A 115,343-nucleotide genomic window follows, 5' to 3' on the forward strand; every position below is an offset into this window, starting at 1 on the left:
GTAGCGCTGGTCGACATTGGCAGTGGCGACCCCAACGACAACTCGGCATTCGTCCATCTGACGACCAATGAACCGTGCATCGTCGCGGTGCGGCATCAGTTGCTGGACAAGCAGCGCTGACGCGACGGCTCACCGGTTCGATTCGTTTCGATTCGATCTGCCGGATGCGGATGATCTGCAGGTCAGGGATCTGTCGCAAGCCTGCCCAGTGATGCCGTCGCGCTGATGCGAGCGGAAAGGCTGAGGATGACGGCGGAGTCGGGCATCGCTGCCTGAGTGCTGTGACAACTGCGCGCGCTGTCCCGCGATCCGGGCAGCGCGCGTCTTGCTGTCACCACGCGGCAATCAACCGGCTGGCGCTGCTGGCATCCACGTCTGAACAGGCGCCGGTAGTGAGGCCGTCAGAGCGTGTGCGACGGTTGCAGGCGATGCCGATTATCGGCAGGCTTGCGCCGATGTCCGAGTCTCTCTTTTCAACCTCCGAATGTGCCTTCACCCACGCGCCGCTCGATCGTGGCGATCTGTTGCGTGACGATCCCGATGCATTGGCGCGTCTGTGGCCGCAGGGCCGCGTCTTGTTGCTCGATGCCAAGGGTGCCGCATTGGCCGATGCGCAGGGCCAACCCTTGCTGATGGAGGGCGCGGCGCTTGGCGACGGGCCGGAGGCGGCGATTTTTCTGGGCCTGCGCGATGACGTCGGCTGGTTTTGCTTGCCGGCCGATCAGAGCGGCGTGCAGGCGCCGCAAAGCATCGATCTGCGGCAGGCGGCGGCCGATTGGCCGGCCGATATTGCGACGGCATTTGCCTATGCGCGCGCGATGTTGCATTGGCAGTCGCGCACGCGGTTTTGCGGCGTGTGTGGCGGGGCGATCGCCTTCCGGCGTGCCGGCTTCATCGCGCATTGCACGCAGTGTCAGACCGAGCATTACCCGCGCGTGGATCCGGCCATCATCGTGGCGGTCAGCGATGGCGCGCGCGTGTTGTTGGGGCGGCAGGCAAGTTGGGCGCCGGGGCGGTATTCGGTGATTGCCGGCTTCGTCGAACCGGGTGAGTCGCTGGAGCAGACGGTGGCGCGTGAAGTCTTCGAAGAAACCCGCGTGGTGGTGCAGGACTGCCGCTATCTGGGCGCGCAACCGTGGCCCTTCCCGGGTGCGTTGATGCTGGGCTTTACCGCGCGTGCTGCAGCCACCGAGGTGCCGCAGGTGACCGGTGAGCTGGAAGACGCGCGTTGGGTCACGCATGCCGAGGTCACCGCTGCCTTGGCGGGCGAGGGCAGCATCGGCTTGCCGCCACGTATTTCCATCGCGCGCGCGCTGATCGAGCACTGGCACCGCACGCATGGTTGAGCCTGGCCGATCACTGCAACGCGGGCAGATCAGGTGCGCTGGCATCGGCTCGGCTAGACTCGGCTGAGGAGGCCCACCCATGTTCACCACCCTGGTTGCTGTCGTCGTCGCACTCGCACTGGGGCACCTGGTGCCTGCTCACGTGGTGCGGCTGCGGCGTTTTGAATGGTTCGCCCACTGGTTGCGCCGGCTGGACAGTCATGCGGCCGGGCGCGGTGCGTGGCAGGGGCGCTATGGCGTGCTGCTGGCGCTGTTGCCGGCCTTGCTGGTTGTCCTGCTGCTGCAATGGCTGCTGGACGATGTGTGGCGCGGGTTTTTGGCCTTGCTGTTCGGTGTGGCGGTGCTGGCCTGGACCTGGGGGCCGCGCGACCTGGATCGCGATGTGGAAGCGGTGATCGATGCCGACGAGCCCGGCGCGCGGCGCGATGCGATTGCGCAGTTGCAGGCAGCCGGCGGCAGCGTACACGAAGATGCGCCGTCGCTGGTGGAAGCGGTGGTGGTCAACGGCCTGCGGCGCTGGTTCGCAGTGTTGTGGTGGTTTTTGCTGCTGGGGCCGTTCGGGGCTGTGCTGTATCGGCTCACGGCATTGGCGGTGGAAAGCCCGCTGTCGGTACTGCTGCCGCCACGCAATCTGGCCGGCGCGCGTTGGCTGCTGGCCGCGCTGGAATGGCCGGTGGCGCAGTTGATCACCGTCTCGATGGCGCTGGTGGGCAATTTCGACACGGTGTACCGCGCCTGGCGGCAAGCGCACGGCAATCGCTGGTCGTTGGAGCCGCACTTCTTGGGCGCGGTGGCGCGTGCCAGCGTCAGTGCCGAACTACGCGAGGAAGCGCACGACTACACCGATTCGGGATTGGTACCGGTATGGCGCCGCCTGCCAGAAGTGCGCGATGCGATGAGCCTGGTCTGGCGCGTGCTGCTGCTGTGGATGGTAGTGCTGGCGTTGCTGGTGATTGCCGGGTGGGTGCGGTAACACCAAGTCCGCTTAGAGGCAGTTAATCACCCGTGCAATCGGTGATAGAAAGCTCAAGAGCATCGCCATTGACGTCCATGAAGAGCCGGCTTCCATCTTCGAACTGGATGGCGACTTCGCCAGGTCGGTGACGTCTAACAGACTTAACAATCTTTCCGACTAGTAGCTCAGTGGCGCGCTCGGATTCTTGCTCTAAGTTCACAGAGTTGATCCTTAACGGTCTAAGCCGGCGCCAGAAGCGTAAACGGGTACCAAGGCAAATTCCTGGCAACCCAATACGTCGGCAATGCCCATAACCAGAACTTCGGCTCGGACATCACTGCCACGATGGGTGCGAACCAGCGCGCGCGCCAGCCGGCTTTCCAGGCGATCAGGCCGGGCAGGGTGAACAGGCCGAGGACGGCTGCGGGGTTCATGGCGAAGGCGCCGGGCAGATCGAAGTGCACCAGCGCGTACAGCGCGCGGGTCATGCCGCAACCGGGGCAATAGCAGCCGGTCACGGCACGGAACACGCAGGGCGGGAACGGGCTGTTGCTCGCGTTCGGATCGAAGCGATACAACAAGCTCACGCCGAAGGCGGCCACGCTGGTGGCCGCCCCGAGTCCAAGCCAATGGCGTGGACGCAGTTCCATTACTGCATGTGCTGCAACTGCTGCATGTAGTCCATGTAGCCCTGCATGCCGCCGGTGGCGACCATGCCGATGTTGATCAGCAGGCCGATGACGGCCAGCACGCTGGTCACGATGCACCAGGTCTTGGCGGTGTTGGAGGCGCGACGTGCGCCGTCGATGTCGCCCTGGTTGAGCAGGCCGTTGACCTTGCTGGAGAACACGATCGCCACGATGCCGCTGATCAGGGCCGGGCAGCACAGGCAGAAGCCGAGCACGGTGGAGACGATCGCCCAGATCAGGTGGTTGGGGACCGGGCCGGGTGCGGCGCTGGACGAGGGATGGATCGGCGGTGGGATGGCACTCATGGTGAAGCTCCTTGGGTGGTAAACGACTGCGAACTGATGGGTGAGTGGGGAGGGTTATCGGGTGCGTGCCGCCGCAATGGCGACGGTCGTAGGCATGGGTACACAACGGCCGCACATGGTTACCGGCGCGATCGCCGGCCGCTGCAATGAGCAGCAGCAGCCGATCGCGGCAGATGCCTCAGGCGCGATGATGTTGAGCACGACGACTTCCCCCAAGACGACCCGTCGCGTTCGCCAGGCGAGCGCGGCGGCAAAACGTGTGATGGCGCACAGGCTACTCGCGGCGCGCGACGGACGCAAAGCCCGCGCTCGCCGCACTTATGGCTGATCCTGACGCAGCTCCCGCACCTGCTGTTCGAGCAGCGCGGCGGTCGCCTCGTTGCCGGGAACCGCTGCCGCGGCGGCCACTTCGATATGCGCGCGCATCCTGCGCGGCACGCGCATGCGGCCCAGACGGGTGTCGCGGTGGCTCCACATGCTGGACCACATGCCGCGCAGCGCCATCGGAATCACCGGCACCTGGCGGCGCTCAAGGATCTTTTCCACGCCCGATTTGAACGGCGCAATCTCGCCATCCTTGGTCAATGCGCCCTCGGGGAAGATGCACACCAGCTCGCCGTCGGCCAGCGCCGCATCGATGCGGTCGAAGGCCTGCTGCATCAGCGCGGGGTCTTCGCGCGCGCCGGCGATCGGAATCGCCTTGGCGGTGCGGAAGATCCAGCGCATCACCGGGATACGGAAGATCTTGTAGTACATGACAAAGCGTACCGGGCGCGGAATCACCGCCGACAGGATCAGCGCGTCCATGTAGCTGACGTGGTTGCAGACCAGCAGCGCGGCGCCTTCATCGGGCACGTGGCGGTCGATGTCGCGCGCGCGCAGCCGATACAGCACGCTCACCAGCACCCAGCTGAGAAAGCGCATCAGGAACTCGGGCACCAGGGTGAAGATCCACAGCGCCACCAGCGTATTGGCCAGCGCCAACGCCAGAAACACCTGCGGAATGCTCAGGCCCGGCAGCGGAATGCGCACCCCGAACAGCACCAGCTGCGGCAACTGCAGCGCGATGCCGATGATGGCCGCGGTGACGATGAACAACGAGTTCTGGATGTTGAGCCCGGCAATCACCCGCGAGAGTTCGGCCTTGGGCGTGCGGCTCTGGATCAGCGCGAACAACGGCACCACGAACAAACCGGTGAACAGGCCGATGCCGACCAGATCCACGATCAAACGCACGCTGCCGGGCTGCTGCACGAACTGGCTGATCGACAGATTGCTGGCGGGCGCAGCGCCCGGGCGCGCGAAATAAAGATCCAGCAAAAACGCGCTGATGCCGAACGCACCCAGCGGCACCAACCCGATTTCCACGGTGCGCCCGGACAGCCGTTCGCACAGCAACGACCCCACGCCGGTGCCGATCGAAAACAGCGCCAGCGCGAACACGTACAGATCCTGCTGGCCGCCAAGATTGACCTGCGCGTAAGTCGGCAACTGCGCGGTCAGCACGGTGCCGACGAACCAGAACCACGACACCCCGAGCACCGCGTTGCGCACCGCCGGCGTGCGCCGGGTCAGGCGCATGATGGCGCGCGATTCGGGAATGGGGTTCCAGTTGATGGTCAGCTCGGGCGCGCCGGCATCGACCTTGGGCACCAGCCGCGCGACCAGGTTGCCGGTGACGGCAATGGCAATGACTGCGGTGGCCGCGGCGACCGGTCCGTGGCTGCCGGCGATCTGGAAGATCAGCCCGCCGAAGATCATGCCGCACAGGATCGAGATCGAGGTGCCCATCTCGACCAGGCCATTGCCGCCAGTGAGTTCCTCGGGTTTGAGCACCGAGGGCAGGATGGAATATTTCACCGGCCCGAACAGCGTGGATTGCAGGCCGGTGCAGAACAGCGCGATCAGCAGGATCGGCATGTGCTCGGTGAGAAAGCCCACCGCCGCCAGCGACATGATCGCGATCTCCATCGTGGTGGTGATCACGATGAGCTTCTGCTTCTCCAGCTTCTCGGCGATCTGCCCGGCCAGCGCGGAGAACAGGAAGTACGGCAGGATGAACAATGCCGGCGCCAGATTGGTGTAGAGCGTGCGCTGCGCCGCATCGATGCCCAGGTAGAACAACAGGCCGATGATGGCCTGCCGATAGACATTGTCGTTGAACGCGCCCAACGCCTGCACGGCGAAGAACGGCAAGAAGCGGCGCTGCCTGAGCAGGGCGAACTGACTGTGACCGGACATGCAGTTTCCTTTGCGAACGCGCGCAGCCTAGCAGGCTTCCACGGCGGGCTGGTGCATGGCCGATGCGCTCAGCGCGGCGCGCGTGCCGATGGCGCACGTCGCGTGGCCTGGGCGCGCAGCAGCGCCATGAAGGCACGCGCGGCCGGGGTGGGATCGGGCCGCCACACCGCATAGGTCAAAAAGTCGAAGCGCTCCTTCAGCGCGACCGTCACCACCCCGCGCATGGCCGCAGCCATGGTCTGCGGCACGATGCCCACGCCCAGGTCGGCGGCGACCAGTTCGCGCACCAGATCGGCATGGGTGACCTCGTATTGCTGGCGCTGCCGCAAACCGGCCTGCGCGAAGGCCGCATCGACGATGCCGCGCACGCCGGCGCCGGCGATCAGCCCGGCCATCGGTTCGTCGTCCAGCTCGGCCAGCGCCACCTGCTTGCGTGTGGCGAAGCGATGGGTGGGCGCCACGATCAAGGACAGGGCTTCCTCATGCAGCAGCAGGCGCTGGTCCGGCACTGCGACCTGCGGGCCGACGCCGACCAGGGCCACATCCAGCCGGCCTTCACTCAGGTCGTGCAGCAGGGCCTCGCTCATGGCGGTGCGCAGGTGCACGTCCACCCGCGCATGCGCGCTGCGAAACGCGCGCAGCAACGTCGGCAGCTGCACGGTGGTGAGCGAGGAGATCTGCCCCAGCGTGAGCCGGCCGCGCACCGTGCCCAGGGCCTGGGCCATTTCCTCGTGCAGGCGCTCGGCCGCGCGCAAGGTTTCGCGGGCGTTATGCAGGAATACCTCGCCGGCCGCGGTAGGCCGCACCTGGCGCGTGCCGCGTTCGAACAGGCGCGCGCCGAGGGTTTCCTCGATCTTGGCGACCTGGTGGCTGAGCGCCGATTGCACGGTGTTGCAACGGCGTGCGGCAGCGGTAAAGCCGCCTTCCTCGGCTACGGCCACGGCAAATTCCAGTTGGCGCAGGGTGAGCATGCGATCTCAAAACGCGATGGACACGGTGAAAACAATACATTGGAAAGATGCGGCGTCGCTGCCCACACTGCGCCCATTCCTTCAGCAGGCACCTGCCATGACCGTCGAACCGATTGCCCACCCACCATTGCCGCGCCGGCTGGTGCTGCTGATGGCGGCCGCCACCGGGCTGGCGGTGGCGAGCAACTACTACGCGCAGCCATTGCTGGAGACGTTGGCGCAGGCATTCGGGATCCAGGTGCGTAGTGCCGGGGCGGTGGTGACTGCCGCGCAGCTGGCCTATGCGGCGGGGCTGCTGTTGCTGGTGCCGCTGGGCGACCGGCTGGAGCGGCGCGGGCTGATCGTCGGGCTGTTCGTGCTCAGCGCGCTCGGCCTGCTGGTGAGCGCGGCCTCGCACAGTTTCGGCATGTTGCTGGCGGGCACCATCGTGACCGGTGCCAGCTCGGTGGCGGCGCAGATTCTGGTGCCGTTTGCGGCCACGCTGGCCGCGCCCAAGGAGCGCGGGCGGGTGATCGGCACGGTGATGAGCGGGTTGTTGCTGGGCATCCTGCTGGCGCGTACGGCCGCGGGGGTGCTGGCCGGTGTTGGCGGCTGGCATACGGTGTACTGGATCGCATCAGGTTCATTGCTGGTCACGGCCTGGCTGCTGTGGCGCGGGTTGCCGCGGCATCCGGGCAATGCGCAGTTGTCGTATCCGCAGTTGGTGGGATCGGTACTGACGCTGCTGCGCGACGATGCGGTGCTGCGTTCGCGCGCGGTGCTGGGCGGGCTGATCTTTGCCGGCTTCAGCATGTTCTGGACCACGCTGGCGTTTTTGCTGTCCGGGCCACGTTATGGCTATGGCACGGCGGTGATCGGGCTGTTCGGTTTGATCGGTGCGGCTGGTGCGTTGGCCGCCAATCGCTCCGGGCATTGGTCCGATCACGGGCATGGCGATCGGGTCAGTTGGGGCGGTCTGGTGATGTTGCTGCTGTCGTGGGGATTGCTGGCGTTTGCGCCGCAATCGATCGGCTTGCTGATCGTCGGCGTGCTGCTGCTTGATATCGCGGTGCAAGGCGTGCATATCGCCAACCAGAGCGTGATCTATCAGCGCAATCCCAATGCGCGCAATCGCATCACCTCGGCCTACATCACCTGCTACTTCATCGGTGGTGCAGTGGGTTCGACATTGGGCACGGCGGCGTATGCGCAGGCCGGCTGGAACGGCGTGGTGATCGGTGGCGCAGTGCTGGCCGTGGCGGCGTTGGGGTGGGTGTGGCTGAGCGTGGCGCGCAAGCAGTGGAAGTAAATGCGGCTGACAGAGCGACGACGCGGCCATCGGATGAAGGTGGCCTGTGCTTGCATCGCATCGCCCGTTATCCGGCTGTCCACATGGATGCTGCATTGGTTGCGCGGCATCCGTGCCCACCGACAAGGACGCATTAGGCTTTGTTGATCGCCAACCGGGTGGTGCTGTCTGCCGGTGCAGTGGTAACCGCCATCGCCGCAGCACGCAGCTTGGGCAACAAGCGCAGGGTCAATGCCAACTGGTCGCGCACCAGGCGCTGCTTTGGCGGCAGCTGCACGGCATGTTGTTCCAGCGCTTCGGCGGTGGCCACTTCTTCGGTTTCGTCGTGCGCGGGTAGCGGTTGGCGTTCGCGCAAGGCGGTGGCGATTTCGCCCAGCGCGCGCTGCAGATACTCGCCGGCTTGCGCGATGCTGGGGTCGTGTTCGCCATCGAGTGCGGCGCGGTGCGCGCCCAGTGCAGACAGATAGCCGAGCAAGGTATTGGACAGCGCCAGGAAGCGGAAGCCCGCGTCCAGATTGCGCCGATAGCGGCCCGGTTCGCGCAGCATGTTGGACAAGGCCACCGACAATGCGGCATCGGCGTTGTGCATGTCGCGGCGCGCGATGCGGTAGGGCAGGTCGTCGCGCATGCCGCTGGCATATTGCTCCAGCACCTGGGTGAGATAGCGCGCGCAGCTGGCCAGCACCGTGGCCATCACCTGGTTGAGGCGGCGGCCCTGCCAGTCCGGCAGGATCAGGAACGAGGCGGCCGCGGCAATCGCGCAACCGATCAGCGTGTCGATCAGGCGCGGCCAGATCAGCACGAAACCATCGCCGAGCAGGTTGAAGCAGAACAGCGCCATCACCGTGATGCCGGCGGTGGCCAGCATGTAGCGATCGGTGCGGGTGATGAAGAAGATCAGTGCGGCGGCCAGCGCCAGCAGCAACTGCACTTCGGTGTTGGGAAACAGCTGCATCAGCGCCCAGGTGGCGACTAGGCCGATCAAGGTGCCGGCGATGCGCTGCACCAGCCGCAGGCGGGTAGCGCCGTAGTTGGGCCGGCACACGAAGGCGGTGGTGAGCAGGATCCAGTAGCCGTTGTCGGCATGGATGGATTGCATGATGGCGTAGCCGACCACCAGCGCGATGGCCATGCGCAGGCCGTGGCGAAACAGCACCGAGCCGGGCGTGAGTTGCTGGCCCAGGCGTGCGGCCATTTCGCGCAAGGTATGCGGCGATGAATCGCGCAGACGGGTGTCGAGGTTGTCGCTGGTGGAATCGGATTGCGCCGCCTCCGACAGCTTGCGTTCGATGCTCTGCAGGTTGGTGACCAGCAGTTCCAGCGCGCCGAGCAAACGTGCGAGTGCCGGGTCGGCACGCGCGTGCAGGTAGTCCAGCGATTGACGCAGGTCTTCGGTGGCTAGACGGCTGTTGTCGCCGTAATCGAACGGGTGGCGCAGGCGGATCGCCTCGCCCAACGCGGCGCAGGCCTTGCCCTGCAACGCGAGAAGGCGCTGGCAGCGATACAGCACATCGCTGTGGAAGAATGCGTCGGTCAGCGCTTCGTAGGGATAGTGCGAGGAACTGGCGCGCTCGTGGAATTCCTGCGCCATGTAATACAGCCGGAAATACAGGCCCGATTGCACGCCGGGCCGCCCCGAGCGGCCGAAGCGGCTCATGATCGCGGTCTTGGCGGCGTTGAGCGCGCCGACCACCTTGGCGTTCTGCTCGGCCAGCGCCAGCCGGCGCGCATGCAGGTCGCTTTGCCGCACCGGTTCGAACAAATCGGCCTTGAGCTTGAGATAGCGGCCCAGTTCGAAGAACAGCCGCGACAGCCGCTCGCGTACCGGGCGGTTGGCGAACAGCAGGGTCCACAGGATCGACAGCACGCCGTACCAGGTGGCGCCGATCAGCAGCAGCGCCGCACCGTGCCAGGCGATCAGCGGATCGTGGCTGCCGTGCTGGTCCATGCCGATCATGGCGTAGATCGACAAGGCCACGGTGGCCTGCGCGATCGAGGCATAGCGCTCGCCCAGTGCGCCGAGCAGGGTCAGCGAAAACGTCGCCACCGCCATGCCGATCACGAATGCCAGCGGATACGGAAACAGCAGCACCACCGACGCCGCAGCGGCGGCGAAACACAGCAGCGAGAGCAGCACCGATTTGATGCGGCCCAGCCAGTTGTCGTCGGTCTCGGCGATGGCGCTGGCAATGGCGCCAAGAAACAGCGCCGGCACCGCGGTGAGTTGCTGCCAGTGCCAGCACACGCCCATCGCCACTGCCAGCGCAATGAACACACGCAGGCCATAGCTGGCCTTTTCATGGGCCCACAAGCGGCTCAGGCGGGTTTCGAAGGAAGAAGTGGCCACAGTCTCTGCAAGGCAAGGTGCCTGGGCATTATTGCCGCAGGCACGCGCCATCGGTGTGGAGGGCGGCTAATTCTTTGTCAGTAGGGCGGCGTTTGTGCGGATTGGAGCCGATTGCGCGATGACGGTGCCTGCGCCACAGCCCAGCCGCACCTGCCTGCGCGCAGCTGTGTGAGCTGCGCGTCCGGCCAACTGCACGGGCATCTACCGCGCTTGACGACCTTGCAAGGTGTGGTTGCGAGTGCTCAGCCCTGTGCGTCGCGCTCGCGTGCGATCGCACGCCAGCCGATATCGCTGCGCTGGAAGGCGTTGGGCCAGTGGATCGGCTGCAGGCCGGCATACGCGGTGCGCTGTGCGTCCTGCACGCTGTCGCCCAATGCGGCCACGCACAGCACGCGGCCACCGGCGCTGATCACCTGCCCGTCGGCATTCAACGCGGTGCCGGCGTGGAAGACCTTGGCGCTGGTCGGCACCTGGTCCAGGCCGGTGATGACCTCGCCGGTGACCGGGGTTTCCGGATAGGGCTTGGCCGCGATCACCACGCCCAGCGAGGGGCGCGGGTCCCACTGCACGTGCGCGGTGTCGAGCTTGCCGTCGATGGCCGCTTCGAGCAGATCGACCAGGTCCGACTGCAGGCGCAGCATCACCGGCTGGGTCTCCGGGTCGCCGAAGCGCACGTTGAATTCGATCACCTTCGGTGCGCCATGCGCGTCGATCATCAACCCGGCGTAGAGAAATCCGGTGAACGGCACGCCGTCGGCGATCATGCCTTGCACGGTGGGCTCGACCACCTCGCGCATCACCCGCGCATGCACTTTGGGCGTGACCACCGGGGCCGGCGAATACGCGCCCATGCCGCCGGTATTGGGGCCGGTGTCGCCATCGCCGACGCGCTTGTGGTCCTGGCTGGTGGCCATCGGCAAGGCGTGGGTGCCGTCGACCATCGAGATGAAGCTGGCTTCTTCGCCGTCGAGAAATTCCTCGATCACTACGCGCGCGCCTGCATCGCCGAACGCGTTGCCCGAGAGCATGTCGCGCACCGCGTCTTCGGCCTCGTTCAGTGTCATCGCCACGATCACGCCCTTGCCGGCGGCCAGGCCATCGGCCTTGACCACGATCGGTGCGCCTTTCTCACGCACATAGGCAAGTGCTGCGTCCACTTCCGTGTGCACCGCGTAATACGCAGTCGGGATGCCATGACGGGCGAGAAAATCCTTGGCGAAGGCCTTGCTGCCTTCCAGCTGCGCGGCCTTGGCGGTCGGCCCGAAGATGCGCAGGCCGGCCGCATGGAAGCGATCGACCACGCCCAGCACCAGCGGCACTTCCGGGCCGACCACGGTCAGCGCGACGTCTTCGCGCTGCGCTAGTGCGAGCAAGCCATCCAGATCATCGACCTTGATCGCCACATTGCGGCACTTGCCCTCGGTGGCGGTGCCGGCATTGCCCGGCGCCACGAGAACCTCGCTCACGCGCGCGGACTGCGCGATCTTCCAGGCCAGGGCGTGTTCACGGCCGCCGGAGCCGATGACAAGGATTTTCATGTGAGTGCCGAGATTGGGGAGTCGTGATTGGGGATTTGTTGAAGCAAGGCGGAGACCGGAAACAGGAGAGACCAGAGCGACGTTGCCACTCCCGAATCCCGGCACGTCAGTGCCTGAAATGCCGCACGCCGGTAAACACCATCGCGATGCCATGCTCGTCGGCGGCGGCGATCACTTCGCCATCGCGCATCGAGCCGCCGGGCTGGATCACCGCTTTGATGCCGGCAGCGGCGGCGGCGTCGATGCCGTCGCGGAACGGGAAGAATGCATCGGAGGCCATCACCGAGCCGGCCACCGTGAGCTGGGCTTCTTCGGCCTTGAGCGCGGCGATCTTGGCGCTCACCACGCGGCTCATCTGCCCGGCGCCCACACCGATGGTGCGGCTGTCCTTGGCATAGACAATCGCGTTGGATTTGACGTACTTGGCCACGCGCCAGGCGAACAGCAGATCGCCCAGTTCGGCCTCGCTGGGCGCGCGCTGGGTGACCACGCTCAGTTCGCCCAGCGACATGCCGCGGTTGTCGGACGACTGCATCAGCAGGCCCGAGCCGATGCGCTTGGTGTCGTAGTTGTTGAGGCCGTTGCCGTGCGGAATCTTGAGCACGCGCACATTGGCTTTTTTGGTGGCGTATTCGAGCGCGCCGGGCTCGTAGTCCGGCGCGATCAGCACCTCGACGAACTGGCGGTCCAGGATGGCTTTCGCCGTCGCTGCATCGAGGGTCTTGTTGAAGGCCAGGATGCCACCGAACGCGCTGGTCGGGTCGGTCGCATAGGCCAGCTCGTAGGCGTCGCCGCAGGCCGCGCCCACCGCCACGCCGCAGGGGTTGGCGTGTTTGACGATCACGCAGGCCGGTGCATCGAACTGGCGCACGCATTCCCACGCCGCATCGGCGTCGGCCAGGTTGTTGTAGCTCAGCTCCTTGCCCTGCAACTGCTGGAAGGTGGCCAAGGTGCCCGGCACCGGATACAGGTCGCGGTAGAACGCGCCGGATTGGTGCGGGTTTTCGCCGTAGCGCAGGTCCATCACCTTGATGAAATTGGAATTGATCTGCGCCGGGAACGGGCTGCGAGTGGGCACACTTTCGGCGCTATCGGCCACTGCCGAGAGATAGTTGCTGATCGCCGCGTCGTACTGCGCCACGCGGTTGAACGCAGCCACCGACAACGCAAAGCGCTTGGCCGCCGACAATTGACCGTCGTTGGCATCGAGTTCGGCCAGCAACTCGGCGTACTGCGTCGGGTCGGTGGCCACCGCCACGCGGGCGAAGTTCTTCGCGGCCGAGCGCAGCATCGCCGGGCCGCCGATGTCGATGTTTTCCACCGCATCGGCCAGTGTGCAATCGGCCTTAGCGGTCACCGACTCGAACGGATACAGGTTCAGCACCAGCAGGTCGATCGGCACGATGCCGTGTTCGGCCATCACCGCTTCATCGATGCCGGCGCGGCCGAGCAGGCCGCCGTGCACCAGCGGGTGCAGGGTCTTGACGCGGCCGTCCATCATCTCCGGGAAACCGGTCAGCTCGGCGACGTCGGTGACCGGCAAACCGGCCTCGCGGATCGCCTTGGCGGTGCCGCCGGTGGACAGCAGCTCGACGTGACGCGCCACCAGCGCGCGGGCCAGGTCGATCAGGCCGGTCTTGTCGGAAACGGAGAGCAGGGCCCGGCGCACGGGCAGGAAATCAGAGGCCATCGGTGGGGGATGTCATTGCGGGGCAGCCGATATTGTAGGCCGCGACAGCGCGCGATGGGCTCAACACCTTCGCGATCGCCTTGATCTGCGTGCTGGCGGCGAGCTTCCAGGCGCTGCTACGGACGCAGGATTGGTGGGCGCTAGAGCGCAACGGCATCGGGCGACAGCAGGTGACGACCATGCGCCGCTCGGTCGGGTTGTTCGGTCGCCAGACATGATCACGCAGGCGTCGGCGAAGCGATCGCTCCACCCAAGGCTGTCTGGCACTCGGCGAGATACCGGCAATCGAACGGCCGCCTGCGGTGTTGTCGTGTGCTGACGTGCAGCTGATGTCGGTCATGGCAGCGCGCTGACGGATTGCCGAAAAATGCGGCAGCCGCCTCGCATGATCGACCCGACAGGGACGAAGAGCGCGCTGATGCAGGAGATAGAGATAAAGTCCGCGTCACAAACGTCAAATGACGGAGCGCACATCCGAAAAGCGACATTCGACCATCGGGTTTAAATTGATTTAGTGAGCCAATTCACCAATAAATCAGGCGTTAATCACGAAAATATTTTGCTGTAAAAAATCGGCGGGCTGCCGGGTTACTCGAAAGCGAGCGATTCGCCGAATGACATAATCAAGACCCGTTCGCATATTTAGAAAAAAAGTCGGAAATCTCGGTGCAATGTGCGTTTCGCGCTTCGGTATCGGAAACATGTTTTCTGCTGCGGCGACATCTGCCACGTGCTGCTGAATCACGATCTGGACTCGCTGATCTGTTGAGTTCCCTAACGTTCAAAGGCAATGACGCTGTCGGCGAGGCGTCCACCACTACTTGCTGCAAGGGCTGCCGCGCAGGAGCCAGCCTTGCCCTCACCCTAAGCTGCGTCTTGCCGTCACGGCGATCCATGACCCTGCGATTCAAGCAAGACACCCCAGCGCACCTAGCGCCTTAGGGCGTTCCCGAAGGACCACCATTGCCGTTCCGACGCAGTCCTTGCCAGCGGGAGGATGCGTTTCGCCCGCATGGGCGACGCTCCCATCTTTCTATCGGCGATGGCATGAACCTGACTTGCGCGGCTGGTTTAGAAAATTCAGATGAGATTATCTTATGAATCGTGAAAAAGTTTTGGCATTACGCACATGCACAAACAACATGTCCGATCATTGCGGATTGATCTGGCCGAAAAGCGGCCTGGTCGAATGCAGGCATTGGCAGCCTAGCGTCAAACAGGAAAATGGCTTGACCGGTTTGTTGTGGGGGCAGGGAACCAATGCGCATCTGAACATGCATGCCGATGCGCACTGGGTGGTGTGCATGGTGGAGACCGCCGATATCATCTGGTTGGGCGAAGAGGGAATGATCAAGTTTCCCAAGGCCGACGTGGTCTACGCCGGTAACCGTACGGGCGCGATGAGCTGCATCGCCGCCGGCATCGAGCAACACGCGCCACCCAAACCCGACTTGCCTGTCGACACCGTCATGGCTGCGGAATTCACGCCCAAGGCACCGCACGCGCAGTTCACCGCGCCGGCTGTTGAAAGCGGTCCGCATTCCACCGCGCCACTTCCATCACCGCCTAACGGCATCGACCCACAAGCCGCGCAGCCGTCAAATGCGATTCTTCGCACACGCGAAATCGCCACCTATGGCAGCACGCTCACCGGCGCCGATCAGAGTCAGCTGATCGCAGGCTATGGAAGTACCGAGACCGCGGGTAACGGCAGCGAGTTGATCGCCGGCTATGGCAGTACCGGCGTGGCCGGATCCGACAGCACCATCGTGGCCGGCTATGGCAGTTCCCAGACCGCAGGCGGGGGCAGCACGCTCACTGCCGGCTATGGCAGCACCCAGACCGCGCGCCAGGGCAGCGAGCTGACGGCAGGTTACGGCAGTACCGAAACCGCCGGTGCAGACAGCTCGCTGATCGCCGGCTATGGCAGCACGCAAACCTCCGGCGGCGACAGCTCGTTGACTGCCGGCTACGGCAGCACCCAGACCGCGCAGAACGGCAGCGACCTCACCGCAGGCTACGGCAGCACCAGCACGGCGGGCACCGATAGCTCGCTGATCGCCGGCTACGGCAGCACCCAGACCTCCGGCGGGGAAAGTTCGCTTACTGCAGGCTATGGCAGCACGCAGACGGCGCAGGACGGCAGTGACCTCACCGCCGGCTACGGCAGCACGGGCACCGCCGGTGCCGATAGCTCGCTGATTGCCGGTTATGGCAGTACGCAGACATCGGGCAACGACAGCTCGCTGACGGCAGGCTATGGCAGCACGCAAACCGCCCGTACCGGCAGCGACCTCACTGCGGGTTACGGCAGCACCTCCACCGCCGGTGCCGACAGCACGCTGATCGCCGGCTATGGCAGCACCCAGACCTCCGGCGGGGACAGTTCGCTCACTGCCGGCTACGGCAGTACGCAAACCGCGCGCAAAGGCAGCGACCTCACCACCGGCTATGGCAGCACGTCGACCGCCGGTGCCGACAGCACCTTGATTGCCGGTTATGGCAGCACCCAGACCTCCGGTGGCGAAAGTTCGCTCACCGCCGGCTACGGCAGCACGCAGACCGCCCGCAAAGGCAGCGATCTGACCGCCGGCTACGGCAGCACCTCGACGGCCGGTGGTGACAGCACCTTGATCGCCGGTTACGGCAGCACGCAAACCTCTGGTGGCGACAGTTCGCTGACCGCCGGCTACGGCAGCACGCAGACCGCACGCAGCGGCAGCGACCTGACCACCGGCTACGGCAGCACCTCGACGGCCGGTGGTGACAGCACCTTGATCGCCGGTTACGGCAGCACGCAAACCTCTGGTGGCGACAGTTCGCTGACCGCCGGCTACGGCAGCACGCAGACCGCACGCAGCGGCAGCGACCTGACCACCGGCTATGGCAGCACCTCCACGGCCGGCGCCGACAGCACCTTGGTTGCAGGCTACGGCAGCACGCAAACCGCTGGTGGCGAAAGTTCGCTCACCGCCGGATATGGCAGCACGCAAACCGCACGCAAGGGCAGCGACCTCACCACTGGCTACGGCAGCACCTCCACAGCGGGTGCCGACAGCACCCTGATCGCCGGTTATGGCAGCACGCAGACCTCCGGCGGCGAAAGCTCGCTGACTGCCGGTTATGGAAGCACCCAGACGGCGCGCAGCGGTAGCGACCTGACCACCGGCTACGGCAGTACCTCCACGGCCGGCGCCGACAGTACCTTGATTGCCGGTTACGGCAGCACCCAGACATCGGGCGGCGACAGTTCGCTGACCGCTGGCTACGGCAGCACGCAAACCGCGCGCAAAGGCAGCGATCTCACCACCGGCTACGGCAGTACCTCCACGGCCGGTGCCGACAGCACCTTGATTGCCGGTTACGGAAGTACCCAGACCTCCGGCGGGGAAAGTTCGCTCACTGCAGGCTATGGCAGCACGCAAACGGCGCGCAAAGGCAGCGACCTCACCACCGGCTATGGCAGCACGTCGACCGCCGGTGCCGACAGCACGCTGATCGCCGGTTATGGCAGCACCCAGACCTCCGGGGGCGACAGCTCGCTCACTGCAGGCTACGGCAGCACGCAAACCGCACGTAAGGGCAGTGACCTCACCACCGGCTATGGCAGCACGTCGACTGCCGGTGCCGACAGCACGCTGATCGCCGGCTACGGCAGCACCCAGACCTCCGGGGGCGACAGCTCGCTCACTGCCGGCTATGGCAGTACGCAAACTGCACGTAAGGGCAGTGACCTCACCGCCGGTTACGGCAGCACCTCAACCGCGGGTTCTGACAGTTCGCTGATCGCCGGCTATGGCAGCACGCAGACGGCCGGCTTCAAAAGCATCCTGACCACCGGCTACGGCAGCACCCAGACCGCGCAAGAAGGCAGCATGCTCACTGCCGGCTATGGCAGTTCGTCCACTGCCGGCTCCGACAGCTCGCTGATCGCCGGCTACGGCAGCACCCAGACGGCGGGCTTCAAAAGCATCCTCACCGCCGGCTACGGCAGCACCCAGACCGCGCAGGAGCGCAGCACGCTCACCACCGGTTACGGCAGTACATCGACCGCCGGCCACGACAGTACGCTGATTGCCGGCTATGGCAGTACCCAGACCGCCGGTTACAAGAGCATTCTCACCACCGGCTATGGCAGCACGCAGACCGCGCAGGAAAGCAGTTCGCTAATCGCCGGCTACGGCAGTTCCTCCATGGCCGGCCCGGACAGCTCGCTGATCGCGGGTTATGGCAGCACCCAGACCGCCGGCTACGACAGCTTCCTGACGGCCGGTTACGGCAGTACCCAGACCGCGCAGAGCAGCAGCTGGCTGATCACCGGCTACGGCAGTACGTCCACCGCCAGCTTCCAGAGTTCGTTGATTGCCGGCTATGGCAGCACGCAGACGGCCGGCTACGAAAGTACCTTGACCGCTGGCTACGGCAGCACCCAGACGGCGCAGGAAATCAGTTGGCTCACCACCGGCTACGGCAGCACGCAAACGGCCGGCCATGGCAGCATCCTGACCGCCGGTTACGGCAGCAATTCCACCGCAGGTTACGAAAGCACCCTGATCGCGGGGTATGGCAGCACCCAGACCGCCGGTTACGAAAGCACCCTGACCGCCGGTTATGGCAGCACCCTGACCGCGCTGGAAAACAGCTCGCTGACCGCCGGCTACGGCAGTACCGAAATCGCCGGGTTCTCCAGCACGCTGATCGCCGGCTACGGCAGCAGCCAGACCGCCGGTGGCGACAGCACGCTGACCGCCGGCTACGGCAGCACCCTGATGGCGCTGGACAACAGCACGCTGACGGCAGGCTACGGCAGCACCGAGACCGCAGGACAGGACAGCTCGCTGATCGCCGGTTATGGCAGCACCTTGACCAGTGGCGTGCGCAGCTATCTGACCGCTGGCTATGGCAGCAACCAGATCGCAAGCTACGGAAGCTCGTTGATCGCAGGACACGAAAGTACCCAGATTGCCGGTCATCGCAGCATGTTGATCGCCGGCAAGCTGAGTTCGCAGACGGCCGGTTCGCGCAGCACGCTGATCGCCGGCAGGGGCAGCATCCAGACCGCAGGCGACCGCAGCAAGCTGATCGCCGGCGCCGACAGCACCCAGATCGCCGGCGATCGCAGCAAGTTGCTGGCCGGCAGCAACAGCTTCCTCACCGCCGGGGACCGCAGCAAACTCACCGCAGGCGACGATTGCACGCTGATGGCAGGCGACCGCAGCAAGTTGACCGCCGGAAAGAACAGCATCCTGACCGCGGGCGCCAACAGCCGATTGATCGGTAGCCTGGGCTCCACCCTCACCGGTGGCGAAGATTCGGTGCTGATCTTCCGATGCTGGGACGGCAAGCGCTATACCAACATCATTGCCAAGACCGGCGAGGAGGGCGTCGAGGCCGACACCGCCTATCAGGTCGACGACGACAAGAACGTGGTCGAAAAATTCGACGATCCTTTCGACACGATCGACACCATCGTGCTCGAGCATGGCGGCGGGCCGGCGTCTGCAGCGGATCACGCGCCTGACGCGCATGCACCCCACTGAGCAAGCAACGCACGCAGGCGATCGGTGGCATTGATCAACGGCTGCGGCCAACTGCCCGATGAGCGGCAGTTGGCCTGATCTGCTCAAACACGCATTGCGGTGACCCAGATGACTGCCGCCCGCCCGCCTGGCGTCGCCAGTCCCTGAAGCGGGTCACCAAGAGTGAAACGCGCACGTCAGCGCTGGATCCGCATCGGCAGAGCGAGGCATCCAGAAGCCGCTCCATGCATCAGCGCTCAGAGCGGCTTGGCTCCGTCAACCACGGCAGTGGAGCGCACTGAACAGCCAGCGACGCAGCACCGCGCTTACGATTCCCTAATCCCTAATCCCTAATCCCGGCGTTAGGTCAGCCCGTATTCTTTCAACTTCTTGCGCAACGTCGCCCGATGGATGCCCAACATCGCCGCGGCGCGGCTCTGGTTGCCTTCGCAGTGGTTGAGCACTTCGACGAACAACGGGATCTCCATCTCGCGCAGCACGATTTCATACACATCATCGGCGTCGCTGCCGTCCAGGTCGCGCAGATAACGGCGGACGGACTGGGCCACGTGTTCGCGCAGCGGCGACTTCGGGGCGCCACGACTGGTGTCAGGACGAGCGGGGGCTGCGTTCAAAGGAGGTTTCCCAGTGTCACGAAGCCGGGATGCGTGGCCGGCGAGGGGGAGTGAGTCTAGCGCGTGACCTCATCGCTCGCCACGCCCGTGTGGCTATCGGTGGCCGGCCGCGTCCGTTCAACGGAAATCGAAACTGAAGGCGGCGGTGCTGGCGGCCGGTTCGCGCACGCGAAACGCCACCTGTACCGCCTGGCCTGGCGCGAGTGTGTCCTGCGCGCCCGGGCGTTGGCCCAGATACTCCTGCGGCGCCAGCACGCGCGTGCCGATCACCCGGCCGTCGGCATCCGACAGCGACAGCTGCAGCCACGGCCAGGCCTGCGCCCAACGCGCGTCGTTGCGGAAGCTGGCCTGGATCTGCAGCACGCCGGGATTGGCCGGCAGCGGCCGCACATCGCGGTTGAGCAGGGTCAGCGCGGCCGGTTCGCGCCAGGCCGGTAACGTGCACCGCAGCACCTCGCAGGCCGCGCCGACCAGCGGCCGCCAGCGCGCGTCCGCGGCCAGGTGCGCGCGGTCGGCGATGACGATCTGCAGCGCTAACAAACCGACCAAGCCGATCAACAGCGCCCATTGCCGCCCGCTTGCGCGCAGACGCGGCCGGGTGAAGCCGCGGCGTGCGAAGGCGGGCGTGGGCTGGGCTGCGGCTGGGAGTGGCTGGAAGTGTGCGGCGGCGGTGCCGGCGTGGCCCGCATCGCTGAGGGTTGCTTTGGTGGCTGGTTGCGGAGCGGTCTTGGATGCCGGGGCGGCGGCGGTGTCGGGTGTGGGATCGCGATCGACATCGAAATTGGGATGTCGATCGGCATCTGCATCGAGATCGGTCTCCTGGCCTGCGTCCGCGATGCTGCCGACAACCGCGCCAGTCGGATGCGTGCCGGTGTAGCGGGACGCCGGATCGCGGTTGTCATCAGCGCCGAGCGTTGTGTCTTCCTCGGTATCGCCGGGTACGTCGCGCGTGCTGGAGGTGCTCCAACTCAGTCGATCCGGATTGGCGTCGCCTGCTGCAGTTTGGCGGTCATCGCTGCGTGGGGTGGTGGTGGCCGCGCGTGCCGTGGCGATGCGCGGCGCTGTCACCAGCGGCGCCACCGGCGGCGGAACGACCGCGGCCTGCGGCGCGGCGGCCGGCTCTGCCAATGGCGCGGGCGGCAGTTGGTGCGTCGGTACCGGCAGCGGCTGCTCGGGCGGCTCGGCAGGTGGCACCGCCGGCGTGGGAATCAGCGATGGGGCAGCCGGCGTCGCACGCAGGAACGTGGCCAGGGGGCGGCGCGGTGGCGGAGTCTCGGACATCGGCAGGCGTGCAGCGGGAAGACCCCTATTCAACCACGCGCACGCCAATGGGCGAACCCGGGTGCTTCAGCAGGTGTGCCTTGCATGAAGCGCGCGCGGCAGTGGCGTTGACTGCATTTTCGCAACACCTCTGGCTGCGGCGGACACGCGCCAAGGCGCGGCAGCCAACAGACCAGGCGGGCTCAGAGCGAGCTCCCAATGCGAATCTCGAATCGCAGCGTCAACACTCAGCGGTCCTTGTCGGCGTGGCTTGCCTGGTCAAACGCAGACAAGCAAGCTCTTCCCGATTCCCGATTCCCGAATCACCGCCGCCGACGCGTCTTGGTCTCGGCCAGCAATAGATCGAGCAAGCCACTGCGCTGACGCGGTGCCAGCGTATCGAAGCGCGACAGCAGCACGCGCTGTTGGTCGTCCAGGCGACGGTATTGGGCGGGTTCTTCGGCGATCGCCGAGACCGGCGGGCCGAATGTCCGCTCGCCGCGCCCGGTGGCCAGGTATTCGAACGCCATGCCGCTGCGCTTGGCCAGGCCGATCAGATTCTCTACCGAAGGCGCGGTGCCTTCGGCCATTTCCCATTGAGCGACGGCGCTGCGGGTGACCCCCAGTTCGCCGGCCAGGGCTTCCTGGGTCAGCTTGGTGAAGCTGCGGGCTTCGCGTACTCGCTCGTACAGCTTGCTCACACGGCACCGATGAATGGCAGACAGGGCCGGGAGATATAGCTCTAGCAGCGCCGGGGGATAGTTCGTATAACTTTCATATCGCCATATGTTTGCGATACTGTCTACGTGTCGATGACGACGACATCACAGCGAACTCAAGGAAGGTGTTCATGGTCGAGCCAGCCGCTCCCAAATCCGATCCAGCGCGACGGGATTCAGCACCGTCGGCACCACCTGAGGTGGCGCCCTGGCCTGCGCATTCGCCATTGGATCCAGCTGTTGCGCACTTTCGCGGCGCGCCGTGTTACCAGATCTGGCAGCGCGGTGCGGACTGGGCGGCAGTGCGCGAAGGCGTGCATTGGTCGGCCGGACTGGCGCCGCGCGCGTGGGCGCTGCGCTATCGGCAATGGCGGTTGCTGGCGCTGGGCCTGTCGATCGTGGGCCTGGCTGGCGGCCTGGCCATGATCGGTGCACAGGCGTGGGTATCGTCCATTGCCTGGGCGGTGGTGTTGCTGGCAGATGCATTGCTGCGCGTGCGCGTGGCCAGACACGCCGGGCGCTGGCGCAACGAAGCGCTGCAGCGCGATGGTTGGCAGACGGTGACCCGGTTGCGCGCGATCAGCGTTGCCGACGCGCTGACCACCGCGCAGATCCGCGCCGGCCGGCCCCTGCGGTAAACCCGGGATGCGTCAGGCGCGGCGTATGCCGTCGATGCGCATCCAGTCTTCGTCGCGTTCGCAGCGCAGTTGCTCGAACCACGGCGCATAGCGTTGCAGCAGTTCGTCTTCCTGGCCGTGCAGGATGCCCGACAGTGCAATCCGTCCGCCGGGTGCCACACGTGCGGCCAGGGTCTCGGCCAGGGTATCCAGCGCCGAGGCCAGGATATTGGCGACCACCAGCGGGTAGGTCTGCACCGGCTCGTCCTGCGGCAGATACACCGCCAACTGCGCCTGCACGGCGTTGCGCTCGGCATTGTCGGCGGTGGCCAGTACCGCCTGCGGGTCGTAGTCCACACCCACCGCGCTGGCGGCACCCAGCTTCAGCGCGGCGACGGCGAGAATGCCCGAGCCGCAGCCGAAATCGAGCACGCGGCGGCCCTGCAGTTCGCCGCTGCCGGCCAGGCTGTCCAGCCAGCGCAGACACAGCGCGGTGGTCTGGTGCGTGCCCGAGCCGAAGGCCAGGCCCGGATCCAGCCGCACTACCGCAGCGTCGGGCGCTTGTGCGGCCTCGGGCAGATCGTGATTCCACGGCACGATGAAGGTGCGCGCGCCGAACTGCATCGGCTTGAACTGATCCATCCAGGCGCGTTCCCAATCGGTGTCTTCGACCGTGCGGAATCCGACCTGGCTCCAGTCCAGCCCGGGATCGAACGCTTCCAGTGCGGCGAGCAGCACCAGCGCATCGCTGTCGCCGTCGAACAGCGCGTTCAGCACTATCGTGTTCCACATCGGCGTTTCGCCAACGCCGGGTTCGAGAATGGCGCGCTCGTTGCTGGTATCGGCATTGGCGTCGAGCAGCGTCACCGCCAGCGCGCCGATATCGTCCAGCGCATTCTGGTAACGGGGCTGGGTGGCATCGGAGCAGGGCAGGGTCAGTTCAAGAAACGGCATCGTGGCAGTTGGGCAATTCGAAAGCGTGCATCGTAGACCATTCGTGCAGGCGGGCTCTTGCGCGAAGCCGCGGAAGGGGGCGGTCTGGGCAATGGGTGCGCAATGACGATGTGGATGTTGAAGATCGATGTCGAGACGTGGCACCGGCATCGACGAGGCAGTGCATCGAGCGCCGGTGGTGTGGTGCTCGGCGCTTCAACGCATTCGGCCGGCGCGTGTCCTGCTGCAGGGCGTGCCGCACGCTTGCGTCTCGGCAACCAAATCGCCACGGCGCGTCACTCACTTCAAATCGCGCGCAGACCATCACTCCATGCATTGCCCTTCCCGCAGTTTGCGCAGGCAGCGCCCGCTTGTGCACCGCGGCGTGCGAAAGGCGGGTGCTAGACTCCGCGCCGTCGCTGCGGGGCTTTCCCGCGCCAGGGTCGCTGCTGTTCATGCCGCTTGCTCGTGCCCGCCATCTTTGGTTGTTGCTCGCTCCTGCTGCGCTGGCAGCGGCAGCCTGGTGGCATGTGCGTGCGCAACCGACCGAGTCGCCCGCTGCAGCCATAGCGGCCCCGGCAAGCAGCACGCAGGCAAGCTTGTTCGCGCCAGCACTACACGCGCCTGCCGAACGCAGCACCGCCTTGCAGTTGCCCTATCGGGATACCGTGGATGCGCAAACGGATCTGTATCGCTACGCGCAGCAATTGCAGCAGCAGGTGCGTGCCGGCGATGCGCAGGCCGGTTGGCGCTTGAGCCGGGTCTACGACTACTGCGCGCCATATGCGGCCAGCCCGGCCGGCTACGCTGCCGACAGCGAATGGATCGCCGCGCAACACACCCCCGGCGTGGTGGCGATGCACGCGGCACGCGAGCGCGTGGCGCAGCGTTGCGCAGGCTTTGCGCCCAGCGATGGCGTGAGCCCGCAGTTGGTTGCGCAGCAACGTCAGGCCGCCGCGCGCGCCGGGAATCTTGCTGCCGAGGCGGCATTGCTTGCGTTGGGCGAGCCCTTGCAGACATCGCCGACCTACAAGCGCGCGCTGGTGCAGCGCGTGCTGGTCTCGCGCGACCCGGAAGCCTATCTGGCGCTTGCCCCGGCCATGGGTGCGCGTGCCAGTGGCGACGACAGTCTGCAGGGCTATGTGGCCGGCGATCAGTTCGCCGAACTGGCCTGGCAGGTCGCTGCATGCCGGCTGGGCCTGGATTGCAGCGCCGAAAGCACCTTGGTTACCAGTTATTGCGCCAACGCGGGCATCTGCTCGCGCGATAGCGCACAGGATTTTGTGTCATTCGTATTCGACGCCGCGGTGCCGCGGCAGGGAGCAGACAGGGTGGATGAGATGGTCGATACACTGGTGTCCGAGCCGGGAGCGCAGTCATGAATTACCGTCGGTTGGCGCATGACGCCAAGTTCTGGTTCTGGGTCGCTTTGTTCGTGGCGTATTCGGCAGCGGCCGTTGGCATCGTGATGATCGATACCGCCGATCACCGTTACCAGCCGCTGTCGGTCAAGTCGACCACGGTCACTGCCGACGAACAGCAGCGACGGCATGGCGCCAGCCAGGTGGCAGCGGTGTATCGCGCCAGCAGCGCGATGCCGTTTTCGGCATTGCCGGCCGGCGCGACCTTCCAGGTGGTGTGGCCGGATGGGTCCACCGAAACCATGACCGTGGTCGACCCGTCCTCGTCCAGCGGCATCGTGCCGGTGCCGGGTAGCCAGCAGCCGGCGGCGCCGCGGCGTGAGTGATGCGCGGTGTCTGTGCGTCAACAGCGTGAACTACGAAAAAGCCCGGTTTCCCGGGCTTTTTCGTTATCTGCGTGCGTCGATCAAACCAGCGCGATCGACTTGTTCTTGCGCTCGGCCAGACGCTTTTCCAGATAGTGGATGTTCTGCCCACCGGCCTGGAAGCCCTTGTCGCGCATAATGCGCTGCTGCAGCGGGATGTTGGTCTTGATGCCGTCCACCACCATCTCGCTCAGCGCCACGCGCATGCGCGCGATCGCGGTTTCGCGATCCGGGCCATGCACGATCAACTTGCCGATCATCGAGTCGTAATTGGGCGGCACCTTGTAGCCGGCGTAGATGTGCGTATCCACGCGCACACCCGGGCCGCCGGGCGGATGGAACGCGGTGATCAGGCCCGGGTTGGGCATGAAGGTTTCCGGGTCCTCGGCATTGATGCGGCATTCGATCGCATGCCCGCGCAACACGATGTCGCTCTGCTTGATGGTGAGCTTCTGCCCGGCGGCAATACGCAATTGCTCACAGACCAGATCGATGCCGGTGATGCGCTCGGTGACCGGATGCTCCACCTGGATACGCGTGTTCATTTCGATGAAGTAAAAACGCCCGTCTTCGAACAGGAATTCGAAGGTGCCCGCGCCGCGATAGCCGATGCGGATGCAGGCATCCACGCAGACCTTGCCGATCTCGTTGCGCAGTTCTTCGGTGATGCCCGGTGCCGGCGCTTCTTCCACCACTTTCTGGTGGCGGCGCTGCATCGAGCAATCGCGTTCGCCCAGATGGATCGCACCGCCCTGGCCATCGGCAAGCACCTGGATTTCCACGTGACGCGGATTTTCCAGGAACTTCTCCATGTAGACCTGATCGTTGCTGAAAGCGGCCTTGGCTTCGGACTTGGTGGTTTCGATCGCAGCCTTCAACGCCGCTTCCGAATGCACCACGCGCATGCCCCGACCGCCACCGCCACCGGCGGCCTTGATGATCACCGGGTAGCCGATCTCGCGCGCCACCTTGGTGTTGGCCACGATGTCATCGCCCAGCGGGCCGCCCGAGCCGGGTACGCACGGCACACCGGCGGCTTTCATCGCGCGGATCGCTTCCACCTTGTCGCCCATCAGGCGAATGGTGTCGGCCCTGGGGCCGATGAAGATGAAGCCGGATTCTTCCACGCGCTCGGCAAAGTCGGCGTTTTCCGAGAGGAAGCCGTAGCCGGGATGGATGGCCTGCGCATCGGTGACCTCGGCCGCGGCGATCAACGCCGGGATATTGAGGTAACTGTCGCTGGAGGCCGCCGGGCCGATACACACCGACTCGTCGGCCATGGCCACGTGCTTGAGGTTGCGGTCGACCGTGGAATGCACCGCGACCGTGCGGATGCCGAGCGTGTGGCACGCGCGCAGGATGCGCAGCGCGATTTCACCTCGGTTGGCGATGACGATTTTATCGAGCATGGGATTCGGGATTCGAGAGGGGGGATTCGTAGAGGGCGCCGGGCTCGCGCAGATGTCGCGATTCGTCCAGCGTGCGGATCAATGCATTGAGCCTGGCAAACGTGCGATTCAAGAGATCCAGAGTTGCCGTATCGGGCGAACCGAACTGCAGCCGTGTTGCGATCTGCAGCTGCGTGTCCAGTTCCGCCAGCGAACCCCGCGCTATCGACAGATAACGCAGGTAGTCAGCGGTAGAGCGCCGCGCGGCACCTTCGGCGATGTTGGAAGGCACGCTGATCGCCGCGCGCCGCATCTGTGCCGTCAGTCCGAAGCGTTCGGAATCAGGAAAGTCGTGGCTCAGACGGTAGATCGCTTCGACAAGCGACATCGCATCGCGCCATACCATCAGGCGCTCATGCGGTCGCTCTTGCGAATCCCGAATCACGACTCTCCAATCCCCGCCGTTCAGCCGATCACAAACAACGGCTGATCGAATTCCACTGGCTGACCGGTCTCGCCGAGGATGGCCACGATGGTGCCGGAGACGTCGGCTTCGATCGGGTTGAACATCTTCATCGCCTCGATGATCGCCAGCGTTTCGCCGGCCTTGACCTGCTGGCCGACGGTGACGAAGGCCGGCTTGTCCGGGGCCGGCGAGATGTAGAACGTGCCAACCATCGGCGCGCGCAGCACGTGGCCTTCCGGCAAGGCGGGGCCCTGCTTGGCACCGCCGGTGGAGGCTTCGGTGGGCGACTGCATCGGCATTGCGGCTGCGGCCGGGGCCTGCGCGAGCGGAGCGGGTGCGTACTGCTGCACCGGCGCGCTGACCACGGTCGTGCCCTTGGGCACGCGCGCCAGACGCACGCTTTCTTCGCCTTCCTTGATCTCGATTTCGGCGAGATTGGATTCTTCGAGCAGGTCGATCAGTTTCTTGATTTTGCGGAGATCCATACGGGCCTCATGAGGTGAATCGGTGGGGAGTGCCGGCGGTTGCCGGCGGAATGGGGTCAGCGTGTCGACGCGGGCGCCGGCAATGCGGGTGTCATGCGTCGCGCTCCAGCCGCGCGATCACCGCTTCCAGTGCCAGCCGGTAACTGTCGGCGCCGAAGCCGCTGATGACGCCGTCGGCCTTGTCGCTGAGATAGCTGTGGTGCCGGAATGGCTCGCGCGCATGCGGATTGGACAGATGGATTTCCACGAACGGCAAGCCCACGCCCAGCAGCGCATCGCGCAGCGCCACCGAGGTGTGGGTGAAGGCGGCCGGGTTGATCAGGATGTAGGCGGTGCTGTCTTCGCGCGCGGCGTGGATGCGCTCCACCAGCACGTGCTCGGCGTTGGACTGCAGGCAGGCCAACGTATGCCCGGCTGCTTGCGCGCGGTCCACCAGGGCCGCATCGATCTGCGCCAGTGTGGTGCGCCCGTAGACCTCCGGCTCGCGGGTGCCGAGCAGGTTGAGGTTGGGGCCATGCAACAGCAGCAGGTGGGCCATGACATCCGGGAGAGCGGAAAGGTCGGAAGTCTGCGCGATGTGGCCGATGCTGTCCAGATAGGCGAAGTTAGGCTTGTTTTAAACGAATGATTGAAATTTCCGGCTCATCTGCCCTGGAGCGCGCACGCGGAGCCTTATGTGGTGGCATTTTCGGGGTGGGCACTTGAACGTTGCCCGTCGACTGCCATGCGGCCGTCTGCTCAATCGTCGTTGGCTTGTTTAGTTTGCCGCGCACCGTGTGGGCTGGCAGCAGCGGGCAGGGAGATCAGCGACGTTGTGCGCGCGGAGTGTGTCTCACCTCAGCTCCTGAGCGGCAACTGGGCTGCATGTTGTCTCGGTGCTCAGCCGCGCGCCGCAGCTCCGCTGGTCAACGCGCGGATGCTGCCGGCGTCGGCCTGGTGGATGGGATTGCATACCAGCAGGATCAGATCGGTGCGGCCCTCCACTGCAAAGGAGGAATACTCCATCTCCATCTCGCCAAGGATCGGGTGGCGCAGATGCTTGATGCCATCGCTGGGGTCGTTGACCTCACCGGCTTCCCACAAGCGGGCGAAGTCTTCGCTGCGGCTGCGCAACTCTTCCACCAGCGGGGCGATGGCGGCGTTGGCGCCTGCGCGCGCTGCATCGGCGCGGAACACGGTGACCAGCGATCTGGCCACGCCTTCCCAATCCAGATTCATCACCCGCGATGCGGGGCTCAGGAACATCAGCCGCAACACATTGCGTTCGCTGGGCGGCAACGTTGCGTAGTCGGTGAGCACCGCTGCGGCCGCCGCGTTCCAGGCGACCACGTCCCAGCTCACCGTGCGGATGAAAGCCGGGCTGGTTTCCATCGCATCGAGCACGCGTTGCAGCCGTGGGGTGACGCCGGCGGGCGGGTGATAGCGCACGTCGGGCAGGCGCCCCAGCCCGAGCAGAAACAAGTGCTCGCGTTCGGCATCGGTGAGCAGCAAGGCCTTGGCGATGCGGTTCAACACGCCTGCCGAGGGCGCGCCGCCGCGGCCCTGTTCCAGCCAGCTGTACCAGGTGGCGCTGATGTTGGCGCGCTGCGCCACTTCTTCCCGGCGCAGGCCGGGGGTGCGCCGCCGGCCGCCGGGATAGCCCAGCGCGGCAGGGTCCAGGCGTTCGCGCCGCTCGCGCAGGTAGCTACTGAGAGTGGCGTCGGCCATGGTCCGATCCTGTTATTGGCTATACCGGGATAATCTCACGACTGTAAGGGTATCTCTGGCGTAGATAGCATTTCGGTTCCTCATGAATTGGTGGATCCACATGCATGTATTCGTCACAGGTGCCACCGGTTGGGTCGGCACAGCGGTGGTTGATGAGTTGCTGCAGCACGGGCATCGCGTGCTCGGTCTGTCGCGGTCGCCCGAAAAAGCGCAGACGTTGAAGGCGAAAGGCGCCGACGTGTTGCACGCAACGCTGGACGATCTGGACAGCCTGCGCGCGGCCGCCCGCGCTGCCGATGGCGTGATCCATCTGGCCTTCAATCACGATTTTTCCCGCTATACCGAAAATGCCGCGCAGGATCGCCTGGTGATCGACACGCTGGGCGACGCCTTGCAAGGCAGCGACATGCCGCTGCTGGTGACCTCCACCTTGTCGGCGTTACGTGCGTTCGGTCGGGTCGCCAGCGAAGCCGATCTGCCTGCGTCGGATCCGTCCTATCCGCGCCGTTCGGAAGAGGCCACACGTTTGCTCGGTGAGCGTGGCGTGCGTGCGGCCACCATTCGGTTGCCGTCCTCGGTCCACGGCGTTGGCGAAACCCATGGCTTTGTGCCGATGCTGATCGACCTGGCGCGCGAGAAGGGCGTATCGGCCTACATCGGAGAAGGCGCCAATCGCTGGCCGGCGGTGCATGTTGCCGACGCGGCCCGGCTGTACCGGCTGGCGTTGGAAAGTGCGACGCGTCAGGCCGCTTACCATGCCGTTGCCGACAGCGGGGTGCAATTTCGCGAGATCGCCGAAGCGATCGGGCACAAGCTGGGCTTGCCGGTAGAGTCGCGCGATGCCGCGCATTTTGGCTGGTTCGCAGGCTTCGCCAGCGAAGATGTGCCCGCCTCCAGCGACGCAACGCGGCAGCAGTTGGGGTGGCAGCCGAGCGGTCTGGGGTTACTGGCCGATATCGCGCAACCGGCGTATTACGCGGGCCGCTGAGTCGACACCGCAATCGCTGTGCGGCCGCAGATTGCGTGCGGCCGCGCAGCGATCAAGGCTGGCAGAGAGTGTGCGTGTGTGAGTGCGAAGGCATCCAGCACACCTGCGTGCCAGACGCGTTGGTCTGTGCGCTTGCGCAGCCTCTTATCGACTTGCGCATATCACGTCATGCGGCAGCGCGCACAAGCACTCCACACCAAACGCAGCGCTCACACAGCGCGTGGCGATACCTCACCGCGCAGCGCGCAACAACGCATCCTCGGTGATCGCATTGGTCAGCACGGTCGGCAATACCGCCGGTGGTGTACCGGGCCCGTAGACCACGTACAACGGCACACCGACCGCCTGGTGCTGGTCGAGAAAGGCGCTGATCTTGGGGTCGACGTTGGTCCAGTCGCCCTTCATGTAGACCGCATCGACCCGGCGCAGTGCATCGCGGAACTCGGCGCTGCTCAGCACGTTCTTTTCGTTGGCCTTGCAGGTCACGCACCAGTCGGCGGTCATGTTGACGAACACTACGCGGTTGTCGGCGCGCAGGCGGTCGAGCAACTGCGGCGAGAACGTCACCACGCCTTCGGCGGCGGTGGCCGCCGGCAAGCTGAGGCGGGTGACTGCCACCACCGGCACGATCGCCAGCACCAGCATCACTGCGGCCAACCCCATGCCGATGCGATGGCTCTTCCAGCGGCTGCGCTCGAAGCAGAACAGGCCCAGCGCAAGCAATGTGGCGCCGACCAGCATCAGCGCCAGCGCATCCACACCGCGCTGCTTGCCCAGCACCCACAACAACCAGATCGCGGTGAGATACATCGGGAACGCCAGCACCTGCTTGAGCGTTTCCATCCACGCACCGGGCGTGGGCAGGCGCCGCGCCAGCGAGGGAATGAAGCCGATCAGCAGGAACGGCAACGCCAGGCCTAGGCCCAGCGCCAGAAACACCAGCATCGCCAGCAGCGCCGGTGCGGTGAACGCATACGCCAGGGCGGTGCCCATGAACGGGGCGATGCAGGGGCTGGCGACCACGCAGGCCAGCACGCCGGTGAAGAAGTCGCCCAGCGGGCCATTGCGCGATGCCAGCGACTGGCCGATGCCGCCCAGATTGCTGCCCAGCGTAAACACGCCCGACAGGCTCAGGCCCACCGCAAACATCAGATACGCCAGTGCGGCGACAAACCACGGCTGCTGCAGCTGGAAGCCCCAACCGGCCGCTTGCCCGGCCGCGCGCAGGCCGATCACCAGCCCGCCGATCGCCGCAAACGACACCAGCACGCCCAGCGAGTACCAGATGGCATGGCTGCGCGCGTGGCTGCGGCTCTCGCCGCTGTGCGCCAGCCCCAGCACCTTCAGCGACAGGATCGGCAGCACGCACGGCATCAGGTTCAAGATCAACCCGCCGAGCAGGGCCAGCACCAGCATGGCCAGCAGGCCTTTTTCGGTATGCGGCGGCTGGGTGCGTTGCGGGTTGCCGGCCGAGGCGTCGGCAGCCGGGGCTGTGCTGGCGTCGGGCCTTGCGGCAGGTGCCGGTTCGCTGGGCGTCTGCCCGGCGGCCAGCGGCGAGATCATCAGCGGTGCGGTCTGCGCCTGGTTTTGCGGCGACACAGTGCCGGGCGGCAACTCCAGCGCGACGCGGCGGGTCATCGGCGGATAGCAGATGCCGTCGGTCTGGCAGCCCTGGAAGGTCGCCACCAGGGTCACCTTTGCCGGATCTGCGTGGTCGCGCAGCAGCGGCAGGGTGACTTCGGCCTGGTCGAAATACACCACCACATCGCCGAAATGCTCGTCGCGATGCGCCTTGCCCTGCGGCCAGCGCGGCAGCCCGGTCCGCACGCCGCCGGCGCCTTCCAGTGCCAGCGAGGTGCGGTCGCGGTAGATGTAATAGCCAGCCGCCGGGGTGAAGCGCAGCAACAGGCTGTTGCCGTCGCCGACGATGGCTTCGAAGGTGAAGGCCTGCTCGGCCGGCAGTGGCAGTGCGTCCACGCCGGCTGCCTGGCCGGGGCTGCCGAACAGGCGCGGGGCGGCAGCCGGCGCGCGCGGCACCAGCGACCCCAGGTTTTCGCGCTGTGCGGCAGGCGCAGCGGCGGCGGGCGATGCCGATGCCGTCGAGGCCTCGGGCAGGCTCACGCGCAGTTCGCGACGCTGCGGCGGGTAGCACACGCCGGCATCGGCGCAGCCCTGGTACTGCACCTGCAACACCGCGGTCTGCAGCGCAGGCTCGGCCTTGCCGGCCAGCTTGGCCTGCAGCTGCTTGCGGTAGGTCTGCACCTGGCCGAAGAACTCGTCGTGCTTGCTCTGCCCTTCCGGCAGCGCCAGTTCACCGGCGGCAAAGCCTTGCCCGGCTTTGACGCTGATGCGGTGGCGATACAGGTAATAGCCCGGCGCGATCTTCCAGCTCAGTGCGATGCTGTCGCGGCTATCGGCCGTGGCGCTCAGCGTGAATGCCTGATCCACCGGCAGCAGGTCGGCCTCGGTGACGGCGGCCTGCGCGGGCAATGGCGCCAGCAGCGCCAGCGGGGCTGCGAACAACGGTACGGCCAGCAATGCGCAGCGGGCGATCCAGCGGGACAGAGACTTCATGGACGTCAGGATTCCTTGCGGGTTTCGGCCCGGACCCAATCGAGATATGCCGGCAGCCCGGCGCTGGCTTGGACCGCAACCGCCTCCGGCAGTTCATACGGATGCAGTGCCTGCAGCCGCGCAATGGCGTCGGGCAGGCGGTCTTCCCAGGTTTTGATCAACAGCTGCACTTCCTGACTGCGCTCGATCGTCCCATTCCAGCGGTACAGCGACTGCACGCCGGGCACCTGCGTGACGCAGGCGGCCAGGCGTTCGTTGAGCAGCGCGTGCGCAATGCGATCGGCGCTGTCGGCATCCGGGCAGGTACTGAACAACACATGGAGGGAAGAGGCGCTCACGTAGCTGCGCAGTGTAATCCTTCGCTTACGCGGGATCGACCGCACGTTCCGGAACGCGGCGTTGACTTCGCGGAATACAGCTTCCGGCAATCGATGCGGGCCGCGTATTGGCAGTCGGGCGCTGATGACCGGCAAGGTTCGGTGCGATGACCGGCTGCGCGGGAGCGCCACCGCTGCGGTGGTCCAGGGCGCGAATGGAACGTTGGCCAGGATAATGTCGCCAGGCCGGCATTCGAGCTGCATCCAAAGCCGATTGGCCGGTGAACCACATCACCGGCCCGACGCACTGGGCGCCGGGCCGGGATGGATCAATTGGCCAGTTGGCAGCTGGCCGGCTTGGCCGAGGTGAACAGGCTCGATGTCGCCCATTCGGGGTGATCCACGAACGGGTTGCGATTGCCCTGGAAGCTGAAAACCACCTGGTTGCGCGCGCGCTCGGCATCGTCCGGCGGGTCGGCCTGGTGCCAGGCCAGCAGCGTGGACAACAGCCCCATGTAGGCCGGGGAGGCAGAGGTCTGCACGATCTTGCTGCGGTCGTCGGTGAGCTCCAGGTCCGGCTCGGACTGCCCGGTGGCCGCATCAAGGCCGCCCTCGTAGCGGATCGCCATGTACATCACCGCGCGTGCCATGTCGCCCTTGCGCTTGCCCCACACTTCGAAGGTGCCACCGTTGCCGTCGGGCGTGCGCACCCAGTTGGAATTGCCCGGATAGCGCCCGCTGCCGCCGCCACTGCCGTCGTTGACCTCGGTCACCCGCTCGCCGCAGCTGCTGGTGCAGGTGGCGTAGGGCTTGTTGCCGCGGTCGGCGTTGAAGCCGGTGTCGGTCAGATACAGCATGTGGGTGTCGGTGTAGGGCGCATACGGCAGGCCCTTGTCGCCGCTGGCGCTGCCGAAGCCCAGCGAGTTGGGCCAGGTGTGCTCGCGGTTGTAGGTCAGCCCGCTGCCGGTGCCGGCGCGGTCACTGCCCTTGGCATAGCTGCGGTTGCGGTAGGCGTCCAGGATCCGGCCGCTGTTGTTGGGATCTTCGTCGGCCATTTCCAGAATGGTCCAGGTGCTGGTGCCCGAGCCGCTGTACGGATAGACCGTGTGGCCCTTGATCACGGTGTGCAGCGAGCAACGCAGCTGGCTGGCATTGGCGGTGTTCACCCGCGAGTAGTAGCCGGTGCCGCCGCCGCTGGCCGTGGCCACGGTGAAGGCGATGGACTGGTTGGCGGCCGGGCTCAGCCCGCTGGCGTCGCGGATGGCGCTGGCGGTGATCGCCAGGGTGCAGCGCTCGCCGCCGACCAACGCCGTGTTGGTGGACAGGCTGAAGCGGGTACCGCTGGTCGGGTAGCTCAGCGCCACCGTGCCGGAGCTGGCGCAGCTCAGCGCGAAGGCGCCGCTGCTCAGCGTCACCGCCTCGCTGAAGCCCACGCTCAGATCGCCGGCCGCCGGGAAGTTGGTGGCGCCCTGGGTCGGGGTGGTGCTGGTGATCGAAGGCGCAGCGCCGGTTTCGCCGCCACCGCCGCTGCTGTTGAAGGTCTGGCCGCGATTGCACGCGCCAAACGTCTGCGCCGACGAGCCGGCCCAGCTGAAATTCGCCGCGCTGCTGCCGGTGCCGGTGAGTTGCAGCGAACTGCCGACCGCGCTGCTGTTGCTCTCGCTGACCGGCAGGTTCTGGCTGGTGACGCCGGCGGCCGGGCCCCCGCTGCCGGTGATGGCGCCTTCGTAACTGAGGAACTGCACCAGCTGACCGCTCGGGTCCACCAGCGCCACACCGTCGTTGGGCCCGTTCTGCACGCCGTTGCTGGCATAGCTGACCGTGGCCACGCGCACCTGGCTGCCGCAGCTGACCAGACTGCCGGCCGGCACCGCCGTGTTGGCATAGACCGTGGCCGCGCTCGGCGCGCTGCCGTTGTACAGATAGATGCGGTAGCCGCTCAGCGATTCGCCGGCGGTGGCCACCACTTCCACGGCTTCGCCGCTGTCGCCGGAGGCGCCCGCGTCGTCGTAGTGCAGTTCGTTGATGAACACCGCGGCGTGGGCGGTGGGGATGGCCAGTGCGAACGCACAGGCCAGGGGAAGCACGCAGCTCAGGGACACAGCACGGGACGGCAACCTCATCGACAGCTCCTTGTGATCGGGGAATGCGTTGCCGACTGTAAAACGTGTGCATGACAATCGGTGGAACCTGGTTCCAATTCTAGAGCGACCGACAAAACTACTGCGCGTCTGCCAGGCGGGCGCGGCCGGTGCTCGGACTCCTCATGTACCACTCGTACACTGCGGTTCCTCCGCGCCGTCCGCGCCCACCTGACAACCGCTCGCTACGTTTTGTCGGCCGCTCTTGGTCCCTCGCGGGGAAGCGCTTGTCGAAATTTTTTTGCCCCTAGCCCTTGAAAGCCGCCCGCGCAGCACAATCTTTGGCCCGCACCCGCTCTGTCGGGTTTTTTCCGCGCGCTGTGCTGGCAGTCGTCACATACGAGTGCTAACATCGCCGATAATTTCCAGACCAATCAATCACTTAAGAGGGTCTTTCTCTATGAGCATCAAGCCGCTTCACGACCGCGTTGTAGTCAAGCCGATCGAAGCCGACGAAGTTTCCGCCGGCGGGATCGTGATTCCGGATTCGGCCAAGGAAAAGTCCACCAAGGGTGAAGTCGTCGCCATTGGCGCCGGCAAGCCCCTGGACAACGGCAGCCTGCGCGCGCCGGTGGTCAAGGTCGGCGACAAGGTCATCTACGGCCAGTACGCCGGCAGCAGCTACAAGGCCGAGGGCATCGAGTACAAGGTGCTGCGCGAAGACGACATCCTGGCGGTCATCGGCTGATAGCCGTTGCCCGCGGGATTCGGGAGTGGGGATTCGGGATTGGCCACTGCGCTTGGCGCAGCTGATCCCGCATCTCCCCCGAACCCCGCTCTAGCCAATCCCCAATCCCTAATCCCAAATTCCGGAGTTACAACAAATGGCTGCTAAAGACATTCGTTTCGGTGAAGACGCACGTACCCGTATGGTCCGTGGCGTCAACGTTCTCGCCAATGCCGTCAAGGCAACCCTGGGCCCGAAGGGCCGCAACGTCGTGCTCGAAAAGAGCTTCGGCGCGCCGACCATCACCAAGGACGGCGTCTCCGTCGCCAAGGAAATCGAACTGGCTGACAAGTTCGAGAACATGGGCGCGCAGATGGTGAAGGAAGTTGCGTCGCGCACCAACGACAACGCCGGCGACGGCACCACCACCGCCACCGTGCTGGCCCAGGCCCTGATCCGCGAAGGCGCCAAGGCTGTGGCCGCCGGCATGAACCCGATGGACCTCAAGCGCGGTATCGACCAGGCCGTCAAGGCCGCCGTCATCGAGCTGAAGAACATCTCCAAGCCCACCACCGACGACAAGGCGATTGCCCAGGTCGGCACCATCTCGGCCAACTCGGACGAATCGATCGGCAACATCATTGCCGAAGCGATGCAGAAGGTCGGCAAGGAAGGCGTGATCACCGTTGAAGAAGGCTCGGGCCTGGAAAACGAGCTGGACGTGGTCGAGGGCATGCAGTTCGATCGCGGCTACCTCTCCCCGTACTTCATCAACAACCAGCAGAGCCAGTCGGCCGATCTGGACGACCCGTTCATCCTGCTGCACGACAAGAAGATCTCCAACGTGCGCGACCTGCTGCCCGTGCTGGAAGGCGTGGCCAAGGCCGGCAAGCCGCTGCTGATCGTGGCTGAAGAAGTCGAAGGCGAAGCGCTGGCGACCCTGGTGGTCAACACCATCCGTGGCATCGTCAAGGTCGTGGCCGTCAAGGCACCGGGCTTCGGCGACCGTCGCAAGGCGATGCTGGAAGACATGGCCGTGCTGACCGGCGGCACCGTGATCTCCGAGGAAGTGGGTCTGGCGCTGGAGAAGGCCACCATCAAGGACCTGGGCCGTGCGAAGAAGGTGCAGGTCTCCAAGGAGAACACCACCATCATCGACGGCGCCGGCGACTCGGCCACGATCGAAGCCCGCGTTGGCCAGATCAAGACCCAGATCGAAGACACCTCGTCCGATTACGACCGCGAGAAGCTGCAGGAACGCGTGGCCAAGCTGGCCGGCGGCGTTGCAGTGATCAAGGTCGGCGCTTCGACCGAAATCGAAATGAAGGAAAAGAAGGCCCGCGTCGAAGACGCCCTGCACGCCACCCGTGCAGCCGTCGAAGAAGGCGTGGTCCCGGGCGGCGGTGTGGCCCTGGTGCGTGCGCTGGTGGCGGTCGGTAACCTGACCGGTGCCAACGAAGACCAGACCCACGGCATCCAGATCGCCCTGCGCGCCATGGAAGCCCCGCTGCGCGAAATCGTGGCCAATGCCGGCGAAGAGCCGTCCGTGATCCTGAACAAGGTCAAGGAAGGCACCGGCAACTACGGTTACAACGCGGCCAACGGCGAGTTCGGCGACATGGTCGAGTTCGGCATCCTGGACCCGACCAAGGTCACCCGTTCGGCGCTGCAGAACGCAGCTTCGATCGCCGGCCTGATGATCACCACCGAAGCCATGGTGGCCGATGCCCCGAAGAAGGACGAGCCGGCAATGCCCGGCGGCGGTGGCGGCATGGGCGGCATGGGCGGTATGGATTTCTGATCCAGCCCCATCGGTTGTTGCATCAAAAAAGGACCCCGCCGAAAGGCGGGGTTTTTTTGTGGGCGTCGACATGTGGGGGAGGTCGATGCGTCGCTGAAATCACGACATGGGCTGCACGCGCTGTTGTAGAAGTCCGCTTGCGCCGGTGAGGGCTAGCCGATCGCGTTGGGCGTGCCGTGGTGGTCTTCCGGGTACGAACGAGGCTTGCTTGCGCCGCTGCAGACGCATCGGCATGCTCGGCTGGATGCGGTGTTGTGTCGTAAAACTGATGCCGCTTTCTGCGCTGCGTATGTGCGCGCACTTGCGCACGCAGTCCAGCCATTCCTCAGGAGAACGCCGATGCGCCGTTTGACCGCTCAGGATTTCCACCCCGATCTGCTCGCGCTGTACGACGGCTATGTGCACGGCAAACTCAGCCGGCGCGATTTTCTCGACCGCGCTGCGGCGTTCGCGGTGGCCGGGTTAAGTGCGGCGGCGATCCTGGAATCGCTGAGCCCCAACTACGCGCTCGCCACGCAAGTGGAGTTCACCGACCCGGACATCGTGGCCGAGTACATCACCTATCCCTCGCCCAATGGCCATGGCCAGGTGCGCGGTTATCTGGTGCGGCCGGCCAAGGTCACCGGCGCGGTGCCGGGCGTGGTGGTGGCGCACGAAAACCGCGGTCTCAATCCGTATATCGAAGACGTCGCGCGGCGCGTGGCCAAAGCCGGTTTCGTCGCGCTGGCACCGGATGGCCTGAGTTCGGTCGGCGGGTATCCCGGCAACGACGAAAAGGGCCGCGCGCTGCAAGCGCAGGTCGACCCGACCAAGCTGATGAACGACTTCTTCGCCGCGGTGGAGTTTTTGATGAGCCGCGAGCGCACCACCGGCAAGGTCGGCATTACCGGCTTCTGCTATGGCGGCGGTGTGGCCAATGCGGCGGCGGTGGCGTATCCCGAGCTGGCGGCGGCGGTGCCGTTCTATGGCCGTCAGCCCACCGATGCCGAGGTCGCCCGCATCCGCGCGCCACTGCTGCTGCATTACGCCGCAGAGGACGAGCGCGTCAATGCCGGCTGGCCGGCGTACGAGGCCGCGCTCAAGGCGCAGCACAAGGTCTATCAGGCGTATGTGTATCCGGGAACCAATCATGGTTTCCACAACGACTCCACGCCGCGTTACGACAAGGCGGCCGCGACCCTGGCCTGGGATCGCACCATCGCGTGGTTCAAGCGTTATCTGGCGTAAGTGCCGCTGCCGATCGGCGCGTTCGATTTGCGGGCGCAAGCGTAACGTCCGTGACGCGGTGGCAAGGATCGCGATCTGGATCACACTTGCATGACAGAGTGTTGACACCGATGTCATCACAGCCCTAGCGTCGCTGGGCAGGCGCTTGCGCCGAACGGTCGGGGGGCCATCGGACAGGGGGCGGCGATGCGGTGCATCGCTCGCAGGCGTCGTTGCAGTGGAACGCCACGCCGGCCATGCCGGCCTCTCCCGGGGATCTTATGAACTGCCGCAGTCATCGCCTTGCCTTGTCGATTTCCTTGTCGCTTGCCCTGTCTACCGCCGCGCAATCGGCCACTGCCCAGCAAACCGAGCCCGATCAACCACGCGCTACCTCCACCCTGGACGCAGTCAGCGTCACCGGCTCGCGCATCAAGCGCGCGCAGGTCGAAGGCGCGCAGCCGGTGGTCACCATCTCCGCGCAACAGATCCAGCAGGAAGGCTTCGCCACCGTCTACGACGTGCTCAACAGCATGAACCAGCAGGGCTCGGTGGAAGCCGATACGCAATGGGGCTCGCACACGCCCAACGCCTCGCCGATCAATCTGCGCGACCTGGGGCCGGGCCGCACTTTGCTGCTGGTCAACGGGCACCGCGTGGCCGATTACCCGCTGCCGTATGGCGGCGAGAGCAACTTTTCCAACTACAGCAATATTCCCTCCGCCGCAGTGGAGCGCATTGAGATTTTGACCGGCGGCGCCTCGGCAATCTACGGCTCGGACGCGGTGGCCGGCGTGGTCAACGTGATCCTCAAGCGCGACTACCAGGGCGATCAGGTGCGGCTGCGCGGAGGCACGGCGACCGAAGGTGGGCGCGATAGTTTCGACGTGTCCTGGGCGGGTGGGCGCACCGGCGAAAACTGGAGCCTGACCTACGCGCTGCAGGCCACCCGGCGCGATCCGTTGAGTGGGCGCGATCGGCCTGAAATGGACGATTCCGACGACATGTCCTATTCCAACTGGACCGGCCAGAATCGCCTCTACGGCTTCAACCCGTTCACCGGTTTAAGCCTGGTCGATGCCAACACCAACGAGCGCCTGGCGCCACCTGCCGGCACCTGCGCGCGCTTTGGCGGCGAGTTCGTCGATGCGCAGCGGCTGAGCTACGACCAGAACACCGGCGCGCTCACCAATGCCGGCAACTATTGCGGCGTGGCGCGCGATTACGGCGATTGGGGTCTGGTCACCGGCAGCGAGGATTATTCGGCGTATCTCTACGGCACGTGGAAGTTCGGCGAGCACACCGAAGCCTGGGCCACGCTGTCGGCCAACCGCAGCATCGGTCGCTGGACCTACGACCCGCCATACGCGTATCTGGGCCCGTTCCAGGACGCCGCCACCGGCCGCTCGCTGTATGCAATCCGCCAGCTCACCCGCCGCGAAGCCGGTGGTTGGGACCGGCTAGCCAACTACAACAAGGAGCAGTCCTGGGACCTCAGTGCCGGCCTGCGCGGGGTCTGGGCAGACCGCTTCGATTGGGAGCTGAGCGTCGGTCGCTCGCGTTACACGGTGGACGAATATGTGCGCACGGTGGATACCGCGCGCGCGACCGATTATTTTCTCGGCAGCCCCACCGGCACCGCCGCCGATGGCACGTCCATCTATGCCATCAACGAAGCACGGCTATATGCGCCACTGTCGTCGAGCGAGTACGACGACCTGGTCGCCAAATCGCATAACTCGGCCTATTCGTGGGTGAATCAAGCCAGTTTCAGTTTGAGCGGCGACGTGGTGCAGGGCTGGGCCGGGCCTATCCGCTTTGCCACCGTGGCCGAAGTGGCCAAGCAGGGCTACCAGCTGTCGCCGGATCCGTGCGCCAATGAGTGCTATCCGGTCGATGTGGTGGACAGTGGGGGCGGCGAGCGCCTGCGCAGCTCGGCCGGCCTGGAATTCCAGATCCCGTTGCTGTCCACGCTGAGCGCGAATGTGGCCGGTCGCTACGACCGCTATGGCAATTACCGGTCTTCGGCCGCCATCCCCACCGATGTCGGCACGCAGAGCGACACCACCTGGAGTGCAGGTCTGGAATGGCGCCCGGTCGAGAGCCTGTTGTTGCGCAGCACGCTGGCCACCAGCTTTCGCGCGCCGGACATGCATTACGTGCTCGGCGAACCCAGCTCCACCAACCAGACCGTGATCGATCAATACCGCTGTATTTCCTCGGGCGCGTCTCTCACCGGCGGCTGCAATGACGAGAACAGCAACATCTTCTACACCGTGGATGTAAATCGCCGCGGCACCCCGGATCTACGCTCGGAAACCGGCCGCTCGTTTACCGGCGGGGTGGTGTGGGACATCGCGCAAGGTCTGTCGTTGAGCGTGGATTACTACCGCATCGAACTGGAGGAAATGATCAAGGATCTGGACCGCGACGAGATCCTCTCGGCCGAAGCCGGCTGCCGCACCGGCACCACCATCAGCGGCGGCGCCTGGAACAACCCGGGCGGCGCCGGCTATTGCGACACCATCAGCTCGCGGGTGGTGCGCAATGCCGACGGCACCATCGCCAGCATCGAGCGCGGCCCGATCAATCTGGCGCAGATGGAAACCTCCGGCATTGATGCCTCGCTGAAATACCGCCTTGCCACCGCCGGTTGGGGCAACTTTCAGTTGTCGCTGGACTACAACACGCTGATCGCCTATCGCGAACAGATCTACCGCACCGACAGCGACGAAAACCGCCGCGACGAACGCGTACGTAGCCGCGTGCGCGGCAGCGTGCATTGGGACAACGGCGGCGCCTGGGACTGGACGGTGTACTTCCGCCGGCTCGGCTCCATGCGTGCGGTCAACTGGGGCACCTGCGCACGCTTCGAAGACGGCTACCAGCCCAGTGCCGCCGATGAGTGCGTGGTCACCGATACCGCCAACGTGCATCTAGGCGAGACCAGCAAGCGTTACTTCGGCCGCGTGGGCCCGGCGATCTACTGGAACCTCAGCACTGGTTACAAGATCACCGACCATGCCAAGGTCAACGTCTACGTCAACAACGTGTTCAACGAAGTAGGCTATGAAAACAAGGAGCGCTTCTACGGCTACGGCTTCTACAACACCACCTTGTTCAACCCGATCGGCCGCGAAGTGGCGGCGGAATATGTGTTTACGTTTTGATTGAACTTGGCGGCCGCATCGCACGTCACGGATTAGCGCCGTGGCGTGTGGTGCAGTGTGGAGGTGGGTGCGATACATGCAGACATGCTTGCTGAAACGATATATGAAACGATTTTTTGCCCAGGGATGATTCTCATGTGGCTGATTTATATGAAATTTACGCGATTTTTAAGGCGCCTGAGCGCTGAGTCATGAAACGATACTCGCAGGGTGCACGGCATAGAGAGCGCTTGCGGAAATACAAGGGCCGGGCTGGTTTAAACGTCTCTGTCCGCAGTGATGCTTCGACATCAGATTGGCCCGGTCGAGATCGAAGTCGAGGCTTGCGAAAAGCGTGTCCAGCTGCATCGAGCGCAACCGAATCAGCCGCTTGTTCGGCATGCTGAGCGTTCGAGTCGAACCCGATCGCATGCATCTTAGGACTATGCAAATCGCGGCAATGTCGTCAGGTCCATGAAGCCTTTGGGGGGCGTTACATTTGCGCGGATACGGTCAGCGCGGGTCTAACAGCAGCCGGCATGCACCTGCCCGATGACATCGCTGCAACGTTCCGTTGCCGATGAAACAGTGGCAACGGCGAAATGTGCGTGGTATCAATGCATCCCATGAACGCACCCCGCAGCCAGTTTTATTTTTGGTACTACGGTTTTCCGATGCCGCTGGCGGAGGACGGATTGCGCTCATCCTGAAGAAATCTTCAGCAGCATTCCCGAAAAGCCGCCAGCGCACACTGGCGGCTTTTTTGTTGCCGCCTCGCCTGGCTCCCTGATGCAACACCGCCCACCGAGACACTGTTATGCCGCCTGTGACCGATGACCTGCGTATCCGCAAGATCGAAGCCCTTGCACCGCCTTCGCAGCTGCTGTCGCTGCTGCCTTGCGACGACCGCGCCTCCGAGACCGTGACCAACTCGCGCGCTGCCCTGCACGAGATTCTGCATGGCCGCGACGACCGCCTGGCAGTGGTGATCGGGCCCTGCTCGATCCATGACCCGGTTGCGGCGATGGACTACGCGCACCGCCTGCGCCCGCTGCGCGAGCAGTTTGGCGACGCGCTGGAGATCGTGATGCGGGTGTACTTCGAAAAGCCGCGCACCACCATCGGCTGGAAGGGTCTGATCAACGACCCGGACCTGGATGGCAGCTTCCAGATCAACAAGGGTCTGCGCGTGGCGCGCGGCCTGCTGCGCGACATCAACAACCTCGGCCTGCCGGCTGGCGTTGAATTCCTCGACATCATCTCGCCGCAGTACATCGCCGACCTGGTGGCCTGGGGCGCGATCGGCGCGCGCACCACCGAAAGCCAGGTGCATCGCGAAATGGCCTCCGGCTTGTCGTGCCCGGTGGGCTTCAAGAACGGTACCGGTGGCGACGTCAAGATTGCGGTGGACGCGGTGGGAGCGGCCTCGCATCCGCACCATTTCCTGGCCGTGACCAAGGATGGCCACACTGCGGTGGCAGCGACGGCCGGTAATCCGGATTGCCACGTGATCCTGCGCGGCGGCAAGCAGCCCAACTTCGACGCGGCCAATGTGGAAGCGGCCAGCCAGGTGCTCACTAAATCCGGCTTGCCGGCGCGCCTGATGATCGACGCCAGCCACGCCAACAGCGGCAAGAATCCCGAAAACCAGCCCAAGGTCATCGACGACATCGCCAGGCAGCTGGAAGGTGGCGAGACACGCATCGTCGGCGTCATGGTGGAGAGTCATCTGGTTGGCGGACGTCAGGAACTGGTGCCGGGCTGCGCACTGACTTACGGCCAGAGCATCACTGACGGCTGCCTGGATTGGGACGCTTCGGTGCAGGTGCTGGAGCGCTTGGCGACGGCGGTGCGTGCACGTCGTGCGAGGCGCGTTGCCGAAGCTGCGTGATTGCCCAGAGCCCCTCTCCCGCCGGGAGAGGGGTTGGGGTGAGGGTACGGGGTGAAGCCATACTTGGAATGAGATGCCATGAGGCTTCGCCCGTACCCTCATCCGGCGCTACGCGCCACCTTCTCCCGACGGGAAAAGGGGTCAAAGCCCCTGTTCCCTCGGGGGTAAGCTAGTCACTTATAGCGAGACCAGACTCTAATACTACGAAATCCCCCGGGCACAAGCCGGGGTCTATCGTCCTGACCTCCCTCAGTGGCAGGGCTAGTCGTGAGGGCTGCTCTCTTTGTATCAGCTGCTCCAGGACGGCACCTGCTACTTTCTCGTTGTTGATTTTCAACGAGGTGGAATGGCGCGACGATGCTCACGCCTTCCTCCAGTCCTGTGACGAACGTCAATTATTAGGATGTCGGTGTCTTGCGCGGTTGCTGTCTTCATAGGTTTTTGTAGTAACGTTACTACATTGGGATGATTTCGGAGCCATGCTATGACCATCACAACCCTATCCAGTCGCGAGCTGAACCAGGACGTGACGCGAGCAAAGAAGGCCACGAAGGCCGGTCCGGTGTTCATCACGGATCGCGGCAAGCCTGCGCACGTACTGTTGAGCTTCGAGGACTATCAGCGGCTGACGAAGCAGCGGCGCAACATTGCCGATGCGCTGGCGATGCCGCGCGTCGCGGAGATCGAGTTCGATCCACCACGCGTGACGATTGGAGCCCGGCCGGCAGAGCTGGAATGATGTACGTGCTCGATACCAACGTGTTGTCGGAGCTGCGTAAAGTAAGCCTCGGCAAGGTCGATGCGAATGTGGCGGCGTGGGCGGAACGTGTTGATGCCGCCGACCTCTTCGTGTCAGTCATCACCATCATGGAGCTTGAGCTTGGCGTTCTGTCGATTGAACGGAAGGACGCCCCCCAGGGGGCCATATTGCGCTCCTGGCTTGAGCAGCATGTATTACCCGAATTCTCCGGGCGAACATTGCCTATAGATACCGCTGTGGCGCAACGCTGCGCCCGGTTGCATGTACCAGACAAACGCGGCGAGCGCGACGCGCTTATCGCAGCGACTGCACTAGTACACGGCATGGCAGTGGTCACGCGCAATGCGGCCGATTTCAAACCGACGGGAGTGACCATCGTCAACCCGTGGGAGCCTTCGCCATGAACGACTGCAGGTTCAAGATTGTTTCCGATAGTGGTACTCGAGCGGTACAGAGTTGAGTATTGCCTGCCTTCTCCCCCGACTACAAGGAAGAAAATTGGCTCGACAGGTACATGAGTTCAGGCTGCCTGCAGCGGCAGTGCGATTAGTCAATCTCGATTACTACCGCGATGGCGCAGGCTAGTAAGCGATCGTCAACCGAGCGGTGCTCATTCGCCTGTCCCTTGCGAACGAATCAGACTTTCCTCTCGGAGAGGCCAAGTGGAACTAGTTGCCATGAGCGGCTGAAAAAACGTATCAAGCGGCCTGGCAATGAGCGCTATAGCGTTAATCGATGGTGGTTTTAAAACAAGAACGTCGGGCTGGCGCAGGGAGCCGGCCCGACGGATTGGACACCACCCAGTGATGACCCGTCGCGCCCAGCGGCAGGAGGGGAGAGAGCCGTCCTGCCGCCGAATGCGAGCGGGCAGGAACGTTATCCGTGACGATGCGATGTCGCCGCATGTCGGCGGCAGCAATGAAGTTTGAGTTGCGTTAACGGCGGCCATTTCGCATGACGCGCGGCACCGAGCGTTCGAGCGCGCATTACCTGCAAGGAAACATTTGGCACGCTCGTCATCGCATAAGCGCATAGCGGCCGGTGCAAGTGTGCAGTCGCGCGATAAGGCGCTGCCATCGGACGTGTTGAGCATGGCGCTATCGCTAAACCGCTATTCCGCCCAAACACGCGTGCCTGCGGGCGGCGCGATCGGTGTCCCGCTGCGACCCGACGTGCATCCGCCAAATGCTGCGCACTCTGCCCGGCACGACGATCAGGTGCACAGAGCGCGGCATGATCGGGCAGCTGCAATGCGCGTGATCACTCCAGCATGTCGCCTGTCTCCAACCAGCGTTGATGCCACGACAGCGCTTCGGTCAACAGATGCGGAGTGTGCTTGCCGTAGCTGTCGCGATTGGCGCGCGCTACATAATCTTCCAGTGCATCGCGATAACGCGGGTGCACGCAGTGATCGAGCAACTGGCGCGCGCGTTGCTTGGGCGTGAGTCCGCGCAGATCGGCCAGGCCTTGTTCGGTGACGATCACCGAGACGTCGTGTTCGGTGTGATCGACATGGCTGACCATCGGCACAATTGACGAGATGCTGCCGGCCTTGGCGATGCTGGGGCTCAAAAAAATGGACAGGAATCCATTGCGCGCAAAATCACCGGAGCCACCGATGCCGTTCATGATGCGGCTGCCCATCACATGGGTGGAATTGACGTTGCCGTACAGGTCGGCCTCGATCATGCCGTTCATGCCGATGCATCCCAGCCGGCGCACCAGTTCCGGATGGTTGGAGATCTCCTGCGTGCGCATGACGATGCGTTGCCGATAGAAATCGATATTGCGCTTGAACTCCTCGTTGCCTTCCGGGCTGAGTGCAAAACCGGTGCACGAGGCGTAGCGCAGCACGCCATCGCGTAGCAGCGCGAGCATGCCGTCCTGGATCACTTCGGTGAACGCTTCCAGATCACGAAAGCCGCTGCGTGCCAGCCCCGCCAGCACCGCATTGGGAATATTGCCCACGCCCGATTGCAGCGGCAGCAGGCTGGCCGGCAGGCGGCCCTTGCTCACTTCATGGCGCAGGAACTCGATCAGGTGTTCGGCGATGCGTTCGCTGCTTGCATCGGCAGCGGCGAACGGGCTATTGCGGTCCGGGCCATGCGTGCGCACCACCGCCACGATCTTGTCCGGATCGCAGCGCAGGCTGGGCTCGCCGATGCGGTCGTCGCCATGCAGCAGCGGGATCGGTTTGCGATGCGGCGGCAGCGCGGTGCCGTAATAGACGTCGTGCATGCCGTCCAGACCTGCGGGCTGCCAATCGTTGACCTCGATGATCACTTTCTTGGCCAGGTCCAGCCAGGTTTTGTTGTTGCCGATCGAGGTCGACGGCACCAGGCTGCCATCGGCGCGGATCGCCGAGACTTCCACCACCGCGGTGTCGATCTGCCCGTAGAAACCGAACCACACGTGCTGGGCGACGTGGCTGAGATGGATGTCGATGTAGTCCAGGGTGCCGGCGTTGATGCGTTGGCGCGCGTCCGGGTCGGACTGGAACGGCATGCGCATGGCGATGCCCTCGGCCTTCGCCAGCGCGCCATCGAGTTCCGGTGCGGTGGAGGCGCCGGTCATCAACTTGATCTGGAACGGTTGGCCCTGCAGATGTGCTGCTTCGATGCGCTGTGCCAGCGCCATCGGCACCGCCTTGGGGTAGCCGGAGCCGGTGAAGCCGCTCATCGCTACGGTCTCGCCGGGCTGGATCAAGGCGGCAGCGGCCTCGGCAGAAACCAGGCGTTCGCGCAGCGGCGCGTGCAGGATGCGTTCGTCGGACATGGGCAGCACAGCGGAAACGGGAGAAGCGCAATTATCGCCGCTGCACACCTCGATCGGGGCGCGACCTTGGTGGAATGAGCGAGCGCGACACCGGCCATGCGCATGTTCACGCCTCGCCGCCAGCGCAACCGCGATAGTGACGGCAGACTCATCACTGCCTGCGCCCATGCCCACACTTCGCGATCGCTTCCAGCGCTGGCCCCGGCCGTGGCGCATTGCAGTGGTCGTGCTGGTGGCGCTGTATGCGCTGTATCTGCTCGCCGGCAACCTGTTTCTCAATACGCCGCTGTTCGATGCCGTCACCAATCGGCAACCGCATAAATTCACCATGCAGACCGGCCCGGCACTGACCGTGTTTCCGGGACATGTGATGGCCTGGAACGTGCGCATGCGCGGGCAGGCCAACCGCACCGTGTACGTGTTGCATGCCGATCGCGCCAACGCGCGCGTCGCCTTGCTGCCGCTGTTCCGGCGCGAGGTGCGCTTGCCGTGGCTGCATGCCACCGGCCTGAGCGCGGAAGTCGAAACCTCCGACACACCCATTCCGCCGCCGCCACGTGGCGATCAGGGCTGGACGCTGCGCTTCGATGCGATCACCAGCAACAGCATCCGCAGTGCGCGTCTGGGCAAGTTGCTGATTGCCGGGCAAGGCCACGCCACCGTCGGCTTTCTCAAGCAGCTCAAAGGCGGGCCGTCGGAGCTGTTTGCCTCCGAGGCGAGCTTTACCGATGCGGTGGTCAGCTATGACGGGGTGCAGGTGTTCAATGGCGCGCAGCTGGACACGCAATTCCAGTTTCCACGCCATTACCGCGATGAGGCACCGGGCCTGCGCAAGCTCGGCATCACCCACGCGCGCCTGCAGCTGAAGGCCAGCACGGTGGCGTTGAAGATCGACACCGGCGCGCCGCATGTGGACATCCGCAGCGGACCCTCGGCGGCGCGGGTGGAGGCAGACATCACGCTGGATCGCGGCGCATTGCAGCCTGGCAGCCATGCGGTCTGGCGGCTGCCGTTACTGGCGGGCGTTGGCGCGACCGATCGCGGCATGCTGGCGTTGCAACTGGATGTGGCGCGCGATATCCGCGTGCAGGCGCGGCTGCCGCGCGATGAAAAGACCGGCAGCGAGCTGCATGCCGACCTGCGCCTCGCCGGCCGCAGCATTCCTTTCCAGGATCCGGCGCAGGTGTTGCCGCGATTGTCCGGGCAGGTACGTGGGCATTGGAAGTTCGAATCCCTGAACTGGATTGCCGAATTGTTCGTGCGCAAGCCGTGGTTCCAGCTCGAAGGCGGTGGCCTGGTCGAGGCCGATCTGCGTCTGGCGCAAGGCCGGCTCGCTAGTGGCAGCAGCCTGGAAATTCCACGTGTGGAAGCCGTGGCGCAGGTGTTCGATACACGCCTGGCCGGTGTCGCCACCGCACACGGACGCATCGACGATGCCGCCACGCCGCAGGCGCATCTGGAGGTCAGCATTCCCACGTTCAAGGCCACGCCGCGCGATGCGCCCAAACAGATCCTGCTGGACGGCCGCGATCTGCAACTGGCCATGCATGGCGACGCCGAACTGGCGCGCCTGCGCGACACGCTCAAGGCACAGCTGCGTTTCAGCGATGCGCGCGTGCCCGATCTCACCGTCTACAACCGCTATCTACCGGGCAACAACGTGCGCCTGCTCGGCGGTAGTGGCAGCTTGACCGGCGATGTGGCGCTCAACGCCTCCGGCGAGGTCGGCAGCGGTCACGCGAATCTGCGCGGGCAGGGCGCACACCTTGCACTGGCCGGCGTGCAGATGCGCGTCGATGCCGAGTTGCAGGCGCAGCTGCAGCGCGCCGATTTCAAGAACAAGTTCTTCGACCTCAGCGGCACGCGCGTGCGCTTGCGCAATATGCGCGTAGGCGACGACAGCACGGATGCCAACTGGTGGGGCGAGATGCAGGTCGGCGCCGGCACCATCCAGGCCAGTGCGCCGTTCCAGGTGGATGCCGATGCGGCGATTCGCATGCGCGATGTTGCGCCGCTGCTGTCGGTGTTTGCGCAACGCGCCGATTACCCGCGTTGGGTTTTGGGCTTGCTGGATTCGGGCGAGCTAGATGCCACCGGCCGGGTGCGTTGGCGCAAGCAGCAGGTGCTGATCGACGACCTGCATGCGGAGAACGCGCGCCTGTCGCTGCGTGCGCGCTTGGCCTTGAACGAGGAGCAGCGGCGCGGCGATCTGTATCTGCGCTGGGGCGTGCTGGGCGCCGGGATCGAACTCGATGGCAAGCAACGCCAATGGCATCTGGCTGGCGCACGCGAGTGGTACGACGCGCAGCCGGGGCTGTTGCCGGCGGTGTCGAAGGCAAAGTAGGCGGCTGGTTGTTTGAGGCCTTGCGTCGTGCGGCCAGCTTCGCCGTCGTCGCAGAGGCAGTGCGCGCACTGCCGCGCGTGTTGGACATCGAATGCGCACGGGCAGCCTGCTAGTGCCCCGCCGCAATCGCCGCTGCGCGCCGCACTCACGGCCTGCTTGGCACACTGCGCCACGCCGCGTGCGCGGTCTTCAGGAGCCTGCCGTCATGACGATGCCTGTTCGCGCCCGCTGGCGTGGGTTGCCCCGCGCGGTGCGTTGGCCTGTGCTGGCGCTGGTTGCGCTGTATGCAAGCTATTTGCTGTTGGGCAATCTGTTGCTCAACACACCGCTTGGGCCAGCAGCGCTCAACCGCAAGCCGGACAAATTCAGCATGCACTGGGGCCCTGCAGTGACCTGGTGGCCGGGGCGTCTGGTGCTGTGGAATGTGGACCTGCAAGGTCACTCCACGCGTAACAGCTGGAACGTCAGCGCGCAGCGCATGAGCGGGCAGGTGCAGCTGTTGCCGTTATTGCATCGGCAGTTGCTGGTGCCGGAGTTGCATGCATCCGGCGTGCGCGGTGGGATGCAGGCGGCTGCGCCGACGCCCGGTGCTGCAGCGACGCAAGCGCCGGCGACAGCGCCGAGCACGCAGGTTGCCGCTGCTCCGGTGACTGGCGCAGTCGGCACGCCAACGCCAATGCCAATGCCAATGCCAGCGCAAGACAAGACATCTACATCAACGAGCAACGCGAAGGTCTCAGCCAGCACGCAGCCGCCCACGCAGATGACTGGCGCGCGCACCAGCACGCCGCAATCCGCCCAGGTCGCTGCCCCCCTGGCCAGCACCCTGCCGACTACTCCAGCCTGGACCCTGCAATTCGACCGCATCGTCGCCGATCAAGTGCAGGCCTTGACGCTGCGCCAGCTGCACATCGAAGGCGATGGCCAACTGCAGCTAGGCGTGTTCAAGCAATTGCGCGGCGGGCCGATGGAACTCTTTCCCTCGCGTGCGACCTTCGACAATGCGCGGATGCGCTGGGACAACAGCGAAGTGTTGCGCAACGGCCAGCTGCGCATCGAAGCCAGCATCGCGCGGCATGCGCCGGACCAGGCGCGGGGGTTGGCGCTGTTGCAACTCACCGACGCGCTGGTGGCGGTACATGGCGACACTGCCGCACTGGATGTGACACGCAATGCGCAGGGCCGCCACACGGTCGCCACGCGCGCTGGTAAAGGCCGCGCAGATGGCGAGTTGCGCTGGACGCGTGGCACGCTGCAGCCCGGCAGCCAGCTGCAATGGCGCGCGCCGTTGCACGACAGCACGCGTACGCCGGCTGCCTTGCTTGGCGAACTGACCGCGCAACTGCAGGTCGATCAGGACATGCGCTTGCAAGTGCGCATGCCCGAGCCGGCCGATGCCGGGCTGACGCTGGATGCGGATCTACGTGTGCAAGGCCGGCAGCTGCCGCTGCAATCCATGCGCAGCTTGTTGCCGCGTACCTCCGGGCATGCGCGGGTGCACTGGCAACTGGCATCGCTGAGCTGGATTCCGGCGCTGTTTCCGGATGTGGACTGGCTGACGCTGGAGGGCGACGGCCTGGTGGATGCCGATCTGCGGATCGATCGCGGCCAACTCGGCGCCGGCAGTCGTCTGCAGGTGCCGCATGTGCGTGCGCATGTCGGCGTGATGGGGCATGCGATCGATGGGCAAGCCAGTGCCGATCTACGTGTGGACGCCGATGCCAACGGACAGTTGCTGCCTGCACTGGTATTGCAGATGCAGCAGTTTTCGATTGCGCACAGCGATGCGCCTGCGCGCCCGTTCGTGCAGGGCCGCGATCTGCGTCTGGATCTGCAAACGCGTGCCGATGCACGCAATCTGGCGACGTTGCGCGATGCCACACGCGCGCATCTTGTGTTCGCCAACGCGCGCGTACCGGATCTGCGTGCCTACAACCGCTATCTGCCGCAGCAACAACTGCGTTTCGATGGCGGCAACGGTGTGCTCAGTGGCGATCTGCAGATCGAACCCGGTGGGCGTATCGGCAAGGGCGGGCTGCGCATCGGTGCGCGTGCGGCGCGGCTGCAGTTCGCCGGCCTCGCACTGCGTGGCGATGTGGATGCGGATCTGCGTCTGCAGCGCGGCGATTTGCGTGCAGAGAATTTCCGCCTCGATGCCAGCACCATCCAGTTGCGCAATATCGGATTCACCGGCCCGGATGGACAACGGCGCGATGGGTGGTGGGCGCGCATCGTGCTGGAAGACACGCACATGCAATGGCGCAAGCCGATCGGTGTGGATGGGCGCGTGCGCATCCAGGTGCGCGATCTGGCATTCCTGATGTCGCTGTACGCGCGCGATCGCTCGATTCCGAACTGGATGCTGCGGCTGGTGGATGCGGGGCAGGCGCAAGTGACCGGTCGCGTGCATTGGCAGGACGAGACCGTCATCGTCGATCGGCTGCAGGCACGCAACGAACGCTTTCAGGTGGATGCACGGCTGCGTTTGCAGGGCACCCAACGCAGCGGCAGCCTGCTTGCCCGCTGGGGGATGTTGAGCGCGGCGGTTGGCTTGCGCGGCGACACGCCGGAATGGCATCTGCTGCGCGCACCCCAGTGGTATCAGGCCCAGCCCGATCTGCTGCGCTGAGGGCGCTGCGCGGCAAGACGGTGTGAAGGAAAAGCGCCAGTTCTGTACTGCCAAGTATTGTTTTGCAGTGCAGCGTGCAAGTGGCGTTCGGGGCGCGCACTATGATCCTGCATCCCGACGTGGGGGAGGGAGCAAAGCCCGCTGGCAGTTCGCTGCAAGCGGGCTTTTTTATTGCCTGAGGTTTGGCGAGTCAAGTCACCGCGATCTGCGCTCAGCGGGAAAAACGCCTGAAGTCAGCCGGCTGGCCCAGGCCAGCCCTGCCTCGTAACGTGCCTCGCAATGGGCAGCATCGGCCGGCAACCGGAAGCCAGTGAGATAGGCCGGCCCTGAGCGGGCGCCTGCACCCGCCGCCGGCATCCGCTAGAATGAGATCAATTCTCATTTATCGCCGGACGCCTCGCGGTCCGGGCTCAGCCGTTCAGGAGGTCATCGTGTCGGTCACGCAAGGCGCGCTTCATCAACAGGTGGAGCGCCTGTACACCGACCACCATGGCTGGCTGCAGGGCTGGCTGCGGCGCAAGCTGGGCGATGCGTTCGTGGCCGCCGACCTGGCGCAGGACACCTTCATCAGCGTGATCAATGCCGGTGCGGCCGCCGAGATCCGCGAGCCACGGCCGTTCCTGGCCACCATCGCGCGCCGGTTGATGGCGCACCGGCAGCGCCGCAAGCTGCTGGAAACCAGTTACCTGGAAATGCTGGCGGCGCTGCCGGAAGAAGTGGCGCCGTCGCCGGAGCTGCAACTGCTGGCGCTGGAAGCGGTGCAGCAGCTGGACCAGGCGCTGGACGGCCTGCCGCCCAAGGTGAAAGAGGCCTTTTTGCTGGCCCATCTGCAGGAGCTGAGCTACGCGCAGATCGCGCAGCGGCTGGGTGTGTCCAGCAGCTCGGTGAAGCAATACCTCACGCGTGCCAACCGGCATTGCCTGTTCGCGCTCTCGGCGTGAGTCGCGCAGATGGGTGATGCCGCGTCCCGCAGCGCGCAGTCCCTTGGCGCCCAGCGGCTACTGCTGGCCGGCGGACAGCCGATCAGTGCGCAGGTCGCCGATGCGGCAGCCGAGTGGCTGACGCTGCTGATGTCCGGCAGCGCCAGCCAGGCGCAGCTGCAGCAATGGCAGCAGTGGCGCGATGCGCATCCGGATCATGCGCGCGCGTGGGCGCATATTGAATCGGTGACCGGGCGGCTGAAGACGCTGACGCCGCAGGCGGCGTATCGCAGTCTGTCGCCGTATGCCGGCAACAACGGCCAGGCATCGCCGGGGCGGCGCAAGGCGCTGAATCTGCTGCTGTGGGGCGGGGTGGCCGGTGCTACCGGCCTGCTGGTCTCGCGCACCGAACCCTGGCAGCGCGCCACCGCCGACTACGCCACCGCAACGGGGCAGCGCCGCGACCTGCAGCTGCAGGACGGCAGCCGCATCACGCTCAATACGCGCAGCGCCATCGATGTGCGTTTCGATGCGCAACAACGGCTGCTGCAGTTGCTGGCCGGCGAAATCCTGGTGACTACCGCGCACGCATTGGGCGCCGGCCACGATGCGCGGCCGTTCGTGGTGCGCACTGCGCAAGGCGATATCCATGCGCTGGGCACGCGCTTTTGCGTGCGCCAGGACGAGGGCGACACGCAGGTGAGCGTGCTGGAAAGCGCGGTGGAGGTGCGGCCGCATGCGGCGGAAAACGCGTCTGGGCGCGTGCATGCGGGAGAGCAGTGTCGTTTTACCGCCGAGGCGCTCGGCGCCATCGCCCCAGTCGATGCGCAGGCGGCGGCCTGGGTACGCGGCCAGTTGATCGCCGACGAATTGCGTCTGGATGCCTTCATCGCCGAACTGGGCCGGTATCGCCCCGGCCTCCTGCGCTGCGATCCGGCGGTGGGCGCGCTGCGCGTCTCAGGCGTCTTTCCGCTGGACGACACCGAGCGCATCCTGGCGATGCTGCCCAGCGTGCTGCCGGTGCGGTTGAGCCGGCGCAGCCGGTATTGGGTGACGGTGCAGGCGGCCGGGCAGGGCTAAGGCGCTGCCCGGCGGCACGTCGACAAAAAAAGTTTGCTGCCGGCCTGCCCGATCGCCGCAGTTGCGGCACCTCCACAATGACGGTGTCAGTGCGACACCAACATCTTGTGGAAACAGCATGTCGATCACTGCCCGCCGCGGCCAACGTTTTTCTTCTTCGTTTCAGCGTATCGCCTCTGTACGGGCAGCACAGCGGCCCATCAGCACGGCAGTTGCGATTGCGCTGTGCAGTCTGGCGCTGTGTGCAGGCATGCCCGATGCAATGGCGCAAAACGCAGCCGCCACGCAGGATGTGCGGCAGAGTTATCGCATTCCCGCCGGCCCGCTGGCACCGGCGCTGCGCAACCTGGCCGGTTCGGCCAACCTGTTGCTGAGCTTCACCGCCGCGCAGACCGACGGCAAGACCACCGCCGGGCTGGATGGCAGCTACACCGCACCTGCCGCCTTGGCTGCGTTACTGGCTGGTAGCGGGTTGCAGGCGGTGCCGTTGGACACCGGCGGCTATGTGCTGCGCGCCGCGCCACGGGTGAGCGCGACCAGGGGCGAAGTGGATGCGTGGCTGCTGCCGACCGTCAAGGTGACCGCGCAGGCCAACCGCAGTGCGGCCACCAGCGGCACCGGCAGCTATACCGCGCGTGCGGTGAGCATCGGCCGCGGCGAGCAATCGCTCAAGGACATCCCGCAGTCGATCAGCGTGGTGACCCGCCAGTTGATGGACGAGCAGAACATCACCTCGGTCTACGACGCGCTGGCCAGCACCACCGGCATCACCATCGTGCAGAGCCCGCAGGGCGGCAAGTACATCTATTCGCGTGGGTTCGACATCACCACGGTGCAGTACGACGGCGTGCCGCTCAATCGCGGCATGTACGGCCGGGCCAGCAACTACAGCGCCAACATGGGCATCTACGATCGCGCCGAAGTGCTGCGCGGTGCGGCCGGCTTGCTGCAGGGCGCGGGCAATCCCGGGGGTGCAGTGAATCTGGTGCGCAAGCGCCCGCTGGATGTGCCGGGCGTGAGCGTGATGGTGCAGGGTGGCACGTGGGATCGCTACGGCGCACTGATCGATGGCAGCGCCAACCTCACTGCCGATGGCGCGTTGCGCGCGCGCGGGGTGATCGACTATCAGGACCAGGGCTCGTTTGTGGATGGCGTCAAGCGCCGCACGCCCACCTACTACGGCACGCTCGATTACGCGTTCTCGCCGCAGACCCAGCTCAGCCTGGGCGTGAGTTACGAACAGGTCGAAGGCCGGCCGTTCTTCGGCGGCTTGCCCAGCTTCAGCGATGGCCGCGATATCGGCCTGCCGCGCGAGACCAATCTGGGCGCGCAGTGGAACCGGCAGTCCTCGTCCAACCGCGGGCTGTATCTGGACCTCGACCATCGCTTCAATGCCGATTGGGTGTTCAAGCTCAGTGCGGTGCAGGTGCGCGAGCTGCACGATCTGAAATACGCCAGCTCCAGCCGTGCGATCAATCCGGCCAACGGCACCGGCGCCTTGTTGGCGGCACGCACCATCTCCGATACGGATGCGTTCGGCTTCGATGCCAATGTGATCGGGCATTTCAACGCACTGGGCCGCCGGCATGAGCTGGTACTGGGCAGTAACTTCGCCGAGAACACGGTCGACACCGTCTACGGCACCAAGAACAACTTCCAGACCTTCAACGTGTTCGATCTGCAACGCAATGTGCGGGCGATCAGCGATGACGAAATTTTTGCCAATGCGCGCGAGGCACGGCATGGCACCTCGCGCGAGTTCGGCCTGTACGGTGCGTTGCGTTGGCAGTTGAGCGACCCGCTCAAAGCCATCGTCGGCACCCGTGTGAGCTGGCACGACACGCAGTGGAACACCACCACCACCGGGCTGTCGCCGTCGCAATCGATCGAGCACACCCGCGAGACCGGTCAGGTCACGCCATATGCCGGCCTGTTGTACGCGTTGAGCCCGAACTGGTCGGCCTATGCCAGTTATACGGACATCTTCCAGCCGCAGAACGCGCAGACCGAAGCCGGCGACATGCTCAAGCCGATGACCGGTGCCAACTACGAGTTGGGCATCAAGGGCGACTGGCTGGATGGCCGCATCAACACCGCCTTTGCGCTGTTCCAGATCGAGCAGAAGAACCGCGCGCAGGCCGACCTGACCACCAGCCCCACCTGCCGCAACAACGACTTCTGCTACATCGACAGCGGCAAGGTGCGCAGCCGCGGATTCGATGCCGAAGTGAGCGGGGAGGTGCTGCGCGACTGGAATGTGTTTGCCGGTTACACCTTCAACCGCACCACCTATCTGCAGGATGTCACCAGCCAGGGGCAGGCCTTCAATAGCTATACGCCCAAGCATTTGCTGCGGGTATGGACGACGTATCGGTTGCCGGGCGTGTTGCAGGATGTGACCGTTGGCGGCGGTGTCAGTGCGCAGAGTGCGGCGTATCGGCAGATCGGCACCGCCATCGCACCGATCGAAGGACGGGCGGTGTGGAATGCATTGGCGCGCTATCAGGTCAACCGGCAATGGTCGCTGGCGGTCAACCTCAACAACGTGTTCGACAAGCAGTACTACAACACGCTATCCAGCTTCGTTAACGGCCGCTATTACGGCGAACCACGCAATGTGATGGTGACCCTGCGCGGCGCGCTGTAATGCAGGCATCGGCAATGAGGTGGTGCGTGGCGATGGCAGCATGAAGGAGGGGTTTCGCCAAAGCATGGCGTGGCTGCATACCTGGTGCGGCCTCACCTGCGGCTGGTTGCTGTGCGCGATCTTCTTGACCGGCACGCTCAGCGTGTTTCGCGACCCGATCACCCGCTGGATGCAGGCCGCACCTGCCTTGCCGAGTGCGAGCACGCACACTGCGTTACCGGAACAAGCACTGGTGCCGCGTGCATTGGCACAGCTGCGTCAGCTGGCGCCGCAGGCACGCCTGTGGCGGATCACCTTGCCTGCGTATCCAGGTGAGGCGCTGACGCTGTTCTGGCGTACGCCGGATGGCCAGGGCCAGGCGTCACTGGATCCCGGTAGCGGCGAAGTCTTGCCGTCGCCGTGGGGCCGGCAGACCGAAGGCGGCCGGCATTTCATGAGCTTCCACTACACCTTGCACGGCGGCATTCCCGGCTATTGGCTGGTGGGCTGGGTATCGATGTGCGGGCTGATCGCGCTGGTGTCCGGGGTGATCGTGCACAAGCGGATCTTTCTGGATTTCTTCACCTTTCGCCCGGGCAAGGGCCAGCGGTCGTGGCTGGATGCGCACAACGCAACGGCGGTGCTGACGCTGCCGTTTCTGCTGATGATCGTCTACACCGGGCTGACGTATTTCTACACCAGCTACATGCCCGCGCCGTTGCATGCGGTATATGGCAGCGATGAGGACGCGTACACGCGGTATGCCGATGATCTGTCGCCGGCGTCGCCTGTTGCAGGTGCCGACGCCACTGCGCTGAACAGCGTGCCTGCCTATCTGCCGGAGCTGGTGCAGCGCGCTGCGGTACTCAACGGCGCGCCTGCGCAAACGTTGGTGATCGAGCGCCCCGATCAACCCGGCAGCAAGCTGCGTGTGATTGCGCCTGTGGCCGATACCGGCAGCTCGCGGCGTCTGCTCAATCCAGCCAATAGCGTGGTGTTCGATGCGAATAGCGGCGCGGTGCTGGAGCGGCATGCAGACGCCTCACGTACCGACGTGCGCGCGCAGGATGTGGAAGAGGTCATCAAGACCTTGCATGTGGCCGGTTTCGGCGGCTGGACCAGCAAGTGGCTGTATTTCATCTGCGGCCTGGCCGGCACCTTGATGATGGCGACCGGCACGCTGCTGTTTTCGATCAAGCGGCGTCGGCGCAGCGAGCAGGAGTTTGGTGTGGCCACCGACGGCATCTATCGGGTGGTGGAAGCGCTCAATGTCGCCGCGCTTGCCGGAACCGCATTGGCGAGCATTGCGTATTTCTATGCCAACCGCTTGGTGCCGGCTGCGCAGGCCGAGCGCGTGCAGATCGAAATCCATGCATTCCTATGGGTGTGGATGGCCACGCTGCTGCATGCGCTGCTGCGCCCGCCTGCACGTGCATGGGTGGAGCAATTGGCAATGACCGCGCTGCTGTGTCTTGGTTTGCCGCTGCTCAATGCGCTGACGACCGGGCAACACGTTGGCGTGTATCTGGCTGCCGGCGATCTGCAGCGCGCCGGGGTCGAGCTGGTCTCGCTCGCTTTGGCTGTGGCGTTTGCGTACGCATCGTATCGCGCGTATCGCAGTGCCATGCGGCCTGCGCCGGTGCGTGCCAAACGGGGCGCCACTGCCGCGAGGGATGCGTTGTGAATCGTGCTTCCAGCACTGCATCGGTAACGCGCGATCGCTGGTCGGTCGCCGGTCGCGTGCTGGCCGCCAGTGTCGGTGGCTATGCACTGACCTCCATCGGCTGCAGCGTGCTGGCGCAGCTGCTGACCCGGTTTGCCGGCGTCTTGCCTGCGGTGGCGGTACTGAGCACAACGTTACTCAGCTTCGTCATCTACACCGTCGTGGTGTTATGGATGTTTCGCGCGCGCAATGCGTTGCGCATGTGGTCGTGGCTGGGCATGTGCCTGGGCGTGCTGGCTGGCGCGAACTGGCTACTGCGGAGCACGCCATGGGTGGGCTGATGACTGCGCTGCTGGGCACGGCGCTCTGCCATGCCGGGATGCTGGCATGGGCCGTGGCGATGCATCGCCATTACGAGCAGCTGACCGGTCGCCGCACTGCACCAGTCACGCAGCGGTGGCTGCTGCGCTCGATCGGTACCTGCCTGTTATTTGCTGCGCTTGTGCTGTGCGTACTCGGTTGGGGCGGCACGGTGGGAACGATGTTGTGGTTGGGGTTTCTCAGCGTGGGCGCGCTGTTGGTGGCGCTGGGCCTGGCGTACGCGCCGCGCTGGAGCGCATGGCTGGCGTTGCTGCTGGGCTGGGTGGCGTGTGTAGTGATTGGCTGGCGCGCGCAGTAGGTGGTGCGGCGTTCGCTGACCAGTGAAGTGAGGTGGGCAATGGCAGTGACGTTGCTCGGATCGAAACGCGCCGACACTCTCCACTGGTCCTTGCCCGCTCATCATCGCGGGACCTTACGCGGCATGGATGCCGCGTAAGAGCCTACACGGACGTACTTGCGGCGTGTCCCGCGATGATGAGCGGGCAAGGGCCCTGCAGCAAAGCCGCAGATCAACGGCTCTGCACTTGACGCATCCACATCGTTCAAACGCCTCTCAAGACGACCGAGAGCTTGAGCTTCAGCGTCGTCTGGATGTTCTCAACCGAGTAAGTCGAGGGCGCGGTGCCCTCACCGCTCGCGGGACACGCCGTGAATCCGTCCGTGGAGGCTCGGTGGCGGCATCCATGCCGCCACACGGTCCCGCAAGCGGCGAGGACACAGCACCAGAGAGTTAGTCGGTCGCTTTCTTAAAAGTTTGTTGGTTGCTCGGCTTACGTTGGAAAGCTAATCGAAACCACGGTTATCCGAACAACATGCATCGTGCATTGCTTGCACCATGCACACCAACCATCTCGAACGGTCCTTGCCCGACCACCGTCGCGGGACCTTACGCGGCATGGATGCCGCGTAAGAGCCTACATGGACGTACTTGCGGCGTGTCCTGCGATGGTGGGCGGGCAAGGGCCTTGCAGCCAAGCCGCAGATCAACCGCTCTGCACTTGACGCATCCACATCGTTTAAACGACTCTCAAGACGAACGAGAACTTGAGCTTCAGCGTCGTTCGGATGTTTCAAAGCCGCGTTGGTCGGCGTTGGTCGAGGGCGCGATGCCCTCACCGCTCGCGGGACACGCCGTGAATCCGTCCATGGAGGCTCAGTGGCGTCATCCATGCCGCCACATGGTCCCGCAATCGGCGAGGTCACCGCACCAGAGAGTGAGTCGGTTGCTTTGTTGAAAGCCTACCCATTGCTCTGCTTGCATTGAGATGCTGATCGAACCCGCGCTTATCCGAATAAGCACATCACGCACTGCTTGCAACCATGCACACCGACCATCTCGACTGGTCCTTGCCCGCCCACCGTCGCGGGACCTTACGCGGCATGGATGCCGCGTAAGAGCCTACATGGACGTACTTGCGGCGTGTCCCGCGATGGGGGGCGGGCAAGGGCCCTGCACGGAAGCCACAGAGCACATGTGTTGTAGTTGTGTTGGCCGCTCTAAACACAGCCGCATCAACCGCAGACAGGTGCCGCCATCACGCAGGGATGCCAGAATCCATGCATGTCGCCGCCCATTGTCTCCGTGTCTCCTGCGCTCACCGCTCTGATCGAGCGGGCCGTAGCGCGCGTCCGTCATGCTCTGCCTGCCGACCAGTCCTGGCCGGGCGATGACGTCGACCAGCGGCTCGAAAAAGTCGCGCTCGCCAGCGAGTTTGCACTCGATACCCTGGCGCGCCAGCCGGCGTTGCTGCAGCACCTGGCGCAGCCCGATCCGCCGCCGTTGCCACTGCCGTTGCTCGATCCCGCACAGCCCCAGGCCTGGCCGGCGCAGCTGCGGCGCTACCGCAGCGCGGAATCCACACGGCTGGTGTGGCGCGATGTGCTCGATCTGGACAGCGTGGATGACACTTTGGCCGGCGCAACCCGCCTGGCCGAAACCTGCCTGCAATGCGGGCTGCAGGCATTGGAGCAGCAATTCCGCGACCGCCACGGCCAAGTGCTTGCCGAAGACGGCAGCGTGCAGCGGCTGGTGGTGTTCGGGCTCGGCAAGCTCGGTGGTGGCGAGCTGAATTTTTCCTCGGATGTGGACCTGGTCTACGCATATCCGCAGAGCGGCCAATCCGATGGCGCGCGCCCGCTGGCCGCCGAGGAATATTTTGCACGTCTGGGCCAGCAGCTGGCCAAGCTGCTCGACGAAACCACTGCCGATGGTTTCAGCCATCGCGTGGATCTGCGTCTGCGCCCGTTCGGCACGGCCGGGCGGGTGGCGTTGTCGTTCACCGGCATGGACCACTACTTTCAGCGCGAAGGCCGCGATTGGGAACGTTATGCCTGGCTCAAGGCGCGTGCGGTGGCCGGCGATATCGCCGCCGGCGAAGCGTGGCTGGAAACGCTGCGGCCGTTCGTCTACCGGCGCTATCTGGACTTCACTGCACTGGATGGCTTGCGTGACATGAAGGCGGCGATCACCGCCGAAGTGGCGCGGCACGATCGACTGGACGACATCAAGCGCGGCCCGGGCGGCATCCGCGAGATCGAGTTTCTGGCGCAATCGTTGCAGCTGATTCGCGGCGGGCGCGAACCGACCCTGCGTGAGCGCCGCCTGTTGCCTGCACTGCGGGCGCTGGTCGCCGCAGGTCAGATGGATGCCGACAACGGCGATGCCTTGATCGAGGCGTACCGCTTCCTGCGCCGGCTCGAAAATCGTCTGCAGATGCTGCGCGATGCACAGACGCACGGCTTGCCGCAGGCAGCGCTGGATCGCGAACGTATTGCGTTGGGCCTGGGCTATGCGGATTGGTCGGCATTGCTGCAGGCACTGGCCCCGCAACGTGCGCGCGTGGCCGCCGAATTTGCCGAGCTACTGGCACCACGCGTCCATGCCGCCGCGCCCGATGCGCTTGCCGATTATTGGCGCGCGTTACCGGAAGGCGATGTCGCGCCGTTGGCAGGCATCGGCTTGCACGATCCAGCCGGCGCGCATCAGGTGCTGGCCGATTTTGCGCAGTCCTCCGGCGTGCGTGCGCTCTCCGATACTGCAGGCGCGCGGCTCGACCGCGTGATGCCGGCGCTGCTGCATGCGGCCACACGGGCCAGCCAGCCCGATGCCGCCGTGCGGCGCATGCTCGGTCTGTTGCAGGCCACCTTGCGCCGCACCAGCTATCTGGCGCTGCTGGACGAACAACCCAGCGCGCTCGCACGCCTGGTCGATGTGCTCTCGCGCAGCGCCTTGCTGGCCGAGCGCCTGGCGGCGCATCCGTTGTTGCTGGACGAATTGCTCGACACCCGCATCAGCGGTCCGTTGCCCGACCGCGCCGCATTGCACGCTGCATGCGGCGACACCTTGCAGATCGACGATACCGAAGCGGCCTTGCGCGAACTCAACGAGCGCCGGCTCGCGTTGAGTTTTCGTATCGCACTGGCCACGCTCGATGGTCGCCAACAACCCGTAGACAGTACCCAGCAACTGGCCTGGCTTGCCGAGGCGGTGGTGCAGACGGTGTTGCAGCTGGCACGCCGCGAATTGGTCGCCGCGCATGGGCAGGTGCCCGGCGGCGCGTTCGCCATCATCGGCTACGGCAGTCTGGGCGGCCTGGAGCTGGGCTTCGGCTCGGATCTGGATCTGGTGTTTCTCTACGATCACCCACGCGAGGTGGAAGCCTCCGAGGGCAAGCGACCGCTGGAAGCCGGGCGCTGGTTTGCGCGGCTTGCGCAGAAGGTGATGACATTGCTGGGCGCCGAAACCGGCGCCGGCCGTCTCTACGACATCGATGTGCGGTTGCGCCCGGACGGCGGCAAGGGCGCGTTGGTGTCCTCGCTCGCCAGCTATCGCGACTATCAACGCGATCGTGCCTGGACCTGGGAGCATCAGGCGCTGGTGCGCGCACGTGCGGTGACCGGCGATGCCGCGCTTTGCGAAGCGTTCGCGCAGGTGCGTCGCGAGACGCTGACACGCGTGCGCGACCCCGCACTGCTACACGAGGACGTGCGCAAGATGCGTGCGCGCATGCGCAGCGAACTGGATCGCAGCGATGCCGGGCGACTGGATCTCAAGCAAGGCGCAGGCGGGTTGGTCGATCTGGAATTCCTGTTGCAGGCCGGCGTCCTCGGCCAGGCCGCAGAGCATCCCTCAGTGTTGCTGGCCTGCGCCACGCCCGCATTGATCGACGCGCTGGTGCAGGTGCAGTGGCTACCGGCCGAGAGTGCAGCGCCGCTGCATCACGCCCACGCCACGTTGGTGGAGGCGGGCCTGAGTTGCACGTTGGACCGTCGGCCACGTTTGATCGCGCCGACGCCTGCCATCGCGCAAGCCACGCGCGAGATCTTTGGACGGGCGCGGACGCAGGGTCTGGAGTTTCCGCTCGGCAAGGCTGGCTTTCCGGAATGAGGTTGGCGGCGTTTGAACCGTTGGTCGTCTGCACGCGCATGCGCAGCAGATGCCGGCGGAGCGTTCCCGCGCGACGGTGATGCTGCAGTTTGCGGATGCAGCGGTGGCGTTACGGCTGTGGCATCGGTGATTGGGTCGCGGTCGCGCGTTCGATGGTGGCGGTGAAGCTGGAAGCCCGCGTCAGGGCCGAATGATTCGACACGATGCGCCCTAGCCGCACCAGATCGCGCGACGGTGAGTACGGGCGGTAAAACACCGCAAGATTGCCCCAGGGCACGTAATACATCAGATCCCAGATCTGCGCGTTTCCCGCTGTGCCGGTGCCGCTCAGATCCAGCTTGCCGGGCAGGTAACCGATCTTTTCGGTGGCGTGGAAATCCTCGAACTTGACCGTCATCGGCAAGCGCGACAGCAAGTCGCGCGTGGCCGAATTGTTCACCAGCTCCGCCTCGACAGCGTCAGCACCAATCCGGATCGTGATGTGCATGGAGGAAGGTTTTGTCGGTGGGGAAGTGGGTGCGGCCTGCACTGGCGCGGTGGCAGCGCAGCAGGCAGTGACCAGCAGTGCGCCTGCTAGCGACAGACCGCGGATGCAGCGGAAGGTTGGTGGGCTCTGCATCTGTTCCGCCTCGTTGACTCAATGCAAGTGCTTGCGGAAGAACGCCGTCAGCGTATCGAACGGGATCAGATCGACGCGATCGTACAGATCCACATGCCCGGCGCCCGGCACGATCACCAGTTGCTTGGGCTGCCCGGCAAGGCGGTACGCTTCTTCGCTGAACTCTTTGGAGTGCGCCTGGTCGCCGGTGATGAACAGCATGGGGCGCGGAGAAATCGTTTCGATATCGTTGAACGGGTAGAAGTTCATGAACTTGACGTTGCTGGTCAAGGTCGGGCGCGTGGTGCGCAGTGGCGATTGGCCTTTGGGTGTGTATTCGCCGCGCGGGGTGCGATAGAAATCGTAGAACTCGCGCTCGATGGCGTTCGAGTGCGGGGTCAGTTCCAGCACGGTGCCACCGGTATAGGCGGTCTCGCCGCCGGCGAATTCCACATCGCGCTGCCTGGCTGCCTGAGCAATGACCTGCTTGCGTTGCTCGAGCGACTGCCCATGACGCAGCCCATTGCGATTTGCTGCGCCCATGTCGTACATGCTGACCGTAGCGATCGCCTTCATGCGCGGATCGATCTTGGCCGCGCTGATGACGAAGCTGCCACTGCCGCAGATGCCGATCGCCCCGATCCTGTTGCGATCGACCAGGGGCTGGGCACCGAGAAAATCCACTGCTGCGCTGAAGTCTTCGGCATAGAGATCGGGCGACACCGCATTGCGTGGTTGGCCTTCGCTGGCTCCCCAGAACGAAAGATCCAGCGATAGCGTGACGAAGCCCTGCTCGGCCATCTTGGTCGCATACAGATTGGCGCTTTGCTCCTTCACCGCGCCCATCGGGTGCCCCACCACGATGGCCGGGTGCTTGATGGCCGGGTCCAGGCCGTTGGGCACGAACAGATTGCCGGCCACCGTCATCTGGTACTGATTCTTGAAGGTGACCTTCTGCACGGTGACGCGCGGGCTGGTATAAAAATTATTGGCGCCGTTGGACATGTCTGCTCCGATTGCAGTGAAAGAAATCAACAGTCCCAGAAGCACGATGAGCTTTCTCATTGGACGATCCGTTGTGGTGTGATGTTCAGGAGGGGCGCAGCCAATGGATCTGCGCCTGCACGTGAAGTGCAGCGCGGCTCGATCGCTGTGCTGTTCAATCAATGTGTCCATCTTTTAACGTGGCCCAGCCGCATGGTCTTGCGCGCGGGCAGCGTGCATCGTTGCGCGTTGAGAAAGCTGCACGCCTCGGTAGTGCGGTGATTGGCAACGTCCGCATGCGCCAGCCATCATTTCAGCGGCATCCATGCCGTCCACTGATGGCGCAGTGACGCAAGCCAGTCGATGCGTACCAGGTACAGCGAAGGGTTGAACGATCAGAAAAAACCAGGCATCACGCGGCCGATAAAGACCGTTGCAGTGCCGAGGTGCAAACTCTAATCGCTATCTACCGCCGCAGTATTGCTGCCAGCGGCATGGCGCCATGCATGCAACTCATGAGTCGTAACGACGGATGGCTGGCTGCACGTCCACGGGCAAGGATCCCGCGAGCGCGTCAGACCTTCGCGCGTGGCGCACTCCGCCACAACAGTGCGCGGAACGGGCCGAGCAGAAACACGCCCATGCCCAGCTTCACCGCCAGATCGCCGGCCGCCCAGCTGATCCACGGCAGGCCGGCGCCGGCAAAGGCGATGCTCCAGAAGATCGCCGTATCCAGCGTGGCGCTGCAGGTGGTGGCCACGATCGGCGCGCGCCACCAATTGCCATTGCGCAGACGATCGAACACGCTGATATCCAGCAACTGCGCAGCGATAAACGCGCTGCACGACGCGATTGCGATCCGCGGCGTCGCCAGCCAGATCGACAACACTACCGCGAGCGCAAACCCGCACCAGGCCACCTTGCGCGCTGCGCGTGGGCCGAAGCGCCGATTGATCAGGTTGCTCACCAGAAACGCCAGCGGATACGAAAACGCGCCCCAGGTCAGCCAATCGTTGATCGGGTACTGCACCAGAATATTGGACAACAGCACCACCGCGCCCATGGCCAGCACCGCCCACGTCAAGGCACGTGCGGTGAGCGGAGCGAACAGCGTGGGGGATGTGGTGGACATGGCGGTGCGGCAGTGAGCGATCAGCGCGAATTATCCGCGCGTTGGCGCATGCGGGCCAGTGCGCGCGGGGCCGCCAGTGCGTGCACCAGTACCACGGCGTGGCTGTTCGGCAGACAGTGGCCGACACGCGCGCGCACCGCGCGTAACACCTTGTCCGGAGACGTGAGGCGTCAGCGACACCCCATTGCAGCCGAGAGCTGTTGTACGCAGCGTTCCAGCATCACCAGGTCTTGCTGCTGTTCTGCGCAGCGGCTTCGGCAGTGGGTACGAATGCCAACGCCTGGCCCTGTGGCGACTGCACGGTCCAGCCTGCGCCGGCCGGGCTCGGTTGGAAGGTCACCGTCTCGCCAACGTGGAAGCCCGCAGTCGGGTCGTCCTGGCGTGCCGGCCAGCGCAGCAGGGCGGTGTTGTCGGCTTGCGCTGGATCCTGCAAGTGCACTTCGCAGCCGCCATCGGTGGTTTTCTCCACCGACTTCACCCGCATCGGCGGCAATGGCCCGGCGGAGGTTTTGTTCGATGCATCGCCGAGTGCTTCCGAGCCCCTGCCCACGCTGTGGCCGACAGCGATCGACACGAATACCGGTGCAGATACCACCAGGATCGCCGACATCATCGAGGCATCGCCGCGCGTGATCGTGGTCAAGCCTGCGTGGGCCCGCATCGGCTGACCAAACGCGATGGCCAGCAACAGGCCAAGTCCGGCAGATCGAAGAGGGATGTTCATGGAGACGCTCCGTGCGTGGTGACGCTGTGTGGAATGGAATGATCCTGCTGCAGCACCTGGTGTTGCTGCAGGAAGTCGAACACCGACTCGACCGTGATCACCGAATAATTGCCGGAGATACGCTCGCTGGCAGGATGGTCGGTGACGGCGGCATTGGCGACGAAAAAACGTGCGCCGATGCGCTTGCTCAGATCGAGATGCAGGCGCGTGGGCTGGTAGCCGTTACGCTTGAGCCAGGCTTGCGCTCTGCGCCGATCCTGCACCGGCGCCGGTGTCGCAGAAGGTGCATCGGTCGCCGCCAGCGCTGCTGCCAGCACTTCGAGCACCCATTGATTGGAGTTCTGATACTCGGTGGAAAACGGATAGGCAATCATGCTGTAGCGCGCTTCGTGCAGCGTGTGTGCCAGCGGGGCCGGATCCTGCAACAGCGTGTGTAGCTGCTGCTGCAATGCAGGCGCCAGCACGCCGACGCGCAGATCCGCATTGAGTGCGCTTTCGCCGATGAAGTTGCTCAGGCCTTCGCGATACAGCTCGGAGCTGTCCGACTTGCAGTGATTGAGCAGGTGCTTTACCCGCCAGGTGCCGTCGTCCTCGCGCAGCGCGAAGGCCAGGTGGCTGTGTTTCAACCCGTAGCGGCTCAGATCCTGGCCGCCGCGTGCCAGCAGCACCACCTGCGCACCATCCACTGCATCCAGCGCTTGTTGGGTGGATTTGGCCATGTCGAACATCGCCGCCAGCGTGGCCGGTGTGGGGTAATGCGGGCTGCACACCGGCGCGGCAACGGCGGGCAGTGTGGCACTCAGGCACAGGAGCAACAGCGTTGTTGCAGGCCAGGTGCGTTGTTTGTCTTCCATTTGCATGCGGGTGCATCGTCCTTGTGTCTGCCCCGTGTCACTCACGGCCGCGCCATCATACGTGCAGGCGCTCACGTACCAGGGTGGCAATGCGTTGGGTTTCGCGCAATGGTTCAAGGTGCGGCTGCGCTGCGAACACCGCGCTTGCCTCGCATAGACGTCCGTGCGCTTGCAGTGCCCGAACATATGTCTCAACCCGCCCTTGTGCCTGATCGGCAAATGCTGCGGCCACCGGTACGCGCGTGGCGCAGGCTTCGGAGAGCAGGTTGACCGAGTCGGCGCTGGCCACGATCGCATCGGCCCAACCCAGCAGGCCGGCGTATGGATTTGGCCCATCGCGCGTGTCGCACCACAGCAGGCCTGGCAGATCTGCGCACAGCTTGCGCAGCGTCGTCATTGCCTCCGGCGGAGTGCGTCGCGACGTGGTGACCAGCAGGCTGCCACCGACCGCGTACAGCTGCTCGCGTAGCTGCGCGCACAGCGCCGCCAACGCCTGGGTCGTCCACGGCACATGTGCGGTTGGGCCGCCGATCAGCAGCGCCACGCGCGGGCCGGGCAGGGTGCCGAGCGTGGGGAACGCGGCGCGGCCAGCGGCGAGCCAGGCATCGTCCACCGGGTGCAGGCTGCCGAGCAGGGTGATCACGTTCGCGCCACGCAGCGCATCGTGCTCGGGCACGATCAGCAGATCCCAATGGCGCCGGTCCAGGCGCGGATCCAGGACTTGCACCACCCGGCTACCGCGCGCGCGCAACAGCCGGGTGGCCAGCGCGGCCTGGCGTCCGCAGCCGATCGCCAGCGCCGGTGGCTGCTGCAATTGCCGGGCGAATCCGGGTCCGAATGCGGCCTGGGCGCCCGGCAGCAGGCGCGGCGCAACCCAGCGCCAGGGCGCGCGGGCCTGCAGATGCAGCGCGGTAACCGGCTCTGGCTGCAGCGCACGCGCCAGCGCCTCGGCCTGGCGTGCGTTGCCGGCGCGGCCATCGCTGACCGCCCAGGTCAGCGCCATCGTTTCGAATCCGACATAGATTTGTTTCAGATTGAGCGTGTGTTGCAGCAATCGCGTCACTCTACACTGCGGGTCTTCACACTTGGGCCGGTGCCGCACTCTACTGTCGCCCATTCCTTTGCCTTCCGGAGTCTCCATGTCCGACCTGCTCGACGCTGCCGTGCTGGATCAGCTGTTCCGCACAGCCCGCACGCAAAACGCCTTTCTCGACACGCCCGTCAGCGAAGACCAGCTGCGCCAGCTCTACGAGTTGGTGAAGTGGGGCCCGACTGCCGCCAACGGCTCGCCGGCGCGTTTCGTGTTCGTGACCAGCCCGGAAGGCAAGCAGAAGCTCAAGCCGGCGCTGTCCGAGGCCAACGCCGCCAAGACGCTGGGCGCGCCGGTCACGGTGATCATTGGGTTTGACGAAGAGTTCCACCAAAAGCTGCCGTATCTGTTCCCGCATGCCGATGCCAAGAGCTGGTTCGAAGGTTCGCGCGATATGCGCGTGTCCGGTGCGTTCCGTAACAGCTCGCTGCAGGGCGCCTATCTAATCCTGGCCGCACGTGCGCTGGGTCTGGATGCCGGCCCGATGTCCGGTTTCGACAATGCCAAGGTGGATGCGGCGTTCTTTGCCGGCACGCCGATCAAATCCAATTTCCTGATCAATCTCGGCTACGGTGACCCGGCCGCGTTGTACCCGCGGCTGCCGCGCCTGAGTTTTGACGAAGCCGCACGCATCGAATAAGCGTGCGTCCCTCCTTATCCTGCAGTCCTCGTCCGTCTGCGTTCTGTCCCATCCGCGTTGATCCAACGCGTCTCTCATCACATGGAGTTTCAATGAAGACCACCCACAAACTGCTGCTGCCGCTCGCCCTGACCCTGGCCATCGCCGCCTGCTCCAAGCCGGCCGACAACGCCGCCGCACCGGCCGCCGAAACCCCGGCCGCCACCGCACCGGCCGATGCCGCTGCTGCCCCGGCACCTGCTGCCGCCGAGTCGACCGCCTCGACCGCGCCGGCCGTGACAGTGGCCTCGGGCACCTACACGCTGGACCCGAGCCACACCGACGTGCTGGCGCAGTGGAGCCACTTCGGCTTCTCCAACCCCACCGCGCATTTCGGCAATGTCGACGGCACCCTGGTGTACGACGCGGCCGACGTGACCAAGTCCACCGTGCAGGTCACCCTGCCGCTGTCCGGCTTGAACAGCTTCACCGCCAAGTTCGACGAACACCTCAAGAGCGGTGACTTCTTCGACGCGGCCAAGTTCCCGACCGCCACCTTCAAGAGCACCAAGGTCGAAGCGGCCGGCCCCAACAAGCTGACCGTCACCGGCGATCTGACCATCAAGGATCAGACCAAGCCGGTCGTGCTGGACGTCACCCTCAACGGTGCCGGCGAGCACCCGATGAGGAAGGTGCCGGCCGCTGGTTTCGACGCCACCACCACCATCAAGCGCACCGACTTCGGCGTGGGCCAGTACGCCCCGAACGTCAGCGACGAAGTGAAGATCCGCATCACCACCGAAGCCCTGCAGGCCAAGGCTGGTGACGCTGCTGCTGCGAAGTAATTCGCTGCAAAGGTGATGCATCGGTGTGCGTGATCGCACCGATGTGTGGAACGCAGAAGCCGTTCGATTGGCGTCATGCTGTTCACTGAAGAAAAAACGGCGCCTCTCCATCTCGGTGGGAAGCGCCGTTTTTTTTGGGCGTTGCGGTCGAGGGCGCGGTGTCCTCACCGCCTGCGGGACACGCCGTGAACCCGTCCCTGGAGGCTCGGTGGCGGCATCCATGCCGCCACACGGTCCCGCAAGCGGTGAGGACACCGCACCAGAGAGTTGGTCGGTAGTTTGATGAAAGCCTACCTGTTGATCGCGTTGCGTTTTGCGTTGCGAAGCTGATCGGCCGCGGCGTTATCCAAATAACACACCATGCCTTGCTTGCAACCATGCGCATCGACCATCTGGACTGCTCCTTGCCCGCCCACCGTCGCGGGACCTTACGCGGCATGGATGCCGCGTAAGAGCCTACACGGACGTACTTGCGGCGTGTCCCGCGATGGTAGGCAGGCAAGGGCCCTGCGGAAAATCCACAGATCAACAGCCGTCTGCAGGGGAAACTCAGCACCCAGAGGCCGCCATGCTGTCCGTTAGTGCGGAGCTGATTCAGCCTTCCAATAACCCTTCGCGCGCACCGACTCCTTGTTCACGCCATGGTGTTCTTCAAGAAACTTGCGCATCGCACGTGCACGCATGGATTCGGCGCCGATCCAGTAGAAGGTATCGCCATCGTGCGGCTCGTAATCGCGCAGGCTGTCTTCCAACAAGGTGCTGCTGGCCGCATCGAAGCCGTTGCGTTCCAGCCAGTACACGTCCACGTCGGCGGCGCTGAGCAACTCCTGGCGTTCTGCGGCATCGGCGATTTCGATAAAGATCTCTGCATGCATGTCGGCAGGCATGGCTTCGAGCCAGCGGCCGATCGCCGGCAGTGCGGTTTCGTCGCCGATCAGCACGTAGTGGTCGTAGTCGCCGGCGACCAGAAATGAGCCGCGCGGGCCGCCGATCTTCAGCGTGTCGCCGGGCTGTGCGTGCGCTGCCCAGCTGGTGGCCACGCCGTCGCCGTGCAGCACGAAGTCGATGCTCAGCTCGCCACTTTGCGGGTCGAACATGCGGGGTGTGTAATCGCGACCGGGCGAGGGCAGCGCGCCTTCGTCATAGCGCGGGCCTTCCGGCGTCATCGTCGGCAGCACGAAGTCGCCGTCGGCATTGGGGAAGAACAGCTTGACGTGATCGTCCGGCGCGTCGCTTTGAAAGCCGGCCAGCTCGTTGCCGCCAAACACGATGCGGCGCATCTGCGGGGTGATCGATTCGCAGCGCAGTACCTGCACCGAGCGCAGGCGCGGGTCGCGGCGGATTTGGGTGTTGGTGTGGGTTGCCATGGGGGAATTGTTCCTGGATTGCCGGGTGTATGCGCGATGGGAAGAAGTGGGGAGTAACTGGCAAAACTGATGGCGCAATAAACAATCAAATAAACCAGCTAGGCAAATAAACCAGCTAGGAGCAACTGCTGTGAGCTATCCCTTCTCCCATCGGGAGAAGGTGCCCCGCAGGGGCGGATGAGGGTACGAGCGAAGCCTCGCGCAGTTGCAATGACACGTGGCACACGCACTCAGCCGTCGTCGCGCTCCATGCCGTCAGCGGCGGCGTTGAGTAGCGCAGCGATGCGTGCGGTTTCTGCTTCCGTCCACTGCCCGTGCCGCGCAAACAGGCCGTGCTTGATGCGATGAATCGCCTCGCGAATCGGCGCCGGCGTTTGTGCTTTGATCAACTCGCGTGCGCGGCGATGGGTGCGGGCCAGCGCCGCGTCGAGTGCGTCGCGCTGCTGTGCCACGTGCGTGCGGCCGGCCTCGGTAACCTGATAGCGCTTGCGGCCGTCATCCTGAGCGGTCTGCACCCAGCCGTCGGTTTCAAGCTGGGCCAGCGCCGGGTAGATCGCGCCGGCACTCGGGGTGTACAGCCCTTTGAACAGCGCGGCGATCTGCCGCATCAGCTCGTACCCATGGCGCGGCTGTTGCTCGATCAACGCCAGCAACAACAAACGCAGATCGCCATGCCCCAACGGCCGCGAGCGTCCACTTGTGCCCCTCTCGGGCGTTGGATCGGAAGCGAGATCAGCGTCTGCGGAGACGTCGTCAGGTGGAGGACGCGTGTTCATTCGATATATCGAAGCATGACGAAACGATATATCGAATTCGCGCTGCTCGCAAGCGCTGACGCACGCGAGATCGCCTGGGCCGTGCGCCTTCTCGTCCCGATGGGCCTCGCCCGGCCGGTCCAGCACCACGCCGTCGAGCACCGTGCCCACGCTAAGCAGAGCAAGGACCAGTCGGCCCGGTGCCGAACGACACCAAGTCGACTTGCACCAAAGCCGGTCAACACCGGTGCCGAACGACCTCAACGCCGATCCACACTAAGGCCGACCAACCCCGAACCATGCTGCGCCGCGACTAGACAAGGGTAAATTCCATAATTACGATGTAATTACTCCGACATTACGGGCCTGGCCCGATGAGGCAGCCGCATGAGTCGACAGTGGGACACCCAGGCCGAGAGCCGGCGCCAGCGCTTGCAGCGCGCCGCCCCGCTTGCGTCGCAAGGGCGTGTGGTGGCGGCCAGCGATGTGGTGGCGCTGCTGGAAGCGGTGATCGAGCCCGGCGACCGTGTCTGCCTGGAAGGCAACAACCAGAAGCAGGCCGACTATCTGGCGCGCTGCCTCACCGAAGTGGACCCGACGCGCGTGCACGACCTGCACATGGTGCAATCGGTGTTGTCGTTGCCCGCGCATCTGGATGTGTTCGAGCGCGGCATTGCCAAGCGGCTGGATTTCTCGTTCTCCGGCCCGCAGGCCGCGCGCCTGGCCGGGCTGGTCGGCGAAGGCCGCATCGAGATCGGTGCCATCCACACCTACTTGGAACTCTTCGGCCGCTACTTCATAGATCTGACCCCGCGCATTGCGCTGGTCACCGCGCAGGCCGCCGACCGCCACGGCAATCTCTACACCGGCCCGAATACCGAAGACACGCCGGTGATCGTGGAGGCCACTGCATTCAAGAGCGGCATCGTGATTGCGCAGGTCAACGAGATCGTCGACACGCTGCCGCGCGTGGATATTCCTGCCGACTGGGTGGACTTCGTCACGCAGGCGCCCAAGCCCAACCATATCGAACCGCTGTTCACCCGCGACCCGGCACAGATCTCCGAGATCCAGGTGTTGATGGCGATGATGGCGATCAAGGGCATCTACGCCGAATATGGTGTCAACCGGCTCAACCATGGCATCGGCTTCGATACCGCCGCGATCGAATTGCTGTTGCCCACCTACGCCGAATCACTCGGGCTGAAGGGCAAGATCTGCCGGCATTGGGCGCTCAATCCGCATCCGGCGCTGATTCCGGCAATCGAATCGGGATTCGTCGAATCGGTGCATTCGTTTGGCTCGGAACTGGGCATGGAGCAGTACATCGCCGCGCGCCCGGATATCTTTTTTACCGGTGCCGACGGCAGCATGCGCTCCAATCGCGCGTTGTCTCAGACCGCCGGGTTGTATGCCTGCGACATGTTCATCGGCTCCACCTTGCAGATCGATCTGCAGGGCAATAGCTCCACCGCCACGCGCGACCGTATCGCCGGTTTCGGCGGCGCGCCCAATATGGGCTCGGATGCGCGTGGCCGCCGGCATGCCAGCGACGCCTGGCTCAAGGCCGGCCGCGAGGCGGCGCGCCCCGGCGAGATGCCGCGTGGACGCAAGCTGGTGGTGCAGATGGTGGAAACCTTCCGCGAGCACATGGCGCCGGCCTTCGTCGACAAGCTCGATGCCTGGGAACTGGCCGAGCGGGCCAACATGCCGCTGCCGCCGGTGATGATCTACGGCGACGACGTCAGCCACGTGCTGACCGAAGAAGGCATCGCCAACCTGCTGTTGTGCCGCACGCCGGAAGAGCGCGAGCAGGCGATTCGCGGCGTGTCCGGTTACACCGCCGTCGGTCTGGGCCGCGACAAGCGCGCGGTCGAAAACCTGCGCGATCGCGGCGTCATCAAGCGGCCGGAAGACCTGGGGATTCGCCCACGCGATGCCACGCGCGACCTGCTCGCCGCGCGCACGGTCAAGCATCTGGTGCGCTGGTCCGGTGGGTTGTACGACCCGCCGAAACGTTTTCGCAATTGGTAGGGGCACAGCATGGAAACCCTGCGGTATCGCTTCGATGGCCAGCACGGCGCACGCGCCGGGCTGGAACATGCGCTGGTCGGCGTGGTTGCGTCCGGCAACCTGGAAGTGCTGGTCGAGCGCGTGCCGCTCGACGGCGCGATGGAGATCGAGATCCTCACCGCTGCACGCGGATTCGGCGCGATCTGGCAAGCGGTGCTGGACGATTTTGCCGCACGCCATCCACTGCGCGATGTGCGCATCAGCATCAACGATGTCGGCGCCACGCCGGCGGTGGTGAGCCTGCGCCTGGAGCAGGCGATGGATGTCTTGCAGGGAGCCGACGCATGAGCCGCCCCTTTCACCCCGTAGGAGCGCACCCGGGCGCGACGGGCTTTCTCGGTAACGCCCCGGTCGCGCACAAGTGCGCTCCTACGCATGTCGTCGGGAGATACGTATGAGCACCACTATTCCCATGGCCGAGCGCAGCTATTACGAGGCCGATGCGCGCGAGCGTATCGACGGCTTGCTGGACGCCGGTAGCTTCCGCGAATTCGTCGGTCCACGTCGTCGTTTGATCAGCCCGCATCTGGCCCAGCTCGACACGCCCGGCGCCTTCGATGACGGCATCGTGGTGGGCGAAGGCACGCTGCGCGGGCGCAACGTATTGATCGCCGCGCAGCAAGGCGCCTTCATGGGCGGTGGAGTGGGCGAAGTGCACGGCGCCAAGCTCACCGGCCTGCTCGAACGCGCAGCAAAAACGCAGCCGGCAGCGGTGCTGCTATTGCTCGACACCGGCGGCGTACGCCTGCACGAAGCCAACGCCGGCCTGATCGCGATTTCCGAAATCATGCGCGCCACGCTGAGCACACGTGCTGCCGGCGTGCCGGTACTGGCCTTGATCGGCAGCGGCAACGGCGCCTTCGGCGGCATGGGCATCGTGGCGCGCTGTTGCAGCGCGGTGATCATGTCCGAAGAAGGCCGCCTGTCGTTGTCCGGCCCGGACGTGATCGAGACCGTGCGCGGCGTGGAAGAGTTCGACGCACGCGACCGTGCCCTGGTGTGGCGCGTCACCGGCGGCAAGCATCGCTATCTGCTCGGCGAAGCGCAGACCTTGGTGGCCGACCGCATCGCCGCATTCGCCGATGCGGCTGCCCATGCGCTGGACACACTTGCCGAGCCGGAAGGCGAGGCCGCATTGCAGGCGCTGGAACTTGCGCAGCAGCAATTGGCTAAGCGCATCGAGGCTTACGGCGATTGCCGCGACGGTCTGGAGATCTGGCGGCGCCAAGGCATCGTCGATGCGCAGCGCCTGCCGTTGCTGGACACCGAGGCCTTCCTCGCTGCCACTGCCGACCGGAGCATTCCATGGAACTGAGCCAACTGCTGGATCAGCTGTTTCCGCTCGGTCACGCCATCGCCCGCAACGACGATGTGCTCACCGGCAGCGCGATGACCGCTGCGGGCGAGGTCACCGTGATCGGTACTGCCAATAAACTGGAAGTCGGCGTAGACCACGCACTGGCATTGGCCGCTACCGTGTTGGCGAGCACCCGTGGACATCCGCAACGGCCGATCGTGATGCTGGCCGACACCGCCGGGCAACGGCTCGCGCGCCGCGACGAACTGCTGGGCATCAACGGCTATTTCGCGCATTTGGCACGCGCGCTGGATCTTGCACGCAGACGCGGCGCGCGGCTGGTCACGTTGGTGTATGGCGAATCGGTCAGCGGCGGCTTTCTCTCGTTCGGGTTGATGGCCGACCATATCCACGCCTTGCCCGATGCACAGATCCGCGTGATGGATCTGCGTGCCATGGCACGTGTGACCAAGCAATCGGTGGACACCTTGCAAGCGCTGAGCAAGAGCTCGCCGGTATTCGCGCCGGGTGTGGAAAATTACGTGCGCATGGGCGCGGTGGAGTCGTTGTGGAAGGGCGATCTGGCGCAGGCGTTGCTTGATGCATTGGCTACGCCCAGCGACGGCGACCAACGTCGTGCACTCGGCGCGCAACGTGGCGGCCGTACGTTGGCAAGCGATGTCGCCGCTGCCGTGGCAGCAGGCGAGGCCTGAGCATGCCCGGCCGGCACGCACTGGTGTGGTTGCATCCCGAGGCGCGCTGGCAGGCGTTGATGCCGGGTGCGCATCCGCGCCTGCAGCAGTGGTTCGCCGCCGGCCTGCCGGCGGTGGTGGCGCGTGGCGACGGCAGCGAAGCACCCGGCGCACTGCGGCTCGGCGTGCCGTTGCCGCCGAGCGAAGGCAAGCAGCGTCTGGCGCTGACAGCCAATGTGGCCGATATCGCACGCAGCACCGCACCGCTGCTATTGGACGCAGTGATCGCGCAAGCGCCCAGCGACATGCAGCCGGCATTGCAGGCCTTACTGGCGCAGACCCGGGCCAACGCATTACAGCCGCGCGTGTTCGGCAGCTTTGCATGGCAGGCACTGACCGGGCTTGCGTATGTGCATGCGCAGTCGGATCTGGACCTGTTGTGGTCGATCGAAACACCCGAACAGGCGCATGCGGTGGTGACATTGCTGCAGCGCTGGGAACAACGCCATGGCCTGCGTGCCGATGGCGAATTACTGCTGGCCGACGACGGCACCGCCGTGAACTGGCGCGAATATGCCGGCAGCGCGCAGCAGGTGCTGGTGAAATCCAATCATGGCTGCCGGATGGCGTCGCGCACCGCGTTGTTTCCTGTGTGGAGCGCGGCATGAGTGCGCTGGCGAAAGATGTTGCCCATGCCAAGGCCGAGGCCACATGTATGCATGGCGATATTCAACATTGTGCATCGCTGCAGGGCGCATCGCGTCTCACCAGCGGCATGGCAAGTCCACTGGCGCACCGACTCGGCCGCCTTGCAGTGCTTGCCTTGCACGCAGAACTGGCCTGCGCACCAAAGCCTGGCCTGGTCACCCCGTTCGATACCGGTAGCCACACCGATATGGGCGCGGCCACCTTTCTGCGCAGTCTGTTCGCGTTGCGCGGCTACTTTGTCGCCATCGCGCAAGCCGGCATCGACAACGCCCCGTTCGCACGCCTTCGCCAACTCGGCATCGATGCCGAAGCGGCGATGCTGCGCGCCACCGACGGCATCAACACCCATCGCGGCGCGATTTTCAGCCTCGGCCTGCTCACTGCGCAGGCGGCGCGCTTGCGTGTCGCGCACGGGCGCTGCCCAACTGGTGAAGCGGTCTGTAACGCGGTGCAGGTGTGGCGCGATGCATTGCAGGCTGCGCCGCTGAATCCGCACAGCAATGGTCAGCGTATGCGTGCGCAGTATCAGGTCAGCGGTGTGCGCGAGCAGGCCGCAGCCGGCTACCCGCTGTTAAGCGAAGTCGCGCTGCCGTGCCTGCGCGCTGCATTGCACAGCGGCGCCAAGCAGGAAGCGGCATTGGCGCAGACGTTGATGCAGTTGGTTGCTGAAGTGGACGATCTGAATCTGCTGCATCGTGGTGGGCAGGAAGGGCTGGCTTACGCACAAGCGCAAGCACGTGCCTTCCTCGCCGACGGCGGCATCGCGCAACCGCAGTGGCGCGATTGTTTGAACTCCATCGGCGAGCAATTCGTCGCACGCCGTCTGAGCCCGGGCGGCAGCGCCGATCTGCTGGCCTGCGCATGGTTTCTGCATCTGCAGGAAAGCGCATGACGCTCGCCGTACTCTGTCCGGGCCAAGGCGGTCAACACGCGGAAATGTTTGCGCGTGTCGCCGATGCACCTGCTGCGGCCAGTGTGCTCGCTACTGCGACCAAGCTGCTTGGCGCATCTGCGCAAACGCTTGCCGCAGACCCAAGTCGTTATGCCAATGCCATTGCACAACCACTGGTGTGCGCCGGCACGCTGGCGCAATGGCAGGTGCTGCAGACGCAACTACCCACACCGTTGCTGGTACTCGGCTACAGCGTCGGCGAGCTCGCCGCGCATGCGGTGGCCGGCAGCATGGACATCGATACCTGCCTGCAGCTGGCCGCCACCCGCGCACGCCTGATGGACGCGGCCAGCCCGGACAATGCCGGGTTGATGGCGGTGGTCGGCCTGCCACTGCGCGCACTCGAAACGCTATGCCAGACCTATGGTGCGGCACTGGCCATCATCAACGGCGGCGACCACGCCGTGCTTGGTGGCCCGCACGCTGCACTGCAGGCACTCGGCGACGCTGCGCAGGCGCAAGGCGCGCGCATCACGCTGCTGCCGGTGAGCGTGCCGGCGCATACGCCGTGGTTGCGCGCGGCCGTGGACGCGTTCGCCATCGCATTGAAAAACGCAGAAATCACTGCGCCAAAGCTGCGCGTGCTCGCCGGTATCGATGCACGTGCAGTCACCACGCAGGCCTTGGTGATCGACACGCTGGCCGCACAGATTGCGCAGACCGTGCGCTGGTACGACGTGCTGGTGCAGGCCGCAGAACGCGGCGCACGCGTGTTTCTCGAACTGGGGCCAGGCAGCGCATTGGCGCGCATGGCGCGGGAGGTATTGCCGGACTGCGAGGCGCGGTCGGTGGACGAATTCAACAGCACCCAAGGTGTTGTCGAGTGGGTCAACGCCGCGTGCGAGCGCGCGGCATGAGGTAACGCTAGGAGAGGCCAGCAACGCGTAGCGAGTAGGCAACCGCCTGGCAGCTGCGCATCGGTGCTGTTGGCCGCTCCTGGTGTCTGACAGGGCGTGACCCTTGGGTGGCGGGTGGCCATCCGTGCTGTACGCGTATCAGGTGTCTGGGAGGGCGCATGACCCCGCAAATTGCAACGATTCTTGGCTTGGTGATCATGTTCATCGTCGCCACCGCATTGCCCATCAACATGGGTGCGGTGGCCTTCGCGCTGGCGTTCATCATCGGCGGCGTGTGGGTGGGACTGGACGGCAAGGAGGTGCTGGCCGGCTTTCCGGGCGACCTGTTTCTCACCCTGGTCGGCATCACCTATCTGTTCGCCATCGCGCAGAAGAACGGCACCATCGATCTGCTGGTGCACTGGGCAGTGCGCGCGGTACGCGGGCGTATCGTGGCGATTCCATGGGTGATGTTCGTCATTACCGGGTTGCTGACTGCATTCGGTGCGCTTGGGCCGGCGGCAGTGGCCATCATCGGCCCGGTGGCATTGCGCTTTGCCAAGCAGTACCGCATCAACCCGTTGATGATGGGCCTGCTGGTGATCCATGGCGCACAGGGCGGCGGGTTTTCGCCGATCAGCGTGTACGGCGGCATCACCAACAAGGTGGTCGAAAAGGCCGGGCTGGACGTCACCGAGATGGCGGTGTTCCTCACCAGTCTTGGTTTCAACCTGATGATGGCGATCATCTGCTTCTGCGCGTTCGGCGGGCTCAAGCTGATGCGTCGGCAGGAGGTCTCGTTGGCGGATGCGCAATACGTGCCAGTGGCCGATGACCAGGCCTCCAAACGTCCATTTGCGATCGAAGGGCATGGCTCCTTGGTCGCCGCTGGCGGCGGTACCTTGTCGACCAATCCGCTTGCGCTGGAGGCTGTCGCCATCACCCGTGATCGCTTGATCACGTTGGTTGGCTTGCTGGGTCTGGGTGTCGCGGCGCTGATCTATAACCTCAATGTCGGTTTGGTGTCGATCACCGTTGCTGTGGTCCTTGCATTGATCTCGCCCAGCGCGCAGAAGGGTGCGGTGGATGGCATCAGCTGGTCCACGGTGTTGTTGATCAGCGGTGTGGTGACCTATGTTGCGGTGCTGGAAAAGGCCGGCGCGGTGGACTACATCGGTACCGGTGTCTCGCATATCGGCATGCCGTTGTTGGGTGCGTTGCTGGTCTGTTATGTCGGCGGCATCGTGTCCGCGTTCGCATCGTCCGCAGCCGTGCTGGGCGCCACCATTCCGCTGGCAGTGCCGTTCCTGATGCAAGGCCAGCTGGGTGCGGCCGGGGTGATCTGCGCGCTTGCGGTGTCTTCCACCATCGTCGATGTCAGCCCGTTCTCCACCAATGGCGCGCTGGTGGTGGCTTCGGCTGCGAAAGAGGAGCGCGACGCGCTGTTCCGCCGCTTTCTGGTCTATAGCGGGTTGGTGGTGTTGTTGGGGCCACTGACGGCGTGGCTGCTGTTCGTGGTGCCGGGCTGGCTGTGAGCCGGCACGCGCACAGCGGCGGAGTGGGGCGCCCCCGTAGAATGGGCACCCCCGCTCCGACGCTAACGACCTGCCCGCCATGACCCTCGCCCCTGATTCGCGCACCGCCAAAAAGCGCGTACCGCTGTACGAGGAAGTGGCCGAGCGCCTGCGCCAGAAGATCTACGACTACGCGTTGCCGCCGGGCGAGTGGATCGACGAGCCGGCGCTGGCCGAAGAACTCGGCATCAGCCGCACTCCGCTGCGCGAGAGCCTCAAGCTGCTCGCGGCCGAAGGCCTGGTGCAACTGGACGCCGGCCGCGGCAGCCGGGTCACGCGGCTGACGCTGGAAGATCTCAACCAGCTGTTCCCGGTAATGGCCATGCTCGAAGGCCGCTGCGCGCACGATGCGGTCAAGCGTATCGATGCGGCCGGCGTGCAACGCCTGGAAGACCTGCACGCAGCGATGGAAGCCGCAGCCGACGTTGGTGATCTGGCCGAGTACTACCGCAACAATTATCTGATTCATGAAACCGTGCAGCAGTACGCCGGCAATCCGTGGTTGATCCGGGTCACCCACGATCTGCACCGCATCCTCAAGATGCATCGTGGCCGTCAGCTGCTGACGCCGGGACGCATGGCGCAATCGTTGGCCGAGCATCGTGCATTGATGGAGTGCGTGCGGCGCGGCGATGCCGAGGGCGCAGAGCGCACGATGCACGGGCACCTGTTGAGCCAGGGGCAGGCCTTGGCGGCATATGTGGCAGCGGGCGGAATGTTGAACGTGCCGGCACCGTTACCGCGGGTCGGCGGGGTGTAGAGCCGCCGTGGCGAACCGCTTAAAGCAGCTGGCCTGATCCCAGTAGCACCTGACGCTCCTACCCTTCGCCCTCCGGGAGAAGGTGCCCGAAGGGCGGATGAGGGTACGTCCGCACGTAGCGGCGGGAAGCTCTTGCTCTTGCGAATCCCGAATCCCGAATCCCAAATCCCAAATCCCAAATCCCAAATCCCAAATCCCAGCCATTGAAAAACCGGGCTACCGCACACCCAACCCAAGCAACCCGTCCACACGTTCAATCAACTGCGTCCCAGCCAACCCGGCAAACACCTCCGGGTGCGCATACCCCCACGCCACCGCAGCAAACGGCAATCCCACCACTTGCGCCGCTTCCCAGTCGGCAACCTGGTCGCCCACATACACCGCCTGCGTTGCGCCATACCCGGTGGCGCGCAGCACACGACGCAAGGCGCGTTGCTTGCCCAGCAGATGCGCACCACCATCGATCACGGCGAACTTCGCGCTCAAGTCCTTACCCAAAGCGCGTTGCACATTCTCCACCGAGTTCGACGACACCACCGCCAGGCGCGTGCCGCTGGCATGCAGCGTCTCTACTACGTCGGCAATGCCGGCAAACAACGCCATCGGCGGGGCGGCGCGCATCAGGCGGATAAAGTCGGCGGCCACCAGCGGCACGCGCCAGGCACGCAGCCCGGAGGCTTTCAACAGCTCCCGCGTACTCAGCCGGCGAGCATCCTCCACTTCGTGCGCTTGTGCCGCACGGAAACCGTGCCGCTCGGCCAGCACGCGCTGCGTGCTCAGAAAGAAATCAAACGAGTCGGCCAAAGTGCCGTCGAAATCGAAAATGATCAGTGCGGGCATTGCAACGCAAGTATCAGGGCGTCATAGCCTACCCAATGCCGCTGACGCGCCATACGCACACACGTCGCTACATGTGCGCGCAGGCGATCAAACTCATACTTCGGCGAAGTGCGGCAAGATCGGGTTGTCGCCGTCGGCGTGCTGTTCGATGACCTTGCGCTGCATCGCGGACAGATACGCATCCAGCTCTTCGGTGGAGGCGAACACATCGCTCAGCGGCACCGCCTTGACCATGTCGAAGACCTTGCGGATCTGCGGCTGCGGGTTGGTCACCAGCAGCTTGCCCTGATGGGTCGCCAGCGCCTTGCGCACCTTGAAGATGCTGCGGATGCCGGCGCTGGAAATGTATTCCAGCGCGGTCAGGTCCAGCACCAGGGTGACGATGCTGGTGCCCAGCAGTGGCGACAGCGCCGCATCCAGGTCCTGGTAGGTGTGGGAGTCCAGGCGCCCGGTCAGGATCACGCGTTGACGGGTGTCTTGCGGCGGGTCGATCTGGATGGCGAGCGTGGTCATGGCAGTGCCTCGGGGACAGGGGCGTACGGATGCAGCAAGGTGATACGCACGACGTTATATGCACCATCGCGACGGTAGTCGATGTGATCGGCGAACTGATGCACCAAAAACAACCCCAATCCGCCGATCGGCCGATCGTCGAGCGCGGCGTCCAGCTCCAGTTCCGGCAGCGCACGCGGGTCGAAAGCGCTGCCCGGGTCGCTCAGCTCCAGCACCAGCGCCTGCGCGTCCAGCTGCAGCTGCAGGCGTAAGGGTTGTTCGGCGCATTGGCCGTGGGTGAGCGCGTTGCAGCCGAGTTCTTCCACGATCAGCCGCACCTGGCCGATGCGCGCTTCGTGCAGGCCTTCGCGCATCAGCGAGTCTTCCAGCGCGTCGTTGGCGCCGGCCAGTTGGGCCAGCGACGGCGCGATGGCCAGTTCGAGCTTCATCCGGTCGTTGCCTTTCCGGGACCGTCCCGGCCAGCGTCTGCCACCGGCTCAGCATGCTCCTGGCGCAGCCGGATCGCCAGCAGCGTGATGTCGTCGTACGCATCGGCCTGGCCGGTGAAACCGGCGATGTCGTCGATGACCGCCTTGCACTGTGCCGCCGCGCTACGGCTTGGGTGCAGCGCGGCCAGCAGCCGCTCCAGCCCGTAGCTGGCGCCGTGTTCGTCCATCGCCTCGGTCACGCCATCGGTATAACCCAGCAGCGTCTGCCCGGCGCGCATGCGGCCCTGCAGCACCGGGTAGGCCAGCTGTGGCTCGATGCCCAGCGGCGCACCGGTTTCCAACGGCAGCGGCCGCACCGTGCCATCCAGATCGATCAATAGCGGCGGCTCGTGCCCGGCGCTAGCCAGCCAGTATTCGCCGCTCACCACATTGATCACCCCGCACAGCACGGTGGCGAACATGCACGGCTCGTTGTTCTCGGCCAGCCGCGTGGAGGCGGCGATCAAAATGGCGTCCGGGCGCGTGTGCCGGCGCGCGGCGATTTCCAGCACGCTCACTGCGCGCGCCATGAACAAGGCCGCCGGCACGCCCTTGTCGGAGACATCGCCCACCACAAACCACAACAGCCCCGGCTCGGTCTCGATGAAGTGGTAGAAATCGCCGCCCACCGCCTTGGCCGGTTCCAGCCAGGCGCAGGTTTCCAGATGCGAGTTGGCGCGGTCGAAGGTGCGCCCGGATGGGAGCATCGCCTGCTGGATCTCGCGCGCAATCTGCAGCTCGCTGTACATGCGTTCGCGCGCAGAGGTCATCTCGCCGATCTGCGCGATATGGTCGCGGATCGCACCGCGCGCACTGTCGAACGCACGCGCCATCACGCCCACTTCGTCATCGCGTTCGATATGTCGCAGCGGGTACTCGAATTCGCCACGACGAAAATGCTCGGCGGTATCGGTCAATTCCTCGATCGGCCGCGTCAAGGTGCGCGTGATCCGCCCCATCAACCACCACCACACCGCCGCGCCCAGCAACGCCGCCAACGCCACCCATGCGGCCAGCCAGTTCAGGCCGGCCAGCACGTAGTTTTCCGATGCGGACAGCACAAAGGTCCAGCCGCTGCGCCCCACCGCCGCGCTATGGGTCAAAAAGCGCTCGCCATCGGGCGCGGTGTGCGAGAACGAGATCGGCTGACCCGCCGCCACTGCGCGCTGCAGCGGTGCCAGATCCGGACGCGAACGCGCCACGTAGGTAGCGAGCGTGTCATGCAGATTGAGCGCAGGGTCGGGGCTGAACATCACCATCCCCTCCGGCGACAACAGCATCGGCCGGATGCTGATGTCGTGCGGCAGCTGGTCGATGATGGCGCGCAGATGTTGCAGCGGCAGATCCACGCTCACCATGCCTACCGGCGCCGCATCCACGGCATCGCCCGGCCGGCGCAGCGGCAGGTTGTAACTGGTGTACAACTCGCTGCCGCCATTGGTGTTGATATACGGCTCGGACCACCATGCACGCCCTTCGCGCTGGGTGCGCAGATACCACGGCATCGCGCGGTAGTCGTCACCCAGGTCCTGCACCGATTTTTCCAGCACGCGCGTGCCATCGCGATGCACGTACCAGACAAACCCGGTATCGCCGGCTTTTTGTGTGCGCGGTTCGATGATCAAACGCGCCGCGCCGATATCCGGGTCGCCACTGAGCGTGGCCAGCAGCAATGCACGCAGATTGAACGGCTGCAGCCCCACCGCACCGCTGCTGGCGGCCAATGTGCGGCCGCTCACCTGCACCGAATCCAGCATCGCCGCCAGGCTGCGTGCGGTCTGCTCGGTCAAGCCATCCACTTCGGTGCGCGCTGCCTCCACCAATTCGGCACGGGCGCCCAGATAAAACACCGTGCCCAGGACCGCCAGCAGCAGTACCAGCACTGCGGTGGCGGCCAGCAACACGCGCATGCGCAGGCTGCGCCGCCAATGCACGCGCGGGGTGACGGCCACGTTGTCGGCTGGCGATGTGAACCCCGTGGCGATAACGCGCTCCCCCTAGCGGACAGGTCGAATCATGGCAGCTTTCCGGCGGGCAACAACTGCCTCACGTCAGCTGCCGTAAATTGACCCCACCTGCTCAAGCGGACTAGATTGAGCCCCCTTATCGCCATGGAGGCCGGCCTTGCGCCTGATTCTCACACCGAGCCTGCTGGCCCTTTTGCTTACGGCCTGTAACGCCCCGGAGATCAGCATGACCCAGACCACATCCCCCGCAACCGAGGCCACTGCAGAAGCCGACGTGGAGGCGGGCGGTCGCGGCCTTGCCAAATTGAATCCCAGCCCGCGCAAGGCCTTCGAGGTCACGCTCACCCTCGACAAGGCGCCCGGTACCTTCGGCCTGGTCCAGGGTGCGGCGCAATACGACGTCAGTAACGAAGCCGAATGCGGCAAGATCCAGGCCGAGACCGGTACCGCCGGGCGCATCACCAGCCAGGAAGACTTCGCGCTCAAGAAGATCTCCGACACCGAATACCGCGGCACCGTCTATCTGGACCTGATGCAGGACGAGGACTATTACGGTCGCGGCGTCTGCCATTGGGAATTCAGTGGTGCCAGCGTGCTGCTCAAGGCCACCGGTGCCGAAGAAGAGACCCGCTTTTTGTCGTTTATCGAAGGCAAGACGGTGACGGCGCAGCATCCGCAGACGAAGTACTACTGGAAGGAAGGTTATCCGCGCTCGGAGTCCAAGAGTTTCCCGGACACTGGCGAGCTGAGCCCGGAAAAGTTCAAGCCTGAGATCCGCGACAATCTCTTCACCATCACGTTGGCTGCCAAGGAAGTTGCGCCATGAGCATTCCATCGCCGCAATATGCGGGCTTGTCTGAAGATGCCTACAAGGATCGCGCCGTCGGCCGGCGCGCACCGGGTCAGGAAGAGATTGTCGACATCGAGGGACAGCGTTACGCCGTTCTCGACCACGTCAACAACAAGTCCACTGGCTACCAGGGGACGATTTACCGCAACGAAGGCAGTGGCGAAATCGTGGTTGCGCATCGGGGCACCGAGGGCGCTGCCAAGGACATTCTTACCGACGCGACCATGGTCACCTCGCGGACCAATCCGCAGGCAGCCGATGCGCTGGCGCTGACTCAGAACGCGATGACCATTGCCAAGGATGTCGGTAAGCGAACCGGTCACGCACCCGAAGTCACCGTCACCGGCCACTCCCTCGGCGGCGCGCTCGCACAGGTCTCTGCGCACCACTACGACCTCAAGGGCGAAACCTTCAACTCGTACGGCGCGGCCAGCCTGAGCTACCGCATTCCGGAAGGCGGCAACAGCGTGATCAACCACGTCATGGCGTCCGATCCGGTCAGTGCCGCCTCGCCGCATTTCGGGCAGGTGCGCATCTATGCCAAGCCGGATGAAATCACCACGTTGAATGGCGCCGGCTACAGCAACAGCAAGGCCAACTTCCTGATCCCGGACTACCCGCTGGTGGCGGCCGGCAGCTCGCTGGGCGCGCACAAGCTGGGCAACTTCCTGGGCGAGCACTCGGCGCTCACCGATCCCAACGCGCGCCCGCTGGCCGAAAAGAACGCGCGGATGATCGACGAATACCGTAACGATGTGGATGGGCTGCGTACCGGCACCACCATCCTGACGCGTAGCGCGCGCGGCCTTGGGCAGGACGCTGTGGACGCCATCCGCGGCCCGCTCGCCCCAGGCGAGCCCGCCAAGCGTGAGCACGGCAACGACCATACCTCGCTGCGCATCGACCAGCCCGGGCACGTGGGCAATACCTTGTTTCAGGATGCGCAGCGTGGCGTGCATGCGCAGGACGCCCGTGCCGGGCGCACACCCGACCAGCACAGCGCCCAGTTGTCCGGCTCGCTCGCATCGGAAATGCATGCCGTCGGCGGCAAGCGCATCGACGAGGTAGTGATGAGCCCCGATGCCGCGCGCACCTTCGCCGTGCAGGGCCGCGCCGACGACCCCGCGCAGCTGCGTGTCAGCGTCGAGACGATGACCGCCATCAATACCCCGCTGGAACAGAGCAGCCAGCGCGTTGCAGAAAATGCCGCACGCCAGTCGGTGGCATTGGAACAGCAGCAGTCGCAGACCCAGCAACAACAACAGGGCGCACGCGCGATGAGTTGAGTGCGGTCATGCGTTTGCGGCCCGGTGGTGTTCATTCGCCTAACCAGCCTCTGTGACGCAGTGCCGCTTCAACCTGCGACTGCTTCCATCGCACGTTGCACCAAAAACGTCGGCTTGCCCGGCGTTTTTGTTTGATCGCTGCCGATCCTCCGTCGAGAGCTCGTTGAGTGCGCCAAACAGGCAGGGCATCAGGAGTTGGGCTTCCCGCAGCGTGCCCAATTGCCGGCAGGCCTGTAGCGCGTTGCCGCTTCTGATCAGACTCAGGGTCATTGCGGTCGCAGACGATCGGCCATGCATGTCGTTGCGGCGACAGAGCGCCAGCATCAGCTGCCTCGCGCAGTACCGCGCCGTTTTTCTGTTGCACCCGCACAACATCGCGCTGGTGAAAATAGTGCCAGTTCGCTGGCGCAAGGTTTTTTCCGGCGCGAACTATGCCGCAATCGCCCAGCACCTATAGCGAGCGCAACCGCGTTGCAGTGCCGTGTTTGAATCGCCACCGTTTCGCAGCGTGCGTGGCTGTCGCGGCATTGCCCGCTTCGCAGCACAGCACGCCTCGAGATTCAGGGGGATCAGGCAAGGCGCCAGGTGGCGCGACATCCATCGATCAAGGGAGAGGGTTTCATGAGCATGTTTCGTAAGGGCTATAGCCGCTTGCTGTTGGTGCTGCTGCTGGGCTTTGCCAGCGCCGGCGCAGGCGCGCAAGGCATCGCCAAGGGCGCCGATGTCAGCTGGCTCAACCAGCAGGCCGCAGCCAACCCGCCGCAGGTGTTTCGCGATGCCTCGGGCAACACCACCGACTTCATCAAGCTGTTCAAGGACGTGGGCGGCAACGCAGTGCGCCTGCGCGTGTGGGTCAACCCGTCCGGCGGCTGGAACGATGGCCACGACACGCTCGACAAGGCCAAGCGTGCCGCCGCGCAGGGCATGCGCATCATGATCGACTTCCACTACAGCGACAGCTGGGCCGACCCCGGCAAGCAGACCAAGCCGGCCGCCTGGGCGGGCCACTCCGTCGCCCAGCTCAACACCGATGTCTATAGCCACACCCAGGGCATCCTCAAGTACCTCAAGGACAACGGCATCACCGTCAGCTGGGTGCAGGTGGGCAACGAGATCAACAGCGGCATGCTGTGGAACGAGGGCAAGACGCCCAACTTCGCCAACCTGGGCCAGTTCATCAACAGCGGCTACAACGCCACCAAGGCCGTGTACCCCAACGCCAAGGTCATCGTGCATCTGGCCAACGGCTACGACAACGCCAACTTCCGCTGGTTCTTCGACAACCTGCGCTCAGCCGGCGGCAAGTGGGACGTCATTGGCATGTCGCATTACCCTCCGGTGGGCAGCTGGCAGGACTACAACAACCGCCTGGACACCAACATGCGCGACATGATCTCCCGCTACGGCAGCGACGTGGTGGTGGCCGAGGTCGGCATGGACTGGCAGCAGGCCGCCACCACCCGCGCCATGCTCACCAACCTGCTCAGCCGCAGCAACGCCATCGGCTCGCGCGTGCTCGGCATTTTCTATTGGGAGCCCAACGCCTACCCCGGCTGGCAGGGCTACACCATGGGCGCGGTCAACAACAACGGCCAGCTGACCGAAGCGCTGCAGGCGTTTTGACCGGCCTCGCCACGCAACTGGGCACCATCGACGCGCCCGGTAGGAGCGCCCTTGGGCGCGATGGGCGTTACCGGTAACGCCCATCGCGCCCAAGGGCGCTCCTACGTCGGCCCATTCCGCACCGAGCCGGGCGCTGGCCTCGGCAATCGCCCGCCAGCGGCCCTCATCCTTTGGTCGTACACCAGTAGCGGCCGCATGCGTGGCATCCGCCACCAACGCATTCACCGCACGACATCATCCCATTCCATACGCACCCGTAGCGAGGAATGGCAACAGGTGCGTGCGGTACACTTGGGGGTTCACGAATTCACGATGTCGACACACCCGCGGGGTGTGTCCCCCCGGGAGCGCTAATGAACTGGTTGAACGAAGTGCTGCACAACGATCCGAACCCGCTTGAGACGCAGGAGTGGCTCGAATCGATCAAGGCCGTCATCGATGTAGAAGGTCCTGAGCGCGCCCATCAGCTGCTGGAAGGCATGGTCGAACAGACCCGCCGCGCCGGCGCTTACCTGCCGTTCTCGCCCACCACCGAGTACGTCAACACCATCGCACCGGCCAACGAGGCCAAGAACCCCGGCGACTCAGCGCTGGAGTGGAAGATCCGCTCGATCATCCGCTGGAACGCCATGGCCACCGTCGTGCGGGCCAACCGCAAGCCGGGCGACCTGGGCGGCCACATCGCCTCGTTCGCCTCCAGCGCCACGCTCTACGACGTGGGCTTCAACCATTTCTGGCGCGCGCCCAGCGACCAGCACCCGGGCGACCTGCTGTTCATCCAGGGTCACAGCGCCCCGGGCATCTACGCCCGCGCCTTCCTCGAAGGCCGCATCAGCGAAGCCCAGCTGGACAACTTCCGCATGGAAGTGGACGGCCAGGGCATCTCGTCCTACCCGCACCCGTGGCTGATGCCCGAGTTCTGGCAGACCCCCACCGTCTCGATGGGCCTGGGCCCGCTGGCCGCCATCTACCAGGCGCAGTTCATGCGCTACCTGGAAAACCGCGGCCTGATCGAGAAGTCCGACCGCAAAGTGTGGTGCTTCATCGGCGACGGCGAGTCTGATGAGCCGGAAACCCTTGGCGCCATCGCGCTGGCCGGCCGCGAAGGTCTGGACAACCTCATCTTCGTGGTCAACTGCAACCTGCAGCGCCTGGACGGCCCGGTGCGCGGCAACGGCAAGATCATCCAGGAATTGGAAGGCGTGTTCCGTGGTGGCGGCTGGAACGTCATCAAGCTGCTCTGGGGCGGCTACTGGGACGCCCTGCTGGCCAAGGACACCGACGGCGTCCTCAAGAAGCTGATGATGGAAACCGTCGACGGCGAATACCAGAACTGCAAGGCCTTCGGCGGCGCCTACACGCGCGCCAACTTCTTCGGCAAGTACCCGGAGACGGCGGCCATGGTGGCCGGCCTGTCCGACGACGACATCTGGCGCCTCAACCGTGGCGGCCACGACCCGCACAAGGTGTACGCCGCCTACAACCAGGCCGTAAACACCAAGGGCATGCCCACCGTGATCCTGGCCAAGACGGTCAAGGGCTACGGCATGGGTTCGGCCGGTGAGGCGCTCAACCCCACCCACCAGACCAAGAAGCTGGACGACGCGGCGGTCAAGCACTTCCGCGACCGCTTCAACATTCCGGTCACCGACGCCCAGCTGGAAGACGGCCAGGTGCCGTTCTACCACCCCGGCGAAGATTCCCCGGAAGTGCAGTACCTCAAGGAGCGCCGCAACGTGCTGGGCGGCTTCCTGCCCTCGCGCCGTCCCAAGGCCAGCAAGTCGTTCGTGGCGCCCACGCTCGACAAGTTCGAGCGCCTGCTCAAGGACAGCGGCGAGCGCAGCTATTCCACCACCATGTCGTTCGTGCAGAGCCTCAACATCGCCCTGCGCGACAAGGAACTGGGCCCGCGCATCGTGCCGATCGTGGCCGATGAGGCGCGCACCTTCGGCATGGAGGGCATGTTCCGCCAGATCGGCATCTATGCCCCGTTCGGCCAGAAGTACAAGCCGGTCGATGCCGACCAGCTGATGTACTACCGCGAAGACCAGACCGGCCAAGTGCTGCAGCAGGGCATCAGCGAGCCGGGCGCCATCGCCTCGTGGATGGCCGCCGGCACCAGCTACTCGGTCTCCGACGTGCCGATGCTGCCGTTCTACATCTACTACTCCATGTTCGGCTTCCAGCGCGTGGGCGACATCGCCTGGCAGGCAGCGGACATGCGCACGCGTGGCTTCCTGCTCGGCGGCACCGCCGGCCGCACCACGCTCAATGGCGAAGGCCTGCAGCACGAAGACGGCTTCAGCCAGGTCATCGCCGGCTCCATCCCCAATGTGCGTAGCTACGACCCGACCTTCGGCTTCGAAGTCACCGTCATCATGCAGCACGGCATGAAGGCGATGATGGAAGACCAGATCGACGAGTACTACTACATCACCCTGATGAACGAAAACTACGCCCACCCCGGCATGCCGGACGGCGCAGCCGAGGGCATCATCAAGGGCATGTACCTGCTCAAGGATGCCGGCAAGCCCAAGAAGGGCGAGCTGCGCGTGCAGCTGCTGGGCAGCGGCACCATCCTGCGCGAAGCCATTGCCGCGGCCGAGCTGCTGGACAAGGACTTCGGCGTCACCGCCGACATCTGGTCCTGCCCCAGCCTCAACGAAGTGCGCCGCGACGGCTACGCCGTAGAGCGCTGGAACCGCCTGCATCCGGAGGCCGAACAGCGCAAGCCGTACGTCACCCAGCTGCTGGAAGGCCGCCAGGGCCCGGCCATCGCCGCCACCGACTACGTGCGCGCCTTTGCCGACCAGATCCGCGCCTTCGTCCCGATGACCTACACCGTGCTCGGCACGGATGGGTTCGGCCGCTCGGACACACGTGCGAATCTGCGTCGGTTCTTCGAAGTGGACCGCTACTACATCGCGCATGCGGCGATTGCCGCGCTTGCTAAGGATGGGAAGATGACGGGTAAGGATGTAGCCCGGGCGATCAAGCAGTACAAGATTGATCCTGAGAAGGCAAATCCTGTTGGGGTTTGATTGATCTCGCGAGCTGCTGTTTTGTATAAAGAGGGGCGCTAGGCGCCCCTCTTTATTTGGGCGTATCTATAGCTCCCTTGATGATTCTAAGCCACAGGCCTATTTTCTTTGAAAATTAGTATGCCAAATCCGAAGAGAGAATCGAAAGACGCGTATGGGAGGAACCTTTGGTATCCTTACTATGCGGGATTTTCTCCGAGATTTGCTCTGAGCGTATTCGATCGAGAAAGTATAGGTGCCGGAAGCATGGTGTGTGATCCATGGAACGGCGCAGGTACCACGACATGGGCTGCACAATCTAGGGGGATTTCATTCTTAGGCGCAGATCTTAATCCCGTAATGGCGATCGTCGCTAAGGCGAAGTTAGCGCGACCCTCTGATCTGAGGGATATCAATCAATTCGCTCTGAAGGTAATTAAAAAAAGGGGTACGGGAGGCCTTGCGTCCCATAACGACAACCTGCTCAGTAGATGGTTGCCGCAGCTGACTGTGAATTGCCTTCTCGAAATTTCTGACGCTATCTGGTGTGATCGCGATGATTTAGTTAATCAGTCAAAAAATAGAATCGAGCGAATCGAGAGTCTATCTTCTACGCGCTGCCTTCTATTCTTGGCACTCTTTCGTGCAAGTAGAAAGATGGTTGACAGCCACAAGACGTCGAATCCAACGTGGCGGAGAATGCTTGTAGATGTCGATCCCTCAGTAGTCCATGATGTTTCGTCGGCATTCCTCAGAGAGCTAAATGATCTGACCGCGCAGCTAGCGGGTGATTCAGGTGATATTAGAGGTGTTTGGTCGGAGCGGGTGGCTGTATGTTCGTCAACTTCGCTTAAGTCAGACGACAAAGTCTTCGATCTTATAGTGACATCTCCACCTTATTGCACGCGAATAGATTATGCCGTCGCAACGATGATTGAGTTAGGTCTTCTCGGTTTCGATTATTCTGAGGTCGATAGATTAAGGCGCACTCTGATGGGTACTACTACAGTGCCCTCGTTATTGGGAGTAGCTCAGGATCGATGGGGCGTGGAATGTTGCAAATTCTTGGATAGAGTGCGATCCCACCCTTCTAGGGCATCTTCTGGCTACTACTACAAATCCCACGTGCAGTACTTCGCTGATCTTTACCTGTCGATTGGGGAAATTCATAGGGTTCTCAAGCCTGGCGGACGAGCCTATGTTGTGGTCCAAGACTCTCAGTATAAGGAAGTGCACAACGATCTCGCGACTATCGTTGAGCAAATGTCAGTGTCACAGGGGCTTGATTTTCTGAAAAGATCTGATTTTCCAAAGGTGATCAGTTTGCGAACGCTAAACTCGAGCAGTCGAAAATACTCGGCAGGCAAATCTCCAGTTGAATCGGTATTGGTCTTGAAAAGGCCAGAATAGGATCTGATATGAATGTTAAGTTAATTTCACAGGTTGAGCAGGCTAGGCATGACGTATTTGTTGATAGCTATTCGCAAACATGGAGTGATTTACTTGATCAATATCGGCGCAATGATGTAAAAGTTGATCCGGATTATCAGCGTGCCTTCAGGTGGACGTTGGATCAACAAAGTCAATACATAGAATCTTTGCTATTAAGTATCCCGACTCCTCCGCTGTTCATGGCGGAAATGGAAGATGGTTCGTTCGAGATTATCGACGGACTCCAAAGATTCAGTACGCTATTGAAGTTCTTTTCTGATGAGATATTTACTGACGGCCGCGTTGCTCCGCACCATGGCGGATACAATCATGACAATGATGTCGCGGTGCCAACTGTCCTGTCTGAGCCTCCCATACTCAACGGGCTAGCCGGTCTGACTAAAGTGACATTGCCCGAAACATTGGTCCGAACTATTAGGTATAGTCGAGTTCAAGTTACGCTCATTAAGCGGGAGTCGAGCGAGCTTTCTCGATATCATGTGTTCACGAGGTTGAATAGGGCGGGAACGGTTCTTTCGAATCAAGAGATTAGAAATTGCTCAGCCCGACTTTTTAATCCCGAATTTGCTGACAAGCTGATGAAAATTGGTGCAGACGAGAGAATTGTGTCGGCCATGAGTATGTCCGAATCTGACGAAAAATCTATGGGTGTTCAAGAGAATGTTCTTAGGTTGGTTGCATTTCTTAACGGGCAACCGGAAACGCAGAGGATCGACGAGTTCCTTGACTCTGCAATGTATCTTGCAGCTACGGGAAAGATAAAGTTTACAAAGCGAGTGGAAGAAAAAATTTACCGGACATTCGAAATAGTTTCGCGAGATATGCCTGCCGGCTCTGCGTTTCGCTTTCCAAAAGGCGGGGTCTTTAAAGGCGCGTTTAGCACCAATCTCTTCGATATCGTAGCCTGCGGGGTTTTCAATAATATCGAATCGGCTGAAAAAAAGCCCATTGGATACATCGAAGAACGAGTTGTTGCCATGCATGAAGATCCTAAGGTGAAAGTGCTTACAGGGGCTGGATCTAATACTAGGGCGAAGATGATGGGGCGAGTTGAATTCGGGACTAATTGGTTCTCGAAATGAGCTTTTATATGTCGCGAAGGATGGCGAGGGTTGAGGCCAAAAGTGCATTAGATCGACACGTAAATATGCTTGGTGAAATTAGAAAGCACTCTTTGAGTAATAATGCAGGTGGAGATCAGTTTCTGTATCTCATGGCTATTCCTATCATTTATTCGGCCTGGGAGGGCTATTTTAAGATAGTCTTCTCCGTATGTTTTAAGAGGAAGTGTGATCTTCAACGCCGCGTATCGAGCTACCCCGAGATGTTCGCTGTTTTATGGTTGCAGAAACAGGGGTTTTTCCAGTCCTACCTCAAAAAAATGTTCTCAGCTATGCAGATGGGTCAGGAAAACATGCCGAAGACGGGGGCGCAGTATCGAGCTCTAGCAGAGTTTGCACGAGGTTTTTCCGAGTGGTCACGCGGGCCTGTTGACCACACAATTAAATTTGATAGCTTGGTTATGACTTACTCCAACGTTAACTTGGAGGTGCTGAAGCTTAATTCAGAGGTGATTGGATTGAACTTGGCCGGGGTTCGTACAGGTGCGCTGGATGAACTTGTGGGTAGGAGGAATGAAGTGGCACATGGCGGATTGCTGGTATATCCAACAAATATCGAAGTTGATGAGTTACTGGGGTATGCGGAAGCGCTGATGAATAGTCTCCATGCGGCTGTGTCGAGGTGGATGGACTCCAATTAAATTTCAGGTATAGGCAAAAGAGGCAAAAGGGCGCGGAGGTAATTAAGCGAACCGGTCGTACAGGCCCGCGCGGCGATGCCTGATAGCGGGGCTGTGTCGCTGCCGTCAGGCTGAGGTCTTCTTGAGCAGGAAGCCCGGCCATGTCGCGTCAGCCGCGTCTGGAACCGCCCGGCGTTCCGATGCATGTCGTCCAGAGAGGCGTGAACCGGGGTGCGATCTTCTTGGACGATGAGGATCGGCATCACTATTGCCTGCTACTACGCGTGGCCTGCGAGCGCTTTGCGGTGCGGGTGCATGCGTTTGTGCTGATGGACAACCACGTGCATCTGCTGGTCTCGGCGGATAAGGCGGGCGCAGTGTCTTCGGCGATGCTGCTCAGCGGCCAGTCGTATGTGCGCCGCGCGGCTCGGCTTCTGGAGTCCGCTTAATGCGGGGGATTGCCGGGGAAGCGCGGATATCAATGGCCCGCTTCCTTTGGAATCTCATGCTGTAGCCTGAGACACTTTGTAAGAAAAGATTCGGTGCACGCTAGAAGCGAATTTTTAGGCCTTACCCCGATACGGCTAACGATCGGGTTGCGCATCTCCGTGATTCTGAGTAAACCAAGAAGACACTTCCGCAGCTGGTACTAGTGCACGAGCGCTCGGCTTCTTTGGTGTCCAGTCCGGACTAGATATCAGTACATGTGGGCCAAAGCGTGTTTGTATGGTGACTGGTCCTAGTACGAAGAGGTCGCTTTTATCCGAGCCTGTCACTGTACAGGGCGAAGTAATCCCTGAGGCTTTGGCGATGTCGCAACCGCGCTGGCTTACCAAGATCATCTGATCATTCAGTAGTCCGACACCAAATGTGCGTAGTGCCTGATCGACGAGCCTGAAGGGCAAGCCAGCGACGCACAAGAAATAGAGCAACGCTACGCTAGGCATCGCGGCTCGAAACCAGAGGGGCATGCGCCTTGTCGAATAGATAGACCAGTGCACGAGAGGAGCTATTGACATGGCGATGATTGTGGGGATGAGAGAAGTCTGTTCGATGGATGGTCCGAAATTCTGCGTAATTGCTAGGAGAAATGGTATGGACACACCATACAGCGACGTCGTAAGAATTATTGAGAGTGCGTTCGGGTATGGGCAGGTCAAGCCCCAATATCGGATTGCGCGCACATCAAAAATAATGGAAGAAAAGAGCGATATGGCGAAAGAGAGCGTAAAGATTGCACATATCCAGATCGTGGAAGCCCTCTCGCTGAGTAGGGCTATTGGCGCGTAAAGCGCAAATGCTATGGAGAAGCCGGCGTATACCTGTACAAGCGCCTTGCCACTGCCGGCCTTGAAGAATGGTTTGCTACGCCTATTTGCTTTATGTCGGAGTTGCCTTCTTCTAACGCCGTTCCGTTCTAGCCCATTTACTGGGCCTCGAGGCCGAGGTATGACCCTCTGTGTAGACCAGCCAATTAGTACAAATCCGGGCAATGCGCAGATAATACCGATGGTCAGTAAAGCAAGGGCGGAAAATAGCAGGATCGCCAAAGCAACTAGTCCAACGTCTGTGACGCCGAGCGCAGGAAGGTAACGGATTCGCCAGAAATGGGCCAGAACAGTAGCTGTGCCGATCGCTACGCCGAACCACTTGTAATCCCCAAGAAATCGAAGGAGAAGACTGTACGGCTGCGAGATTGCGTTCTCTTGTTTAATTTCCATTGGCTGCTGCTGTAGGGGGCATGGATGGGTTTCAAGCGTTAGGCAAAAGGGGACGGAGGCTGAGGTTTCCCCAGCTTTAGCTCTTTCCAATCAACGATTTGCATCGGATCGAGTTTGCAGAAGTGCGCGCATGGCGCGATTGTCGTGGTTACCACACCAATGAGGATCGCAGACCATGCGCGTGAGCCAAGTATTGCAAAGATGCCTGGATTCGGCACTGTCGCCGATGCATGCGCTATGCCGACAGACGCTGTTGCTGGCGGTCGAGTCGCTGCTAGCGGGGGCGCCGCCTGGTCTTGATCGGCGAAAGGTGCGAAAGGGGACGGAGGTAACTAAGCGAACCGGTCGTACAGAACCGCGCGGCGATGCCTGATCGCGGGGCTGTGTCGCTGCCGTCAGGCTGAGGTCTTCTTCTTCAGCAGGAGGCCCGGCCATGCCGCGTCAGCTGCGTCTGGAACTGCCCGGCGTTCCGATGCATGTCGTCTAGAGAGGCGTGAATCGGTGCGCGATCTTCTAGGATGATGAGGATCGGCACCACTATTGCCTGCTGTTACGCATGGCCTGCGAGCGCTTTGCTGTGCGGGTGCATGCGTTTGTGCTGATGGACAACCACGTGCACCTGCTGGTCTCGGCGGATAAGGCTGGCGCAGTGTCTTCGGCGATGCGGCTCAGCGGCCAATCGTATGTGCAGGCCTTCAACGTCAGGCACCGGCGTAGCGGAACCCTGTGGCAGGGCGGTTCAAGTCCTGCCTGGTGCAGACCGAACGGTATGTGCTCACGGCCTTGCGCTACATCGAACTCAATCCGGTGCGCGCCCGCATGGTGGCATTGTCAACCGAGTACCGCTGGTCAAGCGTGCACACGCATCTGGGGCGTGCGAAAAGCCTACTCATCACGCCGCACGAGGTCTATTTGCATCTTGGCTGCGATGCAGTCGAGCGGGTGTCTGTCTATGCAAGTGGTTTCATGCGGGTCTAGCCCGAGAGGACGAACATGCATTCCGCTTTCACCTCATGCAGGAGCGCGCCTTGGGCGACTCGCGCTTCCAGGCGATGGTAGAGCGTGCATTGGGCAGGCCAACGACGTGACGTCCACGTGGTCGTCCTGCCGGGGTGACTCAGGTTGGCCAATTGCCTCAATCCCTTTAAATGGCGCTGTTGCTACAGACGGAGGCGGATGCTGGGGAGCAGTTCGTCGGACAGGCTTTGCCGACAAGAGCGCGGTAGTCGTTCGATCGCTCATCCCAGCCGTTGCCAAGCGCAGGCCACCAGGAGTGTGGAGTCAGCGCGGAGTGCCCGCGCTGGCCAAGATTGGCTACTGGACCGGTGATACGCCGCCGGATCATCAAGCAGGCGTGCACGCACCGGGGTGTTCCAAGAAGTTCGCTAAACCATTCGGGGGCTCATGCTCTGAGCCTGGGGCTCCATTGAAGGCTGCGCAGCAGCTTGCTGGGCAAGCGCTGTACTGGAATGTTCGATGGTGGGGGGCTGCTCGCCAGCTAGTACCGAGGCGCGGAACCCAGGAGTCGTGCCGACGACGAACACGTCGCCTTCCCGCTCAATGACCCGGCCCACCTTCGACATGTCGTTGATTCCGGCTTCGTGCGCACGCTGAGCGGCGAAAGCGACCCGCTCATCGGAGATGTGCAGAGGCAACCCTTCGCGTAGCCCGGCGAAAAGGCGATTGCCAGCGTGCTCTGGATCAGTCATTGCCCTAGCCGAAGGACTGTTACGTTCTTCCGATGGCTCGACCTTCCCAAGTGAGTTGCTTGATCGTCCCTCGCGCGCAGGCTCATCCGCTTCAGGCGTGGACGGGGACGTAGGATGTCGAGACTCCAGCTCGCGAATGGTGCCGATCAACGCATTGGGCGTTTCCACGGTGGGCAGCCACGTGCCTGCATCAATCTGCTTTCCGGTGACGCGAGACACCGTCTCGCTAGCCCACGACGAGCAGTTGTTATTTAGTTCCCAGGTGACGTTCTCGCGAAGCGCTTGGTCGAGGGCTTTGGTTTGAGCTGGTGACAGTTCGTAGTAGCGGTCGGCATCAGAAGGTTGTACCTTTTCCATTCCGGAACGGATGTCGGTGCCAGCCCCGTTATCCTTCACCATCGGATGGTTGTCGGGCCAAAGTCCATAATACTCCGTGGGCGAATCGCCTCGCTTGACCGTAATCCACGCATGGCCATCCGTCAGGCCTCCCTGTCCACCATTGCTGTGTATTCCAAGCACAACGCGCTCATTCGCCGGTTCGGTGCTCATTGCATCGCTCCTTGACTGGAATTAAGGGGCCAACGTCTCTTCACTGTCTGCGTAGACCAGTACGACCTTTTCGCCTGCGTACGGTACGGTGACTTTTGGTGTCCACGGCTCAGCTGGCGGCATGGCAGCTTTCGCCATGGCATCACACTTCTCATTGATGCCGCATCTACGGATAGCGATACGCAAGACGCCACCCTCATTCACGAAATCAATGCCGGGAGAATAAAACAGACTTTCTGCAGGCATGTGGTAAGTAATTTGCAGTGAATCGCCTGATTTTTCGATCTTGACCGGCTGAACATCTTTCTTCTTGTAATCAGAGCGCATGTTTCCTCCTGCACAAGCAGCCAAGGTTGAGAGTGCGAGTAATCCCGTAGCAAAAATGAGCCTAATTTTTATATCCACGTTCATGCCCGGTATGGGGTCTGTGCAGGCACGTTAGCACCTGCTACCTCGACAAGCTAGAAGTCAGGCTATCGAATTTGCTCGCAGTCAGGCTTAGATGCTTACACCCAGAAGGCTTCCCGAAATGAGCCCCCAGCCCAAAATTTGCTTGGGAAGTGAATCCGACACTGCTAGCGGTCTATGTACCAAAGAGAGGAACTGGGTCAGGTTCATTTACTAATCGACAGCGCTCGGGTTGCGTGGCCGATGACCAAGCCAGACGCCCGCATGGCGGCGGGTCTCGGCTTCGACCATCGCGCGGGAGGCGGCGTGGCCCAGGGCGCTGCTGTAGATGAAGGCGGATGCTGCCAAACAATTCGCCGCACAGGGCTTCATCGCGCAGGGCACGGTAGGCGTTGAATCGCCCCAGTTGGTGGATTAGATTCCCAATGGTATTGAATTTTTTATAGTGAAATTACTAGTCTTTTATGCTTTAGTTTGATCTGAAGTAGGCTTTCATGATTCCTGTTGTGTTCGGTTGAGGGGTGTAAGGAACATCCAAGAAGTCTGGAGTCGAAGGATGGCTCTCGTTAGGTAAAGTGCTAAGTTAAAAGTTATTAATGCGTCGTCGAGTTTTTATTTGATAATCTATTAAGTAGCTGGAGGCACAAATGGCAATTAAGTTTAATCTCACAGGGATTAGTGATATCTATAATGAGTCGATTGGTCGATCCGAGCCTACAATTGCTTTCGAAATAACTCAGGGTAAAGGTCGATTCGTTTTCATGATGTTTTTCTCTGAAGAAGACAAGGAGTCGAGGGATAGGTTGTTTGTTCAATTAAGAAACACAAAAATCTGCTCAAGTTGAAGCTCTACGGTAGTCACAGGGGCGGTGATTTTTATATATACTTCGATGAGGCTGATAAGAAGGCGGTTATCGATGAACTCATGCTGGCCGGGACTGGCGGGGTATTTATCTTTGAAGAATTTTTGGAGCAAATAAACCGGGGGATACCTAGTCAGCTACCACTTCAAATTAAGATCGATAAAATTCGCGAAATATCGCCGGAAGTTGGCTCGAAGTTGGTAAATGTAGTTGATCAGGCAGATAAAGTTAATCTCATGGGTATTAAAAAACTTCCGGCGGGAAGTAAGCCTCAAGATAAAACTTTGAGGAAGTTATACATTCACACTATTGGCAGTGCTTCTGTTATAACGGATTTAATAGAGGCGCTCAAAAAAGCCAATTGTACACTTGCATGGACAAGTCATGACGTTGAAGAGGTTTCATTCGGTGAACTTATGAAAAGAATAAATTCTTAGAAATATTAAATTTTCGAGGTTCTGGCGGTTGCCTTACGGGGGGCTGATGTATGGATGAAGTAATAAAGCACCTGTTGCAAGCCGGAGGTCTTTCTATAGCCGTTCCGGTGATCATGATTGTGATCGGAAGCATTCTTGTGAAGGGCGGGTTTAGCCTGCACCGCTCGCGGAGCACAGACCGAAAGGATTTCCTTGACGCATTCAAGGAAATAGAGGGGCGAAGTGACCTATGGCTATGTGTAAGTGTTCGTCATCTATTCGGTAAATACCTGCCGACAATATTGATTCGTAAGCTGATGGTTAGTCAAAATCCTGGTAGGGCATTGCTTGACGTCTCGGACGGTTGGAGCCTTTTCACTTTCGACGTGGCGACATCGCAAGTACATTGGCGTAATCCAAAGAACATCAGCGCCATCACTCGAAAGCGCAAGGTGCTGATGCTCAACGTGGGGTATTTCTTGCTGGGCTGCCCAGGGCTTTTTCTGGCCTATTGGATTGTGACTGGGAAACTAGCTCAGCAGTTTGCCGTTCTTGCTTGGGTGTATGTCGCGCTGGCTGCCATTGGCGCAATGGCTTGTTTGATCAAGGGCGATCAATTGACAGATGCCGGTCGTGCTGCAGAGTGGTTGGAAATTGGGGGCTAGAAGTCTCGGTCAATGTCTATAGATTTCCGCCGACTGCAGGGAATACGGTCCCTCGTAGATCCCTAGACTTTGAAGCGATTGTGCCTGTGCCACTCCAGGTAGGCCTGGTGCGGGCGCAGTTCTGAAACCTTGGGAAGGATGAGGCGACGATCCCTAGCGATCAGCCTGTCCAGTTCATCGGGAACTCCGTGTGGCGATACGAGGATGTCGTAGGTTGGAGAGATGGAAATCAAGCCACGGTCGAAGAGCCAGTGGGCAGTTCCTGTGAGCGCGATGCCGTTACGCACCGTGTCTGGGCCATTAGCTTCCACAGGGCGAATATGTGCAGCCTGCACTTCTGGCCTGCCGCCTCCGTTGATCAGCCTCAGGCCAGTGACCGAGCAAGTGTTCTCGTAGGCAATCCTGACATGTCTGCGAAAGGCCACATCTCGAAATGTTCTGTTTGTCAGTCGTTGCACAACGCTTCTCTCTGCATAGATAGGGGCTTCGTGCTCACTAATCCGGTGCCCTACGGAGTCGATAGCAGAGTCCTGACGCTCCCACGATTCGATGGGTGCGGACATGCCTAGCCTGATGATTGCATCGAACTCTTCGGGGCTGATGCCGCGTACGGACCTTCCAAATGCGCCCTTGTTTGTTGACCCATCTTCCTTCTTCAGCATCGACTCGTAATAGTGGCCCTTCTGAGAGAACGGAACTGCACGATCAAACTCTATGAACTCCCCTAGACGCGCATAGAAGTAATCTTGGTGCATCGGGTCTGGATCGATTGAGAGCAAACGTGCGCAAGCAAAATACGCGCTGCGTCCAGTGGCGCTGTGAGGGCCAGAGGTCCGTCTCGGTTCGTAGTAAATAATCAGATCGCCAAGCGCTGCGTTGACCGCGCGAAGGTAGGTTGAAGGGAAGTGATAGCGCTCCTCAATCCTGTCGTCATATGCAGAACTCTCAGACGCAGTGAAAACGGCATGGGTCATAGTCATCCTCGCTGTGCACCAGGTTAGCAACTTGATGCTCGAAGATGTGGAGCCAGTTCAAAGCTTCTTTCTTGGCCGCTTGTTTTAGTGGTTGACAAGCTTTCTTTGCCAGATGCAAGCTCTCCAGCAAGGAGCGTCGAAACTCCCCTCATAGCGGTACCCACCTCCGTCAAACCGGTGGGTTTTTTGTGCCTGCATTCTGTAGGTGCAACCGATGCGATGCCTGCGTCGGGAGGGCGGCTAATACAACACCCGCAAGGGGAATACGCCCGCCGGCTATGAGCGGTTTCGAACCTCCCGACATCCCGTCGCCGTTGGCGGCGGTTCTTGGGTTGTTCCAGGAGGGCGTTGCCATGTCTACCGCACCATCCACGCCGGCCCCGGTGCCGGGTTATCTGTTGCCAGCCTCTGCTCACGGCCTGCTGTGGGACGTAGGCGAGGTACTGCGCCGGCTGGCCGCACGCGCGGCCCTTGAGCAGGCCAGCGACGATCCCGCGCAGCAATTGCTCAGCCAACCCAGTGTGTTGTCGCAGGCCTTGCGCAGCCTGTCCGCCCGCATCGACGTGGCGTTGCAGCAGTGCGTTGCTGCACCTATCACCAACACTCGCCACCCGGAGGCGCCATGACACGCCGCCGCCCGCCCAACGCGTCCGCCACCGCACGGCCCACCCGTCAACGTGCGCGCCCCGCGCCACCCAAGCGGGTGCAGTGGGTCATCGTCGAACCCGATCGCACCCAGCTGCCACCGATGCTGCCGCCCGAGCCGGACACAACGCCGCAAGGCCCCGGCCGTTTGCATGCACCCCGCCGCGCCCGCCGCCCGCGCCAATGCACCGTCAGCTACACCCTCTACCCCGGCGCCCACGACCACGCCGGCGACCAACACGTGCCCCACGTCCGCCTTAGCGGGCTATGGCTGGAACAACTGGGCTTTGCGATCGGCACAAAGTTGCGTATCACTGCAAGCGAAGGGCAGTTGGTGATGGAGGTGTTGGCGCAGGTGGAGGTGCCGTCCAAAGCGCGCGGCGTGCGGCGGTGATGCTACCGCTGCCAGGGACCTTGCGATTGACCTCGGTGCCGGATGCCACTAGCGTCGCAGCCACACCAGCGCACAACGGACGCTTCATGATCGCGCGGCCCCTCTACACCTTGCTCGCCACCCTCACTCTGGGCGCATGCGCCCACACGGCGGCGGCCCCGCCCCCGGCAACCGTCACGGAGACATCTGCCATGCGTTCCTCACCCGATTCCGCAGTCATTCCCGCTGGCAGTGAATCTAGCGGGCCGATACGAACGGCAGAGGATGCGCTTACCCGCATGCTTGCATTGATTGAAGCGATTCACGGACTTGACGATCTGACACCTGACTACCTGCAATCCAAAATGGGGGTTCCGGTTACGCATGCGGCAACAGATCCCAAGCGCTACGGTGCCAGTGCTCCGCTTACCACTGAATGGGGTTACAGCTTTGGCATGGACCAGACGCCTACTGCGGGGCGTTGGTTCGAGTTCACCTTTGTTCCAGCGCAAGCGGGTGCTTCCCCGCCCATGACGGAGATCTGCAGGATCGATTTCGATACGTTTACCAAGAAGCTAGAGAGCATCGGGTTTGTGCGTCAACGCAACATGGTGGAAGACGGGCGATGGATGAGTGACTTCTTCAGTCGCCCAGGCATGCGCGTGGAGGTGTTTCCACGAGGCGAGGCCGATGCGCCGCAGGAGCGGGTGGAGCACCACTGCGTTGAATGGATCTACATTCGTTAATCCAAGGAACGGTCATGCCATTGAGTCCACAGGCGCAAGCGATTGTTGATGACTTCGGCCGCCAGCCAGGCGTCAGCCCCGAACATGTCGTCAATTTGCAAGGTGTGCTCGCCGCATCGCCCGTTTTGCTTGACCAATTCAATGAGGCGGTTGCCAAGCAGCGCGTGCTCGGCCTAAAACCCCTGACCGACCCGAATGCAGGCGGAACGTTCACGCCGGATGATCATTCCATCCGGCTACCTCTGGCCAGGTTGTCGAATGGACCTGGTGGGAAGTCGCTCGACTCAGGTGAGATGACGTTTGTACTAGGCCATGAATTGCAACATTGCCTATACAGCACAGCCGCAGCCGCCTCTCGCAAAGATTTCGAAACCGCTGCGGTGCAGATAGCCAAGACCACGCACGACTATTCTGACGCAGCCGAGAAAGTTCTCTCAAGCAACCGTATGGATGAAGCGAGTGCAGAAATCGCAGGCTGGAATGCAACCGTTAGCAGGGTAAGGCAATCAAATCCGCATGCTTCCTTGGAAGATATTTATCGGGAAGCGCCAGGCCGTATGCATGACTTCATTGATCGGACTGGCGGAATGCCGCAATTTAATTACGCGCTCAAGTCCAACCTCACCTTGAACGCAGATATGACGATGCCCGTCAACGCTGCCAACGTCGAGGCAATGGGCGTCAACTTCTTCGACAAGGTTGCCAAGAGCACTCGCATTGGTCACGCGGGGCAGTCTGACTACGCCAACCACTACGGCCCGTGGGTGGTTGGAACAGCTGCCATCTACGAGCGTCAATACAACAAGCCCAGGCCCGGCGATCCAGAACAGCCAATGATCCTGGACATGCAGCGTCTGGGATTAAAAGAAGAAGTACTGGAACGCAACGGCATCGACCTGGGCAGCGATACGCGCCCCATGCCTTACCTCGACAGCAGCACGCAGCCACCGACGCCCGGCCTGTTCCAGCACAGCAAGAATACCCACTTGCACGTGTCGCCAATCTCCGTGCAGGAGTTGGAGCACGAGTTGCGTGAGCGCGACCCGCAATCACAATCATCACCGGCGCTGTCGCCCTCGCAGCCTGGCCACGCGGATCATGCGCTGTACCAACAGATCAAAGGTGGCGTAGAAAAGCTCGATGCGCAACATGGCCGGGAGTGGGATGCATCGAGTGAGCGCATGACGGCAAGCCTGCTTGTGCTCGCAAAGGAAGAAGGCTTATCGCGGGTAGACCATGTGCTGCTCAACAACCCGACAGACAAGCTCGCGGCCGGAGAAAAGGTGTTTCTGGTGCAGGGCACCCAGAGCGATCCAGCGCACCACCGTGCCGACATGGCCACTGTGCAGGCAGTGCAAACGCCTGAAAACCAGTCGTTCGAGCGCGTGCAATCGATTAATCAAGCCCAATCGCAGGCACGGGAGCAGCAGCAAGCGCTTGAGCAATCGCAACAGGAAGTCACTCCGCCTGGACCAACGATGACGCGTTGAGATCGTTTGCGGACATGCTTGCAAAGGATTGATCAATTCGCGAGATAGAAGGTTTTTCTCAATTTCCTTTGCGCAAGTCCGCTCCCCACAGCACCCAAACCGCCACCGATGCTCGCGCCCGAGCCGGACACAACGCCGCAAAGCCCCGCCGTTTGCATGCACCCCGCCGCGCCCGCCGCCCGCGCCAATGCACCGTCAGCTACACCCTCTACGACCACGCCGGCGACCAACACGTGCCCCACGTCCGCCTTAGCGGGCTATGGCTGGAGCAGTTGGGCTTCGCTATCGGAACAAAGCTACGGATTACTGCCAGCGAGGGGCAGGTGTTGATGGAGGTGTTGGCGCCGGTGGAGGTGCCGCTGCAGCCGCGCAGGGCGCGGCGCTAGATGTCGCCCGCGCAGCATGCAAGGCAATTCATCCAGGGGCATAAGGCGCGTGCTGCGTAATGATGTGTCTGCTTGATTAGTGGCTTAGGTATAGTGGGCAAGCGCCCTCTATAAGGCTTGCGCGCCGACCACGACCATCGAGTAGAGGTAAGTATGCGGATGTTGACTGTGCTCCTTTCAGTTTCCCTTCTGTTGCCTAGCTGCAGTGCGGTGTCAGCTACCAAGGCGCGGCAGTCCATTGCATATCCTACAGAACTCCAGGGGATGTGGGACCTGGGGCCGCAATCCTGCAAGCTACCCTTGAATCCTGATTCTGATTCGCCCATACGCATCGAGAAGACCCGACTGCATGGGTACGAGCACGAGGAGACTCCGGTATCAATCAAGCTTGTTTCCACCGACCCACATGCATGGGTCGTTTCCGCCAAGTCGGACATTGCACCGGATATAAGAACTGATGACCTATACATTTTGAAGGGCGAGCATCTGGTAATTTCCGACGGCGAATCCGTCAAGCAGTATCGTCGGTGTAAATAATTGAACTAGGGTTGGCATGATCAAGGAGAGACGTCATGGCAGAAGAAGACGGTAAAGTCGTTCAACCAGCGTCATACAGGCTGCAACAGCTTCATAGTCCCAGGCTTGGCAATCAGCCTGTTGAGGATCTGGAAGGCTTGGTTACTCATCACCCCGGGGCGAATGCGCGTGCTCAGGTGGTAGATGGCATTCCAGTCAATGTCGAAAACTCGCGCACGCGCTCTTACGGTGTGATTGGCGGCGAAATTCAGGAGCTGGAAACACGTAGGACTGACGGAGGCGCATCCAGCGCTTTAGGCGCGGATCAGGTGCTATTGACCAAAGATTTCATGCTTGAAGATAGCCGGATTCCGTCAGGTGGCGCCAACGTTCGCGCGGTGGATGTTCCTTCGCCAGTTGCAGGCTACATCGCCCGTGTTGACGCCGACCGGTTTGGTGCCGTAGATATTTACGATCGCAAAGGCGGCGAGCTAGTAGCGCGCGTTTTGCATCTAGATCCAGTCGGTGTTTCGGTAGGCGACAGCGTGGAATACGGTCAGTCGCTCGGTACGCAGAGCAACAAGGGGCTGCCTAACGCCGGTAAGCATGTCCATATGGAGATGGACACGCGTTACTACCAGCAATCCGAAAACTACATGGAAGACCTCGCGAGCGGTCGTCTATCGATTGATGCCCAGACACGTATTGGTGGTATCGAGCCGAGGCCGATTGTGGACGACGGCACGATCCGCATCGGCGAATCGTCTGACATCGTGCTGCAGGTGCAGAGAACGTTGAATGCTGAAGGCTTCCGAGGAGTAGATAACCAGCCACTTCAGGAGGATGGTGTCTACCGTCTGTCGATGCAGCCAGCCGTTATCAACTATCAGCAGGCCCGTGGCCTCTCCCCGACGGGAGATATCGATCCCGCGACGTTGCAGCAGATCGCTCCGCGTGTATTTCCGCCGGAGCTCAATAGAGACGATCACAACGCAGCGCCGACGTATCGAAATATCCAAGGTTCTGCGCCCGTACAAGATCCACTCCATCGCCAAGCAGAAGAGGCCGTTCGCCGCCTTGAACAAGGTCTCGGCCGTGAGTACGACGACAACAGCGCCCGGCTGGCGGCAAGTAGCGCGTATTTAGCCAAAGAGAACGGGCTGTCGCGAATCGATCATGTCGTGCTGAGCGAGAACTATAAGTCCGTGCGACAGGGCGAGAACCTGTTCGTTGTGGAAGGGGCGTTGAACGATCCCGCACACAAGATGGCGCACATGAAGACGAACGACGCGATCGCACAGCCGGTCGAGCAGTCTCTGGCGCAGTTGCAGTCCTTAGGTGAGACGCAGCGGCAGCAACAATCCCAGCAACAAGAGCAACAACGCGACCACTCGATCACTCCGCCGCCTCGGATGGTATGAGCGCTGCATTCGTTTCGCGTCAACCGAAACCTCTGAGGACTGTAAAAGTTTGAACCTCCCAACGTATCGCCTTTGGCGGCGCCGCCTGAGCTTTTCTTCAGTAAGACGCTGTCGACAGGCGAGCGAGGTAACCGGGCACGGAATTGGGTCTCCCTGACACGATGGGGTAGATCTATCCTGAGTTCTCAATCGCGGCATCAGCGCTCGCTGGAGAAGGACTGTGCGCACTGCACATCATCGAATGCGTTCTTTACTTGCGGTAGTGATGATGGTTCTGCTTGCCGGGTGCGGCAAGCAATCGCTGCCTGCAAGCGCACTTATTACGAAGGAGCAAGCAGAGGCGCGAACGGCGGTGCCGTTGGTACGAAGCTTGGCCCACGACGACGATGGGCCGATGGAAGTGGAGTTCGATGTGCCCGCACAGGCTGACGATGCGGAGCAGCCGATCTTTATCGGCGTTCGATTTACTGCCAGTGACCCAGATGTATTGGCCGATGTCGCAGATCGGCTGATAAGCGCCAATATCGTGGCAATCGTGCACCTGGAGCGCCTGCAGCAGGCTGGGTCGACCACCGTGCCACTTGAGGGTAGTCAGCGGATAGGGCGGGGACAGGTTGCGTCTATCGCCCTGGCTGCAGACGGTACCGCGCCTGGTTTATTCGCACTCGATGCGGATGTGACGACGATGCAGGATGCCGGGCTGTCTCCTGCGGGGACGGTTTCTAGGGAGCTCGCATTTGCCTACAACACATCGCTCAAGGCAGGGCATTACCGGCTCAAGTTGCGTATTGAGCAGAATCGGGATGCGCTGGTGGAAGCGAATGCGCAGCTCTTGATTGCATATCCGCACAAAGGAAAGTAACTGCAAACCCACACGTTTCAGGGTACCGATTTGCCCCGCCGCTGGTACTCCAGAATCATCTGCGCCAGGTCGTCTTCTTCGGCATAGAAGTAGGCCACCGGCACGTCGAGGGCGTTTGCCAGCCGCTGGATGGTTTGCAGGTCGGGCTGGTGGACGCCGGTCTCGTAACGGTTGACGCGGGTGCTGGCGACAAAGTCGTCCAGGCCGGCCTTGATGCCCAGGTTGCGCTGCGACAGGCCGTAGACCTGGCGCGCCTCGCGTAGCCGGCGGCTGTACACGGGGAGCTGTCGTTTCTCAACCAAGGGTGTGCGCGTCCCGGACTTCGATGCACGGAAGCTTCCGAAAGCGGGCTTAACTTCGATACTACGGTAAACGTAGCCTTGGTGTGATGGCTACGTTAAACGTAGCTGCGGCAGTGCCTGCGGTGGCGACGCCAACGATGGGTTGAGCGTCGGGACCACTGCCGGCAGTGGGGGAAGTGCAACAAGTTGCGCAGTGATTGGCGTGTCGGGCCCGGGTGGGCACCGAGGCGCTTTGCGTGCGCGATGATTGATCGTACGGCAAACAGTTAGCAATACTGATCATTGCCCGCTGTCGCAGCGGTGCTTTGTTTCGGCAGTCAGGTGCAGGACCGATCTTGCTCAGCTGGCTACGTGCTTCGGGGTCGACCGGGGGTGCGCTGTCGGCGGGGCCAACCCAGGCAAGCCAAAGGACGCTCCATGAAGACACGCACGTTACGCGACGCCATTTCTCTCGCCCTGTTCGCTGTGAGCAGCGGGGCGGCAGGTGCGGCGACGGCACAGGCCGCGGCACCGCAGGCAGCGGCAACAGATCAGGCAGCGGCGGCCGGCATTCCGGCGAGCGCGTCGGCAAGCACCAGCGACCCGGCGGCTGCCACCTCTCCCGAACCGGCGCCTGCGGCGATTCCATCGACGCAAGCATCCGCAACCGAATTGGAGACCATCGAAGTCACCGGCACACGCATCAAGGGCGGCGCGGTGCCGTCGCCCGTGATCGCAATCAGTGCGGCGCGCATCCGCGAAGAAGACTTCGGCGATCTGGGCGAGGTGATCCGCAGCGTGCCGCAGAACTTCTCCGGTGGGCAGAACCCGGGCGTGCTGAGCGGCAACCTGGCCGGGGCCGGCAACGCGAACCAGAACATGACCGGCGGCGCAAGCCTCAACCTGCGTGGCCTGGGCGCCGATGCCACGCTCACCCTGCTCAACGGGCGCCGGCTGGCCTATGGCGGGTTCACCCAGGCGGTGGACATCAGTGCGATCCCGGTGGAGGCGGTGGAGCGGCTGGAGATCGTGGCCGACGGTGCGTCGGCGATCTATGGGTCGGACGCGGTAGGTGGCGTTGGCAATGTGATCCTCAAGCGCGACTACGACGGGGTGAGCGTTGGCACGCGCTTCGGGCAGGCCACGCAAGGCGGCCTCACCACTCGGCAATACAGCGTCACTGCCGGCACCACCTGGCGCAGTGGCGGGTTGATCGCCACGTATCAGGACGTCTCGGCAGACCCGATCTACAGCCGGCAGCGCACTTACACCGCGCAACTCACCGACCCTTCAACGCTGTATCCCGGCAGCGATCTGCGCAGCGGCTTGCTCAGCGCGTACCAGTCGCTGGGCGACAACGCGGAGCTGCGGCTGGACGCGTTACGCAGCGAGCGCGATCAGCTGCATTTCTACGCGGTCAGTGGCCGCAACAGTCGAGTCACCCCGACCACCACCAGCCTGCTGCTCTCGCCCAGCCTGGTGGTGTGGTTGCCCCGCGACTGGACGCTGACGCTGGGCGCCACCGACGGCAACAGCAAGCACGATCAATACCGCCAGGAAACGGCGCTGGCCAGCGGTGCGGTGAGCGTGACCGACCTGTGCTACTGCAACGACAGCCGCAGCTACGAGCTGGGTGCGGAAGGGCCGTTGTTCGCACTGCCGGCGGGCGATGCGCGGCTGGCGGCCGGGGTGGGATATCGCAGCAACACGTTCCGCAACGTCAACCACGTCAGTGGCGTGGAGACGATCGATGGCAGCGAAAGCGCGCGTTTCGCCTATGCGGAGGTGAATCTGCCGTTGGTGGGCCCGGCGCAGGGCGTGCCCGGTGTGCAGCGGCTGACGCTGACAGCGGCGGTGCGCGGGGAGGACTACAGCAGCTTCGGCGGGGTGACCACGCCCAAGTTCGGCGTGCTGTACGGGCCTGGCAGCGATGTGACCTTGAAGGCGTCGTGGGGCAAGTCGTTCAAGGCGCCGACGCTGTTCGAGCGCAACTACGCGCAGGAAGCGTGGCTATTCCAGCCGGGCGCGTTCGGCGGGGTGGGCTTTCCCGCCGGGACCACGGTGCTGGTGGCCGATGGCGGCAACCAGGATCTGCAGCCCGAACGCGCCATCACCCGCTCGGTCTCGCTGGCCTGGCACCCCGAGGCACTGGATGGCCTGGAGGCGGAGCTGACCTGGTTCGGGGTGGACTACAGCAACCGCGTGCTGCAGCCGATCACCAATGCCAGCCAGGCCTTGCGCAATCCGATCTACGCGCCGTTCGTGGACCGCGCGCCGACGCCGCAGGCGCAGGCCGATGTGATCGCGCTGGCCAGCCGGTTCTCCAACTTTGCCGGCGTCGCCTACGACCCGGGCCGGGTGGCGGCGATCATCTACACGCAGTACGCCAACGTGGCGCAGCAGGACATCGAGGGTCTGGACCTGAGCGGCAGCTACCAGGTGGCGTTGGCGCGCGGCACGCTGACCTTGCGCGGCTCGGCGAGTTGGCTGGACAGCACGCAGAAGACGTTGCCCACGCAACCGGCGTTCGATCTGGCCGGCACGCTGTTCAACCCGCCCACGCTGAGCAGCCGCGTGGGCGCGGTGTGGAAACAGGGCGGGCTCACTACCTCGCTGTTCGGCAACTACCGCGGCGGGGTGCGCAACCGCGCCGATGGGGTGGAGTCGGCATCGTTCACCACGGTCGATATGGCGTTGCGTTACGCCACCGGCACCCGCCGCGATGCGTGGGCCGGGCTGGAGTTTGGCGTGTCGGTGGACAACGCCTTCGATCGCGATCCGCCGTTGTACCGGGTGACCTCGCCGCTGTACGTGGCGGCGTACGACTCCACCAACTATTCGGCGATTGGCCGCTTCGTGAGCGTGTCGGTGTCCAAGCACTGGTGATGCATCGGCTGCCAGCGGCAGCCGATGTGCAGGCGATGGGCCTTGAGCGTTGCTGAGAGGAGTGCATGCGTGACGAATCACAAACGGTGGCAGCTGCTGCTTGCAGGCGTGCTGATGGCGGCAGGTGTGTGCGTTGGCCACGCGCAGACGGTATCGCCGCAGCGATTACTGGAGGTGGTGGATATCGCCAGCCCCACGCTGTCGCCGGATGGCCGCAGCGTGGCCTTTCGCACCGAGCAGGCATCGGTGCAGCGCAATACCTACGACAGCACCTGGTATGTGCAAGGCCTGCAGGATGCTGCGCCCAGACGCGTGGGCGATGGCGGTGTGCCGTTGCGCGATTCGGCCGGCGGCGCGTTGCCTGCGAAGGTGCTGTGGTCGCCGGATGGCCGCTGGCTGTACTACCGCGCGTTGCTCGATGGCGTGATCGCGGTGTGGCGGGCTGCGGCGGATGGCTCCGGCGCGCAAGCGGTAACCCACGATGCGGCAGACGTGCAGGATTTCGTGTTGGAGGCGGAGGGGCGGGTGCTGCGTTACCGCGTCGGTGCCACGCGCGCGCAGGTGATGGCGGCCGAACAGGACGAGTATGCGCAGGGCATCCGGATCGACGAGACGGTGCCGCTCGGGCAAGGCCTGTTCCGCTCGGGCAATGTGGAAGGGCGGCTGGCCACGCAGCGCTTTGCTGGTGTGTGGTTTGATCGCACCGGGTTGTCGGCCGAGGTGCCGGAGCACTGGCTGGCGCTGGACCTGGCAACGGCAAGCACACGGCCGCTTGCCGCTGCGCAGGTGCCCGCGGAGGAACCGCCCGTCAGTGCGCTGCGCGGTATCGACGGCGATATGTGGCAATCCGTGCGTGCGCCGCAGGGCGACGCGGTGGCGGTGCTGTCGCGTGTGGGTGATGGCAACGGCCAGCTATACCGGCCGCAGGTGGCGCTGTCGGTGTTGCCCGGCCCACGTGCACGCAAGGCGCTGCGCTGCACGGCGGCGGCCTGCGTGGGCAAGGCGATCACCGCAATGCAGTGGCGGCCGGGCAGCGCGGAGGTGCTGTTCACCATCACCGATCCTGCGCTGGGCCTGGCGCAATCCATCCAGCGCTGGAATCCGGCCACCGGGCAGGTGCATGCGGTGGTGCAGGGGCGTGGTTTGATCAATGGCGGACGTGATTCCTCCACACACTGCGGTGCGTCGGCCGCTGCGCTGGTGTGCGTGACAGCCGAGGCCGATCGCCCGCCACGTCTGGAACGTATCGGCCTGGAAAATGGCGCGCGGCAGGTGCTGTTCGATCCTAACGCGGAGCTTGCGGCGGACATGGCGCGTGCGACGCCCGCACGGCTGTTGCGGTGGCGCGATGCACGTGGGCGTCAGTACAGCGGCCAGTTCTTTGCGGCACGCAGTCAGGCTGGCGGCAAGCTGCCATTGTTCGTCACCTACTACAGCTGCCCAGGCTTCGTGCGCGGTGGCGTGGGCGACGAGTGGCCGCTGGCCGCGTTGGCGCAGGTGGGCATCGCAGCGCTGTGCATCAACCAGCTGCCCGGCTACACGCTGGACGCGGTGGAGCGGCACGGCGAGGGGCTGGCGGCAGTGGAAAGCGCGGTGGTGCTGTTGTCAGCGCAGGCTGGCATCGATCCTACGCGCGTGGGCATGGGCGGGCTGAGCTTCGGCGGTGCGGTGACCCTGTGGACGGCCACCGAGTCGAACTTGCTGGCCGCCGCCTCGGTCGCCAACCCGGTGGTGTCGCCGACGTACTACCTGTTTGGCAGCATGAAGGGCGAGCCCTTCCTCAAGGGATTGCGCCAGATGTGGGGCCTGGGCGCACCGGAGCAGACGCCGGAGCGTTGGAAGGCGTTGTCGCCGGCGTTCAAGCTGGACAGGATTCGCGCGCCCATCCTGTTTCAGCATTCCGAGCAGGAGTATCTGTACGCACTGGATTACGTTATTCCGCTGCTGCGTGCGCAACGTGCCGAGCTGTATGTGTTTCCGAACGAGCCGCACCAGAAATTTCAGCCGCAGCACAAGTTGGCGGTGTATGCGCGCAATGTCGATTGGTTCCGCTTCTGGCTGCAGGATTACCAGGACGCTGCGCCGGAGAAGGCCGCGCAGTACGCGCGCTGGCGTGCAATCAAGGCGGCACTGCCGGCGCGTGGCGATTAGCGTGCGTGGTGCCGTTTGCGCGTGGCACACGTTGCCACGCACACGGCAGGCTTCCACCCAGCGCAGGCAACATCAGCCTTGATGACGGACCCAGTTCTCGACCGCACACAGATCGAAGATGCGCATGACGCTGTGGTCGCCGTCGGCCAGCGTGTGGTCGAAATGGTGGTGCAGCGCATCGGCATCCAGCAGCCCCTGGCCTTCGAGTCGACCATGCAGCAGATAATCGCGGATCTGCTGCCTGCCCTGACGATAGACCGCGCCGGAATAGTTCATGAAGGTGCCTTTGCTGCGGCGGTGCAGGATCTGCGAAGGCAGCACATCGGCAAACGCATCGCGCGCCACCGCGCGATTGCGGCCGCCGTCGATCCACATCCAGCTCGGCACGTTCAGGCAGGCTTCCACCACTGGTTGCGACAGCAGCGGCATGCGCAGGTGCCATGACGCGCTGCGTGCCAATCCATCGCGGAACACCTGGGTGCCGGCCAGATCGAAGATGCGTTCGCGGTCGCCGGGCAGGCTGCCGGGCGGGGCATCGAACCAGGGATGCGATTGCAACCGAACCTCAGCCTGCGTGCTTGGCAGAAACGATCGCTCCGGCTTGCGCGGCGGGCCGGCCTTGGCGAGGAGTTTCTTCATCGTCAACCTGCCTGCTTTCCAGAGCGTGCATTGATGCAGCTCGGCAAGCGCATGGATTGCGGTTAAGCCGGCGCGCAGGCCGCCTGCGCAGAAGGCATCTGCGGCGGGCGCGGCGGTTCTGGTGTTGCAGAACACGGTGTCGCCACCACCGCCGGAAAAGAAACTGCTGACGGGGAGCTGCTCGGCGATGGTCTCCTTCAATGCGTTGGAGGCATGCTGTAGAAACCAGGTGCTGGGCGCGACCGCATGGGGCGGCGGTGCGAAATCGACCGGCGCCGCATCGAATCCGAGTGTCCGCACGATCAGCTCGGTGCCCAACAAGTCACTCATCTGCCGGGCATAGTGCCGCTTGTCGGCACCGGGTACCGGCGTGACCAGGTTGCAGCAGGCCACGCGCGCTGTGGTGTCTTTCAGGCACGCGGCGAGGATGGACGAGTCCAGACCGCCAGAGAGTTCCAGCAGCACAGACGCATCGGTCTGCGCCCAGCACGTGACGCTGGATGCCACCGCCCGACGTACCTGCGCCTGTGCGGCGAACGGGTCGTGCCGGCGCTGCGGTGCTGCGACGAAATCCCAGGGGTTCCAGACCTGTTCGACACTGCTGCGGTTGGTCTGGAGACACAGCTGGCTGCCCGGCAGCAATTCGCGCACGCCGACAAGCCCGGTGCGCTCGGTCTTGAGGTGCGGGTAGTGCAGATGATGGGCGATGGCGTCCCAATCGATCTCACGCGTGTACACACCCGCATGCATGGCGATCGAGATGTCTGAAGTGATGAAGCCATGCTGTAGCGCATAGACGCATGCCACGCCACCGGAAGGCTCGCGCATGATGGTGACAG

At 63.6% G+C, this 115,343-nt stretch carries 93 protein-coding genes, 1 other RNA gene and 4 pseudogenes (2 of these 98 running past the window's edge); 59 read left to right on the plus strand and 39 right to left on the minus strand.

The genetic code is table 11. From position 1 onward, the window contains the following. From AC1PLU_RS02970 to AC1PLU_RS02980, 3 genes are all read left to right on the plus strand, one after another. Window positions 1-120 carry the end of a lipase family protein gene (locus AC1PLU_RS02970; protein ID WP_481107657.1) on the plus strand. The gene continues 1,143 nt to the left of window position 1, outside the view, so 120 of the gene's 1,263 nt are visible here — the last part of the coding sequence; the start codon falls outside the window, past its left edge; its stop codon occupies window positions 118-120. Between the two features lie 335 nt (window positions 121-455). Then, a complete protein-coding gene (gene nudC / locus AC1PLU_RS02975) occupies window positions 456-1,346 on the plus strand; it encodes an NAD(+) diphosphatase (protein ID WP_481107658.1) in 891 nt (296 codons plus the stop codon). Window positions 1,347-1,425: 79 nt separating this feature from the next. Next, window positions 1,426-2,319, plus strand: coding sequence for a hypothetical protein (locus AC1PLU_RS02980; protein WP_481107659.1), 894 nt, complete (start codon window positions 1,426-1,428; stop codon window positions 2,317-2,319). A gap of 221 nt (window positions 2,320-2,540) precedes the next feature. Here the strand turns inward: AC1PLU_RS02980 and AC1PLU_RS02985 are convergent, their stop codons facing one another. From AC1PLU_RS02985 to AC1PLU_RS03000, 4 genes are all read right to left on the minus strand, one after another. Beyond that, window positions 2,541-2,951, minus strand: a complete 411-nt coding sequence (locus AC1PLU_RS02985) for a DUF2752 domain-containing protein (RefSeq protein WP_481107660.1) — start codon at window positions 2,949-2,951, stop codon at window positions 2,541-2,543. Next, complete coding sequence (locus tag AC1PLU_RS02990) at window positions 2,951-3,295, minus strand: CD225/dispanin family protein (RefSeq protein WP_006450995.1); 345 nt, start codon at window positions 3,293-3,295, stop codon at window positions 2,951-2,953. The genes AC1PLU_RS02985 and AC1PLU_RS02990 overlap by 1 nt, the downstream gene beginning before the upstream one ends. Before the next feature lie 318 nt (window positions 3,296-3,613). Beyond that, entirely contained in the window at window positions 3,614-5,536 is a 1,923-nt protein-coding gene (locus AC1PLU_RS02995) for an MFS transporter (RefSeq protein ID WP_481107661.1), read from the minus strand. Between the two features lie 68 nt (window positions 5,537-5,604). Continuing rightward, window positions 5,605-6,507, minus strand: a complete 903-nt coding sequence (locus AC1PLU_RS03000) for a LysR family transcriptional regulator (RefSeq protein WP_481107662.1) — start codon at window positions 6,505-6,507, stop codon at window positions 5,605-5,607. A gap of 97 nt (window positions 6,508-6,604) precedes the next feature. On the opposite strand from AC1PLU_RS03000, the gene AC1PLU_RS03005 reads away from it, so the two are divergent. Next, window positions 6,605-7,795, plus strand: a complete 1,191-nt coding sequence (locus tag AC1PLU_RS03005) for an MFS transporter (RefSeq protein ID WP_481107663.1) — start codon at window positions 6,605-6,607, stop codon at window positions 7,793-7,795. Between the two features lie 133 nt (window positions 7,796-7,928). On the opposite strand, the gene yccS is transcribed toward AC1PLU_RS03005, so the two are convergent. The 5 genes from yccS to AC1PLU_RS03030 all read right to left on the minus strand — a co-directional run bounded on the left by yccS (window position 7,929) and on the right by AC1PLU_RS03030 (window position 14,115). After that, window positions 7,929-10,142 (minus strand): YccS family putative transporter, encoded by a 2,214-nt coding sequence (gene yccS, locus AC1PLU_RS03010; protein ID WP_481107664.1) that lies wholly within the window; start codon window positions 10,140-10,142, stop codon window positions 7,929-7,931. A gap of 242 nt (window positions 10,143-10,384) precedes the next feature. Continuing rightward, complete coding sequence (gene purD / locus AC1PLU_RS03015) at window positions 10,385-11,680, minus strand: phosphoribosylamine--glycine ligase (protein ID WP_481107665.1); 1,296 nt, start codon at window positions 11,678-11,680, stop codon at window positions 10,385-10,387. Between the two features lie 106 nt (window positions 11,681-11,786). Beyond that, window positions 11,787-13,370, minus strand: coding sequence for a bifunctional phosphoribosylaminoimidazolecarboxamide formyltransferase/IMP cyclohydrolase (gene purH / locus AC1PLU_RS03020; protein WP_481107666.1), 1,584 nt, complete (start codon window positions 13,368-13,370; stop codon window positions 11,787-11,789). After that, window positions 13,360-13,710, minus strand: a complete 351-nt coding sequence (locus AC1PLU_RS03025; RefSeq protein WP_481107667.1) for a hypothetical protein — start codon at window positions 13,708-13,710, stop codon at window positions 13,360-13,362. The genes purH and AC1PLU_RS03025 overlap by 11 nt, the downstream gene beginning before the upstream one ends. A 195-nt stretch (window positions 13,711-13,905) precedes the next feature. After that, a complete protein-coding gene (locus AC1PLU_RS03030; RefSeq protein ID WP_481107668.1) occupies window positions 13,906-14,115 on the minus strand; it encodes a hypothetical protein in 210 nt (69 codons plus the stop codon). Between the two features lie 352 nt (window positions 14,116-14,467). Here AC1PLU_RS03030 and AC1PLU_RS03035 point away from each other — a divergent pair, with 352 nt between their 5' ends. Beyond that, window positions 14,468-18,910, plus strand: a complete 4,443-nt coding sequence (locus tag AC1PLU_RS03035; protein ID WP_481107669.1) for a beta strand repeat-containing protein — start codon at window positions 14,468-14,470, stop codon at window positions 18,908-18,910. A gap of 341 nt (window positions 18,911-19,251) precedes the next feature. On the opposite strand, the gene fis is transcribed toward AC1PLU_RS03035, so the two are convergent. The 3 genes from fis to AC1PLU_RS03050 form a co-directional block, all read right to left on the minus strand. Next, window positions 19,252-19,524 carry a DNA-binding transcriptional regulator Fis gene (gene fis, locus AC1PLU_RS03040; protein WP_043908547.1) on the minus strand — a complete coding sequence of 91 codons (273 nt, stop codon included), beginning with the start codon at window positions 19,522-19,524 and terminating at the stop codon, window positions 19,252-19,254. A 117-nt stretch (window positions 19,525-19,641) separates the two neighbouring features. Then, a complete protein-coding gene (locus AC1PLU_RS03045) occupies window positions 19,642-20,805 on the minus strand; it encodes a DUF3426 domain-containing protein (RefSeq protein WP_481107670.1) in 1,164 nt (387 codons plus the stop codon). Between the two features lie 302 nt (window positions 20,806-21,107). Further along, window positions 21,108-21,485 carry a helix-turn-helix domain-containing protein gene (locus AC1PLU_RS03050; protein WP_006451532.1) on the minus strand — a complete coding sequence of 126 codons (378 nt, stop codon included), beginning with the start codon at window positions 21,483-21,485 and terminating at the stop codon, window positions 21,108-21,110. 143 nt (window positions 21,486-21,628) lie between these two features. Here AC1PLU_RS03050 and AC1PLU_RS03055 point away from each other — a divergent pair, with 143 nt between their 5' ends. After that, window positions 21,629-22,141, plus strand: coding sequence for a hypothetical protein (locus AC1PLU_RS03055; protein ID WP_481107671.1), 513 nt, complete (start codon window positions 21,629-21,631; stop codon window positions 22,139-22,141). A gap of 12 nt (window positions 22,142-22,153) precedes the next feature. Here AC1PLU_RS03055 and prmA read toward each other — a convergent pair whose 3' ends face one another. Then, entirely contained in the window at window positions 22,154-23,074 is a 921-nt protein-coding gene (gene prmA / locus AC1PLU_RS03060) for a 50S ribosomal protein L11 methyltransferase (RefSeq protein ID WP_481107672.1), read from the minus strand. 434 nt (window positions 23,075-23,508) lie between these two features. Between prmA and AC1PLU_RS03065 the strand changes: the two genes are divergently transcribed. Together AC1PLU_RS03065 and AC1PLU_RS03070 are read left to right on the plus strand one after the other, a co-directional pair. After that, window positions 23,509-24,435, plus strand: coding sequence for a hypothetical protein (locus AC1PLU_RS03065; protein WP_481094001.1), 927 nt, complete (start codon window positions 23,509-23,511; stop codon window positions 24,433-24,435). Continuing rightward, a complete protein-coding gene (locus AC1PLU_RS03070) occupies window positions 24,432-24,800 on the plus strand; it encodes a hypothetical protein (protein WP_481107673.1) in 369 nt (122 codons plus the stop codon). The genes AC1PLU_RS03065 and AC1PLU_RS03070 overlap by 4 nt, the downstream gene beginning before the upstream one ends. A gap of 80 nt (window positions 24,801-24,880) precedes the next feature. Here AC1PLU_RS03070 and accC read toward each other — a convergent pair whose 3' ends face one another. The 5 genes from accC to AC1PLU_RS03095 form a co-directional block, all read right to left on the minus strand. Beyond that, window positions 24,881-26,248 carry an acetyl-CoA carboxylase biotin carboxylase subunit gene (accC, locus tag AC1PLU_RS03075; RefSeq protein WP_006451537.1) on the minus strand — a complete coding sequence of 456 codons (1,368 nt, stop codon included), beginning with the start codon at window positions 26,246-26,248 and terminating at the stop codon, window positions 24,881-24,883. Then, on the minus strand, window positions 26,238-26,615 hold the full coding sequence (locus AC1PLU_RS03080; RefSeq protein WP_481094000.1) for a four helix bundle protein: 378 nt from the start codon (window positions 26,613-26,615) through the stop codon (window positions 26,238-26,240). The genes accC and AC1PLU_RS03080 overlap by 11 nt, the downstream gene beginning before the upstream one ends. Before the next feature lie 77 nt (window positions 26,616-26,692). Next, entirely contained in the window at window positions 26,693-27,178 is a 486-nt protein-coding gene (accB, locus tag AC1PLU_RS03085) for an acetyl-CoA carboxylase biotin carboxyl carrier protein (protein ID WP_006451539.1), read from the minus strand. Between the two features lie 91 nt (window positions 27,179-27,269). After that, the gene (aroQ, locus tag AC1PLU_RS03090) at window positions 27,270-27,716 is read right to left on the minus strand and encodes a type II 3-dehydroquinate dehydratase (protein ID WP_176340855.1); all 447 of its coding nucleotides are present in this window, start codon (window positions 27,714-27,716) and stop codon (window positions 27,270-27,272) included. 341 nt (window positions 27,717-28,057) lie between these two features. Then, the gene (locus tag AC1PLU_RS03095; RefSeq protein WP_006451541.1) at window positions 28,058-28,885 is read right to left on the minus strand and encodes a helix-turn-helix transcriptional regulator; all 828 of its coding nucleotides are present in this window, start codon (window positions 28,883-28,885) and stop codon (window positions 28,058-28,060) included. A gap of 100 nt (window positions 28,886-28,985) precedes the next feature. On the opposite strand from AC1PLU_RS03095, the gene AC1PLU_RS03100 reads away from it, so the two are divergent. Beyond that, entirely contained in the window at window positions 28,986-29,873 is an 888-nt protein-coding gene (locus AC1PLU_RS03100; protein WP_481107674.1) for an SDR family oxidoreductase, read from the plus strand. Between the two features lie 231 nt (window positions 29,874-30,104). Here the strand turns inward: AC1PLU_RS03100 and AC1PLU_RS03105 are convergent, their stop codons facing one another. From AC1PLU_RS03105 to AC1PLU_RS03115, 3 genes are all read right to left on the minus strand, one after another. After that, the gene (locus AC1PLU_RS03105; protein WP_481107675.1) at window positions 30,105-32,447 is read right to left on the minus strand and encodes a protein-disulfide reductase DsbD family protein; all 2,343 of its coding nucleotides are present in this window, start codon (window positions 32,445-32,447) and stop codon (window positions 30,105-30,107) included. Between the two features lie 5 nt (window positions 32,448-32,452). Next, window positions 32,453-32,785: a divalent-cation tolerance protein CutA gene (gene cutA / locus AC1PLU_RS03110; protein ID WP_168958067.1), complete on the minus strand. Its 333-nt coding sequence runs from the start codon at window positions 32,783-32,785 to the stop codon at window positions 32,453-32,455. A gap of 308 nt (window positions 32,786-33,093) precedes the next feature. Further along, window positions 33,094-34,887 (minus strand): endonuclease, encoded by a 1,794-nt coding sequence (locus AC1PLU_RS03115; protein ID WP_481107676.1) that lies wholly within the window; start codon window positions 34,885-34,887, stop codon window positions 33,094-33,096. A gap of 143 nt (window positions 34,888-35,030) precedes the next feature. On the opposite strand from AC1PLU_RS03115, the gene AC1PLU_RS03120 reads away from it, so the two are divergent. The 9 genes from AC1PLU_RS03120 (at window position 35,031) to AC1PLU_RS03160 (ending at window position 44,783) form a co-directional block, all read left to right on the plus strand. Continuing rightward, window positions 35,031-35,106: non-coding RNA, sX9 sRNA (locus AC1PLU_RS03120), on the plus strand. Between the two features lie 199 nt (window positions 35,107-35,305). Further along, complete coding sequence (locus tag AC1PLU_RS03125; protein WP_006451546.1) at window positions 35,306-35,593, plus strand: co-chaperone GroES; 288 nt, start codon at window positions 35,306-35,308, stop codon at window positions 35,591-35,593. Window positions 35,594-35,729: 136 nt separating this feature from the next. Further along, a complete protein-coding gene (gene groL / locus AC1PLU_RS03130) occupies window positions 35,730-37,373 on the plus strand; it encodes a chaperonin GroEL (protein ID WP_023902681.1) in 1,644 nt (547 codons plus the stop codon). Between the two features lie 339 nt (window positions 37,374-37,712). Continuing rightward, window positions 37,713-38,600, plus strand: a complete 888-nt coding sequence (gene yghX / locus AC1PLU_RS03135; protein ID WP_481107677.1) for a YghX family hydrolase — start codon at window positions 37,713-37,715, stop codon at window positions 38,598-38,600. Between the two features lie 260 nt (window positions 38,601-38,860). Then, entirely contained in the window at window positions 38,861-41,749 is a 2,889-nt protein-coding gene (locus AC1PLU_RS03140; RefSeq protein WP_481107678.1) for a TonB-dependent receptor plug domain-containing protein, read from the plus strand. A gap of 559 nt (window positions 41,750-42,308) precedes the next feature. Further along, window positions 42,309-42,518 carry a hypothetical protein gene (locus AC1PLU_RS03145; RefSeq protein ID WP_481093993.1) on the plus strand — a complete coding sequence of 70 codons (210 nt, stop codon included), beginning with the start codon at window positions 42,309-42,311 and terminating at the stop codon, window positions 42,516-42,518. 27 nt (window positions 42,519-42,545) lie between these two features. After that, entirely contained in the window at window positions 42,546-43,619 is a 1,074-nt protein-coding gene (locus tag AC1PLU_RS03150) for a 3-deoxy-7-phosphoheptulonate synthase (RefSeq protein WP_115037502.1), read from the plus strand. Window positions 43,620-44,103: 484 nt separating this feature from the next. Continuing rightward, window positions 44,104-44,358, plus strand: coding sequence for a type II toxin-antitoxin system Phd/YefM family antitoxin (locus AC1PLU_RS03155; RefSeq protein ID WP_481093992.1), 255 nt, complete (start codon window positions 44,104-44,106; stop codon window positions 44,356-44,358). Next, a complete protein-coding gene (locus AC1PLU_RS03160) occupies window positions 44,358-44,783 on the plus strand; it encodes a PIN domain-containing protein (RefSeq protein WP_481108451.1) in 426 nt (141 codons plus the stop codon). The genes AC1PLU_RS03155 and AC1PLU_RS03160 overlap by 1 nt, the downstream gene beginning before the upstream one ends. A gap of 856 nt (window positions 44,784-45,639) precedes the next feature. Here AC1PLU_RS03160 and AC1PLU_RS03165 read toward each other — a convergent pair. Further along, window positions 45,640-47,154, minus strand: a complete 1,515-nt coding sequence (locus AC1PLU_RS03165; RefSeq protein WP_481107679.1) for an acetyl-CoA hydrolase/transferase family protein — start codon at window positions 47,152-47,154, stop codon at window positions 45,640-45,642. A gap of 166 nt (window positions 47,155-47,320) precedes the next feature. On the opposite strand from AC1PLU_RS03165, the gene AC1PLU_RS03170 reads away from it, so the two are divergent. From AC1PLU_RS03170 to glnE, 9 genes are all read left to right on the plus strand, one after another. After that, window positions 47,321-49,498 carry a translocation/assembly module TamB domain-containing protein gene (locus tag AC1PLU_RS03170; RefSeq protein ID WP_481107680.1) on the plus strand — a complete coding sequence of 726 codons (2,178 nt, stop codon included), beginning with the start codon at window positions 47,321-47,323 and terminating at the stop codon, window positions 49,496-49,498. A gap of 205 nt (window positions 49,499-49,703) precedes the next feature. Beyond that, complete coding sequence (locus AC1PLU_RS03175) at window positions 49,704-52,127, plus strand: hypothetical protein (protein WP_481107681.1); 2,424 nt, start codon at window positions 49,704-49,706, stop codon at window positions 52,125-52,127. Window positions 52,128-52,558: 431 nt separating this feature from the next. Then, complete coding sequence (locus tag AC1PLU_RS03180; RefSeq protein WP_043909174.1) at window positions 52,559-53,068, plus strand: sigma-70 family RNA polymerase sigma factor; 510 nt, start codon at window positions 52,559-52,561, stop codon at window positions 53,066-53,068. 9 nt (window positions 53,069-53,077) lie between these two features. Continuing rightward, window positions 53,078-54,127 (plus strand): FecR domain-containing protein, encoded by a 1,050-nt coding sequence (locus AC1PLU_RS03185; RefSeq protein ID WP_481107682.1) that lies wholly within the window; start codon window positions 53,078-53,080, stop codon window positions 54,125-54,127. Window positions 54,128-54,245: 118 nt separating this feature from the next. Beyond that, window positions 54,246-56,774, plus strand: a complete 2,529-nt coding sequence (locus AC1PLU_RS03190) for a TonB-dependent siderophore receptor (RefSeq protein WP_481107683.1) — start codon at window positions 54,246-54,248, stop codon at window positions 56,772-56,774. Between the two features lie 40 nt (window positions 56,775-56,814). Next, the gene (locus AC1PLU_RS03195) at window positions 56,815-58,437 is read left to right on the plus strand and encodes a PepSY-associated TM helix domain-containing protein (RefSeq protein WP_481107684.1); all 1,623 of its coding nucleotides are present in this window, start codon (window positions 56,815-56,817) and stop codon (window positions 58,435-58,437) included. After that, window positions 58,434-58,757 (plus strand): hypothetical protein, encoded by a 324-nt coding sequence (locus AC1PLU_RS03200; protein WP_481107685.1) that lies wholly within the window; start codon window positions 58,434-58,436, stop codon window positions 58,755-58,757. The genes AC1PLU_RS03195 and AC1PLU_RS03200 overlap by 4 nt, the downstream gene beginning before the upstream one ends. After that, window positions 58,757-59,095 carry a DUF3325 domain-containing protein gene (locus AC1PLU_RS03205; protein ID WP_481107686.1) on the plus strand — a complete coding sequence of 113 codons (339 nt, stop codon included), beginning with the start codon at window positions 58,757-58,759 and terminating at the stop codon, window positions 59,093-59,095. The genes AC1PLU_RS03200 and AC1PLU_RS03205 overlap by 1 nt, the downstream gene beginning before the upstream one ends. Window positions 59,096-60,358: 1,263 nt before the next feature. Further along, window positions 60,359-63,184, plus strand: coding sequence for a bifunctional [glutamate--ammonia ligase]-adenylyl-L-tyrosine phosphorylase/[glutamate--ammonia-ligase] adenylyltransferase (gene glnE / locus AC1PLU_RS03210; protein ID WP_481107687.1), 2,826 nt, complete (start codon window positions 60,359-60,361; stop codon window positions 63,182-63,184). 109 nt (window positions 63,185-63,293) lie between these two features. Here the strand turns inward: glnE and AC1PLU_RS03215 are convergent, their stop codons facing one another. The 6 genes from AC1PLU_RS03215 to AC1PLU_RS03240 form a co-directional block, all read right to left on the minus strand. After that, window positions 63,294-63,623: a cyclophilin-like fold protein gene (locus AC1PLU_RS03215; RefSeq protein WP_481107688.1), complete on the minus strand. Its 330-nt coding sequence runs from the start codon at window positions 63,621-63,623 to the stop codon at window positions 63,294-63,296. Window positions 63,624-63,821: 198 nt separating this feature from the next. Beyond that, complete coding sequence (locus AC1PLU_RS03220; protein ID WP_481107689.1) at window positions 63,822-64,847, minus strand: alpha/beta hydrolase; 1,026 nt, start codon at window positions 64,845-64,847, stop codon at window positions 63,822-63,824. A 493-nt stretch (window positions 64,848-65,340) separates the two neighbouring features. Continuing rightward, entirely contained in the window at window positions 65,341-65,898 is a 558-nt protein-coding gene (locus tag AC1PLU_RS03225) for a VUT family protein (RefSeq protein WP_115037510.1), read from the minus strand. A 220-nt stretch (window positions 65,899-66,118) separates the two neighbouring features. Continuing rightward, window positions 66,119-66,622 carry a hypothetical protein gene (locus AC1PLU_RS03230; protein WP_481107690.1) on the minus strand — a complete coding sequence of 168 codons (504 nt, stop codon included), beginning with the start codon at window positions 66,620-66,622 and terminating at the stop codon, window positions 66,119-66,121. Then, entirely contained in the window at window positions 66,619-67,476 is an 858-nt protein-coding gene (locus AC1PLU_RS03235; RefSeq protein ID WP_481108452.1) for a DUF2145 domain-containing protein, read from the minus strand. Before AC1PLU_RS03235 ends, AC1PLU_RS03230 begins: the two co-directional genes overlap by 4 nt. A gap of 55 nt (window positions 67,477-67,531) precedes the next feature. After that, a complete protein-coding gene (locus AC1PLU_RS03240) occupies window positions 67,532-68,479 on the minus strand; it encodes a mitochondrial fission ELM1 family protein (RefSeq protein WP_481108453.1) in 948 nt (315 codons plus the stop codon). 136 nt (window positions 68,480-68,615) lie between these two features. Between AC1PLU_RS03240 and AC1PLU_RS03245 the strand changes: the two genes are divergently transcribed. Together AC1PLU_RS03245 and AC1PLU_RS03250 are read left to right on the plus strand one after the other, a co-directional pair. Continuing rightward, entirely contained in the window at window positions 68,616-69,206 is a 591-nt protein-coding gene (locus AC1PLU_RS03245; RefSeq protein WP_481107691.1) for a malonic semialdehyde reductase, read from the plus strand. Between the two features lie 92 nt (window positions 69,207-69,298). Next, window positions 69,299-70,030 carry a YceI family protein gene (locus AC1PLU_RS03250; protein ID WP_481107692.1) on the plus strand — a complete coding sequence of 244 codons (732 nt, stop codon included), beginning with the start codon at window positions 69,299-69,301 and terminating at the stop codon, window positions 70,028-70,030. 578 nt (window positions 70,031-70,608) lie between these two features. Here the strand turns inward: AC1PLU_RS03250 and AC1PLU_RS03255 are convergent. Continuing rightward, window positions 70,609-71,397 carry a siderophore-interacting protein gene (locus tag AC1PLU_RS03255; RefSeq protein ID WP_481107693.1) on the minus strand — a complete coding sequence of 263 codons (789 nt, stop codon included), beginning with the start codon at window positions 71,395-71,397 and terminating at the stop codon, window positions 70,609-70,611. A 230-nt stretch (window positions 71,398-71,627) separates the two neighbouring features. Continuing rightward, window positions 71,628-72,173, minus strand: coding sequence for a PadR family transcriptional regulator (locus AC1PLU_RS03260; RefSeq protein WP_481108454.1), 546 nt, complete (start codon window positions 72,171-72,173; stop codon window positions 71,628-71,630). Between the two features lie 366 nt (window positions 72,174-72,539). Here AC1PLU_RS03260 and mdcA point away from each other — a divergent pair, with 366 nt between their 5' ends. From mdcA to AC1PLU_RS03305, 9 genes are all read left to right on the plus strand, one after another. Then, window positions 72,540-74,186, plus strand: a complete 1,647-nt coding sequence (gene mdcA / locus AC1PLU_RS03265) for a malonate decarboxylase subunit alpha (protein WP_481107694.1) — start codon at window positions 72,540-72,542, stop codon at window positions 74,184-74,186. A 9-nt stretch (window positions 74,187-74,195) separates the two neighbouring features. Then, a complete protein-coding gene (gene mdcC / locus AC1PLU_RS03270; protein ID WP_104551694.1) occupies window positions 74,196-74,513 on the plus strand; it encodes a malonate decarboxylase acyl carrier protein in 318 nt (105 codons plus the stop codon). 124 nt (window positions 74,514-74,637) lie between these two features. Then, window positions 74,638-75,540: a biotin-independent malonate decarboxylase subunit beta gene (locus AC1PLU_RS03275; protein ID WP_481108455.1), complete on the plus strand. Its 903-nt coding sequence runs from the start codon at window positions 74,638-74,640 to the stop codon at window positions 75,538-75,540. Continuing rightward, window positions 75,531-76,235, plus strand: coding sequence for a biotin-independent malonate decarboxylase subunit gamma (gene mdcE / locus AC1PLU_RS03280; RefSeq protein WP_481107695.1), 705 nt, complete (start codon window positions 75,531-75,533; stop codon window positions 76,233-76,235). The genes AC1PLU_RS03275 and mdcE overlap by 10 nt, the downstream gene beginning before the upstream one ends. 2 nt (window positions 76,236-76,237) lie before the next feature. Beyond that, complete coding sequence (mdcG, locus tag AC1PLU_RS03285; protein WP_481107696.1) at window positions 76,238-76,882, plus strand: malonate decarboxylase holo-[acyl-carrier-protein] synthase; 645 nt, start codon at window positions 76,238-76,240, stop codon at window positions 76,880-76,882. A 107-nt stretch (window positions 76,883-76,989) separates the two neighbouring features. After that, a complete protein-coding gene (mdcB, locus tag AC1PLU_RS03290) occupies window positions 76,990-77,814 on the plus strand; it encodes a triphosphoribosyl-dephospho-CoA synthase MdcB (RefSeq protein ID WP_481108456.1) in 825 nt (274 codons plus the stop codon). Further along, window positions 77,811-78,731 (plus strand): malonate decarboxylase subunit epsilon, encoded by a 921-nt coding sequence (gene mdcH / locus AC1PLU_RS03295; protein WP_481107697.1) that lies wholly within the window; start codon window positions 77,811-77,813, stop codon window positions 78,729-78,731. The genes mdcB and mdcH overlap by 4 nt, the downstream gene beginning before the upstream one ends. A gap of 158 nt (window positions 78,732-78,889) precedes the next feature. Then, window positions 78,890-80,245 carry an SLC13 family permease gene (locus AC1PLU_RS03300; RefSeq protein ID WP_006452514.1) on the plus strand — a complete coding sequence of 452 codons (1,356 nt, stop codon included), beginning with the start codon at window positions 78,890-78,892 and terminating at the stop codon, window positions 80,243-80,245. 79 nt (window positions 80,246-80,324) lie between these two features. Continuing rightward, window positions 80,325-81,044, plus strand: coding sequence for a GntR family transcriptional regulator (locus AC1PLU_RS03305; protein WP_183086634.1), 720 nt, complete (start codon window positions 80,325-80,327; stop codon window positions 81,042-81,044). 216 nt (window positions 81,045-81,260) lie between these two features. Here AC1PLU_RS03305 and AC1PLU_RS03310 read toward each other — a convergent pair whose 3' ends face one another. From AC1PLU_RS03310 to AC1PLU_RS03325, 4 genes are all read right to left on the minus strand, one after another. After that, on the minus strand, window positions 81,261-81,884 hold the full coding sequence (locus tag AC1PLU_RS03310) for an HAD-IA family hydrolase (RefSeq protein WP_481107698.1): 624 nt from the start codon (window positions 81,882-81,884) through the stop codon (window positions 81,261-81,263). Window positions 81,885-81,977: 93 nt separating this feature from the next. Continuing rightward, window positions 81,978-82,397 (minus strand): STAS domain-containing protein, encoded by a 420-nt coding sequence (locus AC1PLU_RS03315; protein ID WP_006452511.1) that lies wholly within the window; start codon window positions 82,395-82,397, stop codon window positions 81,978-81,980. After that, window positions 82,394-82,825: an ATP-binding protein gene (locus tag AC1PLU_RS03320; RefSeq protein ID WP_023905273.1), complete on the minus strand. Its 432-nt coding sequence runs from the start codon at window positions 82,823-82,825 to the stop codon at window positions 82,394-82,396. Before AC1PLU_RS03320 ends, AC1PLU_RS03315 begins: the two co-directional genes overlap by 4 nt. Then, window positions 82,822-84,774 carry a SpoIIE family protein phosphatase gene (locus AC1PLU_RS03325; protein ID WP_481108457.1) on the minus strand — a complete coding sequence of 651 codons (1,953 nt, stop codon included), beginning with the start codon at window positions 84,772-84,774 and terminating at the stop codon, window positions 82,822-82,824. The genes AC1PLU_RS03320 and AC1PLU_RS03325 overlap by 4 nt, the downstream gene beginning before the upstream one ends. A 283-nt stretch (window positions 84,775-85,057) precedes the next feature. Here AC1PLU_RS03325 and AC1PLU_RS03330 point away from each other — a divergent pair, with 283 nt between their 5' ends. From AC1PLU_RS03330 to AC1PLU_RS03370, 9 genes and pseudogenes are all read left to right on the plus strand, one after another. Then, a complete protein-coding gene (locus AC1PLU_RS03330; protein WP_481107699.1) occupies window positions 85,058-85,657 on the plus strand; it encodes a hypothetical protein in 600 nt (199 codons plus the stop codon). Beyond that, on the plus strand, window positions 85,654-86,967 hold the full coding sequence (locus AC1PLU_RS03335; protein WP_481107700.1) for an XVIPCD domain-containing protein: 1,314 nt from the start codon (window positions 85,654-85,656) through the stop codon (window positions 86,965-86,967). Before AC1PLU_RS03330 ends, AC1PLU_RS03335 begins: the two co-directional genes overlap by 4 nt. Window positions 86,968-87,588: 621 nt before the next feature. Continuing rightward, entirely contained in the window at window positions 87,589-88,590 is a 1,002-nt protein-coding gene (locus tag AC1PLU_RS03340; protein WP_481107701.1) for an arabinogalactan endo-1,4-beta-galactosidase, read from the plus strand. Window positions 88,591-88,943: 353 nt separating this feature from the next. Then, window positions 88,944-91,631, plus strand: coding sequence for a pyruvate dehydrogenase (acetyl-transferring), homodimeric type (gene aceE, locus AC1PLU_RS03345; RefSeq protein WP_481107702.1), 2,688 nt, complete (start codon window positions 88,944-88,946; stop codon window positions 91,629-91,631). A 1,397-nt stretch (window positions 91,632-93,028) separates the two neighbouring features. Then, the gene (locus tag AC1PLU_RS03350; RefSeq protein WP_481107703.1) at window positions 93,029-94,144 is read left to right on the plus strand and encodes a DUF262 domain-containing protein; all 1,116 of its coding nucleotides are present in this window, start codon (window positions 93,029-93,031) and stop codon (window positions 94,142-94,144) included. Then, window positions 94,141-94,824 (plus strand): HEPN domain-containing protein, encoded by a 684-nt coding sequence (locus tag AC1PLU_RS03355; protein WP_481107704.1) that lies wholly within the window; start codon window positions 94,141-94,143, stop codon window positions 94,822-94,824. The genes AC1PLU_RS03350 and AC1PLU_RS03355 overlap by 4 nt, the downstream gene beginning before the upstream one ends. A 140-nt stretch (window positions 94,825-94,964) precedes the next feature. Beyond that, a pseudogene (locus AC1PLU_RS03360) lies at window positions 94,965-95,222 on the plus strand (transposase); the annotation flags it as partial. 598 nt (window positions 95,223-95,820) lie between these two features. Beyond that, window positions 95,821-96,093, plus strand: coding sequence for a hypothetical protein (locus tag AC1PLU_RS03365; protein WP_481107705.1), 273 nt, complete (start codon window positions 95,821-95,823; stop codon window positions 96,091-96,093). A gap of 924 nt (window positions 96,094-97,017) precedes the next feature. Continuing rightward, window positions 97,018-97,612: pseudogene (locus AC1PLU_RS03370) on the plus strand (transposase). A gap of 297 nt (window positions 97,613-97,909) precedes the next feature. On the opposite strand, the gene AC1PLU_RS03375 reads toward AC1PLU_RS03370, so the two are convergent. Next, complete coding sequence (locus AC1PLU_RS03375) at window positions 97,910-98,782, minus strand: hypothetical protein (protein WP_228418562.1); 873 nt, start codon at window positions 98,780-98,782, stop codon at window positions 97,910-97,912. Between the two features lie 21 nt (window positions 98,783-98,803). After that, window positions 98,804-99,193, minus strand: coding sequence for a hypothetical protein (locus AC1PLU_RS03380; protein ID WP_481107706.1), 390 nt, complete (start codon window positions 99,191-99,193; stop codon window positions 98,804-98,806). 838 nt (window positions 99,194-100,031) lie between these two features. On the opposite strand from AC1PLU_RS03380, the gene AC1PLU_RS03385 reads away from it, so the two are divergent. Continuing rightward, a complete protein-coding gene (locus tag AC1PLU_RS03385) occupies window positions 100,032-100,490 on the plus strand; it encodes a hypothetical protein (protein WP_481107707.1) in 459 nt (152 codons plus the stop codon). 50 nt (window positions 100,491-100,540) lie between these two features. Continuing rightward, a complete protein-coding gene (locus AC1PLU_RS03390) occupies window positions 100,541-101,134 on the plus strand; it encodes a hypothetical protein (RefSeq protein ID WP_228418556.1) in 594 nt (197 codons plus the stop codon). Window positions 101,135-101,196: 62 nt separating this feature from the next. On the opposite strand, the gene AC1PLU_RS03395 is transcribed toward AC1PLU_RS03390, so the two are convergent. Beyond that, window positions 101,197-102,108 (minus strand): HNH endonuclease, encoded by a 912-nt coding sequence (locus AC1PLU_RS03395; protein ID WP_228418554.1) that lies wholly within the window; start codon window positions 102,106-102,108, stop codon window positions 101,197-101,199. Window positions 102,109-102,461: 353 nt separating this feature from the next. On the opposite strand from AC1PLU_RS03395, the gene AC1PLU_RS03400 reads away from it, so the two are divergent. From AC1PLU_RS03400 to AC1PLU_RS03435, 8 genes and pseudogenes are all read left to right on the plus strand, one after another. Further along, window positions 102,462-102,734 (plus strand): XAC0095 family protein, encoded by a 273-nt coding sequence (locus tag AC1PLU_RS03400; protein WP_481107708.1) that lies wholly within the window; start codon window positions 102,462-102,464, stop codon window positions 102,732-102,734. Further along, a complete protein-coding gene (locus AC1PLU_RS03405; RefSeq protein WP_481107709.1) occupies window positions 102,731-103,147 on the plus strand; it encodes a SymE family type I addiction module toxin in 417 nt (138 codons plus the stop codon). Before AC1PLU_RS03400 ends, AC1PLU_RS03405 begins: the two co-directional genes overlap by 4 nt. Window positions 103,148-103,233: 86 nt before the next feature. Then, on the plus strand, window positions 103,234-103,872 hold the full coding sequence (locus AC1PLU_RS03410) for a hypothetical protein (RefSeq protein WP_481107710.1): 639 nt from the start codon (window positions 103,234-103,236) through the stop codon (window positions 103,870-103,872). Window positions 103,873-103,886: 14 nt separating this feature from the next. Beyond that, window positions 103,887-105,362, plus strand: a complete 1,476-nt coding sequence (locus AC1PLU_RS03415) for an XVIPCD domain-containing protein (protein WP_481107711.1) — start codon at window positions 103,887-103,889, stop codon at window positions 105,360-105,362. A 108-nt stretch (window positions 105,363-105,470) separates the two neighbouring features. Beyond that, a pseudogene (locus AC1PLU_RS03420) lies at window positions 105,471-105,748 on the plus strand (SymE family type I addiction module toxin). Window positions 105,749-106,614: 866 nt separating this feature from the next. Then, a pseudogene (locus tag AC1PLU_RS03425) lies at window positions 106,615-106,836 on the plus strand (XVIPCD domain-containing protein); the annotation flags it as partial. 42 nt (window positions 106,837-106,878) lie between these two features. Beyond that, window positions 106,879-107,685, plus strand: a complete 807-nt coding sequence (locus tag AC1PLU_RS03430) for an XVIPCD domain-containing protein (RefSeq protein WP_481108458.1) — start codon at window positions 106,879-106,881, stop codon at window positions 107,683-107,685. A 241-nt stretch (window positions 107,686-107,926) separates the two neighbouring features. Beyond that, the gene (locus AC1PLU_RS03435; RefSeq protein WP_481107712.1) at window positions 107,927-108,547 is read left to right on the plus strand and encodes a hypothetical protein; all 621 of its coding nucleotides are present in this window, start codon (window positions 107,927-107,929) and stop codon (window positions 108,545-108,547) included. Between the two features lie 17 nt (window positions 108,548-108,564). Here the strand turns inward: AC1PLU_RS03435 and AC1PLU_RS03440 are convergent, their stop codons facing one another. After that, complete coding sequence (locus AC1PLU_RS03440) at window positions 108,565-108,825, minus strand: helix-turn-helix domain-containing protein (RefSeq protein WP_481107713.1); 261 nt, start codon at window positions 108,823-108,825, stop codon at window positions 108,565-108,567. A 441-nt stretch (window positions 108,826-109,266) separates the two neighbouring features. Between AC1PLU_RS03440 and AC1PLU_RS03445 the strand changes: the two genes are divergently transcribed. Together AC1PLU_RS03445 and AC1PLU_RS03450 are read left to right on the plus strand one after the other, a co-directional pair. Next, window positions 109,267-111,714, plus strand: coding sequence for a TonB-dependent receptor plug domain-containing protein (locus AC1PLU_RS03445; protein ID WP_481107714.1), 2,448 nt, complete (start codon window positions 109,267-109,269; stop codon window positions 111,712-111,714). 69 nt (window positions 111,715-111,783) lie between these two features. Beyond that, window positions 111,784-113,865, plus strand: coding sequence for an Atxe2 family lasso peptide isopeptidase (locus AC1PLU_RS03450; protein ID WP_481107715.1), 2,082 nt, complete (start codon window positions 111,784-111,786; stop codon window positions 113,863-113,865). Window positions 113,866-113,937: 72 nt separating this feature from the next. Here the strand turns inward: AC1PLU_RS03450 and AC1PLU_RS03455 are convergent, their stop codons facing one another. Continuing rightward, window positions 113,938-115,343 carry the 3' portion of a lasso peptide isopeptide bond-forming cyclase gene (locus AC1PLU_RS03455; RefSeq protein WP_481107716.1) on the minus strand. Its footprint extends 328 nt past the window's final position, so the window shows 1,406 of its 1,734 coding nt (coding positions 329-1,734); its start codon lies off the right edge, out of view; it ends in the stop codon at window positions 113,938-113,940.

Source organism: Xanthomonas sp. NCPPB 2933, assembly GCF_056725225.1.

Bases quoted from the DNA above. Each gene is read 5' to 3' on its own strand.
- yghX (WP_481107677.1), top strand. From the start codon at position 37,713: ATGCGCCGTTTGACCGCTCAGGATTTCCACCCCGATCTGCTCGCGCTG.
- AC1PLU_RS03195 (WP_481107684.1), top strand. From the start codon at position 56,815: ATGAAGGAGGGGTTTCGCCAAAGCATGGCGTGGCTGCATACCTGGTGC.
- AC1PLU_RS03320 (WP_023905273.1), bottom strand. From the start codon at position 82,825: ATGAAGCTCGAACTGGCCATCGCGCCGTCGCTGGCCCAACTGGCCGGC.
- AC1PLU_RS03160 (WP_481108451.1), top strand. From the start codon at position 44,358: ATGTACGTGCTCGATACCAACGTGTTGTCGGAGCTGCGTAAAGTAAGC.
- AC1PLU_RS03240 (WP_481108453.1), bottom strand. From the start codon at position 68,479: ATGGCGCTGACCTGGGCGGTCAGCGATGGCCGCGCCGGCAACGCACGC.
- AC1PLU_RS02980 (WP_481107659.1), top strand. From the start codon at position 1,426: ATGTTCACCACCCTGGTTGCTGTCGTCGTCGCACTCGCACTGGGGCAC.
- AC1PLU_RS03165 (WP_481107679.1), bottom strand. From the start codon at position 47,154: ATGTCCGACGAACGCATCCTGCACGCGCCGCTGCGCGAACGCCTGGTT.
- AC1PLU_RS03115 (WP_481107676.1), bottom strand. From the start codon at position 34,887: ATGAGGTTGCCGTCCCGTGCTGTGTCCCTGAGCTGCGTGCTTCCCCTG.
- mdcC (WP_104551694.1), top strand. From the start codon at position 74,196: ATGGAAACCCTGCGGTATCGCTTCGATGGCCAGCACGGCGCACGCGCC.
- AC1PLU_RS03430 (WP_481108458.1), top strand. From the start codon at position 106,879: ATGGAGATGGACACGCGTTACTACCAGCAATCCGAAAACTACATGGAA.
- accB (WP_006451539.1), bottom strand. From the start codon at position 27,178: ATGGATCTCCGCAAAATCAAGAAACTGATCGACCTGCTCGAAGAATCC.
- AC1PLU_RS03260 (WP_481108454.1), bottom strand. From the start codon at position 72,173: ATGAACACGCGTCCTCCACCTGACGACGTCTCCGCAGACGCTGATCTC.
- AC1PLU_RS03155 (WP_481093992.1), top strand. From the start codon at position 44,104: ATGACCATCACAACCCTATCCAGTCGCGAGCTGAACCAGGACGTGACG.
- mdcE (WP_481107695.1), top strand. From the start codon at position 75,531: ATGGAACTGAGCCAACTGCTGGATCAGCTGTTTCCGCTCGGTCACGCC.
- nudC (WP_481107658.1), top strand. From the start codon at position 456: ATGTCCGAGTCTCTCTTTTCAACCTCCGAATGTGCCTTCACCCACGCG.
- mdcG (WP_481107696.1), top strand. From the start codon at position 76,238: ATGCCCGGCCGGCACGCACTGGTGTGGTTGCATCCCGAGGCGCGCTGG.
- AC1PLU_RS03080 (WP_481094000.1), bottom strand. From the start codon at position 26,615: ATGTCGCTTGTCGAAGCGATCTACCGTCTGAGCCACGACTTTCCTGAT.
- AC1PLU_RS03105 (WP_481107675.1), bottom strand. From the start codon at position 32,447: ATGAAGTCTCTGTCCCGCTGGATCGCCCGCTGCGCATTGCTGGCCGTA.
- AC1PLU_RS03205 (WP_481107686.1), top strand. From the start codon at position 58,757: ATGACTGCGCTGCTGGGCACGGCGCTCTGCCATGCCGGGATGCTGGCA.
- AC1PLU_RS03250 (WP_481107692.1), top strand. From the start codon at position 69,299: ATGAAGACCACCCACAAACTGCTGCTGCCGCTCGCCCTGACCCTGGCC.
- AC1PLU_RS03125 (WP_006451546.1), top strand. From the start codon at position 35,306: ATGAGCATCAAGCCGCTTCACGACCGCGTTGTAGTCAAGCCGATCGAA.
- AC1PLU_RS03005 (WP_481107663.1), top strand. From the start codon at position 6,605: ATGACCGTCGAACCGATTGCCCACCCACCATTGCCGCGCCGGCTGGTG.
- AC1PLU_RS03190 (WP_481107683.1), top strand. From the start codon at position 54,246: ATGTCGATCACTGCCCGCCGCGGCCAACGTTTTTCTTCTTCGTTTCAG.
- AC1PLU_RS03365 (WP_481107705.1), top strand. From the start codon at position 95,821: ATGGCGATGATTGTGGGGATGAGAGAAGTCTGTTCGATGGATGGTCCG.
- AC1PLU_RS03390 (WP_228418556.1), top strand. From the start codon at position 100,541: ATGGATGAAGTAATAAAGCACCTGTTGCAAGCCGGAGGTCTTTCTATA.
- AC1PLU_RS03035 (WP_481107669.1), top strand. From the start codon at position 14,468: ATGAATCGTGAAAAAGTTTTGGCATTACGCACATGCACAAACAACATG.
- AC1PLU_RS03380 (WP_481107706.1), bottom strand. From the start codon at position 99,193: ATGAACGTGGATATAAAAATTAGGCTCATTTTTGCTACGGGATTACTC.
- AC1PLU_RS03395 (WP_228418554.1), bottom strand. From the start codon at position 102,108: ATGACCCATGCCGTTTTCACTGCGTCTGAGAGTTCTGCATATGACGAC.
- AC1PLU_RS03235 (WP_481108452.1), bottom strand. From the start codon at position 67,476: ATGGAAGACAAACAACGCACCTGGCCTGCAACAACGCTGTTGCTCCTG.
- AC1PLU_RS03355 (WP_481107704.1), top strand. From the start codon at position 94,141: ATGAGCTTTTATATGTCGCGAAGGATGGCGAGGGTTGAGGCCAAAAGT.
- AC1PLU_RS03255 (WP_481107693.1), bottom strand. From the start codon at position 71,397: ATGGCAACCCACACCAACACCCAAATCCGCCGCGACCCGCGCCTGCGC.
- AC1PLU_RS03405 (WP_481107709.1), top strand. From the start codon at position 102,731: ATGACACGCCGCCGCCCGCCCAACGCGTCCGCCACCGCACGGCCCACC.
- AC1PLU_RS03245 (WP_481107691.1), top strand. From the start codon at position 68,616: ATGTCCGACCTGCTCGACGCTGCCGTGCTGGATCAGCTGTTCCGCACA.
- AC1PLU_RS03185 (WP_481107682.1), top strand. From the start codon at position 53,078: ATGGGTGATGCCGCGTCCCGCAGCGCGCAGTCCCTTGGCGCCCAGCGG.
- purD (WP_481107665.1), bottom strand. From the start codon at position 11,680: ATGAAAATCCTTGTCATCGGCTCCGGCGGCCGTGAACACGCCCTGGCC.
- AC1PLU_RS03170 (WP_481107680.1), top strand. From the start codon at position 47,321: ATGCCCACACTTCGCGATCGCTTCCAGCGCTGGCCCCGGCCGTGGCGC.
- AC1PLU_RS03400 (WP_481107708.1), top strand. From the start codon at position 102,462: ATGTCTACCGCACCATCCACGCCGGCCCCGGTGCCGGGTTATCTGTTG.
- AC1PLU_RS02985 (WP_481107660.1), bottom strand. From the start codon at position 2,951: ATGGAACTGCGTCCACGCCATTGGCTTGGACTCGGGGCGGCCACCAGC.
- AC1PLU_RS03330 (WP_481107699.1), top strand. From the start codon at position 85,058: ATGACCCAGACCACATCCCCCGCAACCGAGGCCACTGCAGAAGCCGAC.
- AC1PLU_RS03175 (WP_481107681.1), top strand. From the start codon at position 49,704: ATGACGATGCCTGTTCGCGCCCGCTGGCGTGGGTTGCCCCGCGCGGTG.
- AC1PLU_RS03310 (WP_481107698.1), bottom strand. From the start codon at position 81,884: ATGCCCGCACTGATCATTTTCGATTTCGACGGCACTTTGGCCGACTCG.
- purH (WP_481107666.1), bottom strand. From the start codon at position 13,370: ATGGCCTCTGATTTCCTGCCCGTGCGCCGGGCCCTGCTCTCCGTTTCC.
- AC1PLU_RS03150 (WP_115037502.1), top strand. From the start codon at position 42,546: ATGCCGCCTGTGACCGATGACCTGCGTATCCGCAAGATCGAAGCCCTT.
- AC1PLU_RS03100 (WP_481107674.1), top strand. From the start codon at position 28,986: ATGCATGTATTCGTCACAGGTGCCACCGGTTGGGTCGGCACAGCGGTG.
- accC (WP_006451537.1), bottom strand. From the start codon at position 26,248: ATGCTCGATAAAATCGTCATCGCCAACCGAGGTGAAATCGCGCTGCGC.
- AC1PLU_RS03095 (WP_006451541.1), bottom strand. From the start codon at position 28,885: ATGGCCGACGCCACTCTCAGTAGCTACCTGCGCGAGCGGCGCGAACGC.
- AC1PLU_RS03065 (WP_481094001.1), top strand. From the start codon at position 23,509: ATGCCGCTTGCTCGTGCCCGCCATCTTTGGTTGTTGCTCGCTCCTGCT.
- mdcB (WP_481108456.1), top strand. From the start codon at position 76,990: ATGGCAAGTCCACTGGCGCACCGACTCGGCCGCCTTGCAGTGCTTGCC.
- AC1PLU_RS03145 (WP_481093993.1), top strand. From the start codon at position 42,309: ATGAAACAGTGGCAACGGCGAAATGTGCGTGGTATCAATGCATCCCAT.
- AC1PLU_RS03045 (WP_481107670.1), bottom strand. From the start codon at position 20,805: ATGTCCGAGACTCCGCCACCGCGCCGCCCCCTGGCCACGTTCCTGCGT.
- AC1PLU_RS03140 (WP_481107678.1), top strand. From the start codon at position 38,861: ATGAACTGCCGCAGTCATCGCCTTGCCTTGTCGATTTCCTTGTCGCTT.
- AC1PLU_RS03305 (WP_183086634.1), top strand. From the start codon at position 80,325: ATGACCCTCGCCCCTGATTCGCGCACCGCCAAAAAGCGCGTACCGCTG.
- AC1PLU_RS03275 (WP_481108455.1), top strand. From the start codon at position 74,638: ATGGCCGAGCGCAGCTATTACGAGGCCGATGCGCGCGAGCGTATCGAC.
- AC1PLU_RS03225 (WP_115037510.1), bottom strand. From the start codon at position 65,898: ATGTCCACCACATCCCCCACGCTGTTCGCTCCGCTCACCGCACGTGCC.
- glnE (WP_481107687.1), top strand. From the start codon at position 60,359: ATGTCGCCGCCCATTGTCTCCGTGTCTCCTGCGCTCACCGCTCTGATC.
- AC1PLU_RS03350 (WP_481107703.1), top strand. From the start codon at position 93,029: ATGAATGTTAAGTTAATTTCACAGGTTGAGCAGGCTAGGCATGACGTA.
- AC1PLU_RS03000 (WP_481107662.1), bottom strand. From the start codon at position 6,507: ATGCTCACCCTGCGCCAACTGGAATTTGCCGTGGCCGTAGCCGAGGAA.
- groL (WP_023902681.1), top strand. From the start codon at position 35,730: ATGGCTGCTAAAGACATTCGTTTCGGTGAAGACGCACGTACCCGTATG.
- AC1PLU_RS03415 (WP_481107711.1), top strand. From the start codon at position 103,887: ATGCCATTGAGTCCACAGGCGCAAGCGATTGTTGATGACTTCGGCCGC.
- AC1PLU_RS03315 (WP_006452511.1), bottom strand. From the start codon at position 82,397: ATGACCACGCTCGCCATCCAGATCGACCCGCCGCAAGACACCCGTCAA.
- AC1PLU_RS03435 (WP_481107712.1), top strand. From the start codon at position 107,927: ATGCGTTCTTTACTTGCGGTAGTGATGATGGTTCTGCTTGCCGGGTGC.
- AC1PLU_RS02995 (WP_481107661.1), bottom strand. From the start codon at position 5,536: ATGTCCGGTCACAGTCAGTTCGCCCTGCTCAGGCAGCGCCGCTTCTTG.
- AC1PLU_RS03410 (WP_481107710.1), top strand. From the start codon at position 103,234: ATGATCGCGCGGCCCCTCTACACCTTGCTCGCCACCCTCACTCTGGGC.
- aceE (WP_481107702.1), top strand. From the start codon at position 88,944: ATGAACTGGTTGAACGAAGTGCTGCACAACGATCCGAACCCGCTTGAG.
- AC1PLU_RS03230 (WP_481107690.1), bottom strand. From the start codon at position 66,622: ATGAACATCCCTCTTCGATCTGCCGGACTTGGCCTGTTGCTGGCCATC.
- AC1PLU_RS03325 (WP_481108457.1), bottom strand. From the start codon at position 84,774: ATGCGCGTGTTGCTGGCCGCCACCGCAGTGCTGGTACTGCTGCTGGCG.
- AC1PLU_RS02990 (WP_006450995.1), bottom strand. From the start codon at position 3,295: ATGAGTGCCATCCCACCGCCGATCCATCCCTCGTCCAGCGCCGCACCC.
- AC1PLU_RS03025 (WP_481107667.1), bottom strand. From the start codon at position 13,710: ATGACCGACATCAGCTGCACGTCAGCACACGACAACACCGCAGGCGGC.
- mdcA (WP_481107694.1), top strand. From the start codon at position 72,540: ATGAGTCGACAGTGGGACACCCAGGCCGAGAGCCGGCGCCAGCGCTTG.
- AC1PLU_RS03445 (WP_481107714.1), top strand. From the start codon at position 109,267: ATGAAGACACGCACGTTACGCGACGCCATTTCTCTCGCCCTGTTCGCT.
- AC1PLU_RS03375 (WP_228418562.1), bottom strand. From the start codon at position 98,782: ATGAGCACCGAACCGGCGAATGAGCGCGTTGTGCTTGGAATACACAGC.
- AC1PLU_RS03070 (WP_481107673.1), top strand. From the start codon at position 24,432: ATGAATTACCGTCGGTTGGCGCATGACGCCAAGTTCTGGTTCTGGGTC.
- aroQ (WP_176340855.1), bottom strand. From the start codon at position 27,716: ATGGCCCACCTGCTGCTGTTGCATGGCCCCAACCTCAACCTGCTCGGC.
- AC1PLU_RS03220 (WP_481107689.1), bottom strand. From the start codon at position 64,847: ATGAGAAAGCTCATCGTGCTTCTGGGACTGTTGATTTCTTTCACTGCA.
- AC1PLU_RS03335 (WP_481107700.1), top strand. From the start codon at position 85,654: ATGAGCATTCCATCGCCGCAATATGCGGGCTTGTCTGAAGATGCCTAC.
- AC1PLU_RS03300 (WP_006452514.1), top strand. From the start codon at position 78,890: ATGACCCCGCAAATTGCAACGATTCTTGGCTTGGTGATCATGTTCATC.
- prmA (WP_481107672.1), bottom strand. From the start codon at position 23,074: ATGCCGTTTCTTGAACTGACCCTGCCCTGCTCCGATGCCACCCAGCCC.
- AC1PLU_RS03340 (WP_481107701.1), top strand. From the start codon at position 87,589: ATGAGCATGTTTCGTAAGGGCTATAGCCGCTTGCTGTTGGTGCTGCTG.
- mdcH (WP_481107697.1), top strand. From the start codon at position 77,811: ATGACGCTCGCCGTACTCTGTCCGGGCCAAGGCGGTCAACACGCGGAA.